This window comes from Streptomyces sp. NPDC045778 (assembly GCF_056431945.1).
On the sequence record NZ_JBWKJZ010000016.1, the window covers coordinates 112,276 to 208,938 of the forward strand.

A 96,663-nucleotide genomic window follows, 5' to 3' on the forward strand; every position below is an offset into this window, starting at 1 on the left:
TTGTCCCCATGGCGGCTTGAGCTGCTGGTCGGCAGCGCCGAGGCCAGGGCGGCAGGGGCGGCGAAGGCAGTTCTCCGCCCGCCCGGGGCTGTGCCGCTGTACTCCAACGCCCTGCGGCGAAGTCCGTCATCATGAGGTGGACGGGCCCCCACAGACAAACAGGTAAGGACCATGATGCGCGTTAAGGTCGACGCTCCCAGCTGTGTTTCCTCGGGCCAGTGCGTGATGCTCGTCCCCGAGGTCTTCGATCAGCGGGACGAGGACGGCACGGTCGAACTCCTCGATGACACTCCGCCCTCCGAACTCCACGACGCGGTACGCGAGTCGGCCATGATGTGCCCTGGGGCAGCGATCCAGGTCGAGGAGTCGTCGTAACCGCCGTACCCGATCGAGTCGTGATCGTCGGTGCCTTGGCCCGTCACCGACGAGTGTGATGGTGCCGACGTGGCGGACCGCCGCCACCTCGGCTCATCTCGGGCTGCCGCAAGGGATGTGACTGGTCAAGGCCCCCCGCAGGGCGCGGCCCGGCGCAGCCGCGGCCCGCGGTTCAGCGGCCGCGTCGCCTCATGTAGAGGTCGAAGGCCCGGTAGACGATCGGCCGCAGCGGCAGGTCCCACTCGCCGACGTACCGCGTCGCCTGACCGCCGGTGCCGACCTTGAACTGGACGAGGCCGACGTGCGGGTCGTCGGCGTCGAGGGTCGGGGTGATGCCCCGCAGGTCGTAGACGTCGCAGCCGGCCGCGAGCGAGTCGCGGATCATCGCCCACTGGCAGGCGTTGGAGGCACGCACCTCGCGCTTCGCGGTGGAGGAGGCGCCGTAGGAGTACACAGCGTGGGCGCCGACGCGGACCATGACCGTGGCGGCGGCCAAGTCGCCCTGGTGGCGGGCCAGGTAGAGCTTGATCCGCTCGGGGTCCTCGGCGCTCAGCGCCGCGAACATGGTCTCGAAGTAGCGCAGCGGCCGGGGTGTGAAGTGGTCGCGCTCGGCGGTGTGGACGTAGAGGTCGTGGAACGCCTTGAGGTCCTCCGGGCCCCCCTTGCTGACCGTGACCTCGACTCCCTCCTTGGCCGACTTCTTGATGTTGCGGCGCCACTGCTGGTTCATGCCCTTGAGCAGTTCGTCCTCGGTCCTGCCTGCCAGCGGAACTTCGTACTTGAACTGCGGGTGGCCGACCCCGAACCCGTCCTCCGGGTTCTGCGGCAGCCAGCCGGCGCGCCGGAGCCCGCCGGCCACGCGGTCACCGATCGGGTCGGTCCAGTGGCCGGTGATGTCGGTGAGCCGTTTGGTGCCCGGGTCGGCGATGCCCTCCTTGACCTGGGCGGCGCTCCAGGTGTGGGTGCGCACCGGCGGGCCGATCCGGATCGCGAACGCGCCGTGGGCCTTGAGGTAGGCCGCCAGCGGATCGAGCCAAGCACTGATGTCGCCGCTCCAGTCGATGACCGGGCCCTCGGGCAGATACGCCAGCGTGAAGCGGTCGAGCTTCGGCACGGGGCGGTGCAGTACGAGCCCGGCACCGACCAGGCGCCGCCCCTCGAACCAGCCGAGGGACTCGCTGCGCCACTCGGTCTTGACGCCGCCCCATGCCGGGGTCTGCAGAAAGCTGACCGACCGCTGGGCCCGTACGAACGCCATGTGCTCGGTGGCGGTGATCGGCATGACCACCGGTTTCACGGCTGTGGATCGCATTGCTTCGCTGGGGGGGTTGAAGGACATGTCATCAGTCAATGTAGTGGGGTGTTGCCGTGGTGTATGCGATTCTCGATATGCGGACGATATGTCACCCTCGGCGGCTCAGGATCCGGTTTTGGCCACCACCGGCCGGTGCCGGAGGGGGCGCATCGCTGCCCAGGGACAGCTCCAGGTGGTGCGGGAGCGCCCGGCGGTACAGTGGCAGGACCGCGGCGCTCGTGATGACGGCGACCATGACGAGAACAGAGAACACCGGCTTGGTGATCAGGCCCTGTGCCAAGCCGATGTTGATGAAGACGATGATCATCAGGCCGCGGGCGTTCATCAGCCCTCCCACCGCGAAGGCCTCGCGCCAGCTGAAGCGGAGTGTCTTCATCGCCAGGGCGCTGCCGAAGTACTTGCCCGCGAATCCCGCCAGGAGCGCGGCGACGCCGAACAGCAGGGTGTGGGCCGAGAGGCTGCGCAGGTCGGTGGTGAGGCCGGACAGGGCGAAGAAGACGGGCAGCAGCAGCGTGGAGACGGTGTCCATCATCCGGCTGTGCAGCGCTTGGCGGAACTGCGGGTCACGGGGCATGGCCAGGCCGGCGATGAAGCCGCCGAAGACCGAGTAGATCCCGATCAGGTCGGTGACGTATCCGCAGACGATCGGGACGATGACGACGACGTACATCGCGCCGGGACTCAGCGTGCCCTGTCGGCCCACGTGCCGTGCCAGCGGCCGCAGCAGTCGGGACACTCCGAGCAGCATCACGACGGTGAACAGGACGCTGTAGCCGATCATGGGCAGGGCGTCGGCGGCCCCGGAGCCGGTGTGCACGGCCGTCAGCATGGCCAGGAAGCACCAGGCCGCCGCGTCGTCGATCGAGGCGGCGACCAGGGAAAGGCGTCCCAGGCGGGTGTTCTGAAGGCCCCGCTCGTACAGCATGCGGGCCAGCATGGGGAGCGCGGTGAGGGACAGGGCACCGCCTACGAAGAGGGCGAACTCCCACCGGCTGACGTCATCGCGCGAGACGTCGTCCCACATCAGCAGGCCGACGAGACCGCCGAGGACGAGGGAGGGCACGAACCCCGAAGCGGCGAGGACCGCCGGGTGGTGCTTGCGATCGGACTCCTGCCGGCTGTGGTCGAGGCCGGCGCCGACGAGGAACATGTAGAGCGTCAGGCCGATGGTGCTCAGGACGTACAGCACCGACCGTGCCTCCGCCGGGAAGACGTCCGCCTGGAGATCGGGTGCCAGCCAGCCGAAGAGGGTCGGGCCCAGCAGGATGCCGGCGATGATTTCGCCGAGCACCCGTGGCTGTCCGAGCATGACCGCGAGCCTGCCGATCACGGCCGCCGCGAGCAAGATGACCGCCAGTGCGGGAAGCACGTCGAGCGCCAGTTCGAGGTTGCTGTCGCGCACGGCCAAGGACATATGGTCCTGCATGGGAATGGGGTCCCTTTGAGTCGGGTGCCTAAGGTGCCTAAGGTGCCAAAGGTGCCAAAGGTGCCAAAGGCTGTCGTCAGTGAGCCCGCTCGCCCGGCCCGGTCGGCACCGCGAGCCGCACGCGCGGGTCGGCCCCGGCGTTGCTCCAGGCCTCGCCGAGGCCGACGTGCGCGGGCCGGTCGGGGGCGGTCAGCCCCTCGGGCCGGTCGGGGGCGGTCAGCCCCTCGGGCCGGTCAAGGGGTGACATGACCCTTCTTGACGTACGTACTGGATGCGGTTCAGGTCCGCCGCGCGGCGAACCGGCCCACCTTGTCGATGACATCGGCGCCGTACAGCCGCAGCGCCTGCTGGAGCGCGAACTCCGCCATGTAGCGGCGGAACTCCTCGGGCGGCTCGTCGGACAGATTCAGCATCCGCCGGTTGGCGAGCACCGCTTCCCCGCCCAGCCGTTCCAAGGCCCGCTCGATCGCGGCGTCCAGGTCGGCGGGTTCGGCGACCTCGTCGACGATCAGGCGGGCGTCCGGCTCGCTCGCCCACAGCCGCCGGCCACCGAGGATCACCTGCCGGGCGGCGCGCGGGCCGAGCGACCGGGTGAGGCGGAAGTTCGCGACACCCGGGATGATGCCTTCCTTGGCCGCGGGCAGGCTGAGGTAGGCGTCGGACGCGGCAAGGACGTGGTCGAAGACGAGCAGCAGCTGGGTGCCGCCGCCGATCGCGAACGCGTCGACGGCGGCCGCCCACGGCTTGTCCGCGTACGGCGGCCGCCACCCGCCGTCGTCCAGGCGGAGCCCGCGAACGATCTTGTTGATGTAGCCGAGTTCGCGGCGGAGCAGGAACCCGACGAGCGGGATGTCGCCCGACGACAGGTACTTGAGATTGATTCCGGCACTGAACACGCGCCTGCCCCGGTAGCGCGGATGGCTCATCTCGCCGCCGCGCACGAACCCGACCTTGACGTCCTCGTCGAGCAGCGCCAGGTCGACCGCGGTCTCCATGTCCTCGACCTGCTGCTCGTCCTCGGCGTTGAGACGGTCGTGGCGGCACATCGTCAGATGGGCCACGCCGTCGCGCCGCTCGAGGCGGACGGCCTCGGTCTCCAGGAGACCGGTCCGCCGGAACTCCGGGAGCAGTGCGAGCGCCCGCGGGGTCGGTCGGAGCATCGCGTCGACCAAGTGCGGGCCCGTGACGGGCGAGCCGAGCACCGCCCGCAGGAAGATGCCCTGGTCGATCTCCCGGCCTTCCTTGTCCGCCTGGACCCGCGACCGCTCGTCCGCGAGCTGTGCCGCGGTCGGGACCAGGCCGGGGAAGGCCTCGGCGGCCTCCGTGACCAGGGCTTCGACGCGCAAGTCGCGGCCGTCGGTGAGGCGGGCGTACACCTCCTGGACGTGCTCGGCCAGGAACCGCTCGCGCAGGCGGCGCACCTCGTCCTGGGCGGCGGCGGCCTCGGCCCGCTGGCCGGGGGTCCGTCGCGTCGGCTCGGGCAGGGCGGCGAGCAGGTCGTCGACCCGCTCGGCCGCCTTGTGCAGCGTCTCCCCTGCGGCGGTGAGGCCGCTCGGAAGGGTGTGCGCGATCGTCATGCGGACGGTCCCGTCCGGCGCAGGGAGCGGTCGCAGGCGGCGAGGTGTCTGCCGAGCGCGTCCTCGAAGGCGGTGGAGCCGGCTTCGAAGATCAGCTGTCGGCGAATCGCCATCTCCGTGCCGTCCACGGCATCGGCCGCCTCGGCCAGGGCGGCGAGCGTCGTCGCCGGGTCCTCGGTCACCTCGTCGACCAGGTTGAGTGCGAGCGCGCGGTCCGCCCCGATCGGGGTCCCGAGCAGCACGGCCCGCCGGATGCCTGCCGCGCCGGCCTGCTGGGTGAGCCGGTGCACGGTCATCCCCGGCCAGGTGGCTCCGCCTGCCCAGGAGGGCAGAAGGCGGGTGCCGGGAGCGGCGATCCGGACGTCGGCGGCGAGGAGGACGTCCAGCGCCGTTCCGGCGCAGTCGCCCGACGCCACCGCGACCGTGAGCCGGCCGAGCCGTTCGAACCGGCGCACCGCCCGTTCCCATTTGGAGACCACTCCGACGGTCAGCTCCGTCGCCCAGTCGGCCGGTGGGACGCCCGTGACGTGGACGGTGACCGGGCCGGGTTCCCGATGGTCGTCGGCGCGGTCGCAGAGATCGACCATCTCCTCGATGGACTCGGCCGACAGGGGCCGCGTGCCGTCCAGGCGCAGCGTCATTTCGCCATCCGTTCCGCCGCGCGTCACCACTGGATCAGCGCCGTCTCGATCGAGGATCCGGGCCCCATGGTCATCAGCACGCCGTAGTCGCCTGGCCGGGCGACGTCCTCTTCGGCCAGTCGCTCGTAGGAGAAGATGAAGGAGCCGCTGGAGAGGTTGCCGTAGTCGCGGAGCACGCCGGTGGTGTGCCGAGCGTCGTGCCGGCTCAGGCCGAGGTTGACCACGACGGCGTCGATCACCTTCTTGCCGCCGGAGTGCACCAGCCACTGGCTGATGTCGCTGCGGCGCAGCCCCGTTCCGGACAGCAGGCGGTCGACGACGATCTCGGCGTGTGCGCCGACCACGTAGGGGATCTGCGGGTCGAGGAAGAAGCTGAACCGGTCCAGTTGCCGGTCCCATTCGTAGCGCATCGCGTCGATCGCGTCGGTGATGATGTAGCTCGCGAACTTCAGCACGCGCGGGCCGGGCGCCCTGCCGTCACCGGAGGTGACGGCGAGGGCGGCGGCTCCTTCGCCGAACAGACTGTTGACCACCGCGGTCCGCATCGTGCCGTCCAGGGCATAGGCGGCGGAGCACGCCTCGGTGCACAGGACGACACCGAGTTCGCCCGGGTGCGCCGCGGACCAGCCGGCGACCACGTTGAGCGCGTTGAGACCCGCGTTGCATCCCATGCCCACGATGTCCGAACGGCTGCAATGCGGATCTATCCCGAGTTCACGGATGATCAGCGCGCTCAGGCCGGGAGTCAGGAAGCCGGTCGAGGTGACGCAGCACAGGTGGCGCAGGTCCTCAAGACTCGACCCCGCCGACTTCAGGCAGGCCTCGAGCGCACGGCACCCCATGTCGACGGCGATCTTCTTGTGTTTGTCCAGCAGATCGCCCTGGGGTTCGGGTACGCGCACTCCGCCGGGGCCCTCCGGCGGAAGCGTGAGAAAGCGCCGGTCGATCGCGCTGTTGAGGAAGACCGAGCGGATCTTGGGGTCCTCGATGTCGAGGATGTCGAGCAGCTCTGATTGCGAGTACGAGGTGTCGGACACCGCGGTCCCGACCCCTGCGAACCTGGTGATCTCGGTGAGTCCGGTGAGAACGGAAAGATCCGCCGCCGGAGCGATACTGGTAGTCATCGATACATCCAGCCCCATGTCCTGAGCTTGCTACGGCGTACTGGCTTTATCTGTGACGCGGTCATCAATCTCTCCTTTCGCAGATTGGGATGGGCACGGTGAAGGCGGCTCGGCCGCCTCGTGTGGGCGAGGGCGGGCATTCCCGAGGTATTAAGTGCCGGATGCCGGCGCCTCGCGCGGAGCATCAGCCGTACCGGGGCCTTCTCGTGCTCAGCCGGCCGGCCGCGTCCACCGACGCGCAGCCCGCCAGGCCCATCGCGTCCCGGAGTTCGGCGGCGAGCAGGTCGAGCACCTGTCGTACGCCGTCCTGACCGGCCGTGGCCAGGCCCCACATGGCGGGGCGTCCGACGAGTACGGCCGAGGCTCCGAGGGCGATGGCCTTGAGGATGTCTCCGCCACTGCGGATGCCCCCGTCCATCAGCACCTGGCAGCCGCCGCCGATCGCGGCGGCGATCTCGCCAAGTACCTCGGTTCCGGGCACGGCACCGTCCAGCTGACGGCCTCCGTGATTGGACACCACGATGCCGCTGACACCCGCCTCGACGGCACGGCGGGCGTCCTCGACAGCGAGGATCCCCTTCAGCACCACCGGCAGGTTCGTGCGCGCGCACACCGCCGCCACAGCGTCCCAGTTGGCCGGGGCGAACTCGCGCGCGGTGTGGTCGGCCACGGCCGACACCCCTAGGGTTCGGCGGTGCGCGGCCGCCGAGGACGTGAAGTTGGCAGCCGTCACCCACTCCGGCAGCGCGAAGCCGTTGCGCATGTCGCGCAACCGCCGCCCCATCCACGGTACGTCGACGGTGAAGACGATCGCCTCACAGCCCGCGTCCTCCGCCCTGCGCACCAGGTCCAGAGACCGTTTCTGGTCCCGCAGCCAGTACAGCTGGAACCACGGCCGGCCACCGACGGCAGCGATCTCCTCCAGCGGAAAGCTGCTCATGGTGCAGATGACGTACGGCACGCCGGCGTCCCGGGCCGCGCGCGCCGCCGCGAGTTCACCGCCGGGGTGGAACAGCCGCTGGTACGCGATCGGTGCGACGCCCAGCGGCAGTGCGGCACGCTTGCCGAGGACATCGGCCCCGGTGCCGCTCTCGGTCAGGTCACGCAGCACCCGGGGCACCACGAAGGTTTGCTCGAGTGCGGTGCGGTTGGCCGCCAGAGAGGCCTCGGTGCCGCTGCCCCCGGCGAGGAAGTCCCAGATCTGGCCGGGGAGGGCGTCCCGGGCGGCACGTTCGAAATCGGCGAGGCGCACGTACGTCATCGGCGGATGGCACCAGGCTCGCTCTGGCCGGTCCGTCCCAGTTCCACGGCTTCGTACAGGGCCTTGATGTTGGCGCTGCCGAACGTCTCCGCTCCCTGCCTCTCGATGATCTCGAAGAAGAGCGTCCGCCGTGGATGAGTGGAAGCGGTGAAGATCTGGAACATCTGGCCGCCGTGGTCCTCGTCGGCGAGCACGTTCGTCGCCCGCAGATCGTCCAGTTTGTGCGTCTCCAGGGCGATCCGCTCGCCGAGCAGGTCGTAGTAGGCCGCCGGTGTCTTCAGGAACTCCACCCCGCGCCGGGACAGCGCCTGGACCGAGCGGACCGCGTCGTCGCTGGTGAACGCGATGTGCTGGACACCAGCGCCGTGGTGGTCCTTGAGGAAGTCGTCGATCTGGCCCGGGTCGGCGCTCTCGTCGGGCTCGATCATCGTGAGGGTGACCGCTCCCGACGCGCTCTGCACGACGATGGAGTTCATCGCCTGGTCACCGACCACGATGTGCTCCTCGAAGATCTGCCGGAACCCCAGTGCCCGCTCGTAGAACTCCACCGTGGGTCCGAGGTCGCCCCCGCTCAGGCAGACCGCGAAGTGATCGATCCCGAGCAGGTCCGCGTCTCCCCCGCGAGCGCCGTCCGCCTGCGGCGAGGCGGTGGTTTCGTCCCTCTGGACCAGGGTGTGCACCAGGTCGCCGAAGCCGACGACGGCGGCCGTGACGGCCGGTCCGCCCGGCTCCGCCTCGTCGAGCCGCGCCGGCTCCCGGACCGCTACGGCCCCGGCCCGCACGGCGGCGTCGAAAGCGGCGGCCGCGTCCGGAGTACGCAGCGCGATATCGGCCACACCGTCGCCGTGCGCCTGGAGGTAGATCGTCGCCGGATGCCGGTCCGACGTCGGCTCGGTGAGGACAAGCTTTATCGCCCCCTGGCACAGCGTGACGCTCCGGTGATCCGCGGAGCGGCTTGTACCGGTGACGGCGAAATCATACTTGTCCACCCAGCCGAAAGCGGCCTCCTCGAGATTACCGACATACAGCTCCACGTAGTCGATCTCGAAATTCTGCACAGCGCTCAAGACTTCCTCCATGAAATGGAATGGATAGCTGCCCATTCACAGCATGACTGCGAGTCACATTCGCATCAACGGTGTCAATTTGACGTCTGCCGGGCACAGACGTCATGGATACCGGTTGGACAAGTCCCGGTTATCCCCCGGAAAAACCCGCCACACCCGCACCGGCTCCCGGGTCAACGCCCCGTGAACCGCACCGGGAGTTCCCGGTATCCCTGCACGGCGATCGCGCGCAACCAGGTGGGCTCGCGCACCAGTTCCACCCGTGACACCCGCTGGGCCAGCACGCGCAGCACGACCGACAGCTCGATCCGGGCGAGTGCGGAACCGAGGCAGTGGTGCACCCCGTGGCCGAAGGTGATGTGCCGATTGGGCTTTCGCCCGGGGCGGAACGCGTCCGGGTCGTCGAACACGGCGGGATCCCTGTTCGCGGCGGGCAGCCACGCGACCACCGGCGTGCCGGGCGGCAGGTGACGGCCGTTGACCGTGACCTCGTCGGTCGTCACCCGGAGCACGTGCATCGCCGGCGAGGTCCAGCGCAGCACCTCCTCCACGACGGTGTCGACGTCCGCGCTCCCGTCGCGCAGGTCACTCAGCAGGCCGGGCACCGTGGCGAGCGCGTGCACCGCACCGGTGATCGCGTGCCGGGTGGTCTCGTTGCCCCCGATCAGTACGTTGTCGCAGTTGAGCAGTACGTCGTCGAGGGTGAGGCCGTCGTCGGCCACCAGCGTGCTGACGAGGTCGGCGCCGGGGCGCTCGCGACGCCCGGCGATCAACTCGTGGAAGTAGACGAGGATCTCGGTGTGTGCCTGACGCGGCGTCATCCCGTCGAACCATTCGTCCGCGCCACCGAACGCGTGATTGGTCAGGTCGATGAGCAGGTCCTGGTCCTCGGCCGGTACGCCGAGGATGTCGCACACGACCGCGGCCGGGACGCGTGAGCCGATCGCCGGGGCCACGTCGCACACCCCGCCGTCGAGCGCCTGGTCGAGCACGCCGTCCACCTCGGTCCGCACGCGCTCCGCAAGGGCCTGCGCGGCCGCCCTGGAGAGCAGCGGTCCGACCAGCTTGCGCAGCCTGCGGTGCTGCTGCCGTTCGGAGACCACCATCATCCGGCCGCCCGAGGTGTCCGGATGCTCGCGGTCGAAGCCGATCATCATTCCGTACTCGGAGGTGAACGGCGCGGTGGGCGCGAGGACCGCGGCACACGCCCGGTGCGAGAACACGGACCAGAACCCGTTGGGCGAACTGCCCGGTTCGCTCCACACCATCGCGTCGTCCGCCGCGAGCGCGCGCCAGCGGGTGTGCCGGTCGAGCGTCGTGTACAGATCGGGGTCGCCGAGATCGACCTCTTCGACGGTTTTCGTCATCCGCATGGAGGGTCTCCAGGTCACGTCGGTGTGCCGTCGAGCACCTTGGCGAGTTGTGCCACGGTCGGCGCGTTGAAGAAGGCCTGCACCCGCAGCCGCACGTTCAAGGTCTCGCGGATGCGGGCCACCAGCCGGGTCGCGAGCAGCGAGTGGCCGCCGACCTCGAAGAAGCTGTCCTCGACGCCGACGCTGCTGACGCCGAGCACTTCGGCGAACAACGTGGCCAGGAGGGCCTCGGTGGGCGTGTTCGGCGCTCGCCCCGCGCTCGCGCGTGGGGCGCTGCCGGGCTCGGGCAGGGCGGCTCGGTCGACCTTGCCGTTCGGCGACGTCGGCAGCCGCGGCAGGTCGACGACCACGTCGGGTACCAGGTAGGAGGGCAACCGCCGGCGCAGCCGCGCCAGGAGGTGCTCGACGGCCACCGGGGCGCCCGCCGTGCCGACGACATACGCGACCAGCCTGTTCTCGTGCTCGGTCACCACCGCCTGGGCCACCCCGTCCACGTCGAACAGGGCGGCCTCGACCTCGCCCGGCTCGATCCGGTGGCCACGGACCTTCAGCTGGTCGTCGGCGCGGCCGACGAAGACGAGCTGGCCGTCCGACCGTGCCCGCACCCGGTCTCCGGTGCGGTACATGCGGTCGCCCGGACCGCCGAACGGGTCCGGCAGGAACCGCTGCGCGGTCGCCGCCGGCCGGTGCAGATATCCGCGGGCGAGGCCGGGGCCGGTCATGTACAGCTCGCCCACGTCCCCGTCCGGGACGGCCCTCATCCGGTCGTCCAGAACGTACGTACGGACGCCGGTGATCGGCCTGCCGATCGGCGGGGTTCCCTCGCCGGTCAGCGGCTCGCTCGCGGTCACCGCGACGGTGGCCTCGGTCGGACCGTACGCGTTGATCATCACGCGGTCGGTGGCCCAGCGCTTCGCGACCGGTGCCGGGCACGCCTCCCCCGCGACCAGGAGGGTAAGGCCCGCGGGTAAGCCGCCGGCTTCCTCCAGCGGTGCAAGCGCGGTCGGCGGCAAGGTGATGTGGGTGATGCGTTGGTCACGCACGAGCCGGGCGAGCGGCTCGCCCGGGACCAGGTCCTCGGCGGGAGCAAGGACCAGACAGCCGCCGGCCAGCCAGATCGGCCAGAACTCGGCGACGGATGCGTCGAAGCTGGGGGATGCGAACGCCAGCAACCTGCTGTCCGGGTTCTGCTGCTGGCGGCGCACGTAATCGGCGGCCAGGTTCGGGATCCCGCGGTGCGTGACCAGCACGCCTTTCGGTCGTCCGGTCGAGCCCGAGGTGTAGATGACGTACGCGGGGTGGTCGGGAAGCAAGGGGCTGAGCCGGTCGTGGTCGTCCAGGTTCGGCTCGGACCGGGACGGCTCCCGCTCCACGCGCAGGACCGCGGGAGCGCCGGCCACGTCCTGCCCCGGCAGGGACAACACGCAGTGCGCTGACGCGTCGTCCAGCATCTGCCGCCTGCGTTCCTCCGGATAGTCGGGGTTGACGGGCACGTACGCGGCACCGGCCTTGAGCACGGCCAGGACCGCGATGACGAACTCGATCGACCGTGGCATCACCGTGGCCACCAGCTGTTCGGGGCCGACGCCGTGCTCGACGAGCCGACGCGCGAACCGGTTGGCCTCCCCGTTCAGCTCGGCGTAGGTCAGTGTGGTGTCACCCATCGCCGCCGCCGGCCGGTCCGGCATCGCCGCGGCGGTCGCCTCGAACAGCGCGGGCGCCGTGGACGGCAGCAGGTTCACGTCGGTCATGCTCGCCTCTCCGCGGCTCCGCGGGCATCCGCGACCGTGTCGGCGGGGTGCCCGGCACGACCCGGGTGACGGGCTGACTCATGGGGTGTCATGCGGTCTTCTCCAATCGCGCGCGGGACTCGGTGCGCAGGAGCCGGATCAGCTCGCGGTTCACCGCTTCCGGGTTCTCCAGGTAGCCGAAGTGCCCGCACCCGGGAATCGTGCGGTGTGTCGCGCCGGGAATCGCGGCGGCCAGCTCTCGTCCGGCCGCCGGCGGTGCTACGAGGTCGTACTCGAACGAGACGACGTGGCAGGGCACTTCGATCCCGCGGTAGGCCTGGAGGCGGTCGGGCAACGCGCTCAGCAGCAGCTGCGCGCGGACTCCCGGCCCTTCCATGCCTGACGCCTCGAGCAGGTCGAGCCAGTCGGCGGTGAGGTCGTCGTCGGTGAGGGTCGCGGGCCCCAGGTTGAGGAGGGCGCGAACGGCGGCGAGGTACCCCCGCGGCAGCTCGGTCGCTCGTTCGATCAGCTCCGCCTCGGCCTCCGCGAGCACCCGCTGGACGAGACTGCTCCTGCCGCAGGCCGCCATCAGCACGACCGTGTCCAGCAGTTCGGGGCGGGCGAGCGCCAGCTCCTGGGCGATGTAGGAGCCCATCGAGGTGCCGACCACGCGGCACGGCGCCGCGCCGAGGTGCTCGATAAGGGCGGCCGTGTCCGCGACGAGGTCGTCGATGGTGAACCCGTCCGCGCCGGTGTCGCTGGGCGGAATCCCGCGGTTGTCCATGGTGATCACGCGGAACCCGGCGGCGCGGAACGCGGGCACCTGGTGCAGGTCCCACACCGAACTCGGCGCCCCGGTGCCGGTCAGGAACAGCACGGGCGAAGTGTCGCCGTGGTCGTGGTAGGACAGCCGGATCCCGTTCTCCGTTGTCATCAACATGCCGGTCCTCCCCCGCTCGCCGCACGTCCACTGCGCGGCGGAGTTCTCGTTTTACGCAACGGTTGTGTGCTCCCCAGGTGCTGTGGCATGCGTGTGACCGTACCTTCGGATATCGAGCATCTGGAAGAGCGGACATAGACGTCCACGATTACCGACACGCTCGGCGCATATCAGCGAGAATCGCCATCAATTCGCGTCCACGGCCGCTGCTTGACATCTCGACCGGGGATGGAAAACCCTAGCATTCATGGATTCATACGGTCTTTCCTCGCACTTGAGCATGGAAACTCTGCACAGCTCGCTCGCCGATCCCGCTATCTCGTCGATGAACCTGCTCAATGAGCTGATCGGCGAATATCCCACGGCCATTTCCATGGCGGCGGGCCGCCCGTACGAAGAGTTTTTCGACGTCCGCCTCATCCACGAGTACATCGACGCCTACTGCGACCACCTTCGCAGCGACCGGGAGCTGGACGAGGCGGAGGTCACCCGCACGCTCTTCCAGTACGGCACCACGAAGGGCGTCATCACCGATCTCATCGCCCGCCACCTCGCCAAGGACGAGGGCATCGAGGCCGATCCCGAGTCCGTGGTCGTCACCGTGGGCGCGCAGGAGGCCATGTTCCTGCTCTTCCGCACGCTACGGGCCGACGAGCGGGACGTGCTGCTCGCCCCCGCCCCCACCTACGTCGGCCTGACCGGGGCGGCGCTGCTGACCGACACCCCGGTCCGGCCGGTCCGGTCCACCGAGAACGGCATCGACCCGCAGGACCTCGTCCGCCAGCTGAAGCTGGCCGAAGAGCAGGGCAAGCGAGTCCGGGCCTGCTATGTGACGCCCGACTTCGCCAATCCCACCGGCACCAGCATGGACGTGGCCGCCCGCCGCCGGCTCCTTGAGGTCGCCGAGGCGAGCGGCATCCTGCTCCTGGAGGACAACGCGTACGGGGTCTACGGCTCCGAGCGCCTGCCCACGCTGAAGGCGCTCGACCGGTCGGGGGCCGTGGTCTACATCGGCTCCTTCGCCAAGACCGGCATGCCCGGCGCCCGGGTCGGCTACGTCGTGGCGGACCAGCACGTGGCCGGGGGCGGTCTGTTCGCCGATCAGCTCTCGAAGCTCAAGGGCATGCTCACGGTGAACACCTCGCCCATCGCGCAAGCGGTGATCGCCGGGAAGCTCCTGCTCAACGACTTCAGTCTGCTCAAGGCCAACGCCAGGGAAATCGCCATCTACCACCGCAACCTCCAGCACACGCTGGGCCAGCTCACCCGCAGGCTCGGCGGCTGCCCGGGGGTCAGCTGGAACTCGCCGAAGGGCGGGTTCTTCATCACCGTCACCGTGCCCTTCGTCGTCGACGACGAGCTGCTGAAGCACGCCGCCGGCGACTACGGCGTCCTGTTCACCCCGATGCATCACTTCTACGGTGGCAAGGGCGGGTTCAACCAACTCCGGCTCTCGATCAGCCTGCTGACGCCGGAACTGATCGAGGAGGCCGTCTCCCGGCTCGCCGCGCTGATCACCGCGCGGCTGCCCTGAGCCGGGCTCAGCGGGTCATGCGGAATCGCTCCGCAGTGACGCCTCCAGCAGCAGCGCGCCAGGGCCGCCACGCTCCTCGTCGGACCTGAACGCAGTCGGCGCCACCACGTCGAATCCGGCCTCTTCGAGTTCCTGTACCACCTGATCCGCGTCGAGGAGCCGCAAGCGGCTCGTGCAGATGACGAAGGGGTCCAGCGTGTCATCGGCAGGGTAGATCGTGATGTCCTGGATCTTCTCTGCCGGTGACCGCCGCGCGTGCAGCACATACCGTCGGCCGCTTCGGCCCGACAGCTCCTGCTGGCGCTCCTGGGACTTCCACATGCCGTTGTCGGCCATGCTGACCAGGAATTTCCCTCCGGGCTCCAGGTGCGCGCGAACCGACGCGTACAAGCCGGGCCTGTGGGTGTCGTCCAGGAGGCTGATCGAGCCGTAGCTGATGACCACGGCACCGAAGCGCTTGCCCAGCGTGAAGGCGCCCATGTCTCCCTGCACCACAGTGCACCGGTCCCGAAGGTCCGCCGGCGCGGCCGCCAGCTCCTTCCGGAGGGTGTCGATCATCGTGGTCGACAGCTCCAGTGCGGTGACCTCGAAGCCGAGCTTCAGGAAAGGGAACGTCAGCCGACCCGTTCCGGCAGCGAGTTCAAGGACCGACCCGGACGCAGGAGGAATGTGGGCGGCCATCTCCTTTACTTCCGAAACGCCGTCCGCTTCCAGCATCAGGTCGACCCCGAGGTCCTCGTCGTAGAAACTGCGCAGCACGCCTCGCTCCCCCACAGAGGCCAGCAAAGCGTCCGCGCGCGCGGTCCGGACCGGTCCATGCTCCAGCTGATTACTCATACGGCCGACCTCCTGGTAGGCATCCATCTCAGGGACGAGTGGGTTGTTGACGACGTCGCGGTCACCGCGGCCGGGCAGCCCGGTGCGGCAGTGGAACCGTCACTTCGTGCAGTTCAGCGGTCGATCATTTCTCGGACGAGGCGACGCGAATGCGGCTGCTGTGCCAGCTGGTCGAAGTCGGCCAGCCGGTCCGCCGGCGTCCACGCGCGCAGCATGTCCAGATACTGCTTCTCCACCACAGGTGCCGCGTAGTGCGTGTCGGCGTAGCGGGCAAGTTCTGGGGCACGCTCGCGCGCGGTGTCGGCGAGGGCTCGGAATTCCTCGCGCGAGAGACTCTCGAAGTCAGGCACGAGGACAAGGCCAGGGAAGATGTCGTTGGTCGCGCACTCGGCTCGTCGAGCCAGCGTCGGCACGCCGAGCCCGACGGCTTCCGAGAGCATGCGCCCCCACGAGTCGCTGACCGAGTTCACCAGCATGACGTCGACTGCCCGGTAGAAGGAGCACATCCACTCCCACTGGCGATACGCGCCCATGTGCACATGAATACGGTGGGACGAGTCCACGCCTGCCGCCTGTTCCCAGCGGCGGCGGACGGATTCCTCCGTCACACCGGGCTCGTCCGGTATGACACAACACAGGAGATGGGTTTTCGGATCCTGGATGTTGCGGAGGAACCACACAGCGATCTCGTCGATGCCCTTGGCCGGGTGCAGCATTCCTCCGGCACCCAGCAGCGTGTCGCCTGCGTCAAGGTTCAAGCTCGCCCGCAGGGCTTCGGGCGAGGCACCTTCGACAGGTACTTTCTGGGCTATCGGGACGATGCCGAAATCCAGCTCGCGAAGCATGGGAATGTCCTGGTGAAGCAGCTTCCGATTCCGTTGCGTGAACGTGTACGGATGCACCAGGTGTCCGAGGTTCAGCAGCTCCTTGGTATACGTTGCCGGGTGCGCGTCGGGGGACATCGGGATCCGGTCGAACGGGGTGCTGTCCCCCCAGTGCTCCAGCTTCCACAGGATCAGCTGCCCGGGCGGCAGGTGCCGCAGCACCGACAGGTGGCGCTGGAAGAGGTTCGAGATCCTCAGCCAGAGCGGGCCTTGCTGGGCAATACCTTCCGCGATTTCTTCGTCAGGCCGGAGGTCCCGCCCGAGCTGATCGAACTCAAGGGCCAGAATCTTCCAATTGCCCATCGTGAACCCACTCTCTCACGTAACGACGAATACCGATCGGATCAGCTCTGCTCAACGCGCGATCGACGAACGCCACGGTCGGCGAATCGAGGAAGCGCGGAGCCCTCACGCCTGCTGGTAGGTCTGCCATTTCATGCCGTCGGGTGAGGACACGAGGCCGCCGGGGAAGAGCGGCAGCTCGGGCTCGGCGTCCTCGCCGAGCAGCGCCTTCATCTGCACCTGGCCGGCCTCCTGCATCGCCTGCCTGACCACCTGTGACTTGAACATCGGCACCATGTTTTCCTGGTCGCCGCCTGCCATCTGATCCACGGCCGCGGCGAACTCGGCGCTGCGCTCGGCTATCCTGTCCGCCGCCGTCAGCGCCGTCTCACCCGACGACACCCCACCGATCAGCTCCACGAACGACTCACTGTCGGTGGCGCTCCGGTTGTTCGTGACCTTCTTGGCCTGCCAGAAGTACGAGTCCTCGTTCACGTTCATCTGGTAGAACGACATGAGGAACTCGTAGAACACCTGGTACTCGCGGCGATACCGCGCCTCGAACTCGGTCAGTACCGTCTTCTCGTCCAGCTCGCCCGCGAGGACGCTGTTGATCGACCGGGCAGCGAGCAGCGCGCTGTAGGTCGCCAGATGCACCCCGGAGGAGAACACCGGGTCCACGAAGCAGGCGGCGTCGCCGACCAGGACCATCCCGGGCCGCCAGAAGTTCGTCTGCTGGTAGGAGTAGTCCTTGCGGATCCGCAGTTCCCCGTACTTTCCGGTCGTCACCCGGGTGGCGTCCGACAGGTAGTCCGAAATCATCGGGCACTCGGCGATCAAGGCGTTGAGGGCCTTCTCCCGATCTCCCTGGACCTTCTCGGCGTCCTCCCTGCGCACGACCGCGCCGACGCTGGTCAGCGTGTCGCTCAGCGGGATGTACCAGAACCAGCCGCTGTCGAAGGCCACGCTCAGGATGTTGCCCGAGGCCGGCTCGGGCAGCCGCTTACCGCCCTCGAAGTAGCCGAACAGCGCCAGGCTGCGGAAGAACTCCGAATAGTTCCGCGTGCCGCCGACGTTGCCGTACAGCCGGCTCTTGTTGCCCGAGGCGTCCACCACGAAGCGCGCCGACACCGTACGCTCACTGCCCTCGGGGTCGGTGTAGCGCACACCGGTGACACGGTCGCCCTCTTCCACCACGTCGTTGACCGCGCACCCCTCCCGCACGACGACACCCTTGCGTTTGGCGTTGTTCAACAAGATCTCGTCGAATCGCGCCCGCTCGACCTGGTAGGCGTACGACGTCGAGCCGGCCATCCGGGCGGAGATGCCGAAGTGGAACGTCCAGGGCTCCGGGCGGGCGCCCCAGCGGAACGTGCCGCCGCGCTTCATCGGGAACCCGGCACCGGCCAGTTCGTCCGTGACGCCGAGCAGCCGGCACACGCCGTGCACCGTGGCAGGCAACAACGACTCGCCGATCTGGTACCGGGGAAAGTTCTCCTTCTCCAGGAGCAGCACCCGATGGCCCTGCATGGCCACGAGTGTGGCCACGGTCGAGCCGCCCGGCCCTCCACCAGCCACCACTACATCGAATTCTTCGACCGACATCTCGCCACCATTCCCTCTGTTGCGGGCCAATTCATTACGGCTTGTTCTATGAGCGTGCGCCGCTCGATCGCCATCCTCGCTCGCTACTCTCGACCGCTACCAAGTCACGGGCACCTGGTCCGGGCAGTCGACGAAAGCGTTGCGATACTTCACTTCCCCGATGGGCACTGCGAGGCGCAGCTCCGGGAACCGTCGCCAGAGGCTCTGATAGGAAATGCGCAGCATCGCCCTCGCCAGCGCCGCGCCTACGCAGTAATGGATGCCGTGCCCGAATCCGACGTCCGAGACCGGTTCACGGTCTGCGTCGACGACGTTGGGATTCGGCGTCAGCGCCTCATCCCGGTTGGCCATGAGAACCGAACACAGCACATAATCCCCGGCCTTGATCAACTGCCCGTCGATGACCACGTCCTTGAGGGCCAGGCGGGGATTGGGCCCCTGCACGGGCGACAGATATCGCACCAGTTCGGTGACCAGGCGATCGGCCTTCTCACGGCCCGCGAAAAGCAACGGTATCTGGCCGGGGTTGTCCAGGAGCGCGACGACCCCGAAGCCGATCATGCCCGCGACGGTCTCGACCCCACCGAGGATCAGCGCCATGCACAGGCCCTTCAACTCCTCGTCCGTGATGTTGTCCCCGTGCTCCTGCACGACCATGCCGAGGAGCCCGTCGCCGGGTTCCTTCCGCTGCCGGGTGATCAGGTTGTCCAGGTAGCGGTTGAACGCCGCGCTGTCGGCGGCCCTCGCCTTGAGCCCGCGGCTCAGATCGACGTTCCGCCTGAGCCGCCGGACGAACTCGCGCCGGTCGTCGCGCGGGATGCCGAGCAGCTCGCACAGAACGCCCGCGCCGATCGGATCGGCGAAGTCCCGCTGGACGTCCGCGGGTGCTCCCGCGGCTTCCATCATGTCGAGCCGATCGTCGATGAGGCCTTGTATGTTGGGCTCCATCTTGCGGATGCGCCGGACCGTGAACTCCGGTGTCAGCATCTTCCGCAGCCGCGTGTGCTCGGGCGGATCGTACGTCGATATCTGTCCGACGAACTGGGGCTCTATGCGCTCCGCCGTCTCCCCCTGGATGAACCGGGGCCGGGTCGTGAAATTCTCGTGATCGCCCAGTATCCTGCGCACGACGTCGTAACCGAAGGCCTGCCACACATATTCTCTGCCCAACTGCTCGGAGGCCTCACCGACAATACGGAAAAGCGGGCCATGCGCTCTGAGGTCGAAGTTGTCTGCATGCGGATCGCAATGGGTTCGCATCTTGAAGTTCGCGGGCTCTCGTAAGAGTGGCGCGACCTCATCGATATCTGGACTCATGCCGAGTGGAATCTCCTTCACTGACCGGGATTCCCGGTGAGTTCACCCCGCCCACGCTGCCGCCTCAGTTTCATCTGTCATCGGGCGGGACGTCCAGCGCCGGACGTGGACAAATGCGGCTGCCGCGGACGGTCACCAGGCGACCATCAGCTCCGTCAGTCCATAGGCGGGGGTGGTCAAGCGGAACATGTCCTCCTGGGCGGGATCCGCCAGCCGCAGCCCGGGAAATCGCCGCCACAGAGCGGTATAGACCGTCTGCAATTCGAGGCGGGCCAGAGCAGCTCCCAGGCAATGGTGGACGCCGTGCCCGAACGCGACGTGCGGGGCGGGCTCACGCGTGACGTCGAGACGGTTCGGATCCGCTGTCAGGGCGGGGTCGCGGTTGGCCGCGGGGAGCGAGCAGATGACGCTCTCCCCCTTCTTGATCACCTGGTCCCCGATGGTGACGTCCTCCATGGCGATGCGGGGCGTCGGGGAATAAGTGACCGTCAGGTAGCGGATCAGCTCGTCGACCGCCCGTCGCGCCGACCGTTCGTCGCCTTGGAACGCGGCGATCTGCTCGGGGTGGCGCAGCAGCGCCAGGACACCAAGGCCGATCATGCCGGAGATGTTGTCGTCGCCGGCCAGCATCACCTGGACGCAGAAGCCCCTCAGCTCCTCGTCCGTGGCCGCGTCGCCGTGTTCGGCGACGACGGCGCCGATCAGCCCCTCGCCCGGATCCTTCCGTTCCCTGGCGATCATCGCCAACAGGTAGCGGGAGAACGCCTCGCCGGCCGCCGCCCGCCTCTTCTGGCTTCGCGAGGCGTCGAGGTGAGCGTGACACAGCCGCAGGAACATCACCCGGTCGTCCTTGGGCACGCCGATCAGCTCGCACAGCACGGCCCCGGGCACCTCCTCGGCGACGAACTCGATCAGATCCGCGGGGGACCCCGCCTGCTCCATGGCATCGAGGCGCTCGGTCACGATCTGTTCGATGGAGGGCTGGAGACGCTGCATCTTGCGCAGCGTGAAGCCGGGAGTCAGCTTCTGCCGCATCCGGGTGTGCTCCGGCGGGTCGTAGTCCATCAGGTTGCCGACCAGCTCGCGCGGCCGGAAGATGCCCTCCCCGCCGACCTCGTCCCGCCGGTCCCAGCGGCGCCGTGTGCTGAACCTCTTGTGATCGCCCATCACCTGTCGGACGACCGCGTGCGTGGTCGCCATCCAGCGGGTCTCGGCGTCCGCGCCGGACCCCGAGGTGACCCTCGTCAGCGGTCCCGCGGCGAGCAGTTCGTCCGCCGGATCGAGACCCTGTCTGCGAATGTGGACGGGGCGCTCGTCGTCAGCAGTCAACGGGAAGCTCCTTCCCTGCCATCGGTTCTCCTCCTGCGATCGAGCGCTACCAGTCGAGCCACAGGGCTTCCACGTTGAGCGGCGGCTGCCCCAGCTTGATCTCGCGGTCCGGTTCGGCGAGCCGCAGCGTCGGAAAGCGGCGCGCCAGAGCCGGAATCGCCACCCGGAACACCATCTCGGCCAGCGACCGGCCGAGGCAGTGGTGGATGCCGTGCCCGAACGCGACATGCGCGGGCTTCTCCCTGGTGATGTCGAACCGGTCGTCCGGGCCCGGGAAGTTCCGGCGGTTCGCGGCAAGGAACGAGGGCGTGACGGTGTCACCCGCCTTGATGGGACACCCACTGATGCGCACGTCCTCCAACGCGATGCGCGGAGTGGTCTTCTCGTCGCTGGTGATGTAGCGGACCACCTCGTCCAGCCAGTCCGGCACGGTCTCAGGACTGTCCCGCAGCACGGCGAACTGCTCGGGCTCCTCGACCATCAGCCACGCGGCCGCCGCGAGGAAGCGGGCCACCTGGTCCCCGCCCGCGCCCATGACGAACGCGGCCACTCCGATCAGCTCCGCGTCGGTGATGTCGTCGCCGTGCTCGCGCACCACGACGCCGAACAGGTCGTCACCGGGATCGCGGCGGGTACGCGTCACGACCTGGTTCATGTACGCCCAGAACTTGTTTCCCGCCGCCAGGCGCCGCTTGCCCGACCGTTCGGCCCGGCTGGCGTGCAGGGCACGGGAGAGTTCCGCCTGATCATCACGTGAGATGCCGACGAAGTCGCAGGTCACCGTGGTCGCGATGGGCCACCCGAAACGCGGGACGAAGTCCACGGGGCCACCGGTGGACTCGATGTCGTCGAGGGTGGCCTCGACGATCTTCTCGACCTGCGGCTGGAACCCCTGTATCCGCCGGATGGCGAAGGGGCCCGTCACCATCCGGCGCAGACGCGTGTGTTCCGGTGGATCGTACTGGGTGAGGAAGCCGGGGAAGATGAAACCGGCGGCGGTGCCGCGGTAGAGCAGCTTGGAGCTGAACTTGTCCGAGCCGAGAACCTGCCGGATCTCGTCGTACCCGGCGGCAAGCCACGCGGTCCGCCCTTCGGGGGCGTCCTCGACGCCCAGTACGGCCATGGGGCCCTCGGCCATCAAGGCGCGTAACTCCGGCACCGGGTCGAACCGGTCCCGCCGGTGTATGTCCAAGCCCACGTGAACGTTGATGTCTTCGAAGGTGCCCCGGACGACCTCGTTCTCATCGAGCACTGCGCAGGTCCTTTCGCCTCGTCCCGCCCTCGGATGCGGAAGTGGTGGTCACGAGCCGGTTGGACGGGCGTGGCGCCCGTCCAACCGTCCGCATTGAGCGGCTGGACACCTTCTTCTCAGGCGCCGACTTCCTGGATGAGGCTCTTCGGCCGGAGGTCCTTCCAGTTCTCCTCGACGTAGTCGAGGCACTCCTGACGGGTGGCCTCCCCGTGGACACAGGTCCAGCCGGCGGGCACTTCCGCGAAGGCCGGCCAGAGGGAGTGCTGGCCCTCGTGGTTGACCAGCACGAAGAAGGAACCCTCGTCGTCGTCGAACGGGTTGCTCATCGTTGTGTCCTTTCGCTCTTCTGTCGGGAACGGAGCTTCTCGGAGACGATGGCTCCAATCTGGGCCAGCGCCGCGGGTTGCACCAAGTCGTAGTGGTTGGACGGGATCTCGTGGGCCTCGATGGTTCCGGTGGTGAAGTCCTTCCAGCTGGCTATGGCCTCCGGTACGGGCAGATGCGCCGGCCGCTCCTTCGAGGCGACGAAGAGCAGGATGTCGCCGGTGAAGGGCGAGGCGGTGTGCCGCGGCCCGACCTCCCACAGGTTGCGCATCACCGCTTCGAGGCGCTCCTTGACGCCGGGCCCCTGGACCAGTCCACCGGCGAGTTCCAGGTCCTGCTCCTTGCGCTTTTGCACGGCCTCCTCGTCGCGCATGGCTTCTTCGCTGACCGTGCCGGTCGCGTTGCGACCCATATAGACGGGATAGGCGTCGAGCAGGGCGAGCAGGCCGACCTCCTCCCCTTCCGCCTCGATCAGCGCGGCCATCGCCTGCGCGATCCGCCCGCCGAGGGACCAGCCGAGGAGGTGGTACGGACCGGTCGGCTGCACGGCCCGGATGTGCTCCAGGTAGTCGGCCGCCATCTCCTCGACGCTGTCGGGCAGCGGTTCGGTACGGGCCAAGCCGCGCGCCTGCACTCCGTACACCGGCTGGTTCACCGGAAGGTGCCGCAGCAACGGCTGGTAGTTCCAGCTCAGGCCACCGCTCGCGTGGAGGCAGAACAGGGGCGGGCGGTCACCGGCGGCTTGCAGCGGCAGCAGGACCTCGTAGTCACCCGTCTTCACCGAACGGGTCGAGCGCCGCCGCTCACCCAGGACGACCAGGGTCTTGGAGGAGGTCTTCCGGGCGAGCAGACCCGTGCGCAGCATCTGATGGCCCGGAGTTCCGAACGGGCAGGGCAGGGTGGACCGGCCGTCCTTGCCCGCGTCCACCGCCGGCCCGGTGACGTACAGATCGCCCACGGCCCCCGGCGCGACCGGGTTCAGCTGGTCGTCGAGCAGGAGCGCGCCGAGCGGGCCGTCATCGGCCAGGCCGGCGAGCGCCTGGGGCACGGCCCCCGACCAGCGCGCCGGTGCGATGACCGGGCGGCTGCGTTCGACGTCGTCCAGGCAGATGTCCAGGTCGCTGATCCGCCGCCGGGGGTCCTCCGCCACCTGTTCCAGGACGCGGACCAGGCGCCGGGCGACCGACTCGGCCGTGTCCCGCTCGAACAGGTCGGTGGCGTAGCGGAGGATGCCTTCGATGCACTCCTCGTCGTCGAGGCGCTCGGTGAGCTTGAACGCGAGATCCAGCTCCATGGCCTCGGTTCCGCCGGGTTCGACATCGGTGCGCAGGCCCGGCAGTTCCCTCGCGTCCCAGGTGCCGAGCCCTTCCTCAAGCACCTCGAGGCCCACCTGGAACACGGGGTGGCGGGAGAGCGAGGCGGGCAGGCCGAGGAGTTCGGCGAGCCGCTCGAAGGGCACGTCCAGGTGCTCCCGCGCGGCCCGGAGCGCTTCCTGTACGCGGGCGACGACTTCCAGGAAGGTCGGGTCGCCCGAGACTTCCGTCCGCAGGGCGACCGGCCGGGCGAACGGCCCGATCATCGGCTCCAGGTCGATGAGGTCCTCGTCCCGGGGCAGCGTCGTGCCGATCACCAGGTCGTGGCCCGCGCCCAGTTTCGTCAGCAGCATGGCGAGCGCGGCGTGCACCACCTGGAAGGCGTCCGCGCCGGCCGGCTCCGCCGCGTCCATCAACCGGGCGTACGGGTCCGCGTCAAGCCGCAGTTCGACGGTCCCGGTCCGGCGCGACGGGACGGCCGGCCGCGGGCGGTCGAACGGCAGCACCGTCTCCCCGTCGATGCCGGCCAGGTTGTCCCGCCAGAAGGTGACCTGCTCGTGGGGCAGGCTGCCCGGCTCGTTCTCGTCCGCGAGCAGTCGCTGCTCCCACATCGCGTAGTCGGCGAACTGCACGGCCAGGGGGGCGCGCTCCGGGGCCCGGCCCTCGCGCCGCGCGCCGTAGGCGGCCGCCAGGTCGCGGAAGAACACGTCCAGCGAGTCGTCGTCGGCGAGGATCCGGTGCACCTGGAGGTGCAGCACGTGTTCCTTCTCCGCGAGTGCGAACAGCTCACATCGCCACGGCACGTCCTTGGTGAGGTCGAACGCCGACTCGCGCCGCTCGGCGAGCAGCCCGGGAAGGTCCTCTTCGGTGGCCGGGACGGGGGTCAGCTCGGCCGTGAGGCCGTCTTGGATGTGCTGGTGGACGCTCTGTGCGTCGCCGGGGAAGGTCGTACGGAAGATCTCGTGCCGGGCCGCGACGTCGCCGAGCGCCGCCGCGAGGGCGGGCACGTCCAGCCGGCCGCGCAGGCGCAGGGCGATCGACGTGTGCAGGCCGGCCGTGTCCTTCCCGGGGTCGGCAAGGAGCCAGGCGCGCAGCTGCCGGGTGGTGAGCGGCACCCGGTCCGGCCGCTGGGCGGCTTCCAGCGCGGGGCGTGACTTCGCGGCGAGCATCCTCGCCAGGCCCGCGGGTGTCGGCGAGGAGAACAGCTGCCGGATGGGCAGATCCGCACCGAGTTCCTCACGGATCCGCGCGATGAGCCGCATGGCGAGCGCCGAACTCCCGCCGAGGTCGTGGAAGGTGTCGTCGCCGCCCACGTGGTCGACGCCGAGGATCTCGGAGAACAGGGCGCACAGCACCTTCTCGGTCTCGCTCTCCGGCGCCTTCTGCGAGGCGTGTCCCGCGAGGTCCGGGGCGGGCAGGGCCCGGCGGTCCACCTTGCCGTGGGCGGTGACCGGCAGGCCGGGCAGGGCGACGACCGCCATCGGCACCATGTACGCGGGCAGGACCTGGGCCATGTGCTGCCGGATCTGTGCCGCCCCCGCGTCGCTGCCGTCGGAGACGAAGTAGCCCACCAGGCGCTTCTCGCCCGGCTGGTCCTCCCGTGCCACGACGACTGCCTCGACCACCCCGGGCTGGGCCGCGAGGACGGATTCCACCTCGCCCAGCTCCACCCGGTAGCCGCGGATCTTCACCTGGTCGTCGGCGCGGCCGATGAACACCACCTCGCCGTCCTTGTTCCAGCGCGCCAGGTCGCCGGTGCGGTACATCGGTTCCCCGGCGAGGAAGGGGCAGGCCACGAACCGCTCGGCGGTCAGGCCCGGGCTTGTGAGGTATCCGCGGGCAAGGCCGGTGCCGGCGATGTACAGCTCGCCGGTCACTCCCGGCGCGACCGGGCGCAGGAAGGCGTCGAGGATGTAGATCTTGCGGTTGGTCATGGGGCGGCCGACCGGCAGCTCGGGCCCGAGTTCCTCGCCGGGCTCGATCGGCTTCCACGTCGCGCACAGGGTGGTCTCGGTGGGCCCGTAGGTGTTCCGCACCCGCAGGCCGGGCTGGGCCCGCCGCAGGTTCTGCACCGACTGGGCGGGGACCACGTCGCCGCCGGTGCCGATCTCGGCCAGACCGGCGAAGCACTCCGGGGACGTCTCCGCCAGGGCGCGGAAGCTGCCGGCCGTGAGGTGGACGGCGGTCGCGCCGCGTGCGACGGCCTGGCGTACCCCGGCCGCGTCCAGCACGCCCGGCTCGGTGAGCAGGACGCGGGCGCCCATGGCGAGCGGCACCCACATCGCGTAGAGCGAGGGGTCGAAGACGTGCGTCGCGTGCATCAGCACGCCGTCGCCCGGGCCGATCCGCCAACCGGCGTCTCCGGCCAGGCCGGCCACGGCCCCGTGGGGGATGCCTACGCCCTTGGGCAGGCCGGTGGATCCGGAGGTGTACATCACGTACGCCAGGTCGTCGGCGCTCGGCCGGGTCTCCGGGGCCGTGGCGGCACAGCCGTCGACGGCTGCCCGGGTCTCGGGCGCGTCGAGGACGATCGCGCCTTCCGGTGCTACTCCGCTGGTCGCCTCCGTGCACAGGACGGTGGAGACGGCGGAGTCGTCGAGAAGGAACGCGATCCGCTCGGCCGGGTACTCGATGTCCACCGGGACGTACGCCGCGCCTGTCTTCCAGATCGCCAGGAACGCGATCAGCAGGTCCGGCGACCTGTCCATGGCCACGCCGATCCGGTCGCCGCGGCCGATGCCACGACCGGCGAGGTAGTGGGCAAGGCGGTTCGAGGCCCGGTCGACCTCGGCGTAGCTCAGGTCCGCGCCGCCCGCGTCGGTGAGCGCCACCGCGTCCGGGGCCGCGGCCACCCGCCGCGCGAACATCTCGACCACGGATTCTCCGGGCACCGGGCCGGCGGTCGCGTTCCATTCGTCCACCACCAGGGCGCGCTCGGCCTCGCTCAGCAGCGTCAGGCGGCCGACGAGCACATCGGGCTCGGCGGCCAGCCGCTCCAGCACGCGGGCCAGCGCGCCCACGACCGATTCGGCGACCGCGCGGTCGAACAGGCCCCGGTCGTAGTCGAGGATGAGCGGCATCTGCTCGCCGGGTCCTGTGATCAGGGTGAACGGGTAGTGCGAGGAGTTGCGCCCCCGCTTCAGCGGGCGCAGGGTCAGGCCGTCGTCGGGCGCCTGGCCGAGTCCCTTGCGAGGGAAGTTCTCGTAGATGATGAGCGTGTCGAAGACCGCTCCGGGTCCGGCGACGGCCTGCACGTCTTGCAGGCCGAGGTGGTGGTGGGCCATGAGTGCCGACTGGTCGCGCTGAAGCTCGGCGAACAGCTCGACGGCCCGCCGCCCGCCGTCGAGCCGGACCCGTACCGGCAGGGTGTTGAGCAGCTGGCCGACCATCGACTCCACACCGGCGAGGTCGCCGGGGCGCCCGGAGGCGGTGGCGCCGAACACCACGTCGGTACGGCCGGCCAGTTGCGCGAGCACGACGGCCCACGCGCCTTGCACGATGCTGTTCAGGGTGAGGCCGTGGCCGCGGGCAAGGCCGGCCAGCTCTTCTGTCAGCTGCGGGGACAGCTCGATCATCGCCGTGTCGATGTCCGGCACGCGGGTGGGGTCGGCCGGGGCGACCGTGGTGGGCGTGTCGAGGCCCGCGAACTCCTTCCGCCAGGCCGCCTTGGCCGCCTCCTTGTCCTGCCGGCCCAGCCAGGCGAGGTAGTCCCGGTAGGGCACGGTGGGCGGGAGTGCGGACGCGTCCCCGTTCGCCGCGTAGATCGCGGCCAGTTCGCGGTGGATGACGGGCATCGACCAGCCGTCCACCAGGACGTGGTGAAGGGTGTGCACGAGCCGGTGGCGCTCCGGGCCGAGCCGGATCAGGTGCAGTTTCATCAGCGGCGCCGTCTCGATGTGCAGCCGCTGGGCCACCTCGTCGGCGGCCAGGCGATCCACCTCGCTGTCGGCCACGTCGTGCGGCAGCCCGGAAAGATCCGTCTCGCGCCAGGGGATCTCGGCGTCCCGTGCGATGACCTGCACCATCTGTGCGCCGCTGACATAGCGGAAACAGGCTCGCAGCGCGGCGTGCCGGTCCACGACGGCCTGCCACGACGCCCTCAGCCGGGCGGCGTCCAGCGGGCCGTCGATGCCGTACACGGTCTGCACGGTGTAGGTGTCGGGGCCGTCGTGGTCAAGTGCGGTGTGATACAGCATCCCCTCTTGCAGCGGCGAAAGGGGCCAGACGTCCTCCACGCTGGAACGGGGCTTTGGACGAGTGCCGTCAACGGTCACAATCTTGCTCCTTACAGCGCTTGTTCGCCGGCCAGTCCGGCCTCGAGTTGATCCATCTGGTCGGATGAGAGAGCGACGAGGGGGCCCGCCGACGATTCCGGCGCCGCGGTGGCATCGCCGTCGGCGGGGAGTTCCGTGACGAGCAACGCCAGTCGTTCCGGCGTCCTTTCCTCGAACACCTGCCACGGGGTCAGTTCCAGCCCTTGCCTGCGGGCGCGGGCCGAGAGCTGCATCGAGATGATCGAGTCGCCACCGAGTTCGAAGAAGCTGTCGTCGGGACCGACCCGCTCAAGGCCGAGTACCTCCGCGAACAGCGCGCACAGCCTCGCCTCCATCGCCGTGCGCGGGTCCCGCTTCGATGACATGCCCACGAAGTCGAGGGTCTGGAGCGCCCGGTGGTCGAGTTTGCCGTTCGGGGTGAGTGGCATGTGCTCCAGCGACACGAACGCCGCGGGCATCATGTACTCCGGCAGGCGTTCGGCCGCCAGCTCGCGCAGCGCGGAGGTCAGCGTGCCGTTCTGCCCGGAGGCGTCGGCCGACGGCACGACGTACGCCACCAGTTGCTTGTCGCCGGGGCCGTCCCTGCGGACCGCGATCGCCACCTGGCCGACGCCTGGATGCTCCGCGAGCACGGCCTCGATCTCCGCCGGCTCGACCCGGTATCCGCGCACCTTGACCTGCGCGTCGACCCGGCCCGCGAAGAGCAGCTGGCCCTCCGGGGACCAGCGGAACAGGTCGCCGGAGCGGTACATCCGCTCACCGGGGGCGAACGGACTCGCGACGAACCGCTCCGCGGTCAGGCCGGGGCGTCCGAGGTATCCACGCGCCAGCCCGACACCCGTGATGTACAGCTCGCCGACCACCCCCGGCGGTACCGGCTGGAGGAAGGCGTCGAGCACGTAGTGCCCCACGTTGTGGATCGGGCCGCCGAGCGGGACCTGGTCGTGTCCTGGAGCCAGCGGGGCGCTCATCGTCGAGCAGATGGTCGTCTCGGTCGGCCCGTAGGCCTGGATCACCCGGCGGCCGGGCGACCAGCGGTCCACCAGCGCGGCCGGCAGTGCCTCGCCGCCCGTCAGCACTGTCCGAAGGGTGTCCGGCAGGTCGTCCTCGCTCGCCAGCACGCTCGGCGACACGGTCAGGTGAGTGATGCCCGCCTTGCGGATCGCGTCGCCCAGTGTCACCCGGGGCGGCATGCTCGTCGCGTCCGGCAGGACCAGGGTCGCACCGGCCAGCAGAGTCATGTACAGCTCGGAGACGATGGCGTCGAACCCGATCGCGGACAGTTGCAGGACCCGCGAGGACGACGTCACGGCCATCCGCTCGATGTGCGCGTAGCCCAGGTTGACGAGCCCGGAGTGGGCGACCAGGACGCCCTTGGGCACCCCTGTCGACCCCGATGTGTAGATCACGTACGCCGCGTCGTCCGCTGCCACGCGCGGCAGCGCCACCTCCGGATCGGCGGCGGGCAGGTCTTCGAGCACCAGCACCGTGCCCGTGAACTCCGCGGGCACGACCGCTCGCGTCGTCCTCGTGCACACCAGCACCTCGGGCGCCGAGTGCGCCAGCATGAACTCGACGCGCTCACGGGGGTAGTCCGGATCGACCGGCACGAACGCCCCGCCGGCGAACATCACCCCCATGAGGGTCACCGCGAGTTCGGCCGAGCGCTCGACCAGTACGCCCACCCGGGCCTCACGCCGTACGCCCAGGCCCACCAGGAGCCGCGCCAGCGCTTCGACCTCGCCGAGCAACTGGCTGTACGACAGGGTCCGGGCCGCGTCCTGCACCGCCGGGGCGTCCGGCGTCCGCTCGGCCTGCCGGCGGAACAGCACCGGCAGTGTCTCCGGCGCGAGCGGCTTGTCGGTCCTGTTCCACTCGTCCACCACCAGGCGGCGCTGCTCAGGTCCGATCAGGCCGACCCGTCCCACCGGCGTGCGCGGATCGGCCACGACCTGCTCAAGGGCCCTCAGGAGCGAGGCGAGAAGGCCCTCGACCTGGGTCCGCTCGAACGCGTCCGGGCGGAAGATGACTTCGCCGTGGACGGGGCCCGATACGGACGCGCGCATGGACAGGGGGTAGTGCCCGGTGTCGTTCGGAATGCCCGCGGGGCGCATGACGAGGGCGTCGGGTTCTTCGGAGACGGGCGGCGGGGGCGGGTAGTTCTCGAACACCACGATCGTGTCGAACGCCGCGCCGGGCCCGGCGTGCTGATTGATCTCGGTCAGCCCGACGTGCTGATGCGGTATCAGCGCGACCTGCCGTTGTTGCAGGTCCGCCAGCATGTCGACGAATGGTTCGGCGCCGGACAGGTGGGCCCGGACGGGCAGCATGTTCATGAACAGGCCGACCGCGGACTCGACACCGGGGATCTCGGGCGGACGACCGGCCACCGCGGCACCGAAGACCACGTCGTCGCGGCCGGTCAGCCGGGCAAGGAGCAGTGCCCAGACCCCTTGGAAGAGCGTGTTCGCCGTCACGCCGTGATGGCGGGTGAACTCCATCAGGCGCCGGCTCAGCTCGTCGTCGAGCGCGAACCCGACCCGGTCGGGCTCGACGGGCGTGATGATCGTCTCCGGTGGCACGACGTGGGTCGCCTCGTCGAGCCCCGCGAGTTCGCTCCGCCACGCCTCCCGGGCGGCCGTCTTGTCCTGCTGAACGGCCCAGGCGAGGTAGTCGCGGTACGACGTCGGGGTCGGCAGCCCCCGGCCCGTCCCGCCGGCGTAGTACGCCGCCAGGACCTCACCGGTGATGAGCGGCAGGGACCAGCCGTCCGCCGCGATGTGATGCGAGGTGAAGACGAGCCGGTGCCGACGGTCGCCGAGGCGCAGCAGGTGCAGGCGCAGCTGCGGTGCCTGGGCCAGGTCGAACCGCTCGGCATGCAGCTGTGCCGCGAGACGGTCGACTTCCGCAAGGGCCTCGTCCTCGGGCAGATGGGACAGGTCGGTCTCCTGCCAGGGCAGCGCCACCTCGCCTGCGACCGCCTGCACCGTCGCACTGGACCCGAGCTGATGGAAGCTCGCCCGCAGGGCGGGGTGCCGCTCAAGGAGCACCTGCCACGACCTGCGGAAGCGGGCGACGTCCAGCGGTCCCTCGATGACGAGGGTGCGCATGCTCGCGTACACGTCCGGGCCGCGCTCGTCGGCGGCGTGGAACAGCAGGCCTTCCTGGAGCGGAGACAGCGGCCAGATGTCGACCAGGCCGGGCACGGCGGTCTCGATCTCCGCGACGTCCCGCTGCGTCAGCGCGGTGAGCGGGAAGTCGGACGGTGTGTGTCCCCCGGCGTCGCCGGCGTCGACGTGGGCGGCGAGGCCGGTCAGCATGTCCAGCCAGGCCTGTCCGAGCGACTCCGCCTCGGCTTCGCCGAGCAGACGCCCGGCCCAGGTCAGGGACAGCTCCAGCGCGGGCCCGTCGGGGGCGTCCAGGACGACCGCGTCGATCTCCAGGACGTGCCGCAATGCCGCGTCCTGGTCCGTCGTGCCGCCGATGGTCCCCACCATCTGCCAGGGCTCCGCGGCACCGTCGGGCCGGGACGAGAAGCGGCCGAGGTAGTTGAACCCGATGTCCGGCTTCGGCAGCGCCGCCAGGGCCGGGCCGGTCTCGGCGTTGAGGTACCGCAGCATGCTGTAGCCGAGCCCGCCGTCGGGCACGCCTCGCACGTTCTCCTTGACGCTCTTCAGGAGCACACCTGCCGCGTCGCCGCCCGAGACGGCTTCGGCCGTGTCGATCCCGGCCACGTCGAGGCGGAGCGGGTGGATGTCGGTGAACCAGCCGACCGTCCGGGACAGGTCCAGGTCACCGAGGGGCTGGCGGCCGTGGCCCTCGACGTCGACCACGACGGCCGTGTCGCCGCGCCATCGGGCCACCGCGCCCGCCAGGGTGGCCAGCAGTACCTCGTGCACACCGCAGTGGAAGGTCGAGGTCGCCTTCGCCACGAGCACGCCGGCCTTGTCCTGCGGCACCCTCCACGTCCTGCGTCCCGCGGTCGACATGGTGTCGCGCGTGGGGTCGAACTCGCCTGACAGCGCCTGCGCCCGGTCGAGGATCGCCGTCCACGTCTCCAGTTCCGCGGTCCGGGTCGCCGCCTGCTCGACGAGTGTGCGCGCCCAGCGCCGGTACGAGACGTCGACCGGGTCGAGTGCCGGTTCCCGGCCCGCGGCCACGGCCGCGCAGGCCGTTTGCAGGTCCGGCAGCAGGACGCGCCAGGACACGACGTCGGCCAGGAGGTGGTGCGCCACCACCACGAGCCGTCCGAGGCGGCCGGGTCCCGCGTCCACCCACACCGCCCTGATCATCACGCCGGCTGCCGGGTCGAGGCGGGCGGCCGTCTCCTCGGCGCGGCGCTCCGCGATCTCGTCCAGGTCACCGGCACCGGCCTCGACCCGCTCGACCAGCGTCGCCGCGGCCACCGCTGCGCGGTCGGCCACGACAAGGCGGGGCTGCTCCCCGTCGGTCTCGACGATCCGGCCGCGCAGCATGTCGTGGGTGTCGGTCACCGCGGCCAGCCCGGCCGCCAGCACCTCCACGGAGAGGTCGTCGGGCGCGCCCACGGTCACCCACTGCGCGGGTGCGCGTCGGGTCATCGCACGGGCATCGCGTTCCAGCAGTGCCCGCACCACCGGCGTCCACGGGACCTCGCCGACGCCGTCGGCGACGTCGGCCCGCGCCGGACCGCCACGCTCGGCGACCGCCGCGATCCCCGCGGGCGTCTTCTGCTCGAAGACCTGCTTCGCCCCGAAGACGAAACCCTCGCGACGTGCGCGGGCGGCCAGTCGCATCGACAGGATCGAGTCGCCGCCCAGCTCGAAGAAGCCGTCGTCGGCGCCGACCCGGTCGAGGCGGAGTATCTCGGCGAACAGGTCGCACAACACGCGCTCGGCGTCGGTACGCGGCTCGCGTCCTGCCGCCCTCGCGGTGTACTCCGGGGCCGGCAGGGCCGCACGGTCGATCTTTCCGTTGAGCGTCAGCGGGAAGCCGTCAAGGACCACCACCGTGGGCACCATGAACTCCGGCAGCCGCGCCGCGAGGTGTTCGCGGACCGTGTCGGAGTCCGGTCCCTGATCCCCTTCCGTGGTCACGTACGCGATCAGCCCCTTCTCGCCGGGTTGGTCCTCCCGCACCACCACGATCGCCTGCGCGACCCGCGGGACCTCGGCCAGGGCCGCCTCGATCTCCCCGGGCTCCACGCGGTAGCCCCGGATCTTCACCTGGGAGTCGGCCCGTCCGACGAACAGCAGCTCGCCCTGGTCCGTCCAGCGCGCCAGGTCGCCGGTGCGGTACATCCGCCCGCCCGTCGCCTCGGAGGCGCTGCGGGCCGCCGGGTCGCGGGGGGCGAACGGATCGGCGACGAACCGTTCCGATGCCGGCCCGCTCGCGCCCAGGTAGCCGTGCGCGAGGCCGGCGCCGGCGAGGTACAGCTCGCCGGTCACGCCGGGTGCCACCGGCTGGAGGAACGCGTCGAGCACGTAGGCCCGCCGTCCGGCCAGGGGGCGGCCGATCGGCAAGGTGTCGCCCGTCTCGTCCCCTGGTTCGAGGAGGTGCCACGTGGCGCAGAGGGTGGCCTCGGTGGGGCCGTAGAGCTGCCGGACCCGCACCTCCGGGCACGCCCGGCGCACCCGCGCGACGGACGCGAGGGGTACCGCGTCACCGCCGGTCAGGATCTCGCGCAGCCCGCGGAAGGACTCCGGCGACTCCTCGGCCACCACGCGGAAGCTTCCGGCCGTCAGGTGGGCGGTGGTGACGCCGTGTCCGATCGCCTCGCGCAGCCGCTGCGCGTCGACCGCGCCCGGTTCCGCGACCCGCACGCGGGCTCCGCTGACCAGGGGCACCCAGATCTCCACCAAGGACGCGTCGAACGCGTGGGGTGCGTGCAGCAGCACGCAGTCGTCCGGGCCCTGGGACCAGCCCGGGTCGCTCGCGAGCGCCGCCACGCTTGCGTGCGGCACCGCGACGCCCTTCGGGACGCCGGTCGATCCCGAGGTGTACATCACGTAGGCCACGTCGTGCGCCCCGACCGTGAGGGGCGGCGCCTCGTGCGGCACTTCCGTGATCGCCGGGGCGTCCATGACCATCGGCTCGACCCCGTCCGGCACCGCGTCGCGGGTCGCTGCCACGCAGAGCGCCACCCGCGCGCCGGCATCGGCCAGCATCCCGGCGATCCGTTCCGCGGGGTAGTCCACGTTCACCGGCACCTGCGCGGCCCCCGCCTTCCAGACCGCGAGCAGGGCGACGAACAGGTCCGCGCCGCGTTCCATCACCACGCCGACACGGTCGCCGCGCCGCACGCCCGTCCCGGCGAGGTGTCCTGCCAACCCGTCCGATCGCCGGTCGAGGTCGGCGTACGACAGGGTGCGTGCGCCGTCCATGACGGCCACGGCGTCCGGGGTCCTTTCGGCCTGCTCGCGGAACAGCTCAAGGACCGACCGCCTGTCGGCCGCTTCGCCGGTCGAGATCCCGCGCTCCACCAGCGCCGCACGCGTCGATTCGTCCGTCACGGCCAGGCGGCCCACCGGAAGCGAGGGCTGCGCCACCATCCGTTCGATGACCCGTACGACCTGCCTGGTGACCTCGGTGGCCGTTTCCCGGTCGACCCGGTCGGGGCGGTAGGCCACGTCGATCCGCAAGCGGTTCCCGGGAGAGACGCTCATCGTCAGCGGGTAGCTGGTACCGGTCCGGGTGCGGATGGAGTTGATGGCGAAACCGCCGTCGCCCTCAGGGCCAGGGGCGTCGTCGGGGTAGTTCACGACCATCACGAGGGTGTCGAAGATCGCGCCCGTTCCCGCGAGGCGCTGGATTTCCGAAAGGCCCAGGTACTGGTGCTCCGTCAACGCCGCTTGGCGGCTCTGCAAGTCATGCAGCATGTCGAGTACGGGCCGGTTGCCTTCGAGCCGTACGCGTACCGGGACGGTGTTGATGAACATCCCCACCATCCGCTCGACGTCCGGGACATCCGCGGGGCGCCCCGACACCACGGACCCGAACACCACGTCCGTCCGGCCCGCGAGGCGTGCCAGCACCAGCGCCCACGCGCCCTGCACGATCGTGCTCAGCGTCAGTCCGTGGCCACGTGCGAAGCCGGTGAGCGCCCGCGTCGCCTCCTCGGGCAGCCATTCGGCGTGCCCGTCCGGCATGACCATCGATTTGTCCGCGTCGGCGTCCATCCTGGTCGGTTCGTCAGACCCGGCCAGCTCGGACTGCCACGCCGCTCGTGACGCCTGCTCGTCCTGGCGGCGGAGCCACGCCAGGTAGTCCCGGTAGGACGGTGGCGTCGACGAGCCCTGTCCGCCCGCGTAGCCCGTGGACATCTCGCCCAGGACGATCGGTGTGGACCAGCCGTCCAGGACGACGTGATGCGACGTCACGACGAGCCGGTGCGTGCTCCGGCCGAGACGGATCAGCGACAGCCGGAGCAGGGGTGCCTTGGTCACGTCGAACCGCTCTGCCTGGTCCTGCCTGAGCAGGCGGTCGACCTCCGCCGCCGCGGCGGCCCCGTCGAGGTGCGACAGATCGGCCTCACGCCATGGGACCTCGACCTCGCCCTCCACGACCTGCACCGTCTCGCCGGATCCGAGCTGGTGGAAGCTCGTCCGGAGCGACTCGTGCCGGGCGACGAGGCGTTGCCACGCCGCCCGCAGCCGTTGTGCGTCGACCGGTCCGTCGAGGTCGAGGATCCGCTGGCTCTGGTAGACGTCGACGCCGTCCTCGTCGACGGCCCGCTCGAAGAGCATGCCTTCCTGGAGCGGTGACAGGGGCCAGACGTCGGTCAGCCCTGGTGCCGCGGCCTCCAGCTCCGCCACGTCCCGCTGCGTCAGCTCGACGAGGTCGAAGTCGGACGGGGTGTGCCCGCCGGCGTCGGGTTCCTCGGCAAGGGCCGCGAAGCCGGTCAGCATCTCCAGCCATGCCTCGCCGAGCCGCTCCACCGTGGCGGGGTCGAGGTCCCTGCCCTGGACGGCCAGCCTCAGCCGGGGTCCGGCGGGGGTGTCCTGAACGTCCGCGGAGACCTCCACCGGGTGGGCGGCGAACATTTCGGGACCGCCGCCGAGCGACTCTTCGCACCCCTGCCACGGGGTGTCCTCGGCGGCGAGGCTGGACCGGCCGAAGTAGTTGAAGCCGATCCGCGGGGACGGCAACGCGGCCAGCACGGCCCCGGTCTCGGGGTTGAGATGGCGCAAAAGGCCGTAGCCGATGCCGTCGCCGGGGACGGCGCGGACCTGTTCCTTCACGGTCTTCAACAGCTGCCCTGCCGCGGCGTTCCCCGCGGCCGCGGCGGAAAGGTCGACATCGGAGATGTCGAGCCGGACGGGGTGGACGCTGGTGAACCAGCCCACGGTCCGCAACAGGTCCTCACCGTCGGCGGCATGGCGGCCATGGCCTTCCACGTCCACCAGGACCCCGGCGCCGGTGCCGCTCCGGCGCGCCACCGCACCCCCGAGGCCCGCCAGCAGGACTTCGTGGATCCCGCAGTGGAAAGCCTGCGGCAGCCGGGCCACGAGACTGCGCGCCGTGGCTCCGGTCAGTGTCGACGACCACGAGTGCGACTGCCCGGGCTGCGTTGCGAGGGGCGCATCCGCACCGTCCCATACGGCGGACGCGTCCGCGCCGTCCAGTACGGCGGACGCATCCACACCGTCCAGTACGCCGGACGGGCCCGCACCCTCCAGTACGGCGACCCAGTAATCGACTTCAGCGAGCGTGCTCTCGCTCGACGCCTGCTCGGTCAGCCGCCGCGCCCAGTGCCGGTACGAGGTCGTCGCGGGTTCGAGGGCAGGAAGCTCGCCGGAGGTCACCGCGTCGTACGCCGACCGCAGATCCGGCAGCAGGATTCCCCACGAGACCGCGTCGACCGACAGGTGATGCACCACCAGAGCCAACCGGCCCGGCCGGTCGCTCCCGGCGTCGACCCACACCGCCCGTACCATGATTCCCGCCGACGGGTCCAGCGTGCCGGCCGCCGTCCTGGCCTGGTGCTCGGCCAGCTCGTCGAGGTCCGCGGTCCCGGCCGGCACCCGCGTGACCAGGCCGGCCGCGTCCACCGCGCCGCGCTCGGCCACGAACAGCCGTCCGTCGGGTGTCACCCGTGCCCGCAGCAGATCGTGCACGTCCAGCACCGCTTGCAGGGCACTCACCAGGGCATCCGGGCTCAGGTCCGCCGGGGTGACGACGACTTTCGCCTGCACGAAGTCGGGGCGCGCCGCGGCATCCCCGAGGGCGCGCATCACCGGCGTCCAGGGGATCTCTCCCACGCCTGTGACCGCCTCGGAGCGGTCCCGTACGCGGGTCGCCAGGGCCTCTTGTGTCAGTGCCGCGAGTCGCTCGGGGGTCCGGTGCTCGAATATCTGCCGCGGGGTGAGAAAAATCCCCTCGCGTCGCGCACGGGCCGCCACCTGCATGGACGAGATCGAGTCCCCGCCCAGCTCGAAGAAGCTGCCCTCGACCCCGACCCGTTCCAGGCCGAGGACTTCGGCGAACACTCCGCAAAGGATGCGCTCGGCCTCCGTCTCCGGCTCCCGGCTGGCCGCCTTCGCGGCGAAGTCCGGGTCGGGCAGGGCCTGCCGGTCCACCTTTCCGTTGACTGTCAACGGCAGTTGGTCCAGCACCAGGACCGCGGCCGGAACCATGAACTCGGGCAGCGTCTCCGCGAGCTGCTCGCGCAGCCGCACCGGGTCGACGTCGTGCCCCGCTTCGGCGACCGCGTAACCGATCAGGTGCTGCTCGTCGCGTACGGACACGACGGCCTGGGCGACGCCGGGCAGGCCGGCGAGGGCCACCTCGATCTCGCCGGGCTCCACCCGATATCCGCGGATCTTGACCTGGTCATCGGCACGTCCGGCGAACGCCAGCGCGCCCTGGTCCGTCCAGTACGCGAGGTCCCCGGTCCGGTACATGCGCTGACCCGTCACCTGGTCACCGTCCCCCGCGGAGGCCTCGCGGGGAGCGAACGGGTCAGCGACGAACCGCTCCGCCGTCAAGGCCGCACGACCGAGATAGCCCTGCGCCACACCGGCTCCAGCGACGTACAGCTCGCCCACCACGCCCGGAGGCACCGGTCGCAGGAACGCGTCGAGGACGTAGGTTCGCCGTCCCGAAAGCGGTCGTCCGATCGGCAGCACTGGTCCCGTCGCTTCGCCGGGTTCGAGCAGCCACCACGTGGCACAGAGCGTGGTCTCCGTCGGGCCGTAGAGATGCCGCACCCGTACGTCAGGGCTGCCGCGCCGCACCCGCTCCACCGCCGCGGGCGGCACGGCGTCGCCACCGGTCAGCACCTCGCGCAGACCGGCGAGGGACTCCGGTGACTCCTCGGCCACCACCCGGAAGGTCCCCGCGGTCAGATGGGCGACCGTGACACCGCCGGCCACATAACCGGCCAGAGCCTCGCCGTCCACCGCGCCCGGTCCGGCCAGCACCACCCTGGCGCCCGACAGCAGCGGCACCCACAGCTCGAACAGGGAGATGTCGAAGGCGTGCGAGGCGTGCATCAGCACGGCGTCATCAGGGCCGGTCGCCCATCCCGGGTTCCCGGCCAGCGCCGCGACGTTGCCGTGCGACACGGCGACGCCCTTCGGTGTGCCCGTCGACCCCGACGTGTACATCACGTAGGCGAGGTCGTCAGCGTCCACGCCGACGGACAGACGGGTGCTCTCCGCGATCGCCTGCCGCGTCGGGACATCGTCCAGGACGATCGGGTCGAGCCCTCCGTCCAGTACGACACCTCGGTACGCCTCCGCGCACACCACTGCCGTCGGCTCCGCGTCCGCGAGCATGAACTTCAGGCGTTCCGCCGGGTAGGCGGGGTCCACGGGGACGTACGCCGCTCCTGCCTTCCACACCGCGAGCAGTGTCGCGATCAGCTCGGGTGACCGGTCCATCACCACGGCCACCCGGTCCCCGCGCTGAACTCCCCTGCTGCGCAGATAGCCGGCGAGACGCTCCGCGTGCTCGGCCAGTTCCTCGTACGACATCTCCCGCTGGCCGTCGACGAGCGCTGCCTTGTCGCGGTGGCGCTCCACCTGGCGGTCGAACAGCTCCGGGGCCGGCCGGCCCGGCGTCAGGGCGGCTGCCGTACCCCATTCGTCGACCATCACATCGCGCTCGGCCGCGCTGGTCACATCGACTTCGGCCACCGTGAGGTCGCCCGCGTCCGTCAGCTGGCGCAGGACCTCCTTCAATCGCTCGACGATGGTGAATGCTGTGGCCCGGTCGAAGATTTCCGTCAGATAGTCGAGTTTGAAGAGCATCGACGCGCCGGGGACGCAGACCAGCGTCAGCGGATAGTGGGCGGCTACCCGGCCTTGATGTATTCGGATGCCAAAATTTCCCTCGGAGTCCGATTCGGCGGGCTTGTTGGGGAACTTTTCAAAGACGATCATGGTGTCGAAGACCGCGCCGGGACCGGCCGCCTGCTGGATGTCCACAAGGCCCACGAACTGGTCAGGTATGAGCGCCGACTGCCGCCTCTGCAATTCCGCGAGCAGCTCCATGACCGGCGTCGCGCCGCGCAGTTGCACGCGTACCGGAACGGTGTTGAGGAACAGCCCCGCCATCTCCTCGACGCCGGGCAGGTCCGGCGGGCGCGCCGACACCGCCGCCCCGAACACCACGTCCGTCCGGCCCGCAAGGCGTGACAGGACCATCGCCCACGCGCCTTGCACCACGGTGTTCAGCGTCAGACCGTGGCTACGGGCCAGTTCGTCCAGCGAGCGCGTGAGGGGCTCGGACAGCTCGACCTCGACGCTGTCCGGCACGCCGGGGGGACGCCCCGGGTCGGCGGGCGCCACCAGGGTCGGCTCCTCGGCACCGTGCAGCCGCGCCGACCAAGCCGCCAGTGCCCTCTCCTTGTCCTGCCTGCTCAGCCACGCGAGGTAGTCCCGGTACGAGGTCACCGCGGGCAGGGCCAGGGGGTCGCCGCCGGCCGGGTACAGCTTGGACAGTTCGTTGACCACGACCGGCAGCGACCAGCCGTCCATGATCGTGTGATGGCAGGTCATCACCAGTCGGTGCGTACGGTCGTCGAGGCGGATCAAGGTCAGCCGCAGCAGCGGCGCCTGTGCGAGGTCGAATCGTTGGGTCCGGTCCTCCTCGGCCAGCTCCCGCACGGCCTCGGTGGGGTCGTCGAGGTGGGAGAGGTCGACCTCCCGCCACGGCAGTTCCACCTCCTTGAGGATGATCTGCACCGTCTCACCCGATTTGCGCTGCCGGAAGCAGGCCCGGAGCGGAGCGTGCCGGGTCAGCAGCGCCTCCCATGCCGCGCGCAGCCTGGCCGCGTCCACGGGCCCGTCCAGTTCCAGGATCCAATGGCCTATGTAGACGTCGGGCCCTTCTCCGTCGTACACCGCGTGGAAGAGCAACCCAGCCTGCAGTGGCGACAGCGGCCAAATGTCTTCGATCCGCGACTGGGCCATCAATGTCTCCCTTAATCAGCTATGGGCTTGACGTTGGTCGTCGAACTGAACCGTGAATTCCTCGAACTCGCCCTGAACCAGGCCGAGGAGGTCGACGTCGAATGCGGAACGTGCCGCACGGAAGAATCATCCGCCTGACGGGCAATGCCAGACAACATGTCCAGTCACACCGGAGGCGGTCGCTCGATCGCCGTCGCTCAATACACGTGCGCCAGGCGGCGCCTGGCCTTCATACTCCACGCCGAAGAGGTCACCGGCAACGTGACTATGTCCTGCCGGTACTTCGAAATCAGCCGGCAGGCGTACGACGGCTTGTACCGCCGCTGGCAGGCCGAGGGCGTCGAGACCCTGCGGACCCGCTCAACGGGCCCTGCACCGGCGGAACACGGGCCGCCTGCGGGGCGAGCCGCACAGCGGGCCGCGGTCGGCGCTCAGCGCTCGTGCCAGCCGCCGGCCCGCAGGGCTTCCCGCAGCGGTGCCGACATGCCGGGAGCGACGCTGACATGGACCAGGCCTGCCTGTCGGCCGGTGGCGTGCTCGATGCGGATGTCCTCGATGTTGACGTCGGCGCGGCCCGCGTCCGTCAGCAGACGTGCCAGTTCGCCCTGTTGGTCGCCGATCATCACGGTCACCGATTCGAACCGCTCAGGCTGCGGCCCGTGCTTGCCGGAGATGCGGCTGCGGCCCGACACCCCCCTGCGCAGCATGGTCCCGACCGTCTTCATGCCGCTGCTGCGCTTGGCCTCGTCCGTCGCCGCCATGGCGCGCAGCCCGGCGACCATCTCGCTCAGGTCGGCGCCCAGTTCGTCCAGGAGGTCCGCCACGACCGCGGCGTTGCCGCCCAGGATGTCCAGCCAGAGCTGGGGGTCGGCTTCCGCGATCCGGGTCAGGTCCCGCAGCCCCGGACCCGCCAGGCTCACCTCACGTTCCTCGGCGCCTTCCAGGCGCATGGCGACCAGGCTCGCCACCACGTGGGGCGCGTGGGACACCAGCGCCACCGCGCGGTCGTGTGCCGCCGCCTCCATCAGGACGGGAACAGCGCCGCACAGCGTCACCAGCTCCAGTGCCGTGTTGAGCGTCTCGGTATCGGTGTCCGCCGTCGGGGTCAGCGCCCAGGTGCGGCCCTCGAAGAGGTCGCCCCGAGCCTTCAGCGGACCGCTGCGCGACGCACCCGCCATGGGGTGCCCGCCCACGTAGCACGAGGTGTCGCAGTTGAGGGCGATGACGTCGTGCTGCATCTCCGCCTTCACGCTCGCCACGTCCGTGTAGTGCCGCGCCAGGCGCGCGCCCTGTGCGTCCGCGAGGACCTTGCCGACGAGCGGCGGCGGCACCGCGACGATCGCCAGGTCGACGGTCTCCGTGGGCGGCTGCACCGTACCGGCGCCCAGGGACGCGGCCGTCCGGGCAGCCGCCGAGTCGACGTCCCTGAGGTACACGGTCAGGCCGCGCGCCCGCAGCGCCAGCGCCACCGACGTACCCATCAGACCTGTGCCGATCACCAGTGCGGAGTGCATCACGGCCACATCCATTCCTTCGGTTGATCAGTATGAGCAGGGGCCCGGGGCCGGGCGCCCGTCGATCGGGGCCCTGGACGGTGGGCGGCAACGCGCGCAAGGCCGGGCGGTGGCCGACGCCCCGCAGGGATCGGCCCCCGCCGAAGCGGGGTGGCAGCGCCCGCCGGGCGCGGCCGCTCACCCGTACGTGGGTGAGAGCCGCGCACAGCGTGTCGTCAGCGGAGCAGGGCAGGCCTCACTGGTGGTCGAACTCGGCCTCGAACGCGTCGATCTCCTCCTGGTCCAGGTCGAGGAGGTCGACGTTGGACGGGATCTCCTGGCCCGCGCCAGGGTCATCCGTGCCCAGCTGCACGATCGTCGCGATGCCCGCCGGCGTCCGGTGCTCGAACACCTCCCGCGGGCCGAAGACCATGCCGTCACGGTGGGCCCGCGCCGCCAGTTGCATCGAGAGCAGCGAATCCCCGCCCAGCTCGAAGAAGCTGTCGTCCGCACCGACCCGTGGCAGCCCGAGCACCTCGGCGAACAGATCGCACAGCATCCGTTCGACCTCGGTGACCGGCTCCCTGTCGGAGACGCGTCCGCTGAAGTCGGGCTCCGGCAGCGCCTTGCGGTCGACCTTCCCGTTCGCCGTCACGGGCAGCGCGTCGAGCACCACCACCGCCGCCGGCACCATGTACTCCGGCAACCGGGCCGCCACGCCCTCGCGCACCGCCACGGCGTCCACCGCGGCCTCCCCGGCAGGGGTCACGTAGCCCACCAGCCGTTCGCCGGCATGGCTGGCGCGGACCACCGCCACCGCCTGCCCCACCGACTCCTGCGCCAGGAGCGCCGCCTCGACCTCACCCGGCTCGATGCGGAAGCCGCGTACCTTCACCTGGTCGTCGACGCGACCGACGAAGACCAGCTCCCCTTCCGGGTTCCACCAGACCAGGTCGCCGGTCCGGTACATCCGCTCACCCGAGCCGAACGGGTCGGCCACGAATCGAGCGGCGGTCAGTCCCGCTCGGCCCAGATACCCCCGCGCCACACCCACACCGGCGATGTACAACTCGCCCACCGCGCCCGGTGGCACCATCCGCATCCACGCGTCCAGGACGAGCGCCCGGGTGTTCGCGGTCGGATATCCGATCGGCGGAATCTCGTCACCGTCCGGGATGTCCCGGCCGATCGTCATGGCGATCGTGGCCTCGGTCGGCCCATAGGTGTTGATCATCCGGCGCCCGGGTGTCCACCGGTGCACGAGTTCAGGGGGACACGCCGCCACGCCCAGGACCAGGCACGGCAGTACCCAGTCGGGTGATGCGGGAACGGTGGCCAGCACGGGGGGCGGGATCAGCGCATGGCTGATCTCCCGGCTCGCCAGCACCTCGGCCAGCTCCGCACCGGCCACCACGCCCTCGGGCGGAACCACCAGTGCCGCACCGCCACCGACGGCCATGAGCAGTTCCAGCACCGAGACGTCGAAACTCGGCGACGCCAAGGCCAGGACCCGGCTCCGGGTGGTCAGGTCAAGGCGCTCGGCCAGGCTGTTGGCCAGACTGGCCAGACCGGTGTGGGTGACCACGACGCCCTTGGGTTTTCCGGTGGAGCCGGAGGTGTAGATGAGGTAGGCCGCGTTTTCGGGCACTGCCCGCGACCGCACCGGATCGGTGGGGTATCCGCTGACCGCACGTACCACCGACTCGTCCACCACGACCGCCGGTCGCGCGTCGGCGAGGATGTAGTCGATGCGCGCCTGGGGGTAGTTCGCGTCGATGGGCAGCCAGGCGGCCCCGGCTTTGGTGACACCGAGGACGGCGACCACCAGTTCCAGGCAGCGGGGCAGCATGATCGCGACCCGGTCCTCGGTTCCGACGCCGTGGTCGATGAGCCAGTGGGCGAACTGGTTGGCGCGGGCGTCGAGCTGGGCGTAGGTCAGCGACTGGTCCTCGAAGACCGCCGCGGTCGCCTCAGGGGTGGCGGCGACCCGCGCGGCGAACATCTCCGGCAGCGTCTGGGCCGGCACCTCCACCGCGGTGTCATTGAACGCCCCCAGCTGTCGCCGCTCGGCATCGGTCAGGATCGGCACCACGGACAGCGGCACCCGCGGAGCGGCGACGAGGGCTTCGAGCACCTGCGTGAACCGATCCAGTACGGCGTCGGCCTGCGCGGCGGTGACCAGCTCGGGCTGGCGTTCGAGGCGCAGTTGCAGGCCGTCGCCCGGGATGGCCGTCAGTGCCAGGGGATAGTGGGTGGAGTCGGCGTCCGTCACGCCCTGCACACGCAGCCGGTCCGGTTCCGCGCCGGCGGCCGCGTCATCGGGCGCGGCAGGCTTGGGGTAGTTCTCGTAGACGAAGAGGGTGTCGAAGAGCTGCCCGAGCCCGACGGCCTGCTGGATGTCGGCGAGCCCGAGGTGGTGATGGGCCAGCAGCTGTGTCTGCTCGCTCTGCAATCGCCGCGTCAGCTCGGTGAAGGTGTGCTGCGGCTCCATCCGTACCCGGACCGGGACGGTGTTGATGAAGAGTCCGACCATGGTGTCGATCCCGGGAAGCTCGGCCGAGCGCCCGGACACCACTGAGCCGAACACCACGTCGTCACGACCGGTCATCGCCCCGAGGACCACGCCCCACACCGCCTGGAGCAGTGTGCTGACCGTGACGCCGAATTCGCGGGCCCTCGCCACCACGGCCTCGAAGGACGCCTCGTCCAGCGCGCCCCATATCTGCTCGGACATCTGGACCGGCACCGGCCGGTCCGCCGCCACCAGAGTCGGCTCGGGCAAGCCGGCCAGGGCCTCGCGCCACGCGGTGCTCGCAGCGTCCCGATCGGTTCTGCTCAACCAGGTCAGGTACTGCCCGTACGGGGTCACCGGCGCCAGCGCGAGCGGATCCGCTCCGTTGTCGTACAGCTTGAACAGTTCATCGAGCAGCAGGTGTATCGACCAGCCGTCGAGCAGGATGTGGTGAGAGGTCAGCACCAGCTGGTACTGGTCCGGCCCCACCGCGATCACCGTGAACCGCAGCAGCGGGGGCCGGGCGAGTTCGAACGGCTTCGCCCGTTCGGCCGCGGCCACCGCCGCCGCTTCGGCCTGCGGGTCTGCCGATTCCGTCACGTCCACCTGGGTCAACGGCACCTCCACGGCGTTGGCGATCACCTGGTAGGGGACCCCGGCGGCGCTGTGCCGGAAGCCGGCACGGAGATTGGCGTGCCGGTCCAGCAGCCCGCGCACCGACTTCCGCAGCAGCGGCATGTCCAGCGGGCCGGTCAGGTCAAGGACCGCCTGTCCGGTGTAGACGTCGACGCCGTCGCCCACGAAGCCGGCGTGGAAGGCCAGCCCGTGCTGCAACGGGGACAGCGGCAGCACCTCGGCCACACCACCGGCACCCGAGTGTTCGGCCTCAAGGGCCTCGATCTCGTGCTGCTCCAGGTCGACGAGGGCGAAGTCGGACGCGGTGTGTCCGCCTGCGGCAGGGTCAGCCGCCTGGCGGGCAAGGCCGGACAGCATGTCCAGCCATTGCCGGCCCAGTCGTTCGATCTCGGCCTCGTCGAGCAGACCGTCGGGCCATTCCAGCGTGAGCGTCAGCTGCGGGCCGTCCGGCAGGTCCTGGACGATCGCGTTGGCGTCCACCGCGTGCGGCAGTTCCGTGGTCGCGTCCATCGAACTGCCGATGTCCCCGGCCAGCTGCCACGCCCGCCCGTCGTTCTGGTCCCCCGCCGCGAACCGGCCCAGGTAGTTGAACCCGATCTGGGGCGAGGGCAATGCCGCGAGAACCGGTCCGGTCTCGCTGTTGAGATGGCGCAGCAACCCGTAGCCGAGCCCATCGCCGGGCACCGCCCGCGACTGTTCCTTGACCGCCTTCAGCAGGCGTCCGGCCGCCGAACCACCGGTGAGCGCATCGGCGAGGTCGATCCCCGCCACATCAAGGCGCACCGGGTGCACGCTGGTGAACCAGCCCACTGTCCTGGACAAGTCCATCCCGTCGACGGGATGACGGCCATGGCTTTCCACGTCCACCAACAGCGCGTCCACGCCATGCCACCGGGCCACCGCGCCGGCAAGCCCGGCCAGCAGGACCTCATGCGCCCCGCAGTGGAACACTCCCGGTGCCCGTCCCACCAGCACGGACGTGTCCGCCTTCGGCGCGACCCAGGACCGCGAGCGCACCACACCGCCCGCGTCCCGGCCTGTGGTCAGCTCGGGCGCGGCGACCGGTTGCTCCTCCTGGCCGACGACGGCCTGCCACGCAGGCAACTCGCCGACCCGCTCCTCGGAGACCGCCCACTCCTCCAGCAGGCCTGCCCACCGCCTGAACGACACCCCTGCGGGTTCCACCACCGGGTCCCGCCCGGCGGCCACCGCCTCGCAGGCGGCCTGGAGGTCCGGCAGCAGGACCCGCCACGACACTCCGTCGACCGCCAGGTGATGCACCACCAGCACCACCCGGCCCAGCCGGTCCGGGCCCCTGTCCACCCATACCGCCTGCACCATCACACCCGCGGCGGGGTCGAGCCGCGCCACCGCCTCCCGCGCGGCGTTCTCCACGGCCTCATCCAGCGGACGTCCTGCGGCCTCCACGCGGGTGACCAACCCGGCCGGGTCCACCGACCCGGGCTCGCCCACCACCAGCCGCCCCGGCTCCGTCCGCAGACGCAACATGTCGTGGGCATCCACCAGCGCCGCGAGACCGGCCGCCAGCGCGTCCTCCGTCAAGTCCGGCGGCGCGCCCACCACCGCCCACTGGGCGAACCCCGCGCCCACGACCCCGTCCCCCAGCATCCGCATGACCGGCGTCCAAGGGACGCCGCCCACACCGTCGGCCGCGGGGACGTGGTCACTGTGCGGCAGCGCCGATCGGGCCGTCAGTCGCGCGAGCCGCTCCGGTGTCCTGCACTCGAAGACGTCCCGCGAGGTGAACGTCAAACCGGCGTGTCGCGCCCGCGTCGCCAGCTGCATCGAGAGGATCGAGTCGCCGCCCAGTTCGAAGAAGCTGTGGTCCGCACCGACCCGGTCGATGCCGAGGACCTCGGCGAAGAGGCCGCACAGCGCCCGCTCGGCCTCCGTGACCGGCTCCCGTCCCGCGGTCGCCGCGGCGAAGTCGGGGTCAGGCAGCGCGCCCCGGTCGATCTTCCCGTTCGCCGTCACCGGCAGGGCGTCCAGCGCCATCACCGCCGTGGGCACCATGTGCTGTGGCAGCCGGGAGGCGAGCCCTTCGCGCACCGCGTGCGGATCGATGTCGCTGGGTGAGACGTAGGCCAGCAGCCGGTCCGCGCGGACGGTCACCGCGGCTTGGGAGACCCCTGGGTGGTCGGCCAGAGCGGACTCGATCTCGCCGGGTTCGATCCGGAACCCCCGGACCTTGACCTGGTCGTCGGCCCGCCCGGCGAACACAAGGTCGCCCTGGCTCGTCCAGTACGCCAGATCCCCTGTCCGGTACATCCGTTCGCCAGGGGCGAGCGGATCAGCCACGAACCGTTCCGCCGTCAGCCCCGCGCGACCCAGGTAGCCGCGCGCCAATCCGATTCCGGCCACGTACAGCTCACCGACGATTCCCGGCGGCAAGGGCAGCAGGAACGCGTCCAGCACATAGCAGCGGCCCCCCGCGATCGGCGTCCCGATCGGGACCACGTCCCGGCCCGCCGTCAACGGCGTACTCATCGCCGCGCACACCGTGGCCTCGGCCGGGCCGTATGCGTCGATCAGCCGCAGCCGCTCCGACCAGCGGTCCACCAGGCTCGGCGGGCAGGCCTCCCCCGCCACCACCACCGTCTGCAACGCGTCCGGCAAGACGTCGGCCGTGCCAAGGACCGACGGCGGAACCGTCACGTGCGTGACTTGCCACCGTTCCAGCGCCTCGGTCAGCGACACCTGCGGCGGCAGATCCCGCGCCGGCGCCATGACCAGCGTCGCCCCCGACAGCAACGCCATCAGCACCTCGGACACCATGGCGTCGAAGCCCAGCGCCGCGAACTGCAGGACCCGTGAGGACGGCGTCACGCCGAAGCGGTCGATCTGCGCCGCCGCGAGGTTGCCGAGCCCCGCGTGGGAGACGACGACCCCCTTGGGAGCGCCCGTCGACCCCGACGTGTACATCACGTACGCCGCGTCGCCCGGGCCCGCCTGCGGCAATTCCGCGTCCGAGCCCTCCGCCGGATCGGTCTCTCCGATCACCACCAGGCGATCCGCGAACTCTTCGGGCACGGCCGGCCGAGTCGTTCCGACGCACACCACCGACACCGGATCGGCATCGTCCAGAATCCACGTGACGCGTTCGGCCGGATAGGCCGGGTCCACCGGAACGAACGCGCCGCCCGCCAAGGACACGCCCAGTATCCCGACCAGCCACCACGACGACCGGTCCACCACCACGCCCACCCGGTGCTCAGGACCGACCCCGCGGGCCCGCAGCACAGCGGCCAGTCCCACCGCCCGGTCCCACAGCTGCCCGAACGACAGCTCACCTTCGGCGTCCACCACCGCCACGTCATGCGGGCGCTCCCTCACCACCCGCCTCACCAGGGCCGGCAAGGTCTCCCCCGCCGCCAACGCCGGTGCCGGATCGTGCGCGTGGCCCCCGGCCATGCCGATCCGCCCCACCGATCCGGACGGGTCGGCGACCAGCGCGGCGAGCGCGTCGACGAACCACTGGAGCGCCGACTCCGCGACGCTCTCCCGGATCTGCCCGCGCCAGTAGCTGAGCTGGATCCGGAAGTGATCTCCCGGGATGATGCCGAGGGTCAGCGGATAGTGGGTCCCCTCGACCGTGCCCAGATACGTGAACTGGCCCGCGAACTCGCGCGGATAGTTCTCGAACACCAGCAACGTGTCGAAGGTCGCGCCGGCGCCGGCCGCCTTCTGGATCTCCGGCAGTCCCAGGTGCTGGTGCGGGATGAGGGCCGCCTGCCGGCGCTGCACCTCGGTGAGCATGTCGATGACTGATTGGCCGCCGTCCAGGGGCACCCGGACCGGCACCGTGTTCATCATGAGGCCCGGCATCGACTCCACACCCGAAAGCTCCGCGGGACGGCAGGCGACCGTGGCGCCGAAGACCACGTCGGTCCGGCGCAGAAGCCGCGCCAGAACCATCGCCCAGGCGCCCTGTACCACCGTGTTCAGCGTCAGGCCGTGGTCGCGGGCCAGCCGCGTCAGCCGGGTGTGGACATCCGTGGGCAGGTGGACGACCTGGTGGTCGTAGTCCGCCACGGGGGCCGCTGTCGCGACCAGCGCCGGCTCACCCAGACCGGACAGCTCCGCCCGCCAGGCCGCGCGTGCCGCGTCCTTGTCCTGCCCGTCGAGCCAGGCCAGGTAGTCCCGGTAGGAGGCCGAGCCCGCCCGTTCCGGGAGCTGCCCGCCGGCCGCGTACGCCTCGGCCGCCTCGTTGAGGATGACCGCCACCGACCAGCCGTCGATCAGCGTGTGGTGAATGACGACCAGCAGGCGGTGCCGGTCCTCGGCGACGCGCATCAGCACCAGCCGGGCCAGGGGGGCCTCGGCGAGATCGAACCGGTTCTTCTGTTCCTGAAGGACCAGGGCGTCGACGGCCGCGTCGACATCGCCGGCACCCGTCAGATCCACCTCCCGCCACGGCAAGGTGACGTGCCGGTGGACGACCTGCACCGCCTTGCCCGACGGGAGCCGATGGAAGCTGGGCCGAAGCTGGGGGTGCCGAGCGAAAACCGCTTCCCACGTGGCCCGCAGCCGGGGGACGTCCAGCGGTCCGCTCAGCTCCACGAGCCAGTGCACCTGGTAGATGTCGCGGCCCTGGTCACCGGGGCCCTGATCGTCGAGGGTCGACTGGAAGAGCAACCCTTCCTGGAGCGGTGCCAGCGGCCAGATCTCCTCCGCATCCGCGTGGGCGGTCGCCAGGTCCGCCTCGTCCTGCGCGGTCAGGGCGATCAGCGGCTGGTCGGCGGGGCGATCAGCGGGTACGGCACGCGCGACGGCCGCCAGGCGTGCGGGCGTCTGCTCCTCCAGGATCTGGGCGGGTGTCAGCAGCAGGCCCGCCTTGACCGCGCGTGCCGCCATGCGCATCGCGACGATCGAGTCCCCGCCCAACTGGATCAAGCCGTCGTCGACCCCGACTCGCTCCAGGCCGAGCAGCTCGGCGAAGAGATCGCACAGCACACGCTCCGGCTCGGTCACCGGTGCGCGGCCGGTTGCGTTCGCCGCGAACTCGGGCGCGGGCAGAGCCGCCCGGTCCACCTTGCCGTTGGCGGTCAGGGGGAGCGCGTCCAGCACGATGACAGCGGCCGGAATCATGTACTCCGGCAGTTCGGCCCCGAGACGCTCGCGGATGAGATCGGGATCCGCGTCCCTGTCCGCCACCACGTAACCGATCGGGCGCCCGTCGATCGCCACCAGCACGGCGTCGTCGACGCCCGGCTGGGCCGTCAGGGCGGCCTCGATCTCGCCGGGCTCGATCCGGTACCCGCGGATCTTCACCTGGTGGTCGACCCGGCCCGCGAACAGCAGCTCGCCGTCCGCGGTCCACTGGGCGAGGTCGCCGGTCCGGTACATCCGTCCGCCCGTCACCTGACCGCCACCGTCCTCGGGGGCGCTGTCGGGTGCGAACGGATCCGCCACGAACCGCTCCGCCGTCAGGCCCGGCCGGTTCAGATAGCCGTCCGCCAGACCGGCACCGGAGAGGTACAGCTCACCGACCACACCCGGGCCCACGGGCCGCAGCGACTCGTCGAGCACATGAGCCCGACGGCCCGGCAGGGACCGTCCGATCGGCAGCGTCGGGCCCATCTCGTCACCTGGCTCGAGCACGTGCCACGTCGCCCACACGGTCGCTTCGGTCGGGCCGTACAGGTGCCGGATCCGCGCTCGGGGGCAGGCCTCCCGCACCCTGCGCACCGCGTGCGCGGGCACCAGGTCACCACCGGTCTGCACCTCATGGAGCCCCGCGAAGGACTCCGGCGACTCCTCCGCCACCGCGCGGAAGTTCCCGGCGGTCAGATACGCCCGTGTCAACCCGGCCGCGACCAACTCCCGCAGGCGCTGGGCGTCCACCGGCCCCGGCTCCGCGATCATCACACGGGCGCCCCATGCCAGCGGCACCCAGATCTCGAACATGGACGCGTCGAACGCGTACGGCGCGTGCATGAGGACCGCGTCGCCGGGCTCCATCGCCCAGCCGGGGCTCTCCACCAGCTCCACCAGGCTCCGGTGCGGGATGGCCACCCCCTTCGGGGCGCCCGTCGAGCCGGAGGTGTACATCACGTAGGCCAGATCGCCCGGGTGCACCGTGACGGCCGCCGCGTCGCACGCGCCTTCGTCGGTCGCGGCGTCCACCTGGATCGACTCGACCCCGTCCGGTACGCCGCCGCGCGCCGCGGCCGAACACACCATCAGGGACACCTTGGCGTCCGCCACCATGAACGCCACGCGCCTCGCCGGGTAGGCGGCGTCCACCGGGACGTACACGGCCCCCGCCTTCCATACGGCGAGCGTGGCCACGAGCAGCTCGGGTGAGCGGTCCATCATGACCGCGACGCGGTCGCCGCGGCGGATGCCCCTATTGATCAGGCGTCCGGCCAGCCGGCCCGCTCGCTCATCGAGTTGCCGATACGTCAGAACCTGATCACCGGCTACGACGGCCACCGCGTCGGGCGTCCGGTCGACATGCGAGGCGAACAGCTCCAACACCGTCGGTGTGGCTTGCGCTGTGGAATTCATCGTTCTCCTTCACGGACCACCTGATGCACCGACCGGAGTGCCATGTCCGGCCCGAGCCCGGTGCCGAGGTCGGCGGGCTCGGTGCCGTTGTCTCCCGGCTTGACGAACTGCGTGTGATAAAGCTCGGCGTAGAGGCCGCCCTCGGCCAGCAACTCCTCGTGCGTCCCGCGCTCGCGGACCTGTCCGCCGTCGATCACGAGAATCTGGTCGGCCTCGCGGATCGTGGACAGCCGGTGGGCGATCACCAGCGAGGTACGGCTGCGCAGGGCGGTCTTGAGCGCCCGCTGGACGGCAGCCTCCGACTCGGAGTCCAGATGCGCGGTGGCTTCGTCGAGGACGACGACCGAGGGCGCCTTCAACAGCAGCCGGGCGATGGCCAGTCGTTGTTTCTCCCCGCCCGACATGCGGTAGCCGCGGTCGCCCGATACGGTGTCGAGCCCACTGGGGAGGGACTCGATCAGATCCCAGATCTGGGCGCCTTTGCACGCTTGGATCAGCTCTTCCTCGGTGGCGTCCGGGCGAGCGTAGAGAAGGTTCTCCCGGATCGTGTCGTGGAAGAGGTAGGTGTCCTGGCTGACCACCCCTACCGTTTCGCGGAGCGAGTCGAAGGTGAGGTCCCGCAGGTCGTGTCCGCCGACGCGGACCGTCCCCGAGTTCGCGTCGTACAGCCGGGACACCAGGTGGGTGATGGTGCTCTTCCCCGCGCCGGACGGTCCGACGAGCGCGGTGAGGGTGCCGGCCCGCACGTGGAAGCTCACGTCGCGCAGGACGTCCGGCGTCACCTTCCCGCGTTCGCGATCGGACCGCAGATGCTCCAGAGACGCCAGTGAGACCTCGTCCGCGGTGGGATAGCGGAACGACACGTTCTCGAACTCGACGTCCGGCGCCACGTTCGTCGCGAGCGCGACCGCGTCGGGGCGCTCCTGGATCAACGGCTTCAGATCGAGCAGTTCGAAGACCCGGGAGAAGGTCACCACGACGGTCTGCGCGACCTGCTGCATCCCGGACAGCTGGGTGATCGGCCCGAACAGCCGCTGGAGGAGGGTGGCGATGGCGATCAGCGTGCCGAGCTGGAAGGCCCCGTCGAGTACGAGTCCGCCACCGATCCCGTAGACGATCGCCGTGCCGAGCGAGGCCATCAGCGTCATCATCACGAAGGCCATCCGGCCCCAGACGGACAGCTTCACACCGATCTTGCGGATCCTGTCGGCACGGTCCGTGAGTTCGGCCATCTCCTCGTCCGGACGGCCGAAGAGCTTGGAGAGCATCGCCCCCTGCACGTTGAACCGCTCCTGGAGCCGTCCGCCGAGGCCGGTGTTCTCGTCCATCTGCTGTCCGGTGCGCCGCTGGATCACCCGCCCCACGTGCACCCAGGGCACGATGAAGAGCGGCACCAGCGCCAGCGTGATGAGCCCGACGAGCCACGACAGGTAGAACAGCTCGGCCAGCACCACCACGACCATGACCGCACTGGTGGCCGCCATCAGCAGGCCGCTGAACTGCTGCTGAGCCATGATCAGTTCGGTGTGCAGCCGGCCGACCAGCACCCCCGTCTGGGTGCGCGTGAAGAACGCGAGCGGCAGCCGCCGGACGTGGTCGAGCGCCTGGACCCGGAGGTCGTAGGTGATCACCTGTCCGATCCGCCCGGAGATGTAGGCGGACACCAGCGACAACCCCGCGCCGAGCACGGCGAGGCCGGCGGCGAGGCACGCCATCGAGATCACGACCCCGCGGTCGTTCTTGACGATGCCGTTGTCGACAAGCTCCCTCAGCAGCAAGGGAGTTGCGGCGACGGTAAGCGCCTCCATCGTGGCGACCACACCGAAGAGCGCCACGGTGCGGATGTGCGGGCGGAAGTAGGCGAGCACGCGGCGCACCGTCCCCGGGTGGATCGTGGTCTGCCAGGGATCGGGATCGTCATCGCTCTTCCTCACCCCCTGGTAGCGCAACACCATTTCCACGCAGGTGCCCCTCTCACACGACTCACGAAGCCAGCGGAGCCCAATCGTGCTGAATCACGTCGATGTCCACGAGTGAGTCCAACTGAACACTTCTGGCACTTGGACGCATCTGCCGGTGTCTGTGCCGCGCGGCTGCCGCGGCACGGCTGACCACCACGGCCGCCCTCCCGACCTGGGCCTCGTCGGCTTGCCGCCGCATGGCGCAGGGGGAAAGGAGCAGCCCCGGAATTCTTGCTCGATCGTCTCTGGGGGGCCGCGGGCAGCGCGAGGTACACCGGAATCCGGGCGGGAAGGTCCACATCCGGATGGGGAGGGCCCGCGGGCACTCGCCGTCGGCTCACCGAGCCGTCTCAGCCGGGCGCCGCGCGTCTACGACCCGCCCAGGTGAGGGTGGGCCTTGGCCGGGAGATCGTCAAGAGCGTCACCGGGCACGCGACGGAACTCTCGCCCTCAGCCCGGGGGGCCTGTGGGCGGGCTCTACGTCCTGCGGCGACTGCCTGCCGCCCGGTACTCGGCGGCTGCCCGCCGCTCGGTGATCGTGATCGCACGCGTCGGCGACGGCCGTGACGCGGTGACGGGATGGGTTCACGCCGAAGCCGCGGGCTGGACTGAGCATGTGGTCCAGGCCGCGGACGGCGGAGAAGGCGGTGGTCCGCGTCGAGGGTTCCTTCCCGACGCGACGCGTCGGGAAGGTTCATCGTGGGCTGTGTGCGCCCCGCCGAGTGGCCGCCGGTGGCGACGCGCGCGCGGGGCCGGTTCGCCTGGCCTCACGCTCCCGCGCTGACCAGGATTCCCCGTCCCGCGTAGAACCGCTCGAAGACGCGGATGGGCAGCGACGCGGATTCCGCGTTGTGCGAGTAGCCCGACGGGTTATGGAACCGTACGATCCCGCCGCGGACCGCGTGAATCAGCACGAGGTGCCCTCCCCGTCGCGGTTCGTGGGTTCTCGGGTCGCGAATCTCAGGAGACACCGAAGCGATCAGGACCTGCCCGGGGTGCACCGCTCGGGCGGACGCTTGAAGCGGTGTCCGCTCGACCAGTTGGCATGTGAGGCCGAACTGCGAGCTGACCCAGGCCATGAACGGCCGGTATATCAGCCCGTGGACCTTGCCCTCGGGTTCCACCACGTAGCAACCCCAGTCGAGGGCCTGCGCGAGGAGTTCGCGCATCGGCAGCCGGACATCCGTCCAGCCATGGAGCAGGGATTGCAAGCAGGCCAAGCCGCAGATTTTACGGGACCAGAACAGGTACTCCTCGCGCGAGTGGTATCCGTCGGAGGCCCAGTCGTGCAGTTGCGACGGGTCGGTGCGCCTCAGGAAGACGTCGACACCCGATGGCGCGGCACGCTGGATGACGACCTCGTCGTTCCGGTCCAGGCTTCCCCACTGAGAGACATAAGGGAGGCTTCTGTCATGTGATGGGAAAGTCGAAATAGACATCTGCATACGGCTCGCTTTCCAGCGTGTAGTGCCACCACTCGCTGTCGTAGCGAGCAAATCCGCAGTCCTCCATGATGGAGCAGAGGTACGCGCGGTTCTCCGCTTCGATGGGCTCTATGCCCTCTGCTCCATGATGTGAGATCGAGTCCATGAGGTCGTGGCCACCACCCATGCGGGCATTTTCTCCGCCGGCAAGGTGGTAGAGCGTCAGGTCGACTGAACTGCCGCGACTGTGGCCCGACTTGGCGGCCACATATCCCTTGTCGAAAAGCTCGGACCTCTCGATGTTGGGGTAGTGGCGCTGCTTTGTCCGGCCGTCCTCCGGCTGTTGTGACCAGCGCCGGAAGCAGTCGACGGCGCGTTGCGGACGGTATCCGTCCCAGACGAGCAAGCCGAAGCCATGGGTCGCGGCTTTTTCCTGTGCCCGGCCCAGGGCTGCGCACAAGGCTCTGGTGCCGACTATCCGGTTCACCAGGTAGCCGTCCACCGGCTGCCCGGTGAAGTTGTCCCGGGTGGCGTACTTGGCGTCCCAGCGGATGCCGGGCACCAGCTCGTCCAGGTACCCGAAATCACCGTTCATCGCTTTTCCCGGTCCAGTGTGATGGACACGAGCCGATCGAGGACGTCGGTGAGGGGCATCCCTGCGGCGGCCATCATCCGGGGGTAGCGGCTGTAGGAGGTCATGCCGGGAAAGGTGTTGACTTCGTTGAGTACCACCTGGCCGTCGTCCTGGAGGAACAGATCCACGCGGGCGAGCCCCCGGCAGCCCAGTGCGCGGTAGATGTTCTTGGCACTCTCCTGGACGAGCTGACGCGCTTCTTCGGAGATGTCGGCGGGAACGATGAACGACGAGTTGTCCGAACCGGTCTCGGGCGAGGCCTCCTGGTGGATCCTGAAGAACCCGTGCGAGAGCGCTACGCGGTCCACCTCGCCCGCGATCAGGGCGGAGGGGTCCCCCAGGATCGCGCAGCCGATCTCGCTGCCGGTCACGGCCTCTTCGATCAGGACCTTCGAGTCGTACTGTCGTGCGGCGTCCAGTGCGCCCGGCAGGTCCTCCGCACCGGCGACCTTGTTGACACCGAAGGACGAGCCCGAACGGGCCGGCTTCACGAAGACCGGGTAGGGAAGCTGGTCGGCGTCGACCTTCTCGTTCTCCGTGACCACCCAGAAGTTCGGCGTGGCGATGCCCGCGCTCTTGGCGACGGTGTAGGTCAGGGACTTGTCCATGCAAATGGCGGAACTCTGGATGTCGCAGCCGACATAGGGAATTCCGGACAGCTCCAACAGGCCCTGGATCGCACCGTCCTCACCGAGCGTGCCGTGCAGCACGGGCAGCACGAGGTCCAGACGGACCACTTCGAATCGTTCCTGCTCCAGGACGAGCAGCCCGTGGACGCTCGGGTCGGGCGACAGCATGACCGGACGAGCGTCTTCCTTCTCCCAGTCCCCGGCGGGGGAGTCACAGAGCTGCCAGGCACCGGACTGCGTTATGCCGATCCAGTACGGCTCGTACTTGTCGGCGTCGAGGTTCTTCGCGACCTCTCGGGCGGACTTGACGGAGACGGGGTGTTCCTCGGAAGAGCCCCCGAAGATGATGCCGATCCTCAGCTTGTTCATGCTTTCCCGCTTTCGAAGTCGAGGCAGTTGATGAGACTGTTCCTGATGGTGTCGCTCAGTGCGTGGTCGGTGTAATACGCCGTGTGCGGGCTGATGAGCACATTCGGCAGCTCCTGAAGTCGCAACAGCGAGCGGTTCCCGATGGGCTTGTTCCGGCAGTCGGTGTAGAAGATTCCTTCCTCACCGTCGAGGACGTCCAAGGCCGCGCCGCCGAGTCTGCCGCTCTCCAACGCCCAAAGAAGAGCTTCGGTATCGACGAGCGGCCCGCGTCCCGTGTTGACGATGAACGCGCCGTGTTTCATCTGCCCGATACGTCGGCGATCGATGAGATGGCGGGTTTCCGCGGTGAGCGGGGTGTGCAGCGTCACGATGTCGCTGTGCCGCAACAGCTCGTCGATCGGCACGTAATCGGCCGCGGTCTTGGGGCGGTTGTCGTACGCCAGCACGTGGCAGCCGAAGCCGCGCAGCCGGTCGATGACCGCTGTGCCGATACGCCCCGTACCGACCACTCCGACAGTCAGGTCGCGCAGCTCTTTGCCGCGTATCTCACTCAGTCGGTAGTCATGAGCGTCGGTGCGGCGGATGGTGGCCTTCGCGTGACGCACGGCCATGAGCATCAGCATGAGCGTGTAGTCGGCCACGCTGTCGGGAGAGTACGCCACGTTCCCGACGGAGATACCGACACGTTCCGCGTGACTCACGTCGATGTGGTTGTATCCGACGCTTCGTGTGGAGAGGTACTCCACACCGACGCGGCTCAGTGCGCTGAGCGTGGCACGCGTGACGCGCGTCTTGTGGCCGATGCTGATGCACCGGTTCCCGACTGCCAGGTCGACATTGGCTTCGGATACCGCCGCCTTCGTGATGGTCGGCTCCACGCCGAAGCGAGGCGCTATTTCCCGGAAGAGAAGGGCCTCGTCCTTATCGCACCCATAAACGGTGATTCCCGTTGTCGAGACAGTCCGTGAGGTCGCCACCGGCGCTCGGGTGCGGAACGTCGTCGCTCGTGTCGGTCCGCTGGAACTCATGCCTACCAGTCAAGAGGACCTGGTGTTGCCAGCGCGTATGCGTTTTTTGATACGCCGACGATATGTTGCCGACCTCTTGCGGCGCAGGCCGGTGCCCGACTTGCGCCGCAAGGGCGAGTACCCCGCCCGCAGCGGGTGCCGGCGAGGCGAATCCGCAGGCCAGCGGCGCTGCTGTCGGCCCCGGTGCTCGTACCGTCGGCGAGTCCGGTCGACCCCACGGACGAGCTATCGCGGCCGTCCGGACACGGCCGTGCTCTCGCGGGTGCCGGTCGGCAACATATCGTCCGCGTATCGAAAACTGCATACGCGCTGACAACACCACGCTTCCTTGACTGGAAGGCATGTATTCCAGCGAACCAGCCTCTGCCGTCCGCTACCTCGCCGGCCCGCCCCCGATCGCCGTCACAGCGACCGGACGGTTGTCGCCGCGTTTCACCGACCCTTGCGCGGTCCAGGCATGATCCCGCTCAGCCTCGGTGAGATCGCCACAGTAGTCGGTGGGACGGTCGCGGGTGACGACGCCGTGACAGTGACCGCCCCGGCCGTGCTCGACAGCCGGCAGGCCGAGCCGGGCGGCCTCTTCGTCGCCTTCGCCGGAGAACACGCCGACGGCCACGACTACGCCGACCAGGCCGGCCGGGCCGGCGCGGTGGCCGTGCTCGGCTCCCGGCCCACGGCGCTGCCGACCGTCGTGGTCGAGGACGCCACGGCCGCGTTGCAGGCACTCGCCGCCCACGTCGTGGCACAGCTGCGCGACCGCCTTACCGTGATCGGGGTGACCGGGTCCCGCGGCAAGACCAGCACCAAGGACCTGCTGGCGGCCGTCCTGTCCAGCTCCGCACCGACGATCGCCACGGCCGGCTCGCTCAACAACGAACTCGGCATGCCGCTCACCATGCTGCGTGCCACCGAGGACACCCGTTTCCTCGTCCTTGAGATGGGCGTCCGCCGCATCGGCGACATCACCAAACTCACCGGCCTGGTCGCACCCGACGTCGGTGTCGTCCTCAACGTCGGCCAGGCCCACCTCAGCCATCTCGGGTCCCGCGAGGCGATCGCCCGGGCCAAGGGTGAGCTGGTGCGGGGTCTGGCACCCGGCGGCACCGCGGTCCTGAACGCCGACGATCCCCGGGTGGCCGCGATGCGCTCGCTCACCGACCGCCCGGTGCTGACGTTCGGCCAGACGGAACGCGCCGACGTCCGCGTGCTCGACGTGGTCCCCGACCGGCTCGCCCGGCCGTCCTTCACCCTGCGCACCGCCGCCGCCTGGGCCCCGGTCACACTGCCGCTCGTGGGCACTCACCAGGCGCTCAACGCGTCGGCTGCCGCAGCGGCGGGCCTGGCGGCCGGAGTGCCCCTCGATGTGGCCGCGGCTGCGCTGCCCACGGTCGCGCTGTCGAAGTGGCGCTTGGAGCTACGCGACCTCGCCGGCGGCGCGACGCTGCTCGACGACTCCTTCAACGCCGACCCCGACTCGACCCGCGCCGCCCTGGACACGCTGGCGGCGATCGAGGGCAAGCGCCGCATCGCCGTCCTCGGCGAGATGCTCGAAATCGGCGACGACAGCGAGGCCCAGCACCACGCCATCGGGGAGTACGCCGCCTTCCGCGCCGACGTGGTACTCGCGGTCGGCGTCCGGTCGCTCGCCGACGGTGCCGGGGAGCGGGCGGTGGCGCTGGCAGACAACGCCGCGGCCGTCGAGTGGCTGCGCGGCCGGATCACCGCCGGCGATGTGGTGCTCCTCAAGGCCTCCCGCGGGGCGCGCCTCGACGAGGTCGCCACCGCGCTCACCTCCGGGCCCCAGCCGCGGTAGTCCCCCGCGATCCCGGCCCGGGCGGCGGTGCACAGTGAGTGAGTGGGGGTCGACGGCGGTGGCGTGCATATCGCTGCCGCCACCGTCCGGACCGGGTCTCGCCGCCACCGTCCGGACCGGGTCGCAGGGCCCCTGCCCGGGACACGCCTGGTACCGCTACGGCGCCTCCGCCACGGCCGGCAGGGAGGTTCGTCAGGCCCGATCGCCCTCTGTCCGTGTGTGCCCCGGCGCGGCGGGCAGCTGCACCGTGACGCGGAGCCCGCCGGCGGGGCGCGGGGTGAGGGTGAGGGTTCCGTCGTGGGCCTGGGTGATGGTCTTGACGATCGCCAGGCCGAGGCCGACACCCGCGTGGCTGCTGTGGATGCGTTCGGTGCCGCGCTGGAACGGCTCGGTGAGGGTCGCGACCAGCTGTGGGGTGAGCTTCTCGCCGGTGTTCTCGACCGTGAGCACGACCGTGTGGGGGCGGACGCTGGTATTCACCCATACGACGCCCTTTTCGGGCAGGTTGTGGCCGATCGCGTTGTGCAGAAGGTTCGTGGTCATCTGGAGCAGCAGCGCGGGTGAGCCGATGGTGGTACCCACGTCGCCGGAGGTTTCGATGGTGACGCCCTGCTTCTCCGCCAAGGGGAGGAGCGTTTCCGTGGCTTCTTCCGCCAGGAGGGACAGGTCGACGGGTTCCCTGGCGAATGACTGCTGGTTGGCGCGGCTGAGCAGGAGCAGTGCTTCGGTGAGGTCGATGGCCCGGGCGTTGACGACGCGGAGGCGCTCGACCAGCTCGCACATGTCGTAGTCCGGATCGTTGCGGGCCACCTCGAGAAGCGCCTGCGTGACCGCCAGCGGGGTACGCAGTTCGTGCGAGGCGTTGGCCGCGAATCGCTGCTGTTCGGCGACGTGGGCTTCGAGCTGCGCGAGCATGGCGTCGAAGGAGTCGGCGAGTTCGCGGAACTCGTCCCGGCGGCCCGACAGGCGGATCCGGTAGGAGAGCGGTCCGTTCGCCACCTTGCGTGTGGCGTCGGTGATGCGTATCAGCGGGGCGAGCATCCGGCCGGCCAGGATCCACCCGCCCACGAGACCGAACACCAGCAGGAACGCCAGCGCCAGGATTCCCGCCGGGACGAAGACGACCGGGCCGAAATTGCTCGGGTCGAAGACGCGCAGGAAGTCGGAGCGATCGGGGACGTCCAGGCTGTTCGACCTGCCCCGCAGAAGGAACACCCACGCGGCGGCGAGCAGCAAGGTGCCCGCGATCACGAGGAACCCGGCGTAGCTGAGGGTGAACTTGAGGCGGACGCTCAACCCTTGACGTCTATCCACGCACCGCCCCCCGGTCATCGTCGTCAGGTCCTGCGTCGATGCGGTAGCCGACCCCGGGCACGGTGGCGATCAGCCAGGGCTCGCCGAGGCGTTTACGCAGGGCCGAGACCGTGATGCGCACGGCGTTGGTGAACGGGTCGGCGTTCTCATCCCACGCTCGCTCAAGCAGCTCCTCCGCGCTGACGGCACCGCCCTCAGCGGCGACGAGGACCTCAAGGACGGCGAACTGCTTCCTGGTCAGCGCGATGTAGCGGCCGTCGCGGTAGACCTCGCGGCGGAACGGGTCCACACGCAAGCCCGCGATCTCCCGCACAGGCGGCCTGCTGTGGGCCCGCCTGCGGTTGAGTGCTCGGAGCCTGAGCACGAGTTCCCGAAGCTCGAAGGGCTTGGTGAGGTAGTCATCCGCACCGATCTCGAACCCGGAGGCCTTGTCGTCGAGCCGGTCGGCGGCGGTCAGCATGAGGATCGGCATGCCGCTGCCGGAGGCGACGATGTGTTTGGCGATTTCGTCACCGGTGGGTCCTGGGATGTCCCGGTCGAGGACGGCGATGTCGTAAGCATTGGTACTCAGCATCTCCAGAGCGGTATCACCGTCCCCGGCGATGTCAGCCGCGATCGCTTCCAGGCGCAGCCCATCGCGGATGGCCTCTGCCATGTAGGGCTCGTCTTCGACGACTAATACACGCATAGCCTGATGTTACGAGCCGGTGCATATCGTCGGTATATGGAAAACCGGATACGGCCTTGCAACATCGTGCCCCGTTGACTGGAGGCATGAACGAGCCACACGTTATCCCACTTCGGCCCCGTGATCGGCTGTTCGCCGTACTTACGGTGGTGCTCGCCGTACTCCTGCTCCCCGTGGCGTTCGTCCGCGACCCCGGCCGCGCCCGTGAACTGGCCTGTGGCTGGGCTCTGGGGATCCGCTTTCCCGCCGAGGATCTCACCGGGCTCACCGACGGTGCCAGGGCGGCGTTCACCGCCGCACGCGCCGAGGCGCTCTGGCGTCACGGGCAGCTCCTCGGCCTGACATCGGGGTATCGCGACCCCCTCGTCCAGCAGCGGTTGTTCGACGAGGAGGTGCGCCGCGTCGGCTCACCGGCCGCGGCCCGGATGTTCGTGCTGCCGCCGGCGGAATCCCGGCACGTCAGGGGCACCGCGCTGGATGTGCGCCCGTTCGAGGGGGCGCGCTGGCTCGAGGAGCACGGTGCGCGCTACGACCTCTACCGCATCTACGACAACGAGTGGTGGCACTTCGAGTACCGACCGGTCGCCGACCTGCCACCGAGGACCCAGGAGACCCGCGATGCTCTGCAAGTTCGTTGACGAGGGGCAGCGTGCCGGGCGCCTGGAAGCGCGTCTCCAGGCCGCGAGGCGACGTACCTTCGTCGGACGAAAGGAAGAGCTGGCCGTCTTCGAGGAGGCGCTGGGCACCGGGGCCCGGGTGCTGTTCGTCCATGGCCCCGGCGGTGTCGGCAAGTCGGCGCTGCTGGAACGCTTCGCCCAGCGGGCCGCGGAGGCGGATCGCACCGTACTGATGCTGGACGGGCGGGTTCTCCAGGAGTCTCCCGCAGCCTTTGTGGCCGAGGCCGGGGCGGTGCTCGCCGACGAGCGCGCCGTGCTGCTGATCGACACCTTCGAGCGGGTGCGGGGCCTGGAGAGCTGGCTGCGTGAGCAGTTCCTGCCGGTGGTGCCGGTCGGCGCGCTGGTGGTCATGGCCGGTCGCATATCCCCGGACCTGATGTGGCAGGCGGACCCCGGCTGGGCCGACCTGGTGCGGATCATCGAGCTGGGTGAGCTGGAGCGCGTGGACGCCGCCGCGCTGCTGGATTCCCGCGGTGTGGCCGGTGAGTCGCACGAGCCGCTGCTCACCTTCGCCGGCGGGCACCCGCTTGCCCTGTCGCTCAGTGCTACGGCTGCTGGGGAGGCCACCAGCATCGCGATGGCCGTCCGTGACAGCGGCGCCGGCTCGCGCTGGAGGCCTCCCCATGACGTGGTGGCCGCCCTGCTCGACCAGATCGTCGGTGAAGTGCCCAGCCCGGCGCACCGGCGTGCCCTGGAGGTCTGCGCGCACACGTTCATGTCCACACAGGACGTGCTGCGCGCGGCGCTGCCCGGCGAGGACGCGGCGGCGCTGTTCTCCTGGCTGCGGCGGCTGCCGTTCGTGGAGTCGGGCCCCTACGGCTTGTACCCGCACGACGTCGTCCGTGAAATCCTCGGAGCCGACCTGCGCTGGCGCGACCCGCAGGGCTACGCCGACATGCACCGGTGTATCGAGGCCCACCTCACCGAGCGGATCCGTACCGCCGAGGACCCGGACGTGCTCGGGGCCGTCGGTTCGCTGTTCTACCTGCACCGCGGCGAAGGCCGAAGAGCGGAGCCGCACGTGTGGCGCGGTGCTGGTGAGGTGTATGAGGACGTCTTCCGTCCCGAGGACGCCGAGGACCTGCTGCGCCTGGCCGCCGAGCACGACGCGGGTGCTGTCGCCGCCGTCTCCCATTGGACGGCCCGCCAGCCGCAGGCCTTCCGCCTCTACCGGTGTGCTGCGGACGGTGAGCTGGCAGGCGTCGGCGCCTGGCTCCGCCTGGAGGCGGAGGAGCAGGCGCAGGCGGACCCGGTCGTGGCCACGGCCTGGGCGACCGCCCACGCCCATGCTCCGCTGCGGTCCGGCGAGCACGTGGCCGTCTACCGGAGCTGGGTGCGCGAGTGCCACCGGGGCTTCTCGCCGATGATGAATCTGATCCGGTGGCGGGCCGTGGCCTGGTTCCTGCGCTCGCAGGACTTGGCCTGGTCGTTCATCGCCAGGCGCATTGACGACCGTTCGAGCGATCGCTACGAGTACTCCTGCGAGTACTACGACATGCACGATCTCGGGACTCACGCGCAGGGGAAGGACGCTGAGTACGTCCTGGCCGCGCACGACTGGCGGGCCGTGCCGGCGCGGGTCTGGCTCGACCGGCTGTTGGCGATGGGCGCGCGGGAGGACGTGGCCCCGCACGGGCCGGAGCTGGTGGTGCTGTCTCAGGAGGAGTTCAGAGACGCCGTCCGGCAGGCTCTGCGTCACCTTCCGGCGCACGGGGAGCTGGCGGCCAATCCCCTCACCCGCACCAGGCTGCTCGCCGGCCGGGCCGCCCCTGCCCGCGCGCTGCGCGAGCTGCTGGAGGACAGCATCCGCGACCTGGGCCGGGATCCGTGGGCGGGCAAGCCGCACCGCGCCCTCGACGTCACCTTCCTGCGTGGCGCCCCCACCCAGGAAGCCGCCGCGGAGCACCTTGGCCTGTCCTTGAGCACCTACCGCCGTCACCTGAACGCCGGTATCGAACGCCTCTCCGACGACCTCTGGCGCCGCGAACTCCGCGGGGCGGGCTGAGTGCCCCTGAGCTGGGTTGCACGCGCCAAGAGCGCCGGCCCGCTCCCGCCGCGCCCTCATGCGAGGGGCAGCAGGCCGACGTCGGGATCCCGGCACGGACAACTGGGCCGTCAGGGTGGCCACCGAGCTGACCGCGCCGGGAGACGTGAGGTTCGTCAGGACTTCCGGCGAGTACGGGCCGGGCGCCCGCGCGCGTGAGCCGACCGCATGTGGAGGAGCGTGGCCTGCGGCGGAAAGCCGCCGGACGCGATCATTCTGTGGCCACAGTGGTCACCCAGTTCTCCAGGCGATCGGCGAACCCGGTCCAGACCCGGGCGTGCTCTCTGGCGAACTCGGCGACCACGCTGTACAGATGCGGCGGGATGCGATGCAGGATTCTCTCCCACTCCCGCCCGTCGATGGAGTGCATGATGAGCATGCGCAGCAGCATTCGGCCGGTCTCGCTCAGCCGTAACGCCGGGTCGGCCTTGAGACGCTCCAGCATCGCGAGACGATCGCGTCCCACAGCGCGGCCGAAGTCCGGTTCCGTACGAGGCAGTGGATGCGACTCGGTCTGTAACCTCATGCTCCCGTCCCGGACCGGGCTCTCACCACGCTCCAGCCGGCCCCGCACGTCCCGGACCGTCTCCGGGGAGATGCCGACCTGCTTGGCGACCTGGCGGAGCGAAAGACATGGGTCACTGCGGATGAGTTCGGCGGCGAGTCTTCTCCGCCCCGAACCGTCGGCCGGACGGACGCGCCCGTCCCGCCCGATCCTTGCCTCGATTCCGCTGTCTCCGGCGCGCCTGCGCAGCTCGGCCACCGTGCCGGCGGAGAGGCCGGTCGCCGAGGCAACCCGTCGATCGGACCACTGCGGATGCGTCCCGATGATGTGGGCGGCCGCACGCTTGCGATCAGCGAGCGACAGCGGCAAACCATGCCGTATGTTCGCCTCGACGGCCAGGACGAAGGCGTCCGATTCGGTGCCGTCGACGAACCTTGCCAGGATTTTCGTATCGCCTCTGAGTCGCGCTGCCTTCAATCGGTGCAGGCCGTCGACCACCTGCATCGTCGGCCGGTGAACGAGGATAGGCGGAAGCTCTCCCTCTGTCGATAACAGGGTCTCCACGTGCTCCGGATCCTCACCCGAGGTTCGAGGAGAGGATCCGGAGGACAGTCGGGACAACTCGATTTCGACGACGGAGGGAGCGACTATGTCAACGCTCGTCGGATCCACCTGAACTCTCCCGTTCGAGTCTCTTCTTCATGGTCAACGTTGCGGTGCGGTACAGGCCTCATGGCTGCCACTATTTACCTGATCGGTGTCAAGGGTGTGGGCTCAGAATTTTCTCCGTCGAGGAAAATCGAGCACGCCTTCAGAGGCCCCTTCAGGAACCCATCGGAAAGTTCCCTGACCTCAAGGATTTCCGTTGGATTGCGATGCTAGGGGGTTTTCCGTCCAACTGTTCGACCTCGGCAGTTGGACGCCACGGGCCCGCCCGCGTCGGTCGCGGCTGCGCGCTGAGTGCCCTCCGACGCTGACGCCTGTCTTGGTGTGACGGTCGGCCGTCCGCACCGGCAGCAGAGAGGGGAAGCCGCACTGCCCGCCGGGGCCACCTGGAGGACCCTGCATGCGGGATCGGGCAGGGAGGCCAACAGCCCCTGTCGTCAGCCGTGCGGGAGAACAAAACCGGCCACCAGGGCGAAGTCGGGCCCGGGAGACATGGCTTCTGGGAGGACGACGCCACAGGCACCGAACTCGGCGCCGCGCGTCACCGCCGTCTGCCAGATCCGTGTCGGTGGGCGGAGGCAAGAGGGCTGCCTGCACAAGGTCACAGGAGGCAAGGCACTCACGCTGGCCCCGCAGGCACTGAGACGACAGCCGTCTGACACCCGCCACCGGATCATGGAACGCAACCAGCGCAATCACCTCACTCAGGGCACTTGATGCACAAAGGAGCCATGAGCTTCGGATCACGCAGTGACCGAAGGACCGTCCAGCCCCCAGCAGGTAGTCCACCAGCAGTTGAAGTTCGGCTTGCAGTTCGTCTAGTGGTCGATTCCGGAGCATGCTTTCACGCCAGCAAAGGATCGTCAACTGCCAGACGAGCGGCCGTAGTAGGCTTCGACTGTCCGTCGCACGGGGGCGCATGGGGGCAGAGGCACGTACCAGCCGCAGGAGGGCAGCATGACTGGGGCGTCAGGGCAGTCGACACTGGCCACACGCCTGGACAGCTTGTTTTCCAGGAGCCGCCCCCAAGGGAGGCGGTGGACCAACAACGAGGTCGCCGACGCGATCAAGGAGAGGCATCCTGACATTCGTGTCAGCGGCGGCTATCTCTCAGCATTGCGAAACGGCTCTCGCACACGCCCCTCACAGGAACTCCTGTCCGCGCTCGCGGAGTTCTTCGGCGTCTCACCAGCCTATTTCGTGGATCCCGACCACGCGGAGCGAGTCAACGCCCAGCTCGCGGGTTTGGAGATGCTGGGTCAAGCAGGTGTCCGCGGAGTCGCCCTGCGAGCGGTGGGCCTGCCACGGGACAGCCTTGAGGCGATCACGACCATGCTCGATCAGGTGAGAAAGCTTCAGGGCCTACCCGCCGTGGAGGAGTGACGATGCCAGTGCCGCATCGGCAGCCCCGCAAGTCCGCTCCCAGGCTCTTACGGTGGCGCAGCGGAAAGGCCCTTCCCTCGGTCTGCTGGACGGGCGGGTTACGTGCATCGCCCACGAGGATCGCAGTCGAGAACGCGAACATTCCTGTCGCCTCGCTCAGGGCAAGAGGTTCAAGCCGCCCCTGCGGCATGCGTGCCGCGCAGACGGTCGAAGCTGTCCAGATCGTCCATGAACCGGCACGCAGACCGGGATTGATCCGCCGCCTCCTCCGACCCGACGGATCCGGACCGGCACTCCATCGGTACCACCGAGCCGCGCACCGGGGCACGAGAGAGCAACGCTACTGATCCCGCGGCAACTTGTTGCCCCAGGCGCCTAAGCGGCCACAACATGATCAGGACGAGAGACAGGGGGGAAGAATGCTGAACCAGGACCGCCAAGTCCGTCCCCGTAACCGAAGACGGAGTCTGCGGTTACGGGACCCACCTGTGCCGGTAGAGAGCATGCCGTCGCCGCCCAAAGCCCCTGGTCTTCCTTCCCTGAGGAGGCTTTTCTCGTGTCGCTGCTGAGGAGACACAGTCAACGTCGCAACCTCGCACGCCTGCGCCGCAGCTGTGAAGCCCGTCTGGCCGCGTTGAGACTTCCCGCGTCATGCGACATTGCCGAGTTATGCGCTCTGCTGAGCGAGCGGCGTGGCCGGCCACTCCATTTGGTGCCGATCGCCATGCGGGCCGAACAACCGTGCGGGCTTTGGATAGCCGCGAACACAGTCGATTTCATCATCTTCGAAGCCAAGACCACACGGCCCCACCAAGAGCACATCATCGCTCATGAGCTGGCTCATATCATCTGCGGCCACCGTAGCGGCTCTCCCCTGGATGATGCTACCGCCCGATTGGTGTTTCCCGACCTAAATCCTGCACTTGTTCGAGACATGTTGGCGCGTACGACGTACTCCGAAACCCAGGAACAAGAAGCCGAGATGACGGCGAGCCTGATCATCGCCACGCGGACCGACTCCACCACTCCCCACCTCCCCTCCGAGCAAAGGGCGCTGGGCGGGGCTTTGGGAATCACTCAGACAGCAAGTCGGCTATGACGGCCAGTCAACTCCACAGCTTCGGGACCGACTGGGAGACGGCGGGCGTCGCCTGCATGTGGGTGTCGCTGGGACTGCGGGCTCCGGCCGTCATGCGGTCGAGCAAGCAACGTCCTCTATGGCTGGCGTGCTTAGGCGCCGCGACCGCACTCACGCTCCATCTGCCGTGGTTCATCGACCTCTTACACCAGGCCACCGGCCCCACGCATCTGACCGCGTTGGCCCGGAACCTGTTCGGCATCCTCACCTCTGCCGCTGTGCTGGACTTCATGCTTCTCGCGGTTCGCGGCTGTCATACATACGCGCTGTACGGTCTGGCCGGGCTTGTCATGGTCCTGCTCGTCTGGCTGGACACAGCCGCCGGGCCACATCTGCACCATGCGATCCCCCCTGTCTCCCATCCCATGCCATCGACCTCGTACTGGGCAGTTCTCATCGCTGTCAATCTCAGTACGAACGTGGTGTGTGCGGTTGCCTGCTGGCGGTACAGCCGTGCGAGCCAAGATCTCTCCTTACGCGTCGGATTGCGGCTCTTCGGGCTCGGCGCAGCCTTCGCCGGCCTTTACTGGCTGCTCAGTGCCGCATACGTCGGGGTTCGATACTCGTGGATTCCGGCCATCAGTCCGCTTCTGCTGGGCTGTTATGCCCTCGCAAGAGCGGGCGCGATCTTCGTGCCCCTGGGGGCCGCGGTGGCCGTCGCGGTCAGGCGGATAAGGATTTTGTGGCAACTGTGGCCGTTGTGGCGCGACTTGGTCAACGCGGTGCCCGACGTCAGCTTGACGCAGAACCATCAAAGCGGCCTTGCTTTGCTGGAGCGTTCCGGTCCGCTGGACCTGCGCCTCTACCGGATAGTGATCGAGATTCGTGACGCGATTCTCGATCTGCGTGCCCATATCCCCCATGCGGTACTGACCGAGGTCCGGGCCCACCTGGAATGCGAAAGCTCGCCCTCCGCCGAGGAGGACGCCCGGGTGACCGCCTGTTGGTTACGCGTAGCCCGGAGCATCAAGGCAGAAGGCACACCGCCACTGCGGGGTGACCTCACCGCGCCCGTCATCGGGGGTGCGGACTTGCCCGGCGAGATCGAGTTCCTACGTAAAGTAGCCAAGGCGGATACCTCACCCCAGATCCGCCGGATCGCCGCTCACCTGAGTCACTCGACAGCGAAACACTGAGACCGGAGACCTCGTCCGACATGGAAATACACGGCATCTGCAACGACCGGTTCAGCGCGGTGCGGGAGACCTTCGCGGACTCTCTGCGCAGCGGCTCGGACGTCGGCGCCTCCGTGGCGATCTACCTCGACGGCGAACCCGTCGTCGATCTCTGGGGTGGGTCCGTCGACCGAGAACGTACCGAACCATGGCAGCGCGACACCATCACCAACGTGTGGTCCACCACGAAGACGATGACCGCACTGTGCGCTCTCGTTCTCGCCGACCGTAAAGAACTCGACCTGTTCGCACCGGTCGCCAAGTACTGGCCCGAGTTCGGCGCCGCGGGAAAGGGCCGCATCGAGATTCGGCACCTGCTCAGTCACACCGCCGGGCTCCCCGACTGGGACCAGCCGATGACACTCGACGACCTGTGCGACTGGGAGAAGTCCACCACCTTGCTGGCACGCCAATCGCCCCGTTGGGAAGCGGGCTCAGCGTCCGGCTACCACCGCTTCACTCATGGCTTCCTGCTCGGCGAGGTGATTCGCCGTATCTCCCAGCAGTCGATCGGCACGTTCTTCGCCGAGCAACTCGCTGGCCCGTTGGACGCCGATTTCCACATCGGCCTCACGCCTGAAGACGATCACCGTGTCTCCGAGGTCATCCCCGCGCCGGGGCCCGCGCCCGCGGCCAACCCACGGGTCACCATCCCTGTCGGGGCGTACGTGACGGCTCAGGACACCTGGAGCACGCAGTGGCACCGCGCCGAGATCCCGGCCGCCGCGGGTTACGGCAACGCCCGATCCGTGGCCGCCGTCCAGTCAGTACTCACCGCCAGCGGCCACAACCCGCAATCGTCCCTTCTCTCCGAAGCCACGTGCCGCGCGGTGTTCGACGAGCAGCACCACGGCATCGATCTCGTGCTCGGCATCCCCCTGCGCTTCGGTGTCGGCTACGCCCTCAGCTCGGACGACGCGCCGGTCCGCACGGCCAACCGCCACACCTGCTACTGGGGCGGTAGAGGAGGATCACTGGTCGTCAACGACCTCGACGCGCGCATGACCATCGCCTATGTGATGAACCAGATGACCTACCTCGGCCTCACCGACCCCCGTGGCCAGAAGCTCCTCCGAGCCGCCTACGAGTCACTGGACCCTTCTCAGGCCGGGGTCTGGGAGTGAGGACGGAGTCGGTGCGAGAGGAGTCGTGAGCGGCGGGGCCTCTCTTCGCCTGGCAGTCGCTCTCACTCATCAACTTCTGGGCAGAGGGGCTCTGGTGATCATGCATCGCCTCACGCTCGGGCCGTCCCGCACAGCAGCCAGGCGGCGCGGAGGGCCAGGTCACCGTGTTGCTTCACGCAGAGGCCCGGACAAGGCGCCAACAAACCGACATTTGCCGCATCTCATGCTCACAGTGCTGGGCTGGGTTCCTCCTCCGGCTGGAGGAACGCCAGAACGGCCTTAGTGAACTCCACGGGTGCGGATCTGTGGATCAAGTGCCCGGCCGGAATGGTGACGACTCGCCCGTGAGGGACACGGTGGGCCAACTCGGCGATGCCCTCTTGGGGCACGTGACTGCTCGGCCCGCCGGCCACGACGAGGGTCTTGGCACTGATTCTGCTGAGGCGTTCCAGCCACCTCTCATCCGGTGTGTCGACCTGCCGTCTGACGGCCAACACCATGTCCCAGTCGAACGGCAGCTCTCCATCCGGCCTGGCCGGAGTGGTCTGTTCCCGGGCACGTGGGATCGGGACATCCTCCAGGACGAGCCGGTCCACAAGCCGCGGACAGTCCTCGGCAAGCAGATAGGCAACGATCCCTCCCATCGAGTGCCCCACCAGATCCACCCGGCCCAGTGCCAGTGCATCCAGAAATCCGAGCACGTCGTCCCGCATGAGGTGCAGGGAGTACTCCCCTGGCCAATCACTCCGACCGTGACCGCGAAGATCCAGAGCGTAGACACGCCGACTGCGGGCGAAGGCCGGTGCCACCACGTCCCAGTCCGTGGCGTCCTCGCCCAGCGCGTGCAGCATGACGAGAGGCGGAGCGTCCGGCGGTCCTGAGACCTGGTAGGCCAGTTGGACGCCGCCTCCCACGTCGATCACGTGATGATCAGCCATGCCTGGAAGGTAACGGGAGGCCCGCGCCGCAGAGACACCGTTCACCTACAGCCGAACCGACCTCTCACTGCCGGCGGTGTCCGTGGAGACCTCGTATCCCTTGCCGGTCTCGTCCTGAAGCGCCCGGCAGCGTACGTACGCGCCAAGATGCGCAAGCGCAGGTGGCGCCGCCGCTGCCGGGCCCGGTGTGGGTGCTTACGAGTGTGATTTTCCTGGGGCGCCGGCCGGGGCGGCGGCTGCTGTGTCGGCGAGGTCGGGGGTGGGCTGGGGGGTGCCGTGCAGTGTGTGGGTCGGGGTCGAGCGTGGTAGGGCGAGTGTGACGAGCAGGCCCGCGAGCATGCCCGCCGCTGTCAGGAGCACCACGAGGTGGCCGCCGTCAGCGGTCGCCGTGCGCAGCGCGGTGCCTGTCTTGCTCTGTGTGCCGAGGTCGGCGATGACGGTGAAGACGGCGAGGCCGATGGCGTTGCCGATGTTCAGGGCCGTGGAGGCGATGCCGTTGGCGACGCCCTGCTCGTGCGCGGGCGTGCCGGTGGCCGCGGCGATCCACATGGCCGTCCAGACGACGCCCTGTCCCAGGCCGGACACCACGAGCCCGGGCACGAGCAGCGCGTATCCCGCGTCGGCGTCGAAGCCGAGCGCGAGCACGACCGTGCCGGCCGCGCCGGTCACGAAGCCGGCCAGGAGGGTGATGCGGGTGCCGAGCCGGGTGGCGGCGCGCTCGCCGAGCTGGGTGCCCGCGGCGATGGCGACGGACGGCAGCAGGAACCCGAGGCCGGTCTGGAGCGCGGAGTAGCCGTGCACGCTCTGCATCAGCACGGTCAGGAAGTACGGCAGGACGCCGAAGGTGGCCATGTAGACGAAGGTGACGGTCATGCCGACGGTGAGGCTGCGGTTGCGGAAGAGGCGGAAGGGCATCAGCGGGTCGGCGCTGCGGGCCTCGATCGCCGCGAAGGCGGCGAGGAGCACCGCGGCGGCGGCGAGAGCGCTCACGACGAGCGGGTCGCCCCAGCCCAGTTCGGGCCCTTCGACCAGGCCGAAGACCAGGAGCGTCGACCCGACGGTGACGCTCAGGGCGCCGGGCAGGTCGAAGCGGCGGCGCTCGCCGCGCGCCGGGTCGCGCGGGATGACGTACAGCGCGGCGAGTGCGATGAGTCCGGCGAGCGGCACGTTGACGTAGAACACGGCGGGCCAGCCGAAGCGTTCGGTGAGCGCGCCGCCGAGCAGGGCGCCGAGGGTGAGTCCGCTGGCGCCCGCGCCGCCCCACACGGCGAGCGCGCGATTGCGCTTGGGCCCCTCCTCGAAGAGGTTGTTGATGAGGGAGAGCGTCGCGGGCAGCAGCAGCGCGCCACCGATGCCCTGCACGGCACGGGCGGCGATGATGAGGCCCGCGCTGTCCGCGAGCCCGCCCGCGAGCGAGGAGGCGGCGTACAGGGTCAGGGCGAGGACGAACATCCGGCGCCGCCCGAGCAGATCGGCCGCGCGCCCGCCGAGCAGCAGGAAGCCGCCCGCGAGGACGACGTAGGCGCTGACCACCAACTGCTGTGTCTGGCCCGGGAAGCCGAGGTCGGAGCCGATCTCGGGGAGGGCGACGAAGACGATGTTGAGGTCGAGGGCGTAGACCGTCTGCGCGAGGGCGAGCAGCACGAGACTCAGACCCAGACGGCGCTTGTCAGACACAGGTGTGCCCCTTCGGTAAGGCAGTACGACTGTACGCGTGGATACGTACGATGGACGGTACGCATCCTTACGTACGATCACTGGAGAGGCAAGGCATGGTTCGAATATCCACGTACGGAGGTACGGTGGGGTGATGAGCTACCGCCACCCCGAGCGCGACCAGATCCGCATCGACGACGTCCTGAGCGCGCTCGGCAATCCACTGCGGCTGTCCGTGATCCGGATCCTGGACGCGGGCGGGGACCACAACTGCACGAGCGTCCTCACCACCCTCGGCGTACCGGCGAAGTCGACCATGACCCACCACTGGCGCGTCCTGCGCGAGAGCGGCGTCATCCTCCAGCGCCCCTCCGGCCGGGAGAACCTGCTGACGCTGCGCAGGGACGACCTGGACGCCCGCTACCCCGGCCTCCTCGACGCCGTGCTCGCCGGAGCCCGCGCGGACGAACTGCTCGACGCCTGACGCCTCGCAGGACAGCACGGCGCACAGCACGGTGATCGGTGGGCAGGAGCACGGCACCATGCCCCGCCCACCGGGGCGTAGCGATGGTCACAGCGGGCAAGATCACGCGCGGGGTCCCACTCCCCCTCGGCCTCTTCTAAGGTCGTGTCCATGATGATCGACAAGGGACCCACCGGCTTGCTCTTCGACGCCCTCCAGGCGGACGCGCTCACCAGCCCCGACCAGTTGCGCGAGCTGTACTCGGAGCCGAACCCGAACGCGCTCCGCAAGCAGATCGACTCCCTGACCGACCAGACCCGCGCGCTGATCGGCTGTTCCTCCCTGGTGTTCATAGGCAGCGCCGACGCCGAAGGCAGGGCGGACGTGACGCCGCGCGGGGGTCCGGCCGGCTTCGTCTCCGTGCTGGACGAGCGGACCCTGGTGATCCCCGACGCGACCGGCAACAAGCGGCTCGACACCATGCACAACGTGCTGGAGACCGGCCGCGTCGGCCTGCTCTTCCTCATCCCCGGCCGCCCGACCACCCTGCGCGTCAACGGCCGCGCCTGCGTCTCGGCCCGGCCGGAACTCCTCGCGCAGCTCACGCCCGTCGGCAAGCCGCCCGTCACCGCGCTGGTCGTGCACATCGACGAGGTCTACCCCCACTGCCCCAAGTCGCTGATGCGCGCCCACGCGTGGCAGCCGGACAAGTGGGTGCCCGCCGACGCCCAGCCGGCCAGCGCCGAGGTGACCCTGGCCCAGCTGAACCTGCCGGGTCTGACGATCGAACAGATCGAGGAGATCGAGCGGGAGTCGCTGCGCACGCGTTACGAGTGATCGGGGCGCACGCGTTACGCGTGATCGAGGCGGCCGCGTTACGAGTGATCGAGGCGGCGTCCCGGCCGTCCCTCGGCCGGGGCGGGGGCGAAGCGCAGCACGCGCGGAGGGCCGGGGCGACTGCCCGTTATGAGGGTTGACGGCACGCCACCGCGCGTACCGGGCCGCGGCACCGTGGGTGGTGCGGCGATGGCCGGATGCGTCTCAGCGGTCGCGGAGTTCCGCGCCGGCCGTGACCGCCAAGGCGGCGACGGTCAGCAGGAGCAGCAGGGCCCAGGCCGGGGCGAAGCTGTCGGTGAGGTCGACCAGCAGGCCGAGCGCGGGCGGAACCGTGATGACGGCGACCTGGTTGACGGACATGGCCAGACCCAGAGCGAACCCGGTCCTGCCCGGCGGAGCCGCTTCGGTGACGTACGCGACCCACGGGCCGTACCAGCCGAGGCCGAAGAAGCCGAGCCAGACGAAGACGCCGGCGGCGACGGCCGGCACCCTCCCGGCCGGAGTCATCAGGACGACCAGACCGGCGATCACGGCGACCATGCAGACCAGGACGGTGCCATAGCGGCCCGCCCTGCTCCGGTCGCTCCACGCCGCCAGGCAGATCCGGCCCGCGACGCCCGCGCCCTGGGAGGCCACCAGGACCAGGGCGGCCTTCCCGGCGCCGACCGACGACGTCTGGTGGAGATGGAGCACCGTCAGGATGCCCACGCCGCACTGCACGGAGATCAGGCTGGTTCCCGACAGCATGATCTTCACTGTGGACGGCTCGCGGAGCATGCGCAGCCGGGCCCGGAGCTGCGCCGCGAGCGGGAGGGAAGGTCCGCTGTCCTGGGGTGCGTACGGCGCGGGTGGCCGACGGTAACAGCCCATGAAGACGCCCGCTCCGAGCAGCGCGACGAAGCCGCCGGTCAGCAAGGCAGCCCGCCAGCCCAACTCCTCGGCGACGAAGGGAAGCAGGGCCGAGGCGAGCGCGGCCCCCAGCGGCAGCCCGGCCTGCCGGACCCCCATGGCGAAGCCGCGCTGCGACGCGTCGAACCAGGACGCCACCGACTTGCTGCCACCCGGCTGCACAGTGCTGTAGCCCATGCCGACCACCAGCAGAGTGACCAGCAGGGCGCCGTAGCCCGGTGCCAGGCTCCCCGCGCCCAGAGCGAGGCCGACCACGGCGGCCCCGATCCCGACCACCCAGCGCTCGCTGTAGCGATCCAGCAGCTCGCCTGCGACCAGCAGCCCGGCCAGGGGCACGAGTTGGGCCGCCGAGATCAGCAGGCCCAGCTGCGCCGTGTTCAGCTCGAGGGCGCTCTGAAGGTGGACGCCGAGCGCTCCGATGCCGCCTACGAAGAAGCCGGACGCCGCCTGGGTGAAGGTGGCGATGCCCAGCACGACCCAGCGGTAGCGCCACGGATCGAGGGCCTGGGAGCCGGCCCGTCCGACAGTGTGTTGTGTCATGCCCACTACGCTGATGTAATGGTCTTATGCAGCTCAACCCTTACGGCGAGGACGCGGTGAACCTGGCCGCGGATCTGACCAACCGCCGGCCTGAAAGCGCGGACGAGCTGGCGGACCGCTGCCGCGCCGCCGGGCTGAAGCTGGAGCACCCGGTCACCACGGAGGACCTCGGCCGCACCCGGTGCGCGCTCGACGCCTGGGAGCGGGTCGTCGACGCCTCCGGGGAGCAGGAGCGCGCCGATCTGCTGAACCGCATGCTGGCCGAGGCCGCCGCCTATCCGCGGCTGACGTCCCACTCCGGCACCGACTGGCATCTGCACTACCGGGACGCCGGGCAACCGCTCGGCTCCGTACTCTTCACGCTGTTCGCGGTCGGCACCGCGCTGCATCTGGCGGGCCGGGGCATGCACCGGCTGCGGCGCTGCGCGACCACCGGATGCGACACGGCCTTCGCCGACACCTCGCGCACCGGACGACAGCGCTACTGCTCCCATCGCTGCGCCAACCGCGACGCCGTCCGCAGGCACCGGGCACGAGCCGCGCGCACCTGAAGAGGCAGTGGGGGAACGTCGGGCCGCTGCGGCGCATCTAGTACGCGGGGTGCCGTTCGGTCCTCCTTGTACGTGAACGGAGTCTTTGGTGTTTTTCGGCCTTCTGACGGCAGTCGCGGCCTCGGTCTGCTACGGCACGGGTTCGGTCTTGCAGGCTGTGGGATCGCGTAAGTCCGCGCGCCGGGAGGCGGCCCTGGCATCCGCGTCCGGTGTCACCCAGCATGGTGGCCCGAGCCTGGCCTCTACCGCGAAAGCCGCCATGACGTGGGAGTTCATGGTCGGCACGGTGCTGGACTTCGTGGGTTTCGCGCTGGGCGCGCTGGCGGCCCGGATGCTTCCCCTCTTCCTGTCGCAGACGGTGATCAGCGCAAATCTGGTGGTGACCGCGCTTTTGGGCATCAGGCTGCTGGGTCTTCGGCTGTCCCGTGCCGAGTGGGTCTCCATCGGCGTGGTCTGTGTCTCGCTGGTGATGCTGGCCACGGCGGCCGGGGCCGAGGGCGAGGGCCGCGGCTCGCAGGCGGCACACTGGTGGCTGCTTGCGGTCACGGTGCTGCTGATGGGCGGCGGCACGCTGCTGGTCCGCCGGCTCGGCGCCCGCGGCGCCATCCCCGCCGGTCTCCTGTCCGGCCTGGGCTTCGGCGCCATCGGTGTGGGTGTACGGGTCCTTGAGGGGGTGGATCCGTTCGCCCCGCTGACCTTGCTGACCGATCCCGCCCTGTACGCGATCCTCATCGCCGGCGCGGTCGGCATGTACCTGCACACGGTCGCCCTCCAGATCGGATCGGTCAACGGTGCCACGGCGGCGCTGGTCGTGGGCGAGACGATCCTGCCGGGGATCCTCGGGGTGCTGTGGCTCGGCGACACCTCACGCCCCGGCTTCCTGTGGCTCGCGGTCACCGGCTTCGCCCTCGCCGTCGCCGGAGCCGTGGCCGTCGCCTGGTACGGCAAGCCGGACGGCACACCCGCCCACGAGCCCGCCGACCAGGGCCGGCCCGACCTCCCGACCGAGGACCTCGACCGCAAGGACCTCGCCCGCACGTAGCGAGTCCGTGCCCGGTGGGCGGCGGGGCACGGCCACGGAGGCCCGCCGCCCCGCTGCTGCCCGGCTCCGAGGACGGCGCCCTTGCCCCGGTCCGGTGCCACATCCGCGACGAACAGATTGAATGCGGCATCGCGCGGCCCCACCCCGTTCGGGTGCTTCGGGGCCCGCGCGAGCGCACCACCGAGGTGACGGATCTCGACGACCATCGGGGGCCGGTCGGCGTCAGGGCCCACGGCCCGCAGCAGGCGCCGCAGCGTCACGTCGTCCAGCGCCCGCAGCGCACCGGCGCGCTCGCGCGTACGGATCGGGCCCGCCGGATCGGCGTAGATCTTCGCAGCGAAGTACGTCCCGCCGGGCCGGCCCACGGTGTCGGCTGCTCGTGCAGGTCGCCCGGCGCGGAGGCGGGGTCTCCGAAGGGGCCCCGTTGCCCGTCCCGCATCGGTCGACGCTCCGGCCGCGCCCCGGCATTCGGCTCCTGTGGTGATCAGGGCTTCAACGCTTCCGAGTAGCACACAGGGTGGCGACACCGGCCGTTCCACGACCAACGCACTACGGCAATGCGGCGGCCGTACGCGATTCGCCTCATCTTTCGTCGGCGAGGGCTGCCTGGCCGGAATAATGGGGTGTGTCATCACGGCAAGGGGGCGGTCGTGGAGCTACGCCATTTCCGTTATTTCGTGGCCGTCGCGGAGCACCTCAATTTCACCAAGGCCGCCGCGCGTCTGCATGTCTCGCAGCCGGCGCTCAGCCAGCAGATCCGTCAGCTGGAGCAGGAACTCGGGGTGGAGCTGCTGGTCCGTGGTCCCGGGGGCTCGGTGCCCACCCCGGCGGGTGAGGTCTTCTACGAACGCATACGCGAGGTGCTCAAGGACGTGGACGCGGCCGCCGACGCCGCCCGGCGCGCCGCCCGCGGCCGTCTTTCGCTGCGCGTCGGGCTCGCCTTTCCCATGGCCGCCGGCATCCACATGCCCGTCCTGAGCGCGTTCGCCGAGGCGTATCCGCATGTGCGTCTGACCTGGCGGGAGATCGGCTTCGCCGAGTGCGAGCGGCCGCTGCTCACGGGGGAGGTCGACGTGGCCCTGATACGGCTGCCCGTGGACCCCGAGTTGCTGGTCTGGGAGCCGCTGGTCGAGGAACCGCACGGTCTCGCCGTTCCGGTCGGCCACGCGCTGTGGGACGCCGAGCGGATCGGGCTCGCGCAGGTGATCGATGAGGCGCTGCCCCTGGTCCACCCGGGGGTGTGGCCACGCATGCGCGAGTACTGGCAGTTGTACGCACACCGGAGCGGCACTCCGCCGCCGTTCGTCGGTGAGCCCACCGGTACGCCCCAGGAAGTGCTGCTGTCGGTCAAGTTGAACCGGGTGGTGTGCCCGGGGCCGTACGCCGTCCGGAGCTTTCCGCTGCCGCCCGGGATCCGGATCACCGAACTGTGCGATCTGCCGCCGGCAAAGACCGTGGTGGCCCGCAGGCGTGACGACCGACGGGAACTCCCACGCCAGTTCTCCGCGCTGGCGAGCCTCACCGCCCGGCACGTGGCACACACGTCCGGCGCATAAGCACGGCTTATCCCCCATAGGAAAGCGGACTTCGACACAGCCGGGCCTGCCCCGGGACGCTGATACCCGGCTCATCGCACGTACAGGGATCGCCCACAGATTGAGGAGTGGCCCATGCGGCCTTCACGCTGCCTCGTCCTGACCGTCACCTTCGCCCTCGTCACGGCCCTGCTGTCCGCCCTGGGGCCCCAGGCCGCCGCCCGCCCCTACGGACTGGTCCGTGACCCCGGCTTCGAAGAGCAGAACAGCCGTGTCATCTCCGGGGCGTGGCGGGGAGAGGGCCCGGACCACAAGGGGATCGACATCGGCCTCGGCTACCAGAAGACCGGGAAGAAGAACGCGTTCATCCGCACGTCCAGTCGTAAGTGGAACGCCGTCACACAGCGGGTGGCGGTCAAACGCCAGACGGTGTACTACCTGGACGGCTGGGTCAGGACGTCGGGGAACTTCACCACCGGGTACCTCGGAGCCCGGGGAAGCAACGGCCGCACGATCGTGCAGAAGAACTTTGGCAAGGTCGTCACCACGGGCGCCTACCAATATCTCCGGATGGCCTTCAACTCCGGCAACAACACCCAGGTCACGCTCTTCGCGGGCTACACCGCCCCCGGCCGCGACTCCTGGGTCCAGATCGACGACATCGACCTCGCCGACACCCCGTACACCAACTGGGCCGGATACGTGGTCCCGAGCAGTCCCGTCAACGCGCCGCCGCGCGCCGTGACGGCGGCGTGGACCCAGCCTTCCTTCCTCTGTCAGGACAGGAATCCCCGCAACTACGTCGGCGTGTGGGTGGGTCTCGACGGGCTGGACAGCAGTTGGAACGAGAGTCTCGTCCAGGTCGGCACGTACGCCGCCTGCGAACGAGACCACGACATCTACCCGAAGCACGAAGCCTTCTGGGAGGTCATCAACGGCGGGGACGACTCCAACACGCAGCCGATCCCCATGAGGGTGGAGGCCGGGGACCGCATCTCGGCCTCGGTCGTCCGCAGCTCCGCCGACCCCAGCACGTACATCCTCACCATCGACAACCTCAGCAGGCCGGGACAACGCCAGACCCTGAAGCGGAAGGCGCCCTCGGCGCGTTCGGAGAGCGCCGAGATCATTGTGGAGCGCCCCACCGTCAAGCCCCTCGGTTCGGCCTGGCCGCGGACCCTGAACGTCCCGTTCTCCTACGTCACTGTCGACGGCGCGCCGCTCTCCTCCTACGAGGCACTGGCCATGCGCGGCCGCCAGGACGACAAGGGCATCGTCTACGCGCCTTCCCCGGCCACCACCGACAGCGGGGGGTACAGCAACTTCACTCTCTTCTCACGCGCGAGTTAGCCCCTCCCGCCTGCGCTGTCCGTCATCAGCTCGCACAGTGAGGTCGGCTACGAGTACGTCCTGCGCCGGCTCTAGCTCTGAGCAAGCGCCGGGCTCTCCCCCTTGAGGGCTTGCGACCGGCGCGCTCACCGGCCGCTACGCCGGGCGAGTCGGCTGGAACGGGCTCATCGGCCTGGTGCTTCTGGTGGGTGGGGGTCTTCCCGGGTGAGGAGCTGTGTGGTGGCCAAGTGGCGGTAGAGGGGGTCGTTCGCCAGGAGTTCGGGGTGGGTGCCTGTGGCGCGGACGCGGCCCTCTTCCATGACGATGATCCGGTCGGCGGCGGTGACGGTGGACAGCCGGTGGGCGATCACCAGGACGGTCGTGGTGCGGGCCGCCTCGGTCACGGCGGCGCGCAGCGCGGCCTCGTTGGCGGCGTCGAGCTGGGAGGTGGCCTCGTCCAGGAGGAGCAGCCGGGGGCGGCGCAGCAGGGCGCGGGCGATGGCGACGCGTTGTCGCTCGCCGCCGGAGAGCCTGCTGCCGCGGTGGCCGACGGGGGTGTCGAGTCCGTGGGGGAGCCGCCGTACGAGTGCGTCGAGGCGGGTGCGGTGCACCACCTCGTCCACCTCGGCTTCGGTGGGGGCCGGGACGCCGTAGACCAGGTTGTCGCGCAGGGTGCCGGCGAGGACGGGGGCGTCCTGTTCGACGTATCCGATGGCGGTGCGCAGCCGCGCCACCTGCCAGTGGCGGATGTCGACGCCGTCGATGGCGATGTGTCCGCTGTCGGGGTCGTGGAAGCGTTCGATCAGGGAGAAGACGGTGGTCTTGCCCGCTCCGGACGGTCCGACGAAGGCGGTGGTGCCGCCGGGGGGCACGGTGAACGAGACGTGGTGGTGGGCGGCGGCCTCGCCGTCGCGGTAGGCGAAGCACACCCGGTCGAAGGCCACGGCCGCGGGCCCCGCGCTCGCCGGGGGCGGCACGGTGGCGGCGCCGGGGCGGGTGTCCACGGCTTCGGTGGGCATCGTCTCGACCTCGTGGATGCGCGCGGCGGCGGCCGCCCCCATCTGGAACTGGCCTGCGGCTTCGGCCAGTTGGCCGATGCGTGGGGCGAGCGAGAAGAGGTAGAGCAGGAAGGCGACCAGCGTCGCGACCGAGACCGCGCCGGAGGCCACTCGGGCGCCGCCGACCCCCAGTACGACCAGGAACGACAGCTGGACGGCCAGGGCGGACGCGGTGGCCGCCGTGGACTGCCAGACCGCGGCGCTGACCCCGGTGCGCCGGGCGCGCTCCGCCACCGCGTGCAGATGGCGGCTCTCCTGCTGCTCGGTGCCCGCGGCCTTCACCGTGCGGAAGGCGCCCAGGGTGCGTTCGAGCCCGGAGCCCAGGGCGCCGACGGCCTCCTGGGTCCTGCGGGTGGCGCGGCCGATGCGGGGGGCCACGGCGCCGACCGCGAACCCGACCAGGGCGATGACCAGGAGCGTGACGCCGAGGAGGACGAGGTCAAGCAGGCCCATCAGGACGAGGGTGGCGAGGGTGAGGAGGGTTCCGGTGACGGCCGCGACCGTTCCCTCGACGGCGATCTGGCGCAGCAGTGTCGTGTCGGAGGTGGCGCGGGCGATCAGGTCGCCCGGCTCGTGTCGCTCCCACTCCGGTACGCGCAGCCGCAGCAGACGGTCGGTCAGGCGTTGGCGGGTGCCGCACAGGACCGCCTCGGCGCCACGTTCGAGGACGTAGTAGCCCACGCCGACGACGAGCGCGCCGCACAGCACGAGCGCGCCGAGCAGCACCAGCGGGCCGGTCGTGGAGCGGCCCTGCGCGAGGCCGTCGACCAGCCACTTGGCCGCCAGTGGCTGGAGCAGCGCGAGCCCGCCGCCCACGAGGTTGAGCGCGGTTCCGGTGGCGAGGGCGGCCCGCTGGGGGCGCAGCGTGCGCAGCAGGGCCCGGCGGCCGGTCACCGGAGGCGCCGCCGGTGCTGGGGGGCACGGGGGCACGCCGTCTACTCCACGGTGAAGAAGCGCTGGAAGTAGTCGTGGGGGCAGTCCTCGCCCACGAGGACGCCCTCGGCCTCGACCCAGGCGTGCGCCGCGAAGGGCGGGCGGGTGCGCACCCCCACGCACCAGGTGGGCCACTGGCCGCGCATGCGGCACAGCAGGACGGTGGCCAACGACCGCGGCAGACAGCCCTTCTGGCCCGCGCAGGAGAGGCTGACGGTGACGACCGTGGTGCGCGCCGCCGCGGCTTCGGCGGCCGTCGCGGGCCGGGCGCCGCGGCGCAGCCGGGTCAGCGCCGAGCGGATGCGGACGGGCGGCTGGGTGGCCAGCAGGTGGGCGAGGGCCACCGCGCAGCGGGTGGCGAGGCGGCCGGGGAGCGGGACGGAGCGCGGGTCGTGGGGCACCGCTTCGGACAGGGTCATGCGTCCTCGCCCTCGTTGCTCAGCAGCCGCGCCGAGCGCAGTTCGCCGACGATGCGCGCGACGTCCTCCGCCGCGGTCTCGGCGGTCACGTCGTACTCCCCGGTCAGGTCCTGGACCGCGTCGTCGACGGTGCGGCCCGCTATGAGGCAGCGCAGGACGCGGACGGCGGTGGGGTTGAGGGTCCAGTAGTCGCCGCTGCGCTGGTCGAGCAGCGCGGCTCCGTACTCGGTCTCGGTCAGCAGGACGGTGGGCCGCAGTGCGAGCGCCATGTGTCACTCCTCGGGCGTGCGGTTGGACCGCGAGCGGTGGTGGTCGGGTGGTGGGTGCGCCGGGCGGTCACAGGTCGGCGGGGGCGGGTGTTGTCCGCCGGGTGCGCCGGGCGGTCACGGGCCGGCGGGGGCGGGTGTGGGGCGCCGGGAGCGCAGCCACACCTCGCAGGCCACGGTCGGGTGCAGCAGGTCGGTCTCCAGCTCCGCCGACAGCGGCCGGGCGCACCAGGCGCGCAGGACCCGCGCGTCGATCAGGCCGAGCCGGGCCAGGCGGGACTCGTCGCACAGGGCGAGGAGTCCGGCGCGGTGCGCCCGCAGCCCTGCCTCCTCCTCGAAGGTGGCGTTGGCCTTGGTGGCGCGGGCGCGTACGGCGTCGGGCACGGTGCCGCGCATGGCCTCCACGATCAGCGGCTTGTAGCGCCAGGGCGTGATGCGTTCGTGCGGCGCCACGGCCAGGCAGGCCTCGACGACCTGGTCGTCGTAGTAGGGCGCGGCGAAGGTCACGCCGTGGGCCGCGGAGATCTGGTCGATGTACCGGGCGGTGCGGGACAAGGAGGCCATCGCGGCCAGTTCGCGGTGCTCGCCGTGCCCGCGGCCGAGCGGCTTGGCCGAGGGCGCGTGGGTGTGGAGGAGTTCGCGTACGGCCGCGATCGCGTCGGGGGTCGCCCAGGGCGGCATGCGGGGCGGTGTGGCCCAGTCGAGCAGCGGTTCGTCCACGGCGGGCGGCGGGTCGGTGAGGTGGTCGGCGACGCGGCGCAGCCAGGAGCCGTAGCCGCGCCGGTCGCACAGGGCGCGCAGTACGCGTCGCCGGGACCAGCGGTACTTCGCGGTGTAGCCGCGCAGATGGCCGAGCGCGGCGGCCGGGTGGCCGGGCAGCAGGGCGTGCAGGCGGGCGGGGGTCCCGGCGAGGAGTTCGTCCCCGCCGAGGCCGCTCAGATGCAGCCGGGATCCGCGTGCGGCGGCCAGTTCCAGCAGGCTCATGCGGCGGTTGCGGTCGACGGTGATCGGGCTGGGGCCGTCCAGGACGTCGTCGAGGGCGTCCAGGCCGTCGTACGTCATCGGCACCGCGTGGGCGGGTACGACGTGGTGTTCGAGGGGGGTGCCGCCGTCGGCCGCGCCGAGGGCGCCGACGGTGCGCCGGGCCCAGTGCACGTCGTCGCCGAGTGCGTCGTGCTGGGCCACGGTGTAGGCGACGACGGGGGTGCCGGAGCGGACGGCGGTGCAGTACACGGCGGTGGAGTCGAGCCCTCCGAGGTCGGCCGTCACGAGGTCGTGGCCCTGGGTTCGGACGCGTACGGCGGCGCCGAGTGCGTCCCGGAGCGCTGCGGCTCCCACGGAGAGGGGGACCTCGCTCCGCGGCGGGGACCACCAGCGTGTCTCGCGTGCGGCTCCGTCGGGGGTCAGCGTGAGGCTGTGGCCGCTCGCGACCGTGTGGACTCCGTGCCAGAGGGGTTGGCCGGACAGGGGGTGCAGCATGTCGAGGGTGAGCAGTTCCACCGCGAGGCGTCGCTCGTCGAGCGGGGCCCCGGTGAGGTCCGCGAGGATGTCGGCGCGGTCACTGGCGAGGGTCACCGCGTCGCTCCCGGTTCCGCTCCTGGCGTGGTGGACGCGTCGTACGCCGATGGCGCCTGACCGTACGCGTATTCGCCCGGCGACGGTGCTCACCAGGTGGAAGCTGCCCGGCCAGGTTGCGGCTCGGCGGTCGAGTGCGGCGGTCGAGTCCGCGACGGCTGCCGCACGGTCCGCCTCGCGGGGTGACACCTCGTGCTCACCCATGACCACGATCCGCTTGTGGCCCCGGCCCCCGCAGATCGCGGTGCCCGGTGCCCAGCGGCCGATCAGCCACGGCCGTCCGGAGGGGTGGTCGAGTCGGCGCGTGGCGTGGGGAAGGGCGGCGCGTGCGGCGGGGGCGGCGGCGTCGGTGTCGGGCAGGACGAGAAACCAGGCGGGCGCCGCCCGCAGGGAGAACAGCGAGTCCACGGCATACCCCTTTTCGGGTCGCGGGAACCACCGGTGAGCGACGGTCCGGGGCGAGGTGTGGCGGAGGCGAAAGGGCCGGGTGGCGGCCGAGGGGCCGCCACCCGGCGTCGGGCCGACTACAGCGCCGGCCGGATCAGATCAGAGGAGCTGCTTGCGACCGAGAAGGTCCTTCGGGCCCCTGCTTCCCGCGCCGGTCACCTTGCGGAAGCCGCCGGCCTTGGCCAGTGTGGGGCGTTCGTAAGTGCGCATGAGAGTCTTCCCTCCTGCTTGCTTTTTCGGGGACGTAGTGCCGCAGGTCACCTGCCGTGGAAATCAGGAATGAATTGAGCGGTGCCTGTGCATTTCCACCGGCTTACCGCGTGCCAGGTGAATGCAGAGACTCAAGAATTCCGGAGCCACTTCGTCCGGTCCGCGCGGATCGTGCTCCGCCGGAGGAGTGCTCGCACTCCGTGAATTTCTGTCCCGAATTTCCGGTGCCCTACGTTAGGGAGAGGGCCACATCATCACAATGGGTCGCGCAGGGCGCCGCGTTGCACACCCGCCGGTCGTGCGCCCCCGGGCTGTGGGAGTGCGCTCTCGTGTACGCACTGCCGGTGGCGGAGGGACGGAAAGCACCGGCTGGCCCCTGGCGTTGCTCGACGACACGGGCCGGGCGGGGTGCGTCCTGGGAGAAGGGGGGCCCGTGCGGTGGCGGCCGTCGAGTACCGCGTCGCGGGTTCTCCTCTCCCGGGGTCTTGACAACTCGATTGGTCTGGACCAACTTGGCGCAACAGCGGTGGCCGCCGTCGTCGCTCACGTACGTCACCTCGCCCCCAGGAGGCACCCCGTGGATCAGGTACGTCAGGACAGGCCCGGCCTCCGCCGGAGAATCAGCGCGGCCATCGCCGTCGGCGCGGCCGCCGCCCTCGCCGTCACCGCGCTCGCCGCGCCCGCGCAGTCGGCGGACGCCAAGGCCGCGAGGACCACAGCGGCCGGCGCCGCGGCGGCGGACGTCAACGTCGCCAAGAACGCCGGGTTCGAGGCGGACCTGAGCAACTGGACCTGCGCCGCGAACAGCGGCGCGTCCGTCACCTCCCCCGTGCACGGCGACGCGAAGGCGCTCAAGGCGACCCCGTCCGGCCAGGGCACCGCCGAGTGTTCCCAGATCGTCGCGGTGAAGCCCAACTCGACGTACAAGCTGAGCAGTTGGGTGCAGGGCAGCTACGCCTACCTCGGCGCCCGCGGCACCGGCACCACCGACGTGTCGACCTGGACGCCGGGCACCTCGTCCTGGCAGCAGCTCTCCACCAGCTTCACCACCGGCGCGAACACCACCTCCGTCACCGTGTACACCCACGGCTGGTACGGACAGAGCGCGTACTACGTGGACGACGTGAGCGTCTTCGGGCCCGACGGGGGCGGCGGTCCCGACCCGGTCGAGATACCGCCCGTCCCGGCCGGTCTCGCGGCGGGCACGACGACACCCACATCGGTGGACCTGTCCTGGACGCCTTCGTCCACGGCGACGGGGTACACCGTCTACCGCGACGGGACGAAGGTCGCCTCTTCCAGTGGTGCCTCCACGACCGTCACCGGCCTCACGCCGGAGACCACGTACAGCTTCCAGGTGAGCGCCTCGAACGCGGCGGGCGAGTCGGCGAAGTCGACGGCGGTGTCCGTGAAGACCCCCAAGGGCGACGGCGGCGGCGACGGCGCCGTGCCCCGGCACGCGGTGACCGGCTACTGGCAGAACTTCAACAACGGCGCGACCGTGCAGAAGCTGCGGGACGTGTCCTCGCAGTACGACATCATCGCCGTGTCGTTCGCCGACGCCACCCCCACGCCGGGGCAGATCACCTTCAACCTGGACCCGGCCGTCGGCTACGCCTCCACCGCCGACTTCAAGGCGGACATCGCCGCGAAGAAGGCCGCGGGCAAGTCGGTCATCCTCTCGGTCGGCGGTGAGAAGGGCACCATCTCCGTCAACAGTGACGCCTCCGCGACGGCGTTCGCCAACAGCGCCTACGCGCTGATGCAGGAATACGGGTTCAACGGCGTCGACATCGACCTGGAGAACGGCCTCAACCCCACCTACATGACCAAGGCGCTGCGCCAGCTCTCGGCGAAGGCGGGCCCGAAGATGGTGCTCACGATGGCACCGCAGACCATCGACATGCAGTCCACGTCCGGTGGGTACTTCCAGACGGCGCTGAACGTGAAGGACATCCTCACGGTCGTCAACATGCAGTACTACAACAGCGGTTCGATGCTCGGCTGTGACGGCAAGGTCTACAGCCAGGGCGGCGTGGACTTCCTGACCGCGCTCGCCTGCATCCAGCTGGAGGGCGGCCTCGACCCCTCGCAGGTCGGGATCGGCGTCCCGGCGTCGACGCGCGGCGCGGGCAGCGGCTACGTGGCCCCGTCGGTCGTGAACAACGCCCTGGACTGCCTGACCCGCGGCACCGGCTGCGGCTCCTTCAAGCCGTCGAAGACGTATCCGTCGCTGCGCGGCGCCATGACGTGGTCGACGAACTGGGACGCGACGGCGGGCCACGCGTGGTCGAACGCCGTGGGCCCGAAGGTGCACGGCCTTCCGTAGCCGGCGAACGCCCCGGAGGGGCGGGCGGACCGGATCCGGTCCGTCCGCCCCTCCGGGCCTGTGCGGGGCGGGCCGCCCCCGCTCATCCGGGGAAGCGCCCCGACGCACGCAACGCCCAGCGTCGTTCGGCGTAGGCCAGGTCGTCGCGCCACAGGCGGCCCGCCGCGTACCTGATCATCGGGCGCAGCAGCGGAGTGGCCCGGCGGGCCGCGGTGAAGCCCGGCCGGTCGGACGTGGCGACGACGGCCTCCACCACGGCGGTGCGCGGCCTGCCCGAGGCGTCGGGTGCCAGGGGCGTGGCGTGGGTCTCCACGACGGAGCCCTTGCCCTCGCCCTCGGTGATGCGCATGACGACGGTGCGCGGTCCGGGAGCGGTGAACACCGCGCGGACGGGGACGACGAGCCGTCCCGCGACCTTGAAGGAGACGTCGACGGTGAAGGCGTCGTCCGCGTCGGTCTCGTCGGCCGTGCCGTTCGCGTCGGCCTGGGCGGGCGGGCCGGGCGTGCCGACGACGGTGAGGTCGACGAAGGAGTAGGGGTGGAGCCAGGCCCCGTGCCAGGGGTCGAGGCGGTTGGCCACCACGTCCTCCGGCTCGCAGACGCCGGCCCCCGTGTACACGGCGGTGAGCGCGGCGGCCGCGGCGGGGCGGGTCGGCACCGGTGGCCGAGCGGCCGGCTCCTCGTCCGCGGCCGCGTCGAGGCGTACCCAGAGCAGCACGCCGTCGTCGTGGGCGGGCCAGGGCTCCCAGCCGGCGAACGGCGCGCCGTCCAGGGCGAGTCCGTGCCAGTGACACACCAGGGTGCCGCAGCGCACCGGGCTGTCGCGCAGGGGCGCGCCCAGATGCGGGCAGATGCCGGGCCCGGCGACGAGGCGGCCCTCCGCGGTACGCCACAGCACCACCTCGTGGCCCGCGACGGTACGGGCCAGGGCCCGGTCGGCGCGCAGGGCGCGGGAGGCGCCGACCGCGTACCAGTTGCCGCCGGGGCGGGCCTGGGCCCGCTTGAGGGCCTCGGCGATCAGCGCGGGCCGGGCCTCGCGCCAGGTCGGCGTCCGGCGTTCCCGGGCGAGGGGGGCGCGGCGCAGGCGCAGGGGCAGGCGTCCGCGCCGGGGCGGCTTGGCGGGTGTCACGCGGGCTCCTTCGGGCGGGAGAGGGCGGCGGGGGCGGGCGCGTGCCCGCGCCGGGCGGCGAGGCGGGCCGCGGCGACCCGCAGCAGCCCGTCGGCCGCGACGAGCGCGCGACGCCGTCGGGGCACCACCGCGCGGCGGTGCAGCACCGTCCAGCCGTCGGCGGCCACGGCGTCGAGGATGCCGCCGTACAGCACGAACGCGGTGCGGATGCAGGGCCGCGCGACGGGTTCGAGCAGCGCCACGCCGGGGGCCGCGCGACGGTAGGCGGCGCGGGTGAGGGCCTCGAACTCGCGCAGGGCCGCGGTGACCCGGCGGTCGGTGCGGCCGCTGTCCCGGCAGTGACGCAGCAGTTCGCGGTCGGCGCCGTGCGCGGCGAGCAGGTCGAGGGGGAGGTAGACGCGGCCTCGGTCGAGGTCCTCCCCCACGTCCCGCAGGAAGTTGGTGAGCTGGAAGGCGACCCCCAGTTCGGCCGCGTAGGGTGCCGCTTCCTCGCGCGGGACCACGGCGCCGAGGACCGGCAGCATCTGGAGGCCGATCACCGCGGCGGAGCCGTGCATGTAGGCGCGCAGGTCGTCGTAGCAGGCGTACTCGGTGACGGTGAGGTCGCTGCGCATGGCGGTGAGGAAGTCGGTGAAGTGGCGATGGTCGATGGCGTAGCGGCGGCTGGTGTCAGCCAGAGCGGTGACCACGGGCGCGGCGGCCCGCCCGGCCGCGAGACCGCCCCGGCCGTCCGCGAGGCCGCGGCGCAGGTCGTCGCTCAGCCGCTCCAGGGCAGCGGTCCGCCGCAGTGCCTCACCGCCGGGGTCGGTGCCGTGGGCGTGGGCGTGGTCGCCGTCGGGTGCGTCGACGATGTCGTCGGCCCAGCGGGCGAAGCCGTACAGGGCGTGGACGGCGGGGCGGCGTTCGAGGGGCAGCAGGCGGGTGGCGAGGAAGTAGGTGCGGCCGTGGCGGGCGTTCAGGTCGCGGCAGTGGGTGTACGCGGCGCGCAGACGGCGGTCGGTGATGCGGGCGGCGTCCAGTTCGCGGGCGGTCACGGGCGTGCTCCCACGGGGCGGCGGCCGGTGGCGGCGCGGGCGCCGGTGATGCGGGCGGCGGCGAGCTTTCCCGAGAGGAGCACGGGCGGCACGCCGACGCCGGGGGTGGTGCCGCAGCCCGCGAGTACGGCGTTGGTGGTGCCGCGCACCAGGTTGCGGGGGCGGAAGGGGCCGGTCTGGGCGAAGGTGTGCGCGGCGGAGAAGGGCGTGCCCGCGGCGTGCCCCTGGCCGGTCCAGTCGGCGGGGGTCACCAGGCACTCCTGCTCGATGGAGGACGCGATGCCGGTGAGGCCGCGGCGGTCGAGTTCGCGCAGCAGGCCTTCGCGGTAGCGCGGGGCCAGGTCGGTCCACTCGGCGGCACCGGGCCCGATCGTGGTGTTGGGGCAGGGCGCGAGGACGTAGTGGAGGTGACGGCCCGGCGGCGCGAGGGCGGGGTCCGTCGCGGTGGGTCGGGTGATCAGCAGGGAGGGGTCGCTCATCAGCTCGCCGGTGCGGGTGAGTTCGTGGAAGGTGCGCCGCCAGGCGTGGCCGAACGACAGGGTGTGGTGGGCAAGTTCGGGCCAGGTGCGGTCGCAGCCGGCGTGCAGGACCACCGCCGACGGCGCGTGCCGCAGGCGGGCCGGGCGGCGCGGGGCGCGGCCGAGGAGGTGGTAGGCGACCGGCAGGTCGGGGGTGAGGACGACGGCGTCGCAGGCGATGCGCTGGCCCTCGGTGACCACCGCGGTGACGCGCTCACCCGTGCGTTCCAGGCGGGTGACGCGCTGCCCGTAGTGGAACCGCGCCCCGGCCCCGGCCGCGGCGTCGGCCATGGCGCGGGGCAGGGCGTGCATGCCGCCGCGCGGGAAGTACACCCCGGCGACGGTGTCCATGTAAGCGATCACCGCGTAGGCGGCGAGGGCCCGCTCGGGCGAGACACCCGCGTACAGGGCCTGGAAGGAGAAGACGCGGCGCAGGCGTTCGTCGCTCAGGTGGCGGTCGATGCGCGCTTGCCAGCGGCCGAAGCCGCCGAGGGCCGCGAGCCGGACCAGGTCGGGGGTGAGCAGTTGCAGCGGCGAGTCGAAGTCGGCGTCGAGGAAACGGCCGCGCTGAGCCTCGTAGAGCCGGCGCAGCCAGCGGCGCAGCCGGTGGTAGCCCGCCGCGTCGGCGGGCCCGGCGAACCGCTCGATCTCCGCCTCCATCGCGTCGGCGTCGGTGTGTACGTCCAGCGTGCTGCCGTCGGCGAAACGGGCCCGGTAGGCGGGGTGCAGCGGGATCAGGTCGACGCGCTCGCGCAGCGAGGCGCCGACCGCGGCGAACGCCTCGTCGGCGATGTCCGGCATGGTGAGCACGGTGGGCCCGGTGTCGGTCAGATAGCCGCCGAGCGCCCGGCGTCCGGCCCGTCCGCCGGGCTGCGGATCGCGTTCCACGACCGTGACCCGGCGGCCCGCGCCCAGCAGGTGCAGGGCGGCGGACAGGCCGGCCAGGCCCGCGCCGACCACCACCACGTGGTCGGTGGGCCCCTTGACGTTCCTGGTCAACGCTTCGCCTCCCATCCCGTGGCGGCCAGGGCCGCGGCGAGCGGTGGGCCGCCGCCCTCGGGCACTTGGCCGGGCGTGCCGGTGATCTCGGCCAGCACGGCGCGCAGCCGGGCCGCCGCGCGCGGCTCCAGTGCGGCCGTGCTCAGGTGGCGCAGGCACTGGCCGCGGAGCCGGGTGATCTTCGCTGTCACCAGGTCGCGCGCGCCGGTGGCGACGAGGGCGTCCCGTACGGCGGCGAGTTCGCTGTCGGGGAGGTCCGCGCGGCCCACCGCGCGCTCCAGCAGGCCGAGGGCCGTACGGTCGCCGGCGGTCGTGGCGAGGGCCCGGGCCACGGCCAGCAGATAGGTGGGCTTGCCCTCGCGCACGTCCCCGCCCGAGGGCTTGCCGGTGACCTCGGGATCGGCGAAGAGGTCGTCCAGGTCGTCCTTGAGCTGGAAGGCGAGACCGGCGCGGCGTCCGGCGCGGCACAGCGCGAGCGTGGTGGCGTCGTCGGCTCCGGCGAGTACGGCGCCCAGCTCCAGCGGCCGCTCCACCGTGTACAGGGCGCTCTTGAGGCAGGCGGAGCGCACCGCCCGGTCCAGCGTGTGGGTGGAGGTGGCCTGGCCCTGCACGTCGAGGTACTGCCCGGCCACCATTTCCGTGCGCAGGGTGCGCCACACCTCGTTGAGCCTGTGCCCGGTCCCGGAGCGGAGGCCGGGGTCGAGCACCAGGTCGGCCAGCGCGTCGTCGGCCCAGGCGAGGGCGAGGTCCCCGGCGAGGACGGCGGCTGATCCGCCGAGCCTGCTCGCGGCGGGCCGGGGCGCGCGGCCGTCGTACTGACGGGTCACGTCGGCGTGCAGGGCGGGGGCGCCCCTGCGGGTGGACGCCTGGTCCATCAGGTCGTCGTGGACCAGGGCGCAGGTCTGGATCAGTTCGAGCGCCGCCGCCGTCCGCAGCGCCGCGCGCGTCTGGGCGGTGTCCTCTCCCCCGCCGCAAGCGCGCAGGGACCACCACACGAGGCGGGAGCGGACGCGGCGCCCGCCGCTGCGGGTGAAGCGGGCGACCCGCTCGGCGATGTCGTGGGCGAACACCGCGTCCAGGCCGCGGCAGCGGGCGAGGCGGTCGGTGAGCAGCCGCTCCAGCTCCTGGCCGACGGCACCTGGCACGTCGTCGTCGACCACGCGCGCGGCGAGGGTGCGGCCGGGGCTGAGGCTCGGGCTGAGGCCTGGGCCGGGGCGGGCCTCGGCTGCGTCCCCCGTGTCCCCCGTGTCCTCGGGGCCGGGCGGCCGGTGCGGCGGGTCCGCCGTGAGCCGGCCGATCGCCTGGGTGGAGCACATCGCGGATCCTCTCGCCGGTCGGGGCGACAGGACCTGATGTCCGGCGCCCCATGCGTCTCGCGTGCGTCGTGCTGGTGCTGTCCTCTGCCTTCCTCGTGAGGCCTTCCTCGCGAGGCCTTCCTCGTGAGGCCTTCCTCGCGAGGCCTTCCTGGCGAGACATTCCGCGCGGGAGGGCCGCGCGGATGCGCTGTTCGGTGGACATCTCGCCGCGAGGGGCGCCCTTGGGCCCGACACCCTCCCGGCTGCATCCGCGTGGGGCGCCGGGTGAGAAGACTGACCGGACCACTCGGCCAGGGAAGGAAGCAGACGTGAATGTGGACGCCGACGCCGACGTCGCCGTCGTGGGCGCCGGGGCCGCGGGGCTTTCGCTGGCGCTGCGCCTGGCGCGGCCGCCGCTGGGCGCGCGCCGGGTGACGGCGGTGCTCCTCGCCGCGCCGCCGGGCCCCTTCCGCGCCGCGCGGCGCACCTGGTGTTACTGGGAGCCCGGGCCGGGGCCGTACGACGAGGCGGTCACGGCCTCCTGGCAGCGGCTGCGCGTACGCTCCCGCGGCGGCCTCACGGCGGACGCCGCGCTCGCGCCGCTGCGCTACAAGATGCTGGACTCCGAGGCCTTCGAGGCGCTGGCCGACCAGGTGCTGGCCCGCAGCCCGTGCGTGCGGCGCGAGGAGGCCCTCGTGGAGCGGGTCGAGTCCGTGCCGGGCGGCGCCGTGGCGCACGCCCGCCGGGCCGATGGCTCTCCGGTGCGAGTGCGGGCCCGCTGGGTCCTCGACTCCCGGCCGCCCGCGCGCCTGCCGCCCGCGCGCACGACACTGCTCCAGCACTTCCGCGGCTGGTTCGTGCGCACCCGGGTGCCGGAGTTCGACCCCTCCGCGGTGGAGCTGATGGACTTCCGCACGCCGCAGCCCGCGCACGGCCTCTCGTTCGGATACGTCCTGCCCACCGGACCGTGCGAGGCGCTCGTGGAGTACACGGAGTTCTCCCGCCGCCCGCTCGACCGTGACGCGTACGACCACGCGCTGCGGCACTACCTCACCGAGGTCCTCGGTGTCGGCCCGCACGAGGTCACCGCGACCGAACAGGGCGTGATCCCGATGACGGACGGCGCCTTCCCCCGGCGCGCTTCCGCGAGCGTGTTCCCCCTCGGGGCGGCGGCGGGAGCGACCCGGCCCGCGACCGGCTACACCTTCAGCGCCGTACAACGCCAGACCCGCGCGGTGGCCGCCGCGCTCCACGCCGGACGCCGCCCCCTTCCGCCGCGCGCCCACTCCGCCCGCTCCCGGCTCATGGACGCCGTACTCCTGCACGCGCTCGACCACGGCCGCGTGGACGGCCCGGCGTTCTTCACCCGCCTGTTCACGCGCGTGCCCGCGCCCCGCCTGCTGCGCTTCCTCGACGGGCGCACCAGCCTGCCGGAGGACCTGTCCATCGGCCTGCACGTGCCCGTCACCGCGATGCTCGGCTCCGCGCTCGCGCTCCCCTTCGCGCCGCGCCGCGGCCACCCCCCGGCCTGACCCCCCGTACCCGAGTACCCGAGTACCCGACGATCCGATTCGGAGATGGCATGACGACCGTGCTGCGCGACGCCGACCTGGCAGCCGCGTTCGACCACGCCGCCCGCAGCTACGACGCGCTGGTGGCGGCCAACCCCGGCTACCACGCCCAACTGCGCCGCTCCGTGCGGCGGCTCGGCCTGCCGCGGGCCGGCGCGGGGCTGAGGGTGCTGGACCTCGGCTGCGGCACGGGCGCCTCGACCGCGGCCCTGGCCGCGCTGCTGCCCGGCGCGGAACTCACCGCCGTCGACGCCTCGGCCGGCATGCTGCGGCGCGCCGCCCGCCGGTCGTTCCACCGGCCCGTACGTTTCGTGCACGCGCCGGTGGAACGCCTCGCGGAGGCCGGGGTGCACGGCCCGTTCGACGCGGTCTTCGCCGCCTACCTGCTGCGCAACGCCGCCGCCCCGGACGCCGTACTCGCCTCCGCCCGCGGCCTGCTCGCTCCGCACGGCCGCCTTGCGGTGCACGAGTACACACTGAGCGGCCGAGCGGTCCACCGGGCGGTGTGGACCGCGGTGTGCGGCACGGTCATCCTGCCGATCGCCACGCTGCTCGGCGACGGGCCGCTCTACCGGCACCTGTGGCGCAGCGTCATCACCTTCGACACGGCCGGGCAGCTCTCGGAACGCGTACGGCGGGCCGGGTTCGAACAGGTACGCGTGCTGCCCCTGCCGGGGTGGCATACGGGCATCGCCCATACCCTCGTCGCCCGTCGCCCGGCGGGTAGCTCCGAGGGGGTGGCCCGATGAACGGAAGCCCGACGACGGGCGGCCCGAGCGGAGACCCGGCGACCGGCGGCCCGACGGCCGGAGACCCGGCGACGGGCGGCCCGATGGCCGGAGACCCGAGCGGAGGCCCGGCGACGGGCGGCCCGATGGCCGGAGACCCGAGCGGAGGCCCGGCGACCGGCGGCCCGATGGGCGGAGGCCCGCGCCACCGCCCCATGGCCCGCCCTCGCCCGGCCCGCCCCGGCCGGGACCGGCGGGCGCGGCTGCTGCCCGCCCCGCCCGGTGCCCCACGCGCCGACCGGGACGCGGCGCCGCGCGTGGCGGTCGTCGGCGGCGGCATCGCCGGACTGACCGCGGCCACCGCCCTCGCCGAACGCGGCGTAGGGGTCACGCTGTACGAACGCGAGGCGCAGCTCGGCGGCCGGGTCGCCGGCTGGCCCACGCGCCTCGCCGACGGCTCGGCCGCGACGATGAGCCGCGGATTCCACGCCTTCTTCCGGCAGTACTACAACCTGCGCGCCCTGTTGCGCCGCACCGACCCCCTCCTGTCCGGCCTCACCGCCCTGCCCGACTACCCCCTGCGCCACGGCGGCGGCCGGCAGGACAGCTTCCGGCGCGTGCCGCGCACCCCGCCGCTGAGCGCGCTCGGCTTCGTGGCCCTGAGCGAGTCCTTCACCCCGCGCGACCTGACCCGGATGCGACCGCGGGCGGCCCTGCCCCTGCTCGACGTGCGCGTCCCCGAGGTGTACGAGCGACTGGACCGGCTCAGCGCCCACGACTTCCTGGAAGCGATCAACTTCCCCGCCGCGGCCCGGCACCTGGCTTTCGAGGTGTTCTCCCGCAGCTTCTTCGCCGACCCGCGCGAACTGTCGGCCGCGGAGATGGCGCTGATGTTCCACGTGTACTTCCTCGGCTCGTCCGAGGGCCTGCTGTTCGACGTGCCCCGGGAACCCTTCCCGCAGGCCCTGTGGGATCCCGTCGCCGAGCGCCTGGGACGGCTCCGCGCCCGCGTGCTCACCGGCACCGCGGTGCAGGGGGTGTCGGCCCTGCCCGCGGGCGGCTTCATCGTGACCGCCACGAGCGGCGAGGAACCGTACGACGCCGTAGTACTCGCCCTCGACGCGGCGGGCCTGCGCTCGCTGGTGGCCCGCTCCGAGAGCCTCGGGGACAGCCGGTGGCGCGAGCGGGTGGCCCGCCTACGCACCGCGCCGCCCTTCCTGGTGTCACGTCTGTGGCTCGACGAGCCGGTGCGCGCCGACCGGCCCGGCTTCCTCGGCACCAGCGGATTCGGCCCGCTGGACAACGTCAGCGTGCTCGACCGCTGGGAGGGCGAGGCCGCGCGCTGGGCCGCCCACACCGGCGGCTCCGTCGTGGAACTGCACGCGTACGCGCTGCCCGACCGCGCCGACCGGGCCGCGACGCGGAAGGAACTCCAGGCCGAACTGCACCGCGTCTACCCGGAGACGAGCCGGGCCCGGGTGGTCGACGCGCGCCACGAGTGGCGGGCCGACTGCCCGCTGTTCCCCGTCGGCGGCCACACCGACCGCCCGACCGTGGGCACGCCCACACCCGGCCTGGTCCTCGCGGGCGACGTGGTCCGCACCGACCTCCCCGTCGCCCTGATGGAACGGGCGGCCACCACCGGCTTCCTCGCCGCCAACGCCCTGTTGCGACGCTGGGGCGTGCGGGGACACGCCTTGTGGACGGTGCCCGACCGCGGCCGCTCCGCCCTGCTGCGATGGGTGGCGGGGCAGGTGGGGTGACGAACACGCCCGACGGGCCGGAGGCGCGCGGCGGATGGCGTCGAGCCGCCCGGAGCCGGTGTATGATTTACACGTAACTCCGGTGCACGGCACGGGAGTCACGCGTCTGTGGTCCAAGGAAAGACGCCCATCATCCGATGGGAAATGCAGGTGCAAGGCCTGCCGGGCGCTCCACACGAAGGCCCCCTCCACGGAGGGGGCCTTCACTGTTTTCCGGGCGCCGCGAGTAAGGCACCGCAGCGACGCCGGTGCCCTCGGAGGAAGCGCATGCCCGGGCTGGCCGCGCTTCCGCGTGACCGCCGCAGGTCGCCGCGGGCGTCGTCGGCATCCCGAGCCGCCCTGTTCAGGAGCCACTGCGAACCGTCGGAGTGCGGGCGCCCGACGCGCTCACCCAGCTGCCAGTCGCCTTACGGTCGGCCGAGCCGAGCGCCTCGCGGGTCGGGCGCGGCCGAAGTGGGGCCGTTCCGCACGACTGGTCCACCCACTCGTCGGAGGGTCGTGCGTGCCAGACGCCGCGACGCCGCGCCGACCCATCGGACAGGCCCTAGCTGTATTGACCCGCAGGGTTGTTCACGCGGCTGATGGGTGGGTGGCCGCCGAGTGCGGTGTGGCAGCGGTGGTGGTTGTAGGTGTGCAGGAAGTCTGTCAGAGCTGCTGTCCGCTCGGTGTT

At 70.7% G+C, this 96,663-nt stretch carries 61 protein-coding genes and 2 pseudogenes; 20 read left to right on the forward strand and 43 right to left on the reverse strand.

Annotated elements, in window-relative coordinates:
- Positions 1–174: 174 nt before the first annotated feature.
- On the forward strand, positions 175–375 hold the full coding sequence (locus AC07GB_RS21795) for a ferredoxin (RefSeq protein WP_478847945.1): 201 nt from the start codon (positions 175–177) through the stop codon (positions 373–375).
- A gap of 172 nt (positions 376–547) precedes the next feature.
- Here the strand turns inward: AC07GB_RS21795 and AC07GB_RS21800 are convergent, their stop codons facing one another.
- The 11 genes from AC07GB_RS21800 to AC07GB_RS21850 form a co-directional block, all read right to left on the reverse strand.
- A complete protein-coding gene (locus AC07GB_RS21800) occupies positions 548–1,687 on the reverse strand; it encodes a lipid II:glycine glycyltransferase FemX (protein WP_478847829.1) in 1,140 nt (379 codons plus the stop codon).
- A gap of 91 nt (positions 1,688–1,778) precedes the next feature.
- A complete protein-coding gene (locus tag AC07GB_RS21805) occupies positions 1,779–3,116 on the reverse strand; it encodes a cation:proton antiporter (RefSeq protein WP_478847831.1) in 1,338 nt (445 codons plus the stop codon).
- A 76-nt stretch (positions 3,117–3,192) separates the two neighbouring features.
- A complete protein-coding gene (locus tag AC07GB_RS21810) occupies positions 3,193–3,363 on the reverse strand; it encodes a hypothetical protein (protein ID WP_478847833.1) in 171 nt (56 codons plus the stop codon).
- Between the two features lie 31 nt (positions 3,364–3,394).
- Positions 3,395–4,693 (reverse strand): (3,5-dihydroxyphenyl)acetyl-CoA 1,2-dioxygenase DpgC, encoded by a 1,299-nt coding sequence (dpgC, locus tag AC07GB_RS21815; protein ID WP_478847835.1) that lies wholly within the window; start codon positions 4,691–4,693, stop codon positions 3,395–3,397.
- Positions 4,690–5,334 (reverse strand): enoyl-CoA-hydratase DpgB, encoded by a 645-nt coding sequence (gene dpgB, locus AC07GB_RS21820; protein ID WP_478847837.1) that lies wholly within the window; start codon positions 5,332–5,334, stop codon positions 4,690–4,692. The genes dpgC and dpgB overlap by 4 nt, the downstream gene beginning before the upstream one ends.
- 23 nt (positions 5,335–5,357) lie before the next feature.
- A complete protein-coding gene (gene dpgA / locus AC07GB_RS21825) occupies positions 5,358–6,458 on the reverse strand; it encodes a 3,5-dihydroxyphenylacetyl-CoA synthase DpgA (protein ID WP_304459956.1) in 1,101 nt (366 codons plus the stop codon).
- Positions 6,459–6,642: 184 nt separating this feature from the next.
- Positions 6,643–7,719, reverse strand: coding sequence for an alpha-hydroxy acid oxidase (locus AC07GB_RS21830; protein WP_478847839.1), 1,077 nt, complete (start codon positions 7,717–7,719; stop codon positions 6,643–6,645).
- Complete coding sequence (gene hppD, locus AC07GB_RS21835; RefSeq protein WP_478847841.1) at positions 7,716–8,786, reverse strand: 4-hydroxyphenylpyruvate dioxygenase; 1,071 nt, start codon at positions 8,784–8,786, stop codon at positions 7,716–7,718. Before hppD ends, AC07GB_RS21830 begins: the two co-directional genes overlap by 4 nt.
- 173 nt (positions 8,787–8,959) lie before the next feature.
- Positions 8,960–10,159 (reverse strand): cytochrome P450, encoded by a 1,200-nt coding sequence (locus AC07GB_RS21840; RefSeq protein ID WP_478847842.1) that lies wholly within the window; start codon positions 10,157–10,159, stop codon positions 8,960–8,962.
- A 14-nt stretch (positions 10,160–10,173) separates the two neighbouring features.
- A complete protein-coding gene (locus tag AC07GB_RS21845; RefSeq protein ID WP_478847843.1) occupies positions 10,174–11,910 on the reverse strand; it encodes an amino acid adenylation domain-containing protein in 1,737 nt (578 codons plus the stop codon).
- 88 nt (positions 11,911–11,998) lie between these two features.
- Complete coding sequence (locus AC07GB_RS21850) at positions 11,999–12,829, reverse strand: alpha/beta fold hydrolase (protein WP_478847844.1); 831 nt, start codon at positions 12,827–12,829, stop codon at positions 11,999–12,001.
- Positions 12,830–13,109: 280 nt separating this feature from the next.
- Here AC07GB_RS21850 and AC07GB_RS21855 point away from each other — a divergent pair, with 280 nt between their 5' ends.
- On the forward strand, positions 13,110–14,363 hold the full coding sequence (locus tag AC07GB_RS21855; protein WP_478847947.1) for an aminotransferase-like domain-containing protein: 1,254 nt from the start codon (positions 13,110–13,112) through the stop codon (positions 14,361–14,363).
- Positions 14,364–14,378: 15 nt separating this feature from the next.
- Here AC07GB_RS21855 and mpaM read toward each other — a convergent pair whose 3' ends face one another.
- From mpaM to AC07GB_RS21900, 9 genes are all read right to left on the reverse strand, one after another.
- Entirely contained in the window at positions 14,379–15,200 is an 822-nt protein-coding gene (gene mpaM, locus AC07GB_RS21860; RefSeq protein WP_478847846.1) for a daptide-type RiPP biosynthesis methyltransferase, read from the reverse strand.
- A 113-nt stretch (positions 15,201–15,313) separates the two neighbouring features.
- On the reverse strand, positions 15,314–16,387 hold the full coding sequence (locus tag AC07GB_RS21865) for a glycosyltransferase family protein (RefSeq protein ID WP_478847848.1): 1,074 nt from the start codon (positions 16,385–16,387) through the stop codon (positions 15,314–15,316).
- 105 nt (positions 16,388–16,492) lie between these two features.
- The gene (locus tag AC07GB_RS21870; RefSeq protein ID WP_478847850.1) at positions 16,493–17,971 is read right to left on the reverse strand and encodes a tryptophan 7-halogenase; all 1,479 of its coding nucleotides are present in this window, start codon (positions 17,969–17,971) and stop codon (positions 16,493–16,495) included.
- Between the two features lie 96 nt (positions 17,972–18,067).
- Positions 18,068–19,288 (reverse strand): cytochrome P450, encoded by a 1,221-nt coding sequence (locus AC07GB_RS21875; RefSeq protein ID WP_478847852.1) that lies wholly within the window; start codon positions 19,286–19,288, stop codon positions 18,068–18,070.
- Between the two features lie 132 nt (positions 19,289–19,420).
- The gene (locus AC07GB_RS21880; RefSeq protein WP_478847854.1) at positions 19,421–20,617 is read right to left on the reverse strand and encodes a cytochrome P450; all 1,197 of its coding nucleotides are present in this window, start codon (positions 20,615–20,617) and stop codon (positions 19,421–19,423) included.
- 46 nt (positions 20,618–20,663) lie between these two features.
- Positions 20,664–21,869, reverse strand: a complete 1,206-nt coding sequence (locus tag AC07GB_RS21885) for a cytochrome P450 (protein ID WP_478847856.1) — start codon at positions 21,867–21,869, stop codon at positions 20,664–20,666.
- 116 nt (positions 21,870–21,985) lie between these two features.
- Positions 21,986–22,195, reverse strand: coding sequence for an MbtH family protein (locus tag AC07GB_RS21890; RefSeq protein ID WP_478847858.1), 210 nt, complete (start codon positions 22,193–22,195; stop codon positions 21,986–21,988).
- A complete protein-coding gene (locus AC07GB_RS21895) occupies positions 22,192–27,780 on the reverse strand; it encodes an amino acid adenylation domain-containing protein (protein WP_478847860.1) in 5,589 nt (1,862 codons plus the stop codon). The genes AC07GB_RS21890 and AC07GB_RS21895 overlap by 4 nt, the downstream gene beginning before the upstream one ends.
- Before the next feature lie 11 nt (positions 27,781–27,791).
- Positions 27,792–40,175: a non-ribosomal peptide synthetase gene (locus tag AC07GB_RS21900; protein ID WP_478847861.1), complete on the reverse strand. Its 12,384-nt coding sequence runs from the start codon at positions 40,173–40,175 to the stop codon at positions 27,792–27,794.
- A gap of 156 nt (positions 40,176–40,331) precedes the next feature.
- Here AC07GB_RS21900 and AC07GB_RS21905 point away from each other — a divergent pair.
- Positions 40,332–40,547, forward strand: a pseudogene (locus tag AC07GB_RS21905) (helix-turn-helix domain-containing protein); the annotation flags it as partial.
- A gap of 59 nt (positions 40,548–40,606) precedes the next feature.
- Here the strand turns inward: AC07GB_RS21905 and AC07GB_RS21910 are convergent.
- The 7 genes from AC07GB_RS21910 to vanH form a co-directional block, all read right to left on the reverse strand.
- Complete coding sequence (locus tag AC07GB_RS21910) at positions 40,607–41,704, reverse strand: prephenate dehydrogenase (protein WP_478847863.1); 1,098 nt, start codon at positions 41,702–41,704, stop codon at positions 40,607–40,609.
- A 220-nt stretch (positions 41,705–41,924) separates the two neighbouring features.
- Entirely contained in the window at positions 41,925–51,347 is a 9,423-nt protein-coding gene (locus AC07GB_RS21915; RefSeq protein ID WP_478847865.1) for an amino acid adenylation domain-containing protein, read from the reverse strand.
- Positions 51,344–53,302: an ABC transporter ATP-binding protein gene (locus tag AC07GB_RS21920; RefSeq protein WP_478847949.1), complete on the reverse strand. Its 1,959-nt coding sequence runs from the start codon at positions 53,300–53,302 to the stop codon at positions 51,344–51,346. The genes AC07GB_RS21915 and AC07GB_RS21920 overlap by 4 nt, the downstream gene beginning before the upstream one ends.
- Positions 53,303–54,075: 773 nt before the next feature.
- The gene (locus tag AC07GB_RS21925; protein WP_478847867.1) at positions 54,076–54,747 is read right to left on the reverse strand and encodes a hypothetical protein; all 672 of its coding nucleotides are present in this window, start codon (positions 54,745–54,747) and stop codon (positions 54,076–54,078) included.
- Positions 54,719–55,327: a D-Ala-D-Ala dipeptidase VanX gene (gene vanX / locus AC07GB_RS21930; RefSeq protein WP_478847869.1), complete on the reverse strand. Its 609-nt coding sequence runs from the start codon at positions 55,325–55,327 to the stop codon at positions 54,719–54,721. Before vanX ends, AC07GB_RS21925 begins: the two co-directional genes overlap by 29 nt.
- Positions 55,324–56,364, reverse strand: coding sequence for a D-alanine--(R)-lactate ligase (vanA, locus tag AC07GB_RS21935; RefSeq protein ID WP_478847871.1), 1,041 nt, complete (start codon positions 56,362–56,364; stop codon positions 55,324–55,326). The genes vanX and vanA overlap by 4 nt, the downstream gene beginning before the upstream one ends.
- Complete coding sequence (vanH, locus tag AC07GB_RS21940; RefSeq protein ID WP_478847873.1) at positions 56,361–57,392, reverse strand: D-lactate dehydrogenase VanH; 1,032 nt, start codon at positions 57,390–57,392, stop codon at positions 56,361–56,363. Before vanH ends, vanA begins: the two co-directional genes overlap by 4 nt.
- Positions 57,393–57,849: 457 nt before the next feature.
- Between vanH and AC07GB_RS21945 the strand changes: the two genes are divergently transcribed.
- Positions 57,850–59,205 (forward strand): UDP-N-acetylmuramoyl-tripeptide--D-alanyl-D-alanine ligase, encoded by a 1,356-nt coding sequence (locus AC07GB_RS21945; RefSeq protein ID WP_478847875.1) that lies wholly within the window; start codon positions 57,850–57,852, stop codon positions 59,203–59,205.
- 192 nt (positions 59,206–59,397) lie between these two features.
- On the opposite strand, the gene AC07GB_RS21950 is transcribed toward AC07GB_RS21945, so the two are convergent.
- Both AC07GB_RS21950 and AC07GB_RS21955 read right to left on the reverse strand, forming a co-directional pair.
- Positions 59,398–60,519, reverse strand: coding sequence for a sensor histidine kinase (locus AC07GB_RS21950; protein ID WP_478847877.1), 1,122 nt, complete (start codon positions 60,517–60,519; stop codon positions 59,398–59,400).
- On the reverse strand, positions 60,512–61,207 hold the full coding sequence (locus tag AC07GB_RS21955; RefSeq protein WP_478847879.1) for a response regulator transcription factor: 696 nt from the start codon (positions 61,205–61,207) through the stop codon (positions 60,512–60,514). Before AC07GB_RS21955 ends, AC07GB_RS21950 begins: the two co-directional genes overlap by 8 nt.
- A gap of 86 nt (positions 61,208–61,293) precedes the next feature.
- Between AC07GB_RS21955 and vanY-N the strand changes: the two genes are divergently transcribed.
- Both vanY-N and AC07GB_RS21965 read left to right on the forward strand, forming a co-directional pair.
- Positions 61,294–61,845 (forward strand): D,D-peptidase/D,D-carboxypeptidase VanY-N, encoded by a 552-nt coding sequence (gene vanY-N, locus AC07GB_RS21960; protein WP_478847881.1) that lies wholly within the window; start codon positions 61,294–61,296, stop codon positions 61,843–61,845.
- Complete coding sequence (locus tag AC07GB_RS21965; protein ID WP_478847883.1) at positions 61,826–63,889, forward strand: AAA family ATPase; 2,064 nt, start codon at positions 61,826–61,828, stop codon at positions 63,887–63,889. Before vanY-N ends, AC07GB_RS21965 begins: the two co-directional genes overlap by 20 nt.
- A gap of 250 nt (positions 63,890–64,139) precedes the next feature.
- On the opposite strand, the gene AC07GB_RS21970 is transcribed toward AC07GB_RS21965, so the two are convergent.
- A complete protein-coding gene (locus AC07GB_RS21970) occupies positions 64,140–65,105 on the reverse strand; it encodes a ParB/RepB/Spo0J family partition protein (protein WP_478847885.1) in 966 nt (321 codons plus the stop codon).
- Positions 65,106–66,056: 951 nt separating this feature from the next.
- On the opposite strand from AC07GB_RS21970, the gene AC07GB_RS21975 reads away from it, so the two are divergent.
- From AC07GB_RS21975 to AC07GB_RS21990, 4 genes are all read left to right on the forward strand, one after another.
- Positions 66,057–66,482: a helix-turn-helix domain-containing protein gene (locus AC07GB_RS21975; RefSeq protein WP_478847887.1), complete on the forward strand. Its 426-nt coding sequence runs from the start codon at positions 66,057–66,059 to the stop codon at positions 66,480–66,482.
- A gap of 556 nt (positions 66,483–67,038) precedes the next feature.
- Positions 67,039–67,581, forward strand: coding sequence for a toxin (locus tag AC07GB_RS21980; RefSeq protein WP_478847889.1), 543 nt, complete (start codon positions 67,039–67,041; stop codon positions 67,579–67,581).
- The gene (locus AC07GB_RS21985; protein WP_478847891.1) at positions 67,578–68,756 is read left to right on the forward strand and encodes an MAB_1171c family putative transporter; all 1,179 of its coding nucleotides are present in this window, start codon (positions 67,578–67,580) and stop codon (positions 68,754–68,756) included. The genes AC07GB_RS21980 and AC07GB_RS21985 overlap by 4 nt, the downstream gene beginning before the upstream one ends.
- A 20-nt stretch (positions 68,757–68,776) precedes the next feature.
- Positions 68,777–69,919, forward strand: coding sequence for a serine hydrolase domain-containing protein (locus tag AC07GB_RS21990; protein WP_478847893.1), 1,143 nt, complete (start codon positions 68,777–68,779; stop codon positions 69,917–69,919).
- 227 nt (positions 69,920–70,146) lie between these two features.
- Here AC07GB_RS21990 and AC07GB_RS21995 read toward each other — a convergent pair whose 3' ends face one another.
- A complete protein-coding gene (locus AC07GB_RS21995; RefSeq protein WP_478847895.1) occupies positions 70,147–70,857 on the reverse strand; it encodes an alpha/beta fold hydrolase in 711 nt (236 codons plus the stop codon).
- A gap of 195 nt (positions 70,858–71,052) precedes the next feature.
- The gene (locus AC07GB_RS22000) at positions 71,053–72,534 is read right to left on the reverse strand and encodes an MFS transporter (protein ID WP_478847897.1); all 1,482 of its coding nucleotides are present in this window, start codon (positions 72,532–72,534) and stop codon (positions 71,053–71,055) included.
- A gap of 133 nt (positions 72,535–72,667) precedes the next feature.
- Here AC07GB_RS22000 and AC07GB_RS22005 point away from each other — a divergent pair, with 133 nt between their 5' ends.
- Together AC07GB_RS22005 and AC07GB_RS22010 are read left to right on the forward strand one after the other, a co-directional pair.
- Entirely contained in the window at positions 72,668–72,997 is a 330-nt protein-coding gene (locus AC07GB_RS22005) for an ArsR/SmtB family transcription factor (RefSeq protein WP_478847899.1), read from the forward strand.
- Positions 72,998–73,147: 150 nt separating this feature from the next.
- Positions 73,148–73,813: a pyridoxamine 5'-phosphate oxidase family protein gene (locus AC07GB_RS22010; protein WP_478847901.1), complete on the forward strand. Its 666-nt coding sequence runs from the start codon at positions 73,148–73,150 to the stop codon at positions 73,811–73,813.
- Between the two features lie 204 nt (positions 73,814–74,017).
- On the opposite strand, the gene AC07GB_RS22015 is transcribed toward AC07GB_RS22010, so the two are convergent.
- Positions 74,018–75,262 (reverse strand): MFS transporter, encoded by a 1,245-nt coding sequence (locus tag AC07GB_RS22015; RefSeq protein ID WP_478847903.1) that lies wholly within the window; start codon positions 75,260–75,262, stop codon positions 74,018–74,020.
- Positions 75,263–75,288: 26 nt separating this feature from the next.
- Between AC07GB_RS22015 and AC07GB_RS22020 the strand changes: the two genes are divergently transcribed.
- From AC07GB_RS22020 to AC07GB_RS22035, 4 genes are all read left to right on the forward strand, one after another.
- Positions 75,289–75,813, forward strand: coding sequence for a CGNR zinc finger domain-containing protein (locus AC07GB_RS22020; protein ID WP_478847905.1), 525 nt, complete (start codon positions 75,289–75,291; stop codon positions 75,811–75,813).
- A gap of 88 nt (positions 75,814–75,901) precedes the next feature.
- Positions 75,902–76,855, forward strand: a complete 954-nt coding sequence (locus AC07GB_RS22025; RefSeq protein ID WP_478847907.1) for a DMT family protein — start codon at positions 75,902–75,904, stop codon at positions 76,853–76,855.
- Positions 76,856–77,505: 650 nt separating this feature from the next.
- Positions 77,506–78,411, forward strand: coding sequence for a LysR family transcriptional regulator (locus AC07GB_RS22030; protein ID WP_478847909.1), 906 nt, complete (start codon positions 77,506–77,508; stop codon positions 78,409–78,411).
- Positions 78,412–78,525: 114 nt separating this feature from the next.
- Positions 78,526–79,740 (forward strand): G1 family glutamic endopeptidase, encoded by a 1,215-nt coding sequence (locus AC07GB_RS22035; RefSeq protein ID WP_478847911.1) that lies wholly within the window; start codon positions 78,526–78,528, stop codon positions 79,738–79,740.
- 164 nt (positions 79,741–79,904) lie between these two features.
- Here the strand turns inward: AC07GB_RS22035 and AC07GB_RS22040 are convergent, their stop codons facing one another.
- From AC07GB_RS22040 to AC07GB_RS22060, 5 genes are all read right to left on the reverse strand, one after another.
- Positions 79,905–81,671 carry an ABC transporter ATP-binding protein gene (locus AC07GB_RS22040; protein ID WP_478847913.1) on the reverse strand — a complete coding sequence of 589 codons (1,767 nt, stop codon included), beginning with the start codon at positions 81,669–81,671 and terminating at the stop codon, positions 79,905–79,907.
- A 41-nt stretch (positions 81,672–81,712) separates the two neighbouring features.
- Complete coding sequence (locus AC07GB_RS22045) at positions 81,713–82,129, reverse strand: lasso peptide biosynthesis B2 protein (RefSeq protein ID WP_478847915.1); 417 nt, start codon at positions 82,127–82,129, stop codon at positions 81,713–81,715.
- Positions 82,126–82,398, reverse strand: a complete 273-nt coding sequence (locus AC07GB_RS22050) for a lasso peptide biosynthesis PqqD family chaperone (protein ID WP_478847917.1) — start codon at positions 82,396–82,398, stop codon at positions 82,126–82,128. The genes AC07GB_RS22045 and AC07GB_RS22050 overlap by 4 nt, the downstream gene beginning before the upstream one ends.
- A gap of 114 nt (positions 82,399–82,512) precedes the next feature.
- Entirely contained in the window at positions 82,513–84,378 is a 1,866-nt protein-coding gene (locus tag AC07GB_RS22055; protein WP_478847919.1) for a lasso peptide isopeptide bond-forming cyclase, read from the reverse strand.
- 138 nt (positions 84,379–84,516) lie between these two features.
- Positions 84,517–84,627 carry a keywimysin-related RiPP gene (locus tag AC07GB_RS22060; protein WP_399621796.1) on the reverse strand — a complete coding sequence of 37 codons (111 nt, stop codon included), beginning with the start codon at positions 84,625–84,627 and terminating at the stop codon, positions 84,517–84,519.
- Between the two features lie 577 nt (positions 84,628–85,204).
- On the opposite strand from AC07GB_RS22060, the gene AC07GB_RS22065 reads away from it, so the two are divergent.
- Positions 85,205–86,956 (forward strand): chitinase, encoded by a 1,752-nt coding sequence (locus tag AC07GB_RS22065; RefSeq protein ID WP_478847921.1) that lies wholly within the window; start codon positions 85,205–85,207, stop codon positions 86,954–86,956.
- A gap of 82 nt (positions 86,957–87,038) precedes the next feature.
- On the opposite strand, the gene AC07GB_RS22070 is transcribed toward AC07GB_RS22065, so the two are convergent.
- From AC07GB_RS22070 to AC07GB_RS22085, 4 genes are read right to left on the reverse strand one after another with little or no spacing between them, the layout of a single operon-like run.
- Complete coding sequence (locus tag AC07GB_RS22070) at positions 87,039–88,085, reverse strand: Rieske (2Fe-2S) protein (protein ID WP_478847923.1); 1,047 nt, start codon at positions 88,083–88,085, stop codon at positions 87,039–87,041.
- The gene (locus AC07GB_RS22075) at positions 88,082–89,119 is read right to left on the reverse strand and encodes a phytoene/squalene synthase family protein (RefSeq protein WP_478847925.1); all 1,038 of its coding nucleotides are present in this window, start codon (positions 89,117–89,119) and stop codon (positions 88,082–88,084) included. The genes AC07GB_RS22070 and AC07GB_RS22075 overlap by 4 nt, the downstream gene beginning before the upstream one ends.
- A complete protein-coding gene (gene crtI / locus AC07GB_RS22080; RefSeq protein WP_478847927.1) occupies positions 89,116–90,636 on the reverse strand; it encodes a phytoene desaturase family protein in 1,521 nt (506 codons plus the stop codon). Before crtI ends, AC07GB_RS22075 begins: the two co-directional genes overlap by 4 nt.
- Positions 90,633–91,952 carry a polyprenyl synthetase family protein gene (locus AC07GB_RS22085; protein ID WP_478847929.1) on the reverse strand — a complete coding sequence of 440 codons (1,320 nt, stop codon included), beginning with the start codon at positions 91,950–91,952 and terminating at the stop codon, positions 90,633–90,635. The genes crtI and AC07GB_RS22085 overlap by 4 nt, the downstream gene beginning before the upstream one ends.
- 314 nt (positions 91,953–92,266) lie before the next feature.
- On the opposite strand from AC07GB_RS22085, the gene AC07GB_RS22090 reads away from it, so the two are divergent.
- From AC07GB_RS22090 to AC07GB_RS22100, 3 genes are all read left to right on the forward strand, one after another.
- Positions 92,267–93,463, forward strand: coding sequence for a lycopene cyclase family protein (locus AC07GB_RS22090; protein WP_478847951.1), 1,197 nt, complete (start codon positions 92,267–92,269; stop codon positions 93,461–93,463).
- A gap of 50 nt (positions 93,464–93,513) precedes the next feature.
- Positions 93,514–94,251 carry a methyltransferase domain-containing protein gene (locus tag AC07GB_RS22095; protein WP_478847930.1) on the forward strand — a complete coding sequence of 246 codons (738 nt, stop codon included), beginning with the start codon at positions 93,514–93,516 and terminating at the stop codon, positions 94,249–94,251.
- Between the two features lie 194 nt (positions 94,252–94,445).
- On the forward strand, positions 94,446–95,993 hold the full coding sequence (locus AC07GB_RS22100; RefSeq protein WP_478847953.1) for an FAD-dependent oxidoreductase: 1,548 nt from the start codon (positions 94,446–94,448) through the stop codon (positions 95,991–95,993).
- A gap of 544 nt (positions 95,994–96,537) precedes the next feature.
- Here AC07GB_RS22100 and AC07GB_RS22105 read toward each other — a convergent pair.
- A pseudogene (locus AC07GB_RS22105) lies at positions 96,538–96,663 on the reverse strand (IS481 family transposase); the annotation flags it as partial.

Excerpts from the sequence above, each read along its gene's own strand:
- AC07GB_RS21985 (WP_478847891.1), top strand. The coding sequence starts at position 67,578 with ATGACGGCCAGTCAACTCCACAGCTTCGGGACCGACTGGGAGACGGCG.
- AC07GB_RS21975 (WP_478847887.1), top strand. The coding sequence starts at position 66,057 with ATGACTGGGGCGTCAGGGCAGTCGACACTGGCCACACGCCTGGACAGC.
- AC07GB_RS21845 (WP_478847843.1), bottom strand. The coding sequence starts at position 11,910 with ATGACCGACGTGAACCTGCTGCCGTCCACGGCGCCCGCGCTGTTCGAG.
- vanA (WP_478847871.1), bottom strand. The coding sequence starts at position 56,364 with ATGAACAAGCTGAGGATCGGCATCATCTTCGGGGGCTCTTCCGAGGAA.
- vanH (WP_478847873.1), bottom strand. The coding sequence starts at position 57,392 with ATGAGTTCCAGCGGACCGACACGAGCGACGACGTTCCGCACCCGAGCG.
- dpgA (WP_304459956.1), bottom strand. The coding sequence starts at position 6,458 with ATGACTACCAGTATCGCTCCGGCGGCGGATCTTTCCGTTCTCACCGGA.
- AC07GB_RS21795 (WP_478847945.1), top strand. The coding sequence starts at position 175 with ATGCGCGTTAAGGTCGACGCTCCCAGCTGTGTTTCCTCGGGCCAGTGC.
- AC07GB_RS21890 (WP_478847858.1), bottom strand. The coding sequence starts at position 22,195 with ATGAGCAACCCGTTCGACGACGACGAGGGTTCCTTCTTCGTGCTGGTC.
- AC07GB_RS22015 (WP_478847903.1), bottom strand. The coding sequence starts at position 75,262 with ATGACACAACACACTGTCGGACGGGCCGGCTCCCAGGCCCTCGATCCG.
- vanY-N (WP_478847881.1), top strand. The coding sequence starts at position 61,294 with ATGAACGAGCCACACGTTATCCCACTTCGGCCCCGTGATCGGCTGTTC.
- AC07GB_RS21925 (WP_478847867.1), bottom strand. The coding sequence starts at position 54,747 with ATGTCTATTTCGACTTTCCCATCACATGACAGAAGCCTCCCTTATGTC.
- AC07GB_RS21965 (WP_478847883.1), top strand. The coding sequence starts at position 61,826 with ATGCTCTGCAAGTTCGTTGACGAGGGGCAGCGTGCCGGGCGCCTGGAA.
- AC07GB_RS22020 (WP_478847905.1), top strand. The coding sequence starts at position 75,289 with ATGCAGCTCAACCCTTACGGCGAGGACGCGGTGAACCTGGCCGCGGAT.
- AC07GB_RS21945 (WP_478847875.1), top strand. The coding sequence starts at position 57,850 with ATGATCCCGCTCAGCCTCGGTGAGATCGCCACAGTAGTCGGTGGGACG.
- AC07GB_RS22060 (WP_399621796.1), bottom strand. The coding sequence starts at position 84,627 with ATGCGCACTTACGAACGCCCCACACTGGCCAAGGCCGGCGGCTTCCGC.
- AC07GB_RS21865 (WP_478847848.1), bottom strand. The coding sequence starts at position 16,387 with ATGGGCAATTGGAAGATTCTGGCCCTTGAGTTCGATCAGCTCGGGCGG.
- AC07GB_RS21900 (WP_478847861.1), bottom strand. The coding sequence starts at position 40,175 with ATGGCCCAGTCGCGGATCGAAGACATTTGGCCGCTGTCGCCACTGCAG.
- AC07GB_RS21805 (WP_478847831.1), bottom strand. The coding sequence starts at position 3,116 with ATGCAGGACCATATGTCCTTGGCCGTGCGCGACAGCAACCTCGAACTG.
- AC07GB_RS21920 (WP_478847949.1), bottom strand. The coding sequence starts at position 53,302 with ATGGTGTTGCGCTACCAGGGGGTGAGGAAGAGCGATGACGATCCCGAT.
- AC07GB_RS21840 (WP_478847842.1), bottom strand. The coding sequence starts at position 10,159 with ATGCGGATGACGAAAACCGTCGAAGAGGTCGATCTCGGCGACCCCGAT.
- AC07GB_RS22095 (WP_478847930.1), top strand. The coding sequence starts at position 93,514 with ATGACGACCGTGCTGCGCGACGCCGACCTGGCAGCCGCGTTCGACCAC.
- AC07GB_RS22050 (WP_478847917.1), bottom strand. The coding sequence starts at position 82,398 with ATGGCGCTCGCACTGCGGCCCACCGTCCTGCTGACCGAGACCGAGTAC.
- AC07GB_RS22005 (WP_478847899.1), top strand. The coding sequence starts at position 72,668 with ATGAGCTACCGCCACCCCGAGCGCGACCAGATCCGCATCGACGACGTC.
- AC07GB_RS22035 (WP_478847911.1), top strand. The coding sequence starts at position 78,526 with ATGCGGCCTTCACGCTGCCTCGTCCTGACCGTCACCTTCGCCCTCGTC.
- mpaM (WP_478847846.1), bottom strand. The coding sequence starts at position 15,200 with ATGAGTAATCAGCTGGAGCATGGACCGGTCCGGACCGCGCGCGCGGAC.
- AC07GB_RS21850 (WP_478847844.1), bottom strand. The coding sequence starts at position 12,829 with ATGTTGATGACAACGGAGAACGGGATCCGGCTGTCCTACCACGACCAC.
- AC07GB_RS21830 (WP_478847839.1), bottom strand. The coding sequence starts at position 7,719 with ATGACGTACGTGCGCCTCGCCGATTTCGAACGTGCCGCCCGGGACGCC.
- AC07GB_RS22010 (WP_478847901.1), top strand. The coding sequence starts at position 73,148 with ATGATGATCGACAAGGGACCCACCGGCTTGCTCTTCGACGCCCTCCAG.
- AC07GB_RS22085 (WP_478847929.1), bottom strand. The coding sequence starts at position 91,952 with ATGTGCTCCACCCAGGCGATCGGCCGGCTCACGGCGGACCCGCCGCAC.
- AC07GB_RS21870 (WP_478847850.1), bottom strand. The coding sequence starts at position 17,971 with ATGTCGGTCGAAGAATTCGATGTAGTGGTGGCTGGTGGAGGGCCGGGC.
- AC07GB_RS21810 (WP_478847833.1), bottom strand. The coding sequence starts at position 3,363 with ATGTCACCCCTTGACCGGCCCGAGGGGCTGACCGCCCCCGACCGGCCC.
- AC07GB_RS22100 (WP_478847953.1), top strand. The coding sequence starts at position 94,446 with ATGGCCCGCCCTCGCCCGGCCCGCCCCGGCCGGGACCGGCGGGCGCGG.
- AC07GB_RS22045 (WP_478847915.1), bottom strand. The coding sequence starts at position 82,129 with ATGACCCTGTCCGAAGCGGTGCCCCACGACCCGCGCTCCGTCCCGCTC.
- AC07GB_RS21855 (WP_478847947.1), top strand. The coding sequence starts at position 13,110 with ATGGAAACTCTGCACAGCTCGCTCGCCGATCCCGCTATCTCGTCGATG.
- AC07GB_RS21800 (WP_478847829.1), bottom strand. The coding sequence starts at position 1,687 with ATGCGATCCACAGCCGTGAAACCGGTGGTCATGCCGATCACCGCCACC.
- dpgB (WP_478847837.1), bottom strand. The coding sequence starts at position 5,334 with ATGACGCTGCGCCTGGACGGCACGCGGCCCCTGTCGGCCGAGTCCATC.
- dpgC (WP_478847835.1), bottom strand. The coding sequence starts at position 4,693 with ATGACGATCGCGCACACCCTTCCGAGCGGCCTCACCGCCGCAGGGGAG.
- AC07GB_RS21915 (WP_478847865.1), bottom strand. The coding sequence starts at position 51,347 with ATGAATTCCACAGCGCAAGCCACACCGACGGTGTTGGAGCTGTTCGCC.
- AC07GB_RS21875 (WP_478847852.1), bottom strand. The coding sequence starts at position 19,288 with ATGAGTCCAGATATCGATGAGGTCGCGCCACTCTTACGAGAGCCCGCG.
- AC07GB_RS21955 (WP_478847879.1), bottom strand. The coding sequence starts at position 61,207 with ATGCGTGTATTAGTCGTCGAAGACGAGCCCTACATGGCAGAGGCCATC.
- vanX (WP_478847869.1), bottom strand. The coding sequence starts at position 55,327 with ATGAACGGTGATTTCGGGTACCTGGACGAGCTGGTGCCCGGCATCCGC.
- AC07GB_RS21990 (WP_478847893.1), top strand. The coding sequence starts at position 68,777 with ATGGAAATACACGGCATCTGCAACGACCGGTTCAGCGCGGTGCGGGAG.
- AC07GB_RS21910 (WP_478847863.1), bottom strand. The coding sequence starts at position 41,704 with ATGGATGTGGCCGTGATGCACTCCGCACTGGTGATCGGCACAGGTCTG.
- AC07GB_RS21995 (WP_478847895.1), bottom strand. The coding sequence starts at position 70,857 with ATGGCTGATCATCACGTGATCGACGTGGGAGGCGGCGTCCAACTGGCC.